Below are 100,663 nucleotides of genomic sequence, written 5' to 3'. Positions count from 1 at the left end.
CGGGGGCGGGAGGGGCTGCTCGGCCGGTGAGCCCCGGCCGAGTGGGCGCGGGGGTGTGGGTGGCGGAGCCCCCACTGCGCGCGGCGAAGCCGCGCAACAACAGAGATGGCGAGGTGGTTCGCGCTTTCCGCGAACACACCTCGCCATCGTCATCGTGCGCCGCCAGGGACTCGAACCCCGGACCCGCTGATTAAGAGTCAGCTGCTCTAACCAACTGAGCTAGCGGCGCATGACTCCCGCCTTCCGCTTTCCGCGGTCGGCGACGAGGAAAATACTACCTGGTTCCGAGGGGTGCTCGGGACCAGGTGCGGCGGCGCTAGATCGCCAGCGACAGCAGCACCGGTGCCGCGTTCCGGTTGAGGGCGTCCGCGGCCTGGCGCAGGCGGTGGGCGTGCTCGATCGGGAGGGACAGGGCGAGGCAGCCCACCGAGGCGCCCGCCGTGATCGGGACCGCCGCGCAGACCGTGCCGACCGCGTACTCCTGGAGGTCCAGCACGGGCACCGTCGGCGGCTGGGACTCCAGCCGGGAGAGCAGCAGCTTGTCGCTGGTGATGGTGCGCGAGGTGAGGCGGGCCATCTTGTGACGCGAGAGGTGGTCGCGCCGGGCGTTGTGGTCGAGCTGGGTCAGCAGGCTCTTGCCGATCGCGGTGGCGTGGGCGGAGTAACGGAAGTCGACCCACTCGTTGACCGCGGGCATGGCCGGGCCGACCGCGCACTGGGTGACCTTGACCTCGCCGTCCACGTACCGGCTCATGTAGACGGCCGCGCCGACCGAGTCGCGCAGCCGGTCGAGGGTGTGCTGGAGCGTCTCGCGCAGGGCGCCCTCGCGGTCGTGGGCCGAGGCGAGCCGGGCGAGGGCCGCCCCGGTGACGTACGCCCCGTCGGCGACCTGCTCGACGTACCCCTCGCGGCGCAGCATGCGCAGCAGGGTGGTGAGGCGCTCGGGGCCGAGGCGGGTGTGACGCGCCAGTTCGGTGTCGGTCACCCCGGTGGTGCGGCGTGCCACGGTCTCCAGGACGCGCAGGGCGTCCTGGGCGGAGTGGTACGGGGCGGTCGGCTCGTGCTTCAGCGCCACGGTGGTCCCCCTGCGCTCGCTCTGTGGGCCGCGATCCGGACGGCGGATCCCTATCACGATAACCGGCAAGAGCCGCACAGGGAGAGGTTGTTGCCGAGAAAGTGGCCCGCGCGCGGCCTCTCAACTGCGGCGCAGGCTCACTGGCATATGCCAAAGGCACGAACCGGCGTCCGGACCTCGCGTGATGGCGCGTTCACTTTTTGTAATCAGAGGACCGCGCTGAGGAATTCCCGGGTTCGATCCTTCTCAGGATCAGCGAACATCTGCTCCGGCGGCCCCGATTCGATGACCCGCCCGCCGTCGAACATCAGTACCTGGTCGGAGATGTCCCGGGCGAAACCCATCTCGTGGGTCACACAGAGCATCGTGATGTCGGTGGTGCGGGCGATGTCCCTGAGCACGTCGAGCACGCCCGCGACCAGCTCCGGGTCGAGCGCGGAGGTCACCTCGTCCAGCAGCAGCACCTTCGGCCGCATCGCCAGCGCCCGGGCGATCGCCACCCGCTGCTGCTGGCCGCCGGACAGCTGCGTCGGCCGGGCGTCGCTCTTGTCCGCCAGGCCCACCATCTCCAGCAGCTCCTTGGCCCGCTCCTCCGCCTCGTCCTTGGACAGGCCGAGCACGGTCACCGGAGCCTCGGTGATGTTGCGCAGCACGCTCATGTTCGGGAACAGGTTGAACTGCTGGAACACCATCCCGATCTGCTTGCGGACCTCCCGCACCTGCTTCTCGGATGCCGGGAACAGCTGCTGCCCGTCGACCGTGATCGTGCCCTCGTCCGGCTTGGTCAGGGTCATCAGCAGCCGCAGGATCGTGGTCTTGCCGGAGCCCGAGGGGCCGATCAGGGTGACGTGCTTGCCGGCGTCGACGGAGAAGTTCAGCCGGTCGAGCACGGTGTTCGTGCCGAATCGCTTGGTGATCCCGTCCAGGCGGATCAGCTCGCCGCCGCCGGTGGACGGGCCGGCACTGGTGCCGGGATCTTTCATCAGAGGGGTGTCAGCGGACAAGGCGTCGCTCCAGGGTTCGCAGGAGAAGGGAGGCCAGGTAGGAGATGAGGATGAAGGCCACACCGATCACGGTGAGGGGCTCGGTGAACTGGAAGTGCTGCTGGGAGTAGAGCCGCGCCTGACCGAGCATCTCCAGCACGGTGATCACCATCAGCATCGGCGTGTCCTTGAGCATCGAGATCACGTAGTTGCCGAGGGCCGGGATCACCCGGCGGATCGCCTGCGGCAGGATCACCGCGGTCCACGTCCGCCTCAACGGCAGGTTCAGCGCCGTCGCCGCCTCCCACTGGCCGGGGGGCACCGCCTCGATACCGGCCCGGTAGACCTGCATCGTGTAGGTCGAGTAGTGCAGGCCGATCGCGAACACGCCGGTGGCCATCGCCGAGAAGGTCAGACCCCACTCGGGCAGCACGTAGAAGAGGAAGAACAGCTGCACCAGCAGCGGTGTGTTGCGGACGAACTCGGTGACGACCCCCACCGGCCAGCGCACCCAGCGGCTCGGCGTCCGCATCAGCAGCGCCCACACCAGCCCCAGGGCGAAGGAGAGCAGCGAGCCGAGGGCCAGCGCCTGAAGGGTGATCTCCAGGCCGTCCCAGAACTGCGGCATGAATCCGCTGACAGCGCTCCAGTCCCACTTCATGCGGCACCTCCGCTCGCGGCTCCCACACCGGTCGCCTGCGCGCGCTTGCGTTCACGCGCGGTGTTCTCCGTGCCCGGGTCCTTGCCGATCCCGGCCCTCAACCGCTTCTCCAGCACCCGCATCAGCCGCGTGATCACGAAGGCGATCAGGAAGTAGATCAGCAGGACGTACGTGTAGATCTCCGCGCTCTGCTGGAGCGCCAGCCGCACCAGGTTGGCGCTGAAGGTCAGGTCGCCCATGCCCATGACGGAGACCAGCGCGGTGCCCTTGAGCAGCTCGACCAGCAGATTGCAGAAGGACGGGATGGTCTCCGGCACCGCCTGCGGCAGCAGGATCAGCCGCAGCCGCTGCCAGGGCGTGAAGCTGAGCGCGATGCCGCCCTCCAGCTGCGCCGGGTCGACCGCGTTCAGCGCACCGCGCACGATCTCCGAGCCGTACGCCCCGTAGGTCAGGCCGAGCGCCAGCGTGCCGGCCCACATGGGCACCAGCTGCCAGCCGAAGGCGAGCGGCAGCACGAAGAACACCCAGAAGATCATCACCAGTGCCGAGGTGCCACGGAACACCTCGGTGTAGAGGCCGGCGAGGAAGCGGACGATCCACAGCCGGTGGGTGCGCGCGAGGCCCGCGGCGAAGGAGACGGCGGCGGCCAGCAGCGCGCTGAACACCAGGAGCTGGACCGTGGTCCAGACTCCCTCGAGTACGAGTTTCCAGAGCCCTGTGGTCATCCGCCGCACAGCTCCTTCGCGGTGAGATCGGTCATCTCGGCCTTGGTGAAGCCGAACGGCCGCAGGATGCGCAGCAGCTCGCCGCTCTTCCTCAGCTTCTTCAGTTCGGCGTTGAAGGCGTCCCGGAGCTTCGTCTCCGTAGACCGGAACGCGAACGCGCCGCCGTCGACGTGCGGTTTGCCTTCCACGATCGGGACGAAGGGCTTGACGGCCTCCGCCTTGGCCGACTTCCCCACCACCTGCCGTACCGTGACGGCGGTCCCGGCGAAGAAGTCGACGCGCCCGGCCTCGACGGCGTTCAGGCCGGCCACCTGGTCCGGGACGATCAGGATGTCGCTCTCCTTGTACCCGGCCTCGACCGCGTGCTGGATCTGCGCGTACCCGGTGCCGGTGGCGCACTTGGCCTTCTTCGCCACGGCGTCCTTGAAGGTGTGCAACCCCTTCGGGTTCCCCTTGCGGACGACGAACGAATCCAGCATCTGGTAGTCCGGGTCGGCGAAGATGACCTGCTTGCAGCGGTCCGGGGTGACGTACATCCCGGCGGCCACGACGTCGAACTGCTGGGAGTTGAGGCCGGGGATGAGCGAGCCGAACTCCGTCGGCACCGGCTGCACCCGGTCGATGCCGAGCCGTTTGAAGACGACACGCGCCAGTTCCGGCGCCTCGCCGGTCAGCCGGCCGTCCTTGTCGATGTAGCCGAAGGGGATCTCGCCGGCGATCCCGAGGCGTACGACGCCCTGGGCCCGGAGCCGGTCGAGCAGCTCGCCGCCGTTCGTGGTGGACGCGGTGGCCACGCGCGAGCAGCCCGCGGCGCCCAGCGCACCGGCCGCCGCGATGCCGGCGAGCACCGAGCGGCGGGTGTGTCTGTGTTCGTATCCGGTTGTGTGATGGTCGTACCCGAGTGGTGGAGCCATGGCGGCGCGGCTACCCGAACGCAAGCTACTTATGCGCCACGGTTTTCACGCGCCCGCGGCGGTACCCGGCGCGTACGGGGTACACGTACCGCCGTCCGGAAGAACCGCAGGAGGGCAGGACATGACCGCACTCGGAATCCTCTACCCGGGTCACTTCGCCGAGGACGACTACGCGCGCATCGAGCAGCTCCTCGGCAGTGACATCCGGGTGGACCTGGTCCGCATCGAGGTCGCCGAGGACATCCACCGGGTCGACGCGCTGCGGGAGATGGGCTCACCCGAGCGGCTCGCGGCGAGCGTGGAGGGGCTGCGGCTGGCCGGTGCGGAGACAGTGGTGTGGGCGGCCCCCAGTGGCGGCTTCGGATACGGCTGGGAGGGCGCCCAGGAGCAGGTGCGTGCCCTGGCCGTGGCGGCGGGCATGCCGGCCTCCTCGACCTCCTTCGCCTTCGTGCACGCGGTGCGGGAGCTCGGGGTGCGGCGGGTGGCTGTCGGGGCGCCCTATGCGCAGGATTCGGCTGATCTCTTCGCGGACTTCCTGCGCGCCGGGGGCGTGGAGGTGGCCGGGGTGCGGGCGGCCGGGGCCGGGACGCCGGAGGAGATCGCGGAGTGGGGCGAGGCTCAGACGCTGGCGCTGGCCCAGGCGGCGGACGCGCCCGGCGCGGAGGCGGTGGTCCTGCCGGACATCGCGCTGCACACGGCGGCGCACGTCCCCCTCCTTGAGGAGACCCTGGGCAAGCCCGTCCTCACGGCGAACCAGGTCACGGTGTGGGAGGGGCTGCGGCTGGCCGACCGCCGGGTGAACGCGCCGACGCTGGGGGCGCTGTTCACGCGGGAGCCGATCGTGCAGGTCTGAGGAGCTGGACTCGGCGTCCGGGCCGCCCGGGAATAAGCGGAGCCACCCTCCTGTTAAGCCTCTCCACAGGCCATCGCCGAGCAACAGGAGGCACCCACCGTGTCGGCAGACGAGATCCGTGGAACCGCGCAGGGGAGCGCCCCCGTCCCCCTCTCCGTGCTGGATCTGGTGACCGTCGGCGCGGGGAGTACCGCCACCGACGCGCTGCGGACCAGCGTGGCGCTGTCGCGGTTCGCGGAGTCACGGGGATTCCACCGGTACTGGGTGGCCGAGCACCACTCGATGCCGGGGGTGGCCTCCTCCTCGCCGGCCGTGATCCTGGCCCACCTCGCCGCGCACACCGAGCGGATCCGGCTCGGATCGGGCGGGGTGATGCTGCCGAACCACGCGCCGCTGGTCATCGCCGAACAGTTCGGGACGCTGGAGGCCATGGCGCCCGGGCGGGTCGACCTCGGTCTTGGGCGGGCCCCCGGGACCGACGGTGCCACCGCGGCCGCGCTGCGGCGCACGGACACGCTGAACGAGGGCGCCGACGACTTCCCGCAGCAGCTCGCCGAGCTGACCCGGTTCCTCGACGACGACTTCCCCGACGGGCATCCGTACCGGCGAATCCACGCCATACCCGGACCGGTCCAGGCGACCTCCCCGGGCGGCGTCCAGTCACCGCACCGCCCGCCGGTCTGGCTCCTCGGCTCCTCCGGCTTCAGCGCCCGCCTCGCCGGCCTGCTCGGCCTGCCCTTCGCCTTCGCTCACCACTTCTCGGCGCAGAACACGATCCCGGCCCTCGACCTCTACCGGGAGTCCTTCCGGCCGTCCGCGGTGCTCGACCGGCCGTACGCCCTGATCGGTGTCTCCGCACTCGCCACCGACGACGAGAAGGAGGCCGGCCGGCAAGTACGCGCCACCGCCCTGAACATGATCCGCCTGCGCACCGGGCGGCCCGGCCTCTTCCCCACCCCCGAAGAGGCCGAGGCCCACGAATTCAGCCCGATGGAGGAGGATTTCGTCGCCTCCTGGACCGGCAACATCGTCCACGGAACGGCCGACGAGGTCCGAACCGGCCTCGACGAACTCCACAAGCGCACCGGAGCCGACGAGCTGATGCTCACCACACACGCCCACCGCGGCGAACTGCGCCTGCGCTCGTACGAACTCATCGCGGACGCTTACGGGTTGCCCACCGCGTAGGTCTGGGCGCCCAGCAGCTCGGAGATGCGGTCCGGTGGTACCGGGCGGGAGTAGAGCCAGCCCTGGCCGGTGTCGCAGCCGATTCGGCGTAGGCGGGTGGCCTGGGCGGAGGTTTCCACGCATTCGGCGGTCACCGTGAGGCCCAGGCGGTGGGCCAGTTGGATCATCGCCTCGACGATGACCTCGTCGGCCGGGTTCGGCGGGGCGGCGGTGGCGTCCTTGGCCTCCTCGTACTGGAAGCCGCGCACGAAGGAGCCGTCCAGTTTGAGGACGGACACCGGCAGGCGGCTGAGGTAGGCCAGGTTCGAGTAGCCGGTGCCGAAGTCGTCGATGGCGATGCCCACGCCCATGTCACTGAGGGACTTCAGGACCTGCAGCGGGCGGCCCGCGGAGCCCATCACCGCCGACTCGGTCAGCTCCAGTTGGAGCAGGCGCGGGGCGAGGCCGGTCTCCGCGAGGGTCTCCGCCACGTCGGCCACCAGGTCGGAGTCCCACACCTGACGCACGGCCACGTTGACGCTCACGAAGATCGGCGGCTCCCCGGGGTGGTCCAGGTGCCAGCGGCGGGCCTGACGGCAGGCGGTCGCCAGGGCCCAGCGGCCCAGCGGGACGATCGAGCCGTCCTCCTCGGCCAGTCCGATGAACCGATTCGGCGTCAAGATGCCGAACTGCGGGTGGTTCCAGCGGACCAGCGCCTCGACTCCCCGCAGACGGCCGTCCTCCATGGCCACCAACGGCTGGTACTCCAGCACGAATTCGCCGCGGTCGATGGCATGGCGGAGCGTGGAGGACAGGGCCTGGCGGGTCATGCGGTGCGCGTTGCGCTCCGGGTCGAACAGCGTCCAGCGGGCCTTGCCGTCGGCCTTCGCCCAGTACAGCGTCGTGTCGGCGGCCTGCATCAGGCCGGTGGCGGTGGTGCCGGCCGCATGGCGTTCCACGACGCCGATCGACGCGGACAACGACAGCCGCCGGCCCGCGAGATCGAAGGGCTCCTGGAGGGCCTCGAGCGCCGCCTCGGCCAGCTCGGCGAGCTGCTCCGTCCCCGTGGAGTCCTCCACCAGCAGCGCGAATTCGTCGCCGCCGAGCCTGGCCACCAGCGGCGTGCCCGACCGGGCGTACCCGGCCTCGTCGGCGACCCGGGTCAGACGCTCGGCCACGGCGGCCAGCAGGCGGTCGCCCACACGGTGGCCGAGGGTGTCGTTGACCGCCTTGAATCCGTCCAGATCCAGGTAGCACAGCCCGATCCGGCCGGTGCCGCTCTGCTCGTACGACTCCGCCTCCAGCGCGGCCGACAGCCGCTCGAAGAACAGCGTGCGGTTGGGCAGCCGGGTCACCGGGTCGTGCATCTGCAAGTGCCGTAGCCGAGCCTGGAGTTCACGGTGCGCGCCGATGTCGGCGACGGACAGCAGGATGCCCGGCTCGGCGTCCGGGAGGGGGGCGACGGTGACCTGCACCCACACCGCGTGGCCGTCGGGGTGCTTCAGCCGGCGGGTGCAGCGCAGCTTGGTCTGCCGCCCGCGCAGCACCTCGCGATAGGCGTGCCAGATGCGGGCCTCGGAGGTCAGGTCCACCAGATCGGCGGCGACCTGCCCGGTCAGCGCGGCGGGATCGGTGCCGAGCAGGGTGCCCAGGGCGGCGTTGGCGTCGGCGACCAGGCCCTCCCGGTCGACCACCGCCATCGCGAGCGGGGCGGCCTCGAAGACGGAGCGGTAGGCACGCCCCGCACGGGCAGGTGTCGTATTGTCACTCTCTGTTACGGCGGACCGGTCGAGGTCAGCCGCGGGCGTCGGCCCTTCGGACGTTCCGCTCACCGCTCGCTCCCGCAGTGCACTCGATCTCGGTCCGCGCAGGAAAGTGTGCCGATCATAGAGGCTGGCCCGAGGGCCTTCCAGTCACTGTCCAGTCTCCACGATGACCCGGCGGTTGTGACAGATCGTTTCTGCCCGTCCCTGGACGGGTTCTACGGGCCTCCGACCGGTTGTGACGTTCCGTGAGCGTTTCGGGGTGTCGGCCATTCGGGGGATCCCGATGCCCCTCACCCTTCTGGTGCAGGCAAACAGGGCGTATCACGACAAAGTCACACAGGCTGGATGCGGTGTCCCGCGAAACCGCATCCGGAGGTCCCCGTGCCGCGTCAGCTGCCCCCCGAGCGGCTTTCCCGTGGAGCCCTTGCGAGGCTTCGACGAGCCGGCACCCGGCCCCGACTGCGCAGCACCGCCGCCGTGTTCACCACCATGTCGGCACTCGCCGCGACCTCGATCCTGACCGTCCCCTCGGTCGCCGAGCCGTTCACCACGGCGCCCTGTGCCCTCAAGCGGACCGACGCGCACCACTCGGAGGGCCTGGACACCTGGAACGCCGACTACACCCGCCCGTCCCGCCCGCTCGACGCCGTCCTGGTGTTCCTGTCCTTCCCGGACTCCACCCCCCGCACCACACCCGCCGAGCTGACCGCCGACCATTTCCCGGCCACCAACAGCTTCTTCCAGCACGCCTCCTACGGCCGGTTCACGCTGCGCCCGCATCCGCTGCGGCGCTGGCTGCGCATGCCGCAGCCGTCGACGTCGTACGCCATGAAACGGGACTGGGACCCGGACCGGCGGGCCGCCTATCTGCGGGACGCGTTCGCCACGGCCGACCCCGAGGTGGACTTCTCGCGGTACGGCGTCGTGTACTTCGTCGCCGACCCGGACGCGCCCGGCGTGGACTCCGACGCGACGAAAGTGGTCAACCTGGACACCCCGACGCACGTCGACGGCGCGGACGTCCGGCGGGTGGTCACGGTCTTCGAGAGGCATCCGCCGGACCGTCTGGTGCTCGCGCACGAGACCGGGCACGTCTTCGACCTGCCGGACCTGTACCACCGTCCGACGGACGGCAAGGGCGACTGGGACACCTACGTCGGGGACTGGGACCTGATGGGCAGCCAGTTCGGACTGGCGCCGGATCTCTTCGGCTGGCACAAGTGGAAGCTGGGCTGGCTGGGCCCGCGCCAGGTCGTGTGCGTGCGGGGCGGCGGTTCCACCCGGCTGACGCTGGAGCCCCTGGCCGCGGGGCCGGGGACGGCGGTCGCGGGCGCCGCGGGCGCCCCCGCCTTCGGGCTCGGCGACGGCGTGAAACTGGCCCTCGTCCGCACCGGCCCCGAATCCGTCCTCGCCTTCGAGGCGCGCGGCCCGGCCGGGAACGACCACTCGGCCTGCCGCTCGGGCGTCCTGGTGTACCGGGTGCGCGGCGGGGCGGAGTCCGGGGACGGGCCGATCCAGGTGGTCGACGCCCACCCTCGTACCGAGGCCTGCTGGGAGAACTCGGTGTACCCGCCCCTCGCCGACGCGCCGGTCGCCCTCGGCGAGAGCTTCACGGTGCCGGGGGAGGGCGTGCGGGTGGAGGTGGAGGACCGGACGCCGTCGGGGGCGTGGACGGTGAAGATCACGCCGGGGTCGGGATCGGAGTCGGGGGCTGCGGGCTGAGTGCTGGGGGGCGGTCGCGGGCCGGCTTCGCGGGGGTGTGGGTGGCGGAGCCCCCACAACGCGCGGCGAAGCCGCGCAAGAACGACGATGGCGAGGCAGGATCGCGCTTTCTGCGATCATGCCTCGCCATCGACATCGTGCGCCGCCAGGGACTCGAACCCCGGACCCGCTGATTAAGAGTCAGCTGCTCTAACCAACTGAGCTAGCGGCGCCTGCTGACGTCGTAGACCTTAGCACCCTGATCGGCGGGAGGAAAAATCGATATCCGCACCGCGGCGCGGGCCGCTCGGACGGCCGCCCACAGCACGACCTCCGGGCCGGGCAGCCATGGTTTCCGGGTGGCGGGGGCGACGAGCCAGCGGGCACCGTCGGAGGCGGAACGGTCACCGCCCGTGAGCGCCGGGACGGTCACGGCGTCCCCCTTCCCGTGGCAGAGCAGCGGGGGAATCGCCCAGCTCCACTCCTCCCAGTCCAGCAGGGACGGCAGCCGCTGTGCCGTGCGCGGCGCGGCGAACAGCAGCATCCGGCCCCGGAACACCGCGACGGGCCCCGACCCCGGCCCCTCGTCCCACAGCCGGTCCAGCATCCGGCGCCCGAACACCGCCGGCACGTTCACCACGTCGAAGGCGGTCCCGCAGGGCAGCACCAACGGCCTCGCCCCACTCCGCGGATGCCGCCCCGCCGAGGCCAGCCATTCGACACCGTCCGCGGTGACTCCCGCGAGGTCGCTGCGTGCACTGCTCATACCGACCACATCTACCGGCCGTGAGCAGCGGACAGCGCTGGGTTGCCGGAAACGGGGACAAGGGGAACGGGGAGGGGGTATCTTGCCCGCCCGTCTGGCATATGCCGTGTCGACTTGGCCGCGGCCGGTCTCACACCGGATCCGCGGACCCCCGCCCCTCGGCCTCGGCGGCAGCCCCCCGCATCAGGTCCCGCCCGAACTCCACCATCCGCTTGGCGTAGTCCTCGGTCCACTCCGCCCGCTCGGCGATGTCCGCCGGCGTCAGCCGGTCGAACCGCCGCGGATCGGCCAGCTGGGCCGCCGCGACGGCCTGGAACTCCATCGCCCGGTCGGTCGCGGCACGGAAGGCCTGCGTCAGCTCCGTCGCCCGCGACAGCAGCTCCCGCGGGTCCTCGATCGACTCCAGGTCGAAGAAGTGCTCGGGATCGGCGGCCGCCTCGGCGGGCTCGAAGAGCAGCGGCGCGGGGCGTAGCCGCGGTTCGTGCCGACGCGGCGTGGGCTCCGCCATGTCTTTCTCCTCCTCGTACGGGTTCGGTAGGGGCGCCGCCTTCTGGGTGGGCCGCCTTCCATTGTCCCGCCCCCGCGCAAGGGGACACCGGCCGTGTTCTTCTGCCGCCTCCGGCGGCGTGCCGGACTCCGTCCGGCGGGAGGGGGGTTTGCGAGAGGCGGTCGTCGGGTGGGAGGTGCCTTACTGGTCATCGCCGCCAAGTCACCCGGTGTTCGGCGAGATGTGCCAGTACCGCGTGGTTCGCCTCCCACCCGTCAGGGAACTTCACCAGCGTCCCCAGCTGCACCGGCTCGGTCGACGGGTAGTCGTCCAGCAGGTCGCCCACCCCCGCCCGGCACACCACGACGCAGGCCTGCCGGTGTCGGGAGGCGAGGACGCACAGGCGGCCCGTTTCCAGGTGGAACGCGGTGGCGTCGGGGCGGCCCGAGAGCGGGTGCAGGACGACCGTGACGTCGAACTCCCGGCCCTGCAGCCGGTTCGCCGTGTCCACCGTCACATCGGCCACGCCCAGCTCGGCCAGCGCGGCCCGGACCGCCGCCGCCTGGTCCCGGTGGGCCGTGCCGACGGCGATCCGGCCGGCGGTGAGGGGGGCCGGCTCCGGTGAGCGCTCCGAGATCGCCGCGCCGCCCCGGTCCAGCAGCCGTCGTACCACCGTGGCCACGGCTCGTACCGCTTCCGGGTCCGTCCTGGGCGTGTGCCGCGCGGGCAGTTCCAGCAGCCCCCAGCCGGAGGCCGCGGCCTCGTCGATCACCCGGTCGGGGCCGGAGCCGTCGGACGGGACGGCGAAGGCCAGGCGGCGGTCGCCGTGGTCCGTGCCGCTGCGGAACGGGGTGTAGGGGTAGAAGGCGTCCGACACCAGGGGGGCGGCTGAAGCCGGGAGACGCCAGGACACCGGCAGCCGGTGCTGCGGCAGCTCGGGGTTGTGGGCGAGCAGGGTGGTCACGGCCGAGGCGGACGGGTCGTACGACAGGCCCGCCCACTGCTCGCTGCCCACGATCGCGAACGGGTCCAGCTGGCCGGGGTCGCCCACGAACAGCGCCCGCTCGAACAGCCCGGCCACGGCGAGCAGCGCGTCCGAGCGCATCTGGTACGCCTCGTCCACGATCGCGTGCCGCCACGGCTCGTCCACCTTCACGTGCGCCCACTTCGCGGCGGTGGAGAGGACGACCGGGATGCCGGTCAGATCACCCGCCTTCGCCGACTTCCGTACGTTCGGCAGGTCGTCCAGCGCCTTGTCGTACGGGTCGGAGTCGCTGCTGTGCAGACGGCCGACGGGCAGCTCGGGGTTCTTCTCGGCGAGCCGGGCCACCAGGTCGTCGACCTGGGCGTTGGTCTGCGCGACCACCATCAGCGGGCGCCCGGCGTCGGCGAGTTCCAGCGCCGCGCGCACGACGAGGGTGGACTTGCCGGCGCCCGGTGGGGAGTCCACGACCACGCCCCGATGGGTGCCGTGCAGGGTGTCGCGGAGGATCGCGTCGGTGGCCCGCGTGGCCGCGGCCCCGGGGTCGAACACGGCCTCGGTGGTCACAGCACATCCTCCTCGGTGACGGCGTCGGCGGGCTCCGGCACGGCCTCCGCCTCACCCGGCGGTCCGCCGTGCGTCCACGGTGTCTCCTCCGGGTCGGGCAGCTTCGCCCCGCCGCGCTGCTCGTGTTCGAACAGGGTGAAGCAGAGCCGGTCGCCCTTCTCCGGGAGCGACCCGGCCTCGGGCTCCTTGCCCCGGCCCATCTTGTCGACGATCCGCAGGACGACGAGCCCCTCGCCCTCGGAGCCTGCGAACCCGACGACCTCGGCCGCCTGCGGTTTCCCGCCCAGCGAGCGGTACACCTTCGCCCGCTCCCCGAAGTGCGGCCGGTCGTCCGTGCTCACGGTCACCAGCGGACGCGGGCTGGGCCGCTTGCCCTCGCTGTACGCCATGACGACATCCGTGACCTCGCCCGCGAACGCCTCCCCGGCCAGCCTGCGCCCGGCCATCACCAGCGGGTCGTCGAGCGCCTCCTGAGCTTCCAGACGGGCCTGTTCGCGCTCGCGCGTGGCCAGCTTGTTGGCGGCCGTCACCGCGTCGTCGCGGCGGGGCTGCGGGGGTTCCCCGGCGAGCACGCGGTCGCGGTGGCCGGTGAACGACCAGCGGTCGCGCGTCCACCGCTCCTCGACATGCGCCCCCTCCGGCAGCCCCCGCAGCAGGTCGATCCCGCGCCACACCGCATGCCAGGTGGGCAGGGTGACGCCCGCCACCAGGTCGCGGATCTCCTGCTCGGCCGCGGTGAGCACGCCGAGCCGGTCGTCCGCCTCCAGGCCGTCCTCGGCGGCCGCCAGGGCGGTGCGCGCCCGGTCGTAACGCTCCAGGGCCGGCGCGAGCAGCTTGTTGTCGAACGCCGGGTCGGTGGCCGGACCCGCGGGCGGGCACAGCAACTGGCCGTCGGCGCCCCGCCCCAGCTCGGCCCGCGACGCCTCCTCGGCGCCCGTGGTGCCCTCCGGAGGATCGATCCAGGCGAGCAGCGCGCCCAGGTGCTGGTCCTCCAGGCTGGACTGCCCGGTCGCCCAGTGCCGCGACAGCAGGTCCGTCAGGGCCTGGAGCAGCGAGGAACCCGGCACCCGGGCCCGCTCCCCGAAGTGCGTCAGCCACCGCCCGAGCAACGGCACCCGGGGCGGCGCCGGGTAGGGCGCCTCCGGGTCCTGCTCCGCCGTGCGGCGAAAGCGCATGGACCGCCCGAGCAGCCGTACGAACTCCACGCCCGCGCGGCTCGGCACGATCAGCTGCGGGGCGTCCGCGCACAGCTCGACCTCGACCTTGACCCGTTTGCCGGTCTCCGGGTCGGTCTCGGTGCGCTCGGCGGGCTCGACTCCGTCCGCGAACGAGTCGACGTACGGCAGGACGATGTCCGCCAGTTCGGCGAGGAACGCGAAGCGCAGATCGCGGTCGCGGGGCTGCGGTACGACGAGCAGCCGCGGCGCGTCCCGGTCGGTGCCGACCAGAGCCCCGAGCGGGGCACCGGCCTCACCGGCGGTGGTGAGCGGCACGAACACCAGCGGCCGGTCGGACAGATGCCGGTGCCGGACGGTGGCGGTGGGCTGGGCGCGGCCGGTGCTGACCGCCTCCAGACGGGCGAGGGTGGCGATCAGGGACACGCGGCCACCTCCCGGCCGGACAGCGCCTCCGCGCGCAGGGCCGCCGCCCTGCGCAGCGCCGCCACCGCCGGATCCCCGGGGTCGCCGAGCTCACCGCGGGCCGCCGCCAGGACGTCGTCCACGGTCGACAGACCGCCCAGTTCGGCGCGGACCGGACGGCCCAGTGTCGTCACCGCGCCCGCCGATCGGGAGCGCTCGCGGCAGTGGAAGGCCAGCTCGCACGCGGCCAGGCACTCGGGCGCGTACGTCGCCGGGACCGCCTCCACCGCGGCCGTCAGCTCCTCGGCCGGCAGACCCGGCGCGAAGCAGGTTCCCTCGGGAAGGCCGGCGGCGATCTCCTCGATACGGGTGAGCCGGGCCAACTGGCGGGCGGTGACCGCGCGCTGCTTGCGGATGTCCACGGCCGACGCGGTGGCCAGGTTGGAGAAGTCCCGGGGGCAGACCAGCAGGATGCGGTGCCGCACGCGCGGGGCGGGAGCGCTGTCCTGGAGGCGTCCGGCGACGTCCTCCAGGGCCAGCACGTACACCGCAGCCTGCCGCGCGGCCGCGCCCACCTTCGCCGGGTCGGCCGAACCGTCCAGCATCGGGAAGGACTTGATCTCCACGACCGTCCAGCTGCCGTCCGGGTGCACCACCACCGCGTCCGGCTCCAGGAACGCCGGGGAGCCCGCCACGTCCAGCGCCAGCATCGGATGGTCGAGCAGCGTCCAGCCGCCCGCCTCCACGGCCTCGCGCAACGCCAGCGCCGTACGCGCCGTCCGCCCCGCCGGGCCGGGCGCGGACAGGTCGGGGACGTGGGCCTCCCGCGGCGGCTCGGCGCCCGGGTCCAGCCGCGCGTGCACCAGGCGCAGCAACTCCGCGCCGCCGTCGGCCTTCACCCGTGCCTCGAACGCGTTGCCCCGGGTCAGGGCGAACTGCGACTGCCCGAAGGCGGACGGCGCGCCCAGCGCGCTCGCCAGGCCCGCCTTGTCGACGCCCGCCCCGTCCAGGATCGCCCGCCGTCTGCACCCCGGGTTGGCGGCGAGCGCCGCGAGTGCGCGCGCGTCCAGTGCCTTGGCCGGTACGTCGGGGCCGCGCAGCTCAGCGAGCCGGTGCCGGAGCGCCGTCCCCCGCGTCGGTGGGGGCGGCGTCCGGCTCGGTTCCGGATCCGAGCCGCGCGTCGCGCTGCCGTGGAATTCGCTCACCCACGGAAGTCTGGCATCCGCCACTGACAATCGGGGCGCCTGTGCCCTCGGAGCCCGCTGCGACGACCGAGTCGCCCGGCAGCAGCCGTGCCCGCAGCCGGTCCACGCCGCGCATCACGTACGGCGCGAGCAGCAGGCCGACCCCCATCACGGCCACGCCCGCGACCGCGTCCAGGAAGTAGTGGTTGGCGGTGCCCATCACCACGATCGCGGTCAGCAGCGGATAGGCGACGCCGGCGGCCTTGGCGGTGCGCGTGCCGCCGTACCGCCACAGCATCACTCCGCACCACAGCGCCCAGCCCACGTGCAGGCTCGGCATGGCGGCGTACTGGTTCGTCATGCCGCCCATGCCCCGCGGGGCGCTGGCCTCGGCGCCCCACCAGCCGTACGAGCTGTACTCGGCCATCGTGTCCACGAAGCCGTGGCCCGCGGAGAGGAGGCGGGGCGGGCAGGTGGGCAGCAGCACGAAGCCGATCAGGCCTATGAAGGTGGACGTCATCAACCAGGTGCGGGCCGCCCGGTAGAGGTGGCTGCGGGACCGGAAGAGCCAGATCAGGATCGCGGGGGTGACCAGGTAGTGCAGCGACGCGTACCAGAAGTCGGCGGGGACGCCGAGCCACGCCTCGCGCGTGAACAGGCGGTTGAGCGGGTGCTCGGCGTTGAGGTGCAGGGCCTTCTCGATGCGCAGGATGGCCAGGCCGTGGTCCACGGCGCCGGACACATCGCCCCGGGCGAGCAGCCGGCCCGCCGAGTAGCAGCCGTACACCAGCAGGATCAGCGGAAGTTCTGTCCACCACCGCAGCCGGGTCCGCGGGGACACCTCGGTGCCCGGTGTCTCGGTCTGCGGCATCCGATCGCCCTCCCCCTTCTGGTCCGCGGCTCCCCTTGGGCCGGGCGTGCCACTTTACGGCGTCCGTTGTTCGCCCGTTCGGCGCACCTGTTCATTCCCAAGCGGCCCTGGGCGGCGCTTCAGATCGGATAGACGCTGAGATCGCCCGCCGGGTTGCCCAAGGACAGGGTGCGCGATGATGGAGGGGCTACGCCTCGGGTTTCTCCCCGATGCCTCCCTGATGTCTCCCCCATGTCTCCCGGAAAGGTCCCCCATGGCACCGCGCATCCTGCTGGCCCGGCACGGACAGACGGCCTGGTCGCTGTCCGGCAAGCACACCGGCAGGACCGACGTGGGTCTCCTCGAGGAGGGCCGGCGCGGCGCCAAACTGCTCGGCGAGCGGCTCCACCGCGCGCCCCTCGACGGCCTCCCCGGGGTCGAGGTCCGCACCAGCCCCCTGTCACGCGCGCGTGACACGTGCGAACTCGCCGGGTTCGGTGACCGGGCGGCCACCTGGGACGCGCTGCTGGAGTGGGACTACGGCGCGTACGAGGGCATGACCCCCGAGGAGATCCAGGCCGTTCGCCCCGGCTGGCTGATCTGGCGGGACGGGGTTCCGGAGGGGGAGAGCCTCGCCGAGGTGACGGCCCGTGCGGACGAGGTGGTGTCCTGGGCGCGGTCCGCCGACCGCGACGGCCGTGACGTTCTCGTGTTCGCCCACGGGCACATCCTGCGGGCCATCGGCGCGAGGTGGCTGGGCCTGCCCCTGGACTTCGCCGCCCGGATCCGCCTCAACCCGACCTCGCTGTCCGTCCTCGGCTGGGCGTACGGCGAACCGGCGATCGAGAGCTGGAACGACCTGGGCCACCTCGCCGGCTGAAGTCCCGTCCCCGGGACCAGGGCCTGACCGGCGGATCATGCCGTGGACGCGGGGTTTGTGGCACGCCTCCCCCCACGCTCGGCATCCCTGGCGCGGGGGCACCCCCATTCGCCCCGCTCACCGGTATCGATGAGGCACCGCCCGTCTGCCGCGACCTGATCCGCCGGACAGGCACTACGTACGTGCCGTCCGCGGCATCGAGGCGTGCCGTTCCAGGAACTCCGCCACCCCCAAGGCCCCCCGGTGCGGCAGCAGCACGCGCGCGGTGCCCGCCAGTATCGTCTGGATCCGTGACGACTGCACCTGGTCCAGCAGGTCCAGCACCTGCATCCCGGCCGCAGCCGCCTCGTCGGGCCGCCCCCCGCGCGCGAGGTCGTCCGCGAGTTCGGCCGTGTAGAGCGCGATGTTCCGGGTGAAGTGGGGGTCCTGGAGCTGCGCGGCCCGACGCGCGTGCCGGGCCGCGCGCGTCCAGTCGCCCAGCGTCGACCAGCACTGCGCCTCCAGCCCTTCCAGCTCGGCCTCGCCGTAGAAGCTCATCCACTCCGGGTCGGCGTCCGAACGGCCCCGGCCGTACAGGGCCTGTGCCCGTACGAGCGCCTGTTCGCAGCCGGTGCGGTCGGCGAGCCCGGCCCAGCCGCCCGCCTCGCGCAGCGCGAGCAGCGACATCAGGCGCGCGGACCCCAGCGACCGGCCCACCCGCTGCGCGGCCTGCGCCGCCCGTACCGCCTCCCGGGGCCGGCCCGCATCGCGCGCGAGGAAGGCCGTGTTGCAGAACGCGTGCGCCTCCAGGGCGGCGTCCCCGGTCATCCGGGCGGTCGCGAGCGCCTCCGCGTAGTGCGAGCGGGCGTCGTCGAAGCGGCCGGAGTCGTGGGCCAGCCAGCCCACGGAGATGGCGAGTTCACCGGCGCCCGAGTGCAGCCGGTCGGCGGTCGTCTGCCGGGTGGCACCCGCGTCCAGCAACTCGTAGGCGGCGCGCAGCGGAGCGGCCGCGCGCCGGTAGAGGCCGTCCGCGCCGTGCCGGTCGTCGAGCAGCCGGATGCGGCGCACGGCCTCCTCCAGGGCGGCCGCCTCGGAGGACCCGGCGCGGCGGACCGGCCGGTCCGCCGCCGCGGTGTCGATGGTGACCCCCAGGGGGCCCAGCGTGGCGGCGGCCACGGTGGCGCCTCCGCCCGTCATGAATGCGCGACGCAGCACGTCGCTCTCCTCGTGGATCTCGTGGTTCTCGTGCGTGTCGTACGGGTCCTGCGTGTCATACGGCTCGAACGCCCCCTGCGCCTCACCCGCGGCGAACGCCGGGTGTGTGGCGAGCAAGGGGGACGCTTCCCCCGCCGGGCGGGCCCCGCGTCCGCGGACGGACGAGCGGGGCGCGAAGCCCAGGTCGGCGAGCGTGCGGCCGGGGAACATGTGCAGGAACACCCGTTCGTACGCGTAGTTCGGGCAGCGGATCTCGCCTGCCTCGACCCGGCCGATGTAGCGCGCGTCACAGCTCACCCGCTCGCCGATCTCGCGGGCGGCCCGCCGCACCAGCGCGGCGAACTCGGCCGGTGAGCGCCGGCCGCGCAGCTGCCGGAAGGCGAGGTTCGGCCGTGGTGGCCGTTCGGGCTGTGACGAGGTCACGGTTGACGACGCCATGGCCGGGTCCTCTCGTGCGAACCGTCGAACCATGCCGGATCCGTCGCGGGTCGTCAGTGGCGGCGGCCCCGGTTCCGGCGGGCAAGAACGTACCGGCTGTGCCGGACTCGCCACGCTGTGTTTGGCTACAAATCGGATATCTCGTGCATGATCTGCCATGAAGTGCCATCCTTTGCGGCGCACTTGTGCCGTAGCCGTTGACGCCGTGCCGCGTTGGACCCTGCGGACTGCAAGAGGCTGCGTGGTGGAGGCCGGGATGGAGACCAGCCGGAGCAACGATCCTTGTGCGCCGTCACCGACGGCGTGTGAGGTGGTGACCGTGCCGACCCGGCAGGGTCTGGAGGCGGTCGACATCCTGCGGCGCGGTGCGACCGGGGACGCGGTGGGGCCCGTCCTGCACGACGGCGGGTGCGACACGCTCGGCTTCCTGGTCCCGCCGGGCACCGCCGCCGCGTGGGACGTCCCGGGGAGCACCTGTACGGAGACCGAGGGGCGCGGGCTGGACCTGGTCCCGCAGCCGCCGGTCGGCGGTTCGGGCTGGCTGGTGCCGCCGGGGGAGGCCGACCTGGCGACGGATCCCGCGGTCCTCAGACGGGCCCTGGGGGAGGCGGCTCGGCTGCTCGAGGCGGCGGACAGCTGCCGCTGACCGGTACCACTGGAGTCCCGCCACCTGGTGTCGCCGATCAAGCAAGCGGAACGCCCAGGCGATGGCCGGCGGGTGCCACGCGGCGGGACGCGCCCCGTCGGGCTCGGCCGGGGGCTGCAGGTCATGCTCGGCTGCTCCACGCCAGGGCACGTGACCGGCACCCCGCCGGGGCCCTGCGAAAATGGCCCCATGGGCAAGTCCAGGAACCCCCGGCGCAGACAGGCCGATGCCGAGACGGTCGTCGAGGACGTCGACGGCGGTCTCGCCCAGCTGATACCCGACCGGGACCGCCGAAGGGCCTGGACCCTGCTGATCGACGGGGCGCCGCAGTCGCACGTCGACCTCGACGACCCGGCGTACCTCTCCTTCGAGTACCAGCGGCGGCTGGGGCACGTCATCGACCTCGTCGCACCGCCCGGCAGACCGGTGCGCGCCGTGCACCTCGGCGGCGGCGCGTTCACCCTGGCCCGCTATGTGGCCGCCACCCGCCCCCGCTCCACCCAGCAGGTCGTCGAGCGGGACGCCAGACTCGTCGAACTGGTCCGGCGGGAGCTGCCGTTGGACTCCGGGGCCCGGATCCGGGTGCGCTCGGCGGACGCCCGCGAGGGCCTGGCCAAGGTGCCGGACGGCTGGGCCGACCTGGTCGTCGCCGACGTCTTCAGCGGCGCCCGCACCCCCGCCCACCTCACCTCCACCGAGTTCCTCGACGAGGTCCGCAGGGCCCTCGCGCCGGACGGGGTCTTCGCCGCCAACCTCGCCGACGGCCCCCCGCTCGCCCATCTGCGCGGCCAGATCGCCACCGCCGCCGCCCGCTTCCCCGAGCTCGCCCTGGTCGCCGACCCGGCCGTGCTGCGCGGCAAACGGTTCGGCAACGCGGTCCTGGTCGCCGCCGACCACCCCCTCCCGGTCGCCGAACTCACCCGCCGCGCCGCCTCCGACCCGCACCCCGCCCGGGTCGAGCACGGCCACGCGCTCCTCGCCTTCACCGGCGGGGCCGTCGCGGTCACGGACGAGGCGGCGGTGGCCTCACCGGCCCCGCCGCCCTCGGTGTTCCACTGATATTCCGCTGGTTCCGGTGATATTCCGTTGTGGGGGCTGGAGCACGGCCATAGGGTCCCGGCATGTCCCTACGTGTTCGTATGCGTCAAGCCCTCCCGGAGGCGATGCGCGCCCGCGACAAGGCCGCGGTCAGCGCCCTGCGCGCGACGCTCGCCGCACTGGACAACGCGGAGGCGGTCCCCGTGGACGAAGCCGAACCGCGTGGCCTGGCCCTCGAACAGTCACCGGTCGGTGCCGGTGCCACCGAGGTGGCGCGGCGTGAGCTGAGCGAGCGGAGTGTGGTGGACATCGTGCGCGCCGAGGCCACCGAACGGCTGGAAGCCGCGGCGCAGTTGACCGCGCCCGCCCACACCGACCGGGTCGCGCGGCTCCACGCGGAGGCCGCTGTGCTGCTGCGCCTCCTCGACGACCACGCCGGGCGCCCCGCGAACACGCCGTCGGAGTCCTGGAAGGTCTGTCCTAGAAGTCCAAGCCCCGGGAGAGCAACGGCAGATGCCGTTCGTACAGCGCCGCCAGGTCCTCCCGGCCGTCGCCCTCCACCCAGTGCCGTACCAGCGTGGTGAAGACCGCGATGATCGCCGCCGCCGCGCACCTGACCTCCAGGTCGGCCGCGTCGCGGCCGGCGCGCTCGGCGATCACCTCGGCGATGGCCCGCTCGCTGCGCTCCTGTTCCGCGACGGTGCGGGCGCGGATGGCCGGGTCGGTGAAGGAGATCCGGGTGCGCAGCAGGAGGTCGTCGCGGTCCTGCTGGATCATCTGCCCGACGGGGCCCTTCAGGGAGGCCAGCACCGCGTCGACGATGGGTTCGTCGGCGGGGCGGGCGCGCAGGGCGGCGGCGAGGGCGGGGTCGTACTCGTCCTGGAGGACGACGTCCTCCTTGGTGGGGAAGTACCGGAAGAAGGTGCTGGGCGAGACCTCCGCCGCCTCCGCGATCTGGTCGACCGTGGTGGCCTCGTACCCGTTCCCGGCGAAGAGGCGGTAGGCCTCCCGGCGGATGCGCTGGCGGGTCTGCTGCTTCTTGCGCTCGCGCAGGCCGAGGCGGGCGGCGGGGGTCTCGTGCGTCGTCATGCGACCGATTCTGCGGGCTGTGCGGCGGCCCGGGCCACCGTACGGGAGCAGGGGGCGGTGCCGGGCAGGAAGACGGCGGCCAGGACGGCGCCGAGCAGGGCGACCGCGCCGCAGGCCGTCAGGACCAGGCCCATCCCGTGGACGAACGCCTCGTGCGCGTGTGCCGCGAGGCTAGCGTCGTGCAACTGTGCGGCCACCGCGTCGGCGCCGGAGACGGAGTCGCGGGCCGCGTCGGCCGCCGGCCCGGGCAGGGCGCCGGTGTGCAGCCGGGCGAGGTAGCCGTAGCTGAGCAGACTGCCGAGACCGGCGACGCCGAGGACCGAGCCGAGCTGCTGGACGGTCTCCAGGAGGCTGGTACCGGACCCGGTGTTGTCCTCGGGCAGCGCGGCCATCACCAGGCTGGTGGCCGGGACCACGGCGAGCCCGAAGCCGAGGCCGGTCAGGCCCAGCCACAGCGCGGTGAAGCCGTAGCCGTCCGAGGCGCCGGTGGTAGCGCCGAGCAGCACACCGGCGGCGAGGACCAGCAGGCCGGCGGGTACGACCGCGCGCGCGCCCAGCCGGGGGACGAGGGGTTCGCTCGCGGCGGCCGCCGCCATCAGGCCGCCGATCAGGGGCAGGACGCGCAGCCCGGTCCCGAAGGCGTCGTTGCCGAGCACCGACTGGAGGTACTGCGGGACGACGAACAGGATGCCCATCACCGCGAAGTTGACGAAGACGGCGATCAGCGTGCCCCACAGGAACCGGCGGTCGGTGAACAGCCGCAGTACGACGATGGGGTGCGCGTACCGGCGCTCGCGCAGCACGAACCCGGCCAGCAGGACGGCCGCGGCGACGAGCGGGACGAGGACCGAGGGCGCGGTCCAGCCGTCGCGGGGGATCAGGATGGTGCCGTAGACCAGCGCGGTGACGCCGAGTCCGCCCAGGACGGTGCCGAGGGTGTCGAACGGCGCGGAGGTGCGGGTGGCGGTGTCGCGGGGCAGCAGCCACACGCCCGCGAGGACGGCGAGCGCGGCGACCGGCGCGTTGAACAGGAACACCGAGCCCCACCAGAAGTGGTCGAGCAGCCAGCCGCCGACCACGGGTCCGACCGGCATGCCGAGCGCGGTGGCCGCGGTCCACACCGCGATGGCCTTGGGCAGTTCCTCCTTGGCGAAGACGCGGGGCAGGATCGCCATGGACAGCGGCATGATCGCGGCGGCTCCGAGACCCAGGACGGCGCGGGCCGCGACGACCGCCGACGGCGAGTGGGCCAGCGCGCCGCCGAGCGAGGCGAGACCGAAGAGCGAGATGCCCGAGAGCAACAGCCGCTTGTGCCCGAACCGGTCGCCGAGCAGCCCGACCGGGAGCATCGCCACCGACAGGGCCAGCAGGTAGCCGCCGCCGATCCACTGCAACTGGGCGCTGTCGGCGTGCAGTTCGGTCGCGATGGTCGGCAGTGCGACGTTGATGACGGTGCCGTCGAGGCCGACGAGCAGCACGCTCAGGGTGAGCGCGGCCAGGGCGAGCCAGCGGCGGGGGGATGCGGACATGTGAGACCTCCCGATCGGAGCAACCTAATGAGAGGTTACCGTCAAATGGAAGTCGACTGTCAATATCTAGTTGTCTCTCACTTCAGGCCGCTCGCTGGGCCTCGCTCAGTAGACCTCCACATGCGGTGGACCGTCGTGCCACGTACAGAACACCGTCACCCGGTCCGCGCCCGAAGCGAACTCCACCCGGATCCACGACTCCGTCTTCCACACCTGCATCGACCAGCCCGTCCCCGGCGTCGCCGAGACGAGCGTCGCGTCCGCCTCCCCGAGGTCGAAGACCACCCGACCGCCGTCGGTGTCATAACCCTTGACCTGGCCGGAGGCGGCCTGTGACGGGAACGGCCTGGTCGACGCGGGTGTGGTCCGCGAGGGCGTCGGGGTGCCGGGCGACGCCGACGGTGTCCTCGGTGCCGTCCTGGACGGGGACGCAGGCCGGGACGTCGAGGACGCCGACGGCTCGGGACGCGGCGAGGTCGTGTCCGCCGCCGTGATCGGCAGGGCGCGCGGCGGGTCGTACGCCGTGCCCGCCATCACCGAGTGCACGCCCCACCATGACAGCGTGACCGCCGCGCCCGTGGCGAGCAGCCACGCCAGTACATGTACGAGTCCTCTGCGCATCGCGGGCCATCCTGCCCCAGGGGCGGCGTGCGTGGCGCATGCTCGGAGTTATCCACAGGCCCGCACCCGGCCGTGCCGCATGGCGTACGGTGCGGCGCATGGCAAGTGTTCTCGTGGTCGAGGACGACCAGTTCGTACGCTCGGCGCTCATCCGGCACCTCACCGACGCCTCGCACACCGTGCGCAGCGTCGGCACGGCACTGGAGGCGCTGCGCGAGGTCGCCCATTTCCGCTTCGACGTGGTCATCCTCGACCTCGGCCTGCCCGACCTGGACGGCTCCGAGGCGCTGAAGATGCTGCGCGGCATCACCGACGTGCCCGTCATCATCGCCACCGCCCGGGACGACGAGACCGAGATCGTCCGGCTGCTCAACGACGGGGCGGACGACTACCTGACCAAGCCGTTCTCCGTCGAGCACCTGTCCGCCCGGATCGCCGCCGTACTCAGGCGCTCCCGGGCCGCCACCGTGGACGCCCCGCCGTCCAGTGTTCTGCGCGTCGGCGGCCTGACCGTCGATCCGCTGCGCCGCCAGGCCGAGTTGGACGGGACGCGCCTCGACCTCACCCGCCGCGAGTTCGACCTGCTCGCCTTCCTCGCCGGCCGGCCCGGGGTCGTCGTCCCCCGCAGGGAACTGCTGGCCGAGGTGTGGCAGCAGTCGTACGGCGACGACCAGACCATCGACGTCCATCTCTCCTGGCTGCGGCGCAAGCTGGGGGAGACGGCGGCCCGGCCGCGCTATCTGCACACCCTGCGCGGTGTCGGCGTGAAGCTGGAACCTCCGGGGGAAGTGGAGCCGGTCCGATGAGATGGGCACTGGTCAGGGTCTGCCTCGCGGTCACCACGATGGTCGTGGTCGCCTTCGCGGTCCCGCTCGGACTGGTCGTCAAGGAGATGGCCCGCGACCGCGCCTTCTCCAACGCCGAGCGGGAGGCCGCCGCCATCGCACCCGCCCTGTCCATCACCATCGACCGCGACAAACTGGAGCGCGTCCTCGCCTCGGCGGGCTCGGACACCGGCATGGCCGTGCACATACCGGCATCCGGCGGGGACTCGGCGGACGGGTCCGGCCGGGCGGCCGTCGACATCGGGCGGCAGCGCGCGGCCGACCGGGACATCGCGACCGTACGGAAGCTGGGCCGCGCCTCCACCACCGAGGTCGCGGGCGGCTTCAGCCTGCTCCAGCCGGTCGCGCTGAGCTCCGGTGCCATCGCGGTGGTCGAGGTGTACGTCCCCGAGACCGAGGTCAGCAACGGCGTCGGCACGGCCTGGGCGGTGCTGGCCGCCGTCGGTATCGCGCTGATCGTGGGCTCCGTCGCGGTCGCCGACCGGCTCGGCGTACGGATGGTGCGGCCCGCGCGGCGGCTGGTCGAGGGCGCGCACGAACTGGGGGAGGGCAAACTGGGCGCACGGGTACCGGAGGACGGGCCGAACGAACTGCGGCTGGCCGCGGTCGCGTTCAACTCCATGGCGGACCAGGTCGTACAACTCCTGGCGAACGAACGCGAACTGGCGGCGGACCTCTCCCACCGTCTGCGCACGCCGCTGACCGTGCTCCGGCTGAACACCGCCTCGCTCGGCGACGGGCCCGCCGCCGAGCAGACCCGGGCCGCCGTCGCCCAGCTCGAGCGCGAGGTCGACACCATCATCCGCACCGCCCGCGATGCCAAGCCGCAGACCGCCGCCGCCGGTCCCGGCGCCGGGTGCGACGCGGCCGAGGTCGTCCGCGAGCGGATGGGGTTCTGGTCCGCGCTCGCCGAGGACGAGGGCCGCAAGTGGCGGGTGGCCGGGGCCGAGCGGCCGGTGCGGATACCCGTGGCCCGCGCCGACCTGGCCGCCGCGCTCGACGCGCTGCTCGGCAACGTCTTCCGGCACACCGCCGAGGGCACGGCCTTCGCGGTCGACGTGCACAACGGCGAGGACGCGGTCATCGTCCTGGTCTCCGACGCGGGTCCCGGCATACCCGACCCCGAGGCGGCCATGGCCCGCGGCCGGGGCTCGGGCACCGACGGCTCCACCGGCCTCGGCCTGGACATCGTCCGCCGGCTCGCCGAGTCGACCGGCGGGGACGTACGGATCGGCTCGTCGGTGCTGGGCGGCACGGAGGTGCGGATCTGGTTCCAGACGGACGGGCGGGAACCGGTGCGCAAAGGCCACCGGGGTGCCGTGCGCCGCCGCCGGCCCCGCACATTGGTCTCTACCTTTAACCGCCCCCGATCCCTCCCTTAAGCGCACCCTAAGATCCCCAACCGCCGTCCGCATCAAGCCATTTGTCCGATTCTCGATCGCTAGCGTGCTGCCGCACCACACCCCCGTGAACAGCGAAGGCAGGCACACGCATGAGCACGCACCGGCGCAGGATCAGTGGCAGGAACAAGGCGATAGGCGGCCTCGTCGCCGCGGCCGTGGCCGGTGGCGGCGCGGTGCTGTTCACCGGCATCGCGCACGCGGCCGGGGTCGGCGCCGCGTACACCCGGACCAGCGACTGGTCGACGGGTTACACCGCCCAGTACGTCGTCACGAACAACAGAGGGCAGGCGGAGAAGGCCTGGACCCTCGAGTTCGAGCTCCCCGCCGATGCGAAGCTCAGCTCCCTCTGGAACGGCGAATCGAGCGTCAGCGGCCGGCACGTCACCGTGAAGCCCGCGAAGTGGGACACCGACGGCCTCGCTCCCGGCAAGTCGGTCACCGTCGGCTTCGTGGTCAACGGCACCGGGGACCCCACCGGCTGTCAGATCGACGGCGCGACATGTTCCGCCGACAGCACCGCCACCCCCGAGCCGAGCGGCCGCCCGACCCAGTCACCGACCCCGACCGCCACACCGAAGCCCACCCCGACCCCCACCCCGACCAAGAGCGCCACCCCCACGGCCACCGCCTCCCCGACCCCCACCCAGACCACCGGCAGCGGAACCACCACCTCCGCCGGCTTCGCGCCCTACGTCGACACCTCCCTCTATCCCGCCTTCGATCTGCTGGCGAGCGCCGACGCGACCGGCGTGAAGAACTACAACCTCGCCTTCGTCACCGACGGCGGCGGCTGCACACCCAAGTGGGGCGGCGTCACCGACCTGGCGAGCGACGGCGTGGCCGCCCAGATCGGCTCCCTGCGCGCCAAGGGCGGCGACGTCCGGGTCTCCTTCGGCGGAGCGTCCGGCTCCGAACTCGCCACGACCTGCTCCTCCGCCGACGCGCTGGCAGCCGCCTACGGCAAGGCCGTGGACCAGTTCAAACTCACCAAGGTCGACTTCGACGTCGAGGGCGGCGCACTCCCCAACACCGCCGCCAACACCCGCCGCGCCCAGGCCATCGCGAAACTCCAGGCCCAGCACCCCGGCCTGGACGTCTCCTTCACCCTCCCGGTGATGCCCGAGGGCCTGACCCAGGACGGCGTCAACCTCCTGTCCGACGCCAAGTCCAACGGCGTCAGGATCAGCACCGTCAACATCATGGCGATGGACTACGGCCCCGCGTACAGCGGCGACATGGGCACCTACGCCGAACAGGCGGCCACCGCCACGCAGGCCCAGGTCAAGAGCGTCCTCGGCCTCACCGACTCCGCCGCCTGGAAGACGGTCGCGGTCACCCCGATGATCGGCGTCAACGACGTCTCCTCCGAGATCTTCAAGGTCGACGACGCCACCCAGCTGGTGAACTTCGCCAAGTCCAAGGGCCTCGGCTGGCTGTCCATGTGGTCGGCGGCCCGCGACAAGCAGTGCGCGGGCGGTACGAAGCCCACCGCCGACGCCACGTGCAGCTCGATCACCCAGGACGCCTTCGCCTTCTCCAAGGCCCTCGGTGCCTTCAACTGACCGGCCCGGCGTCGACGAACGGGGCGCACCCCGGCCGGTGTTCCCTCATCCGGCCGGGGCGACGGGCTGTTCCGGCACCTGCGGTCGGCGTCATACCAGAGAGGTACAGCGCCGTGACGGGTAAGCCCAAGGTCGGCGTCCCGCGTCCCGCTCAGGTGTGACGTCTCCGCGAAGTATCTGCCCAATCATGGATGCGCCGCCGTCATCGTATGCGGTGCTCGTGTCACATGGTGCGCCGCAGAGCGCCTGTTCGAGCCGCCGCGCACCAGTCGGATCGGTACGTCGACCGGGCTCTGACTGCTTCGAGCGCCGAAGAACTGTTCGAGGGGGCGTCGTGACCGTACGTGGCGGTCGACACGCTGCGTATCACTGGGCGGAAATCATTGAAGTCGGCCTGAGTGACCACCCGGCCGCGCGCACTGTGGAGGGAAAAATTGGCTCCCTGGAAGTCCCGTTTCCCTGGGTCCGGCACCCTCATTGAGCAGTGCTACAACGAAGGCCGCGCGGAAGGCCGCGCAGAAGCCCGCGCCGAGGGCATCCTCCGTATCCTCGGCCTTCGCGGCATCGAGGTTCCCGAGGCCGTCCGCGAACGCGTCACCACCTGCACCGACCTGGACATCCTGGGCACCTGGTTCGTCCGGGCTCTGACCGCCACGAACACCGAGGAGCTCTTCGCGGGAACATGACCCGCCCGTACGGGGCGCGGCACCCCCCTCAAAGTGCCGCGCCCCGGGTTCTCAGGCCCCCGCCGTCACCGGCGGCAGCGTCCCCGTGCGGGCCGCCCGGGCGTACCAGTGGGCGCTCGACTTCGGGGTGCGGGTCAGGGTGGCGTAGTCGACGTACACGGCGCCGAAGCGCTTGCTGTAGCCGTACGCCCACTCGAAGTTGTCCAGCAGGGACCACAGGTAGTAGCCGCGGACGTCCGCGCCGTCCGTGATGGCCCGGCGGACCGCTGAGAGGTGGCCGTGGAGGTAGGCGATGCGCTCGGGGTCGTGGACCCGGCCGTCGGAGTCCACCTTGTCGTCGTACGCCGCGCCGTTCTCCGTCACGTACAGCGGAAGGCCGGGGGCCTCTCGCGTGTAGCGCATGATCAGCTCGTGCAGGCCGGTCGGGTCGATCGTCCAGCCCATCTCCGTACGGTCACCGGGCAGCTGGTGGAAGGCCACGTCGTCCGCGCCGGGCCAGGGGGAGTGGTCGCTCGCCCCGTGCCCGTCCGAACGAGGGCCGCGCGGTGCCGACTCGGCCGAGGAGACCAGCTCCGGCGTGTAGTAGTTCAGCCCCAGCGCGTCCAGCGGCTGGTTGGCGGTGCTCAGGTCGCCGTCCTGGACGCAGGACCAGTCGCTGATCGACGAGGTCGCCTCGAGCAGGGTCTCCGGGTACGCGCCGTGCAGCATCGGGCCGTGGAAGACGCCGTTGGCCAGGTCGTCGATGCGGCGGGCGGCCGCCAGATCCGCCGGGTCCTGGGAGAGCGGGCGGACGACCTGGGAGTTGAGGCTCACCGCGACCGTGTTGCGGGCCGGCATCACCGAGCGCAGGGCGGAGGTGCCCAGGCCGTGCGCCAGGTTGAGGTGGTGCGCGGCCTTCAGCGCCGCCGCCGGGTCCGTACGGCCGGGCGCGTGCACCCCGGAGCCGTAGCCGAGGAATGCGCTGCACCACGGCTCGTTCAGCGTGATCCACTGCTCCACCCGGTCGCCGAGCGCCTCGCCGACGATCTGCGCGTACTCGGCGAACCGGTAAGCGGTGTCCCGCTCCGGCCAGCCGCCCGCGTCCTCCAGTTCCTGCGGCAGGTCCCAGTGGTAGAGGGTGAGGGCCGGCTTGATGCCGTGCGCGAGCAGCTCGTCCACCAGGCGGCGGTAGAAGTCCAGGCCGACCTGCACGGCCGGGCCCCGGCCCGTCGGCTGCACCCGCGACCAGGAGACGGAGAACCGGTATGCGCCCAGGCCCAGTTCAGCCATCAGCGCGACGTCCTCGCGGTAGCGGTGGTAGTGGTCCACAGCGGTGTCACCGTTCTCGCCGCCGAGGATCCTGCCCGGCGTATGGCTGAAGGTGTCCCAGATCGAGGGGGTGCGACCGCCTTCCCGGACCGCTCCCTCGATCTGGTACGACGCGGTCGCGGCACCCCAGAGGAAGCCGGGAGGGAAGGTCACGGACGTCTCGGGCATGGAAGCGCTCCCATGAGTCGGGGGCCCCATTATGCATGGGAGCGCTCCCACGACAAAAGGGCGGAGCGCGTGCATGGCACCTGTTCGCTCCAACTCATCGTTCACCTCTCGGTGTTCGGCGAGAGGAGGGTTTCGTTCCGGCCCGGAAAACCCGGACACCGCCCCGGCGGGCGGGCCGGGTGTCGTGTTTCGGCGGCCACTCCGCGCTTGACCTGCGGGAATGTGGTGACGGAGGCGGTCGGCGGGCGGCTGCTGACCCGTGGCGGTGCGACACATTCCCGTGACGTACGGAGCACGCTTGCGCAACAACGCCGTTTTCAAGTCTTGACACCTGGCCCGGCAGGAACGAGTCTTCCGGCAAGCCGCGTGGGAGCGGTCCCACGGTCACCCGGGGGAGGTCTCCCGTGTGGACCGCACCACCCACGGCCCTTCCCTCTGCCTCGCATCGCACACCGTTGACCAGCAGTTTTTCACCGCACACCGACTGCTGCTGGCTGGCCGCTGCTCGAAACCGAGAGGGCAGGTCGGGGCTGCCGAAATCCCGGCGGTCCGATTCCTGAGATCCCGTTCCCACTGGAACAAGGAGTAGTGGAATGCGCATCACCCGTACCGGCGGCGGTCGCGGCCGCAGAGCAGCGGCCCTGGCCACCACGGTCCTGACGGCCTCGGCCCTGCTGTTGACCGGCTGCAGCGACGACAGCGACTCGAGCACCACGGACGCCAACGGGAACATCACTCTCACGGTGGCCGACTTCGGGCAGTTCGGCTACAAGGAAGCCGGACTGTTCGCCCAGTACCACAAGCTGCACCCGAAGATCACGGTGAAGGAAGACACCACCGCCGACGAGCAGGTCTACTACCCGAAGTTCCTTCAGCAGCTGAACACGGGCAGCGGCCTCGCGGACGTCACCGGCATCGAAGTCGGCCGCATCAAGGAGGTCGTCGACACCCAGGCGGCCAAGTTCACCGACCTGAGCAAGACGATCAACGTGAGCGACTGGGTCTCCTGGAAGGAGAAGCAGGCCACCGCCAAGGACGGCACGGTCATCGGCGCCGGCACCGACATCGGTCCGATGTCGCTGTGCTACCGCACGGACCTCTTCAAGAAGGCAGGCCTGCCGACCGACCGCGAAGCCGTCGCCAACGCGGTCAAGGGCGGCTGGGAGGACTACCTCAAGCTCGGTGAGCAGTACAAGAAGAAGGCTCCCTCCGGCACCTACTTCATGGACTCCGCGAGCGCCATGTACAACGCGGTCGTCAGCTCCTCCGCCAAGCAGTACTACGACGCCGACGGCAAGCCGATCTACAAGGACAGCCCCTCCGTGCAGCAGGGCTGGAACCTGGCCGCCGAGGCCGCGTCGAAGAAGCTGACCCAGGGGCTGGCCGAGTTCAACGACCCCTGGAAGGCGGCCCTGCGCAAGGGTTCCGTCGCCACCGTGGCGTGCCCCGCCTGGATGGCCGGTCAGATCTCCATCAACTCCGGCGACGCCTACAAGGGCAAGTGGGACATCAGCCGTGCGCCCGGCAGCACCGCGGCCAACTGGGGTGGCTCGTTCCTGGCCGTACCCAAGAGCGGCAAGCACGTCAAGGAGGCCACCGACCTGATCAAGTGGCTGACCGCGCCCGAGCAGCAGGCGGCCGTGTTCAAGGCGATCGGTTCCTTCCCGTCCAACAAGGGCGCCTACGAGCTCGCCGACGTGAAGAACGCGAAGCTCCCGTACTTCAACAACGCCCCGATCGGTCAGATCTACGCCGACGAGGCCGCGGCCATCCCCGAGGCCGTGCTCGGTGCGAAGGACGCCACGATCAAGGACACCATCTCCACGCAGATCAACAACATGGAGCAGCGGGGCACCAAGCCCGCTGACGCGTGGAAGGCGGCGACCGAGGCGATCGACAAGGCGATCGGCTGACACCCGCGGGTGCGGGCGGCCCCACCGGCCGCCCGCACCGCGCTGCGGCGCGCGGGGCAGCGCAGGGGCTCCTGACCGCAGGCGCGGGGGCCGTCCGCTCGGGGCCGGCCGTCGATGCGCCGGTCAGCTCCGCGGCGTCCGGGAGACACACCCCGGTCGCCGCGGCACCGTGTCCCCGTAGCCGGTGACCGGGGTCCGACGGCGTGCCCCGGTGCACCCGACGAGCGCCGGCCCGCCTCGACCCACTTTCGCCCCCCTACCCGGCTGAGATACCCAGGGAAGGACCCCCCGTGGCAACGACAATCCCCACACGGGGCGCAACCCCGCCACCCGGCGGCTCCGGCGCCGCCCCGGACGGACGCAGCCGGTGGCGAACCCGGCTGTGGCGCTTCGACGACATCGCGTCCCCGTACGCGTACATCGCTCCCTTCTTCCTCGTCTTCGGCGCCTTCGGGCTCTACCCGCTGCTCTACACCGGCTGGATCGCCCTGCACCGGGTGGAGATGACGAGTCTCAGCCAGTCGGAATGGGTGGGCTTCGACAACTTCGCCAAGATCCTCCAGGACTCCGAGTTCTGGACGGCCGTCACGAACACCTTCCTGATCGGCGTCATCTCGACCGTCCCGCAGCTGCTCGTGGCCCTCGGCCTGGCCCACCTGCTCAACTACAAGCTGCGTGCCAGCGCGTTCTGGCGGACGGTGATCCTCACCCCCTACGCCACCTCCGTGGCGACCGCCGCCCTGGTCTTCGCCCTGGTCTTCCGGCCCGACGGAGGCCTGCTCAACTGGGTACTGCACTTCTTCGGGGCCGGCAACACCGACTGGGGCAACGGGGAGTGGACCTCCAAGATCGCCATCTCGGTCATCATCATCTGGCGCTGGACCGGCTACAACGCACTGATCTACCTGGCGGCCATGCAGGCCGTGCCGGCCGACCTGTACGAGGCGGCCTCGATCGACGGCGCGACGCGCTGGCAGCAGTTCCGCAAGGTGACCATTCCCTCGCTGCGGCCGACGATCCTGTTCACCATCGTCATCTCGACCATCGGCTCCATGCAGCTGTTCGGTGAGCCGCTGCTGCTGCAGGGCGGCACACTCGGCTCCATCGGAGGCAGCGAGCACCAGTACGAGACGCTCAGCATCTACCTCTTCAACTACGGCTGGAAGCTGGGACATCTGGGCCCGGCCGCCGCCGTGGCCTGGGCCATGCTCGTCCTGCTGCTGCTCATCGCCCTGATCAACTGGATCGTCGGCCGGTTCGTGCGCAAGAGCGCGGCCTGACGGGAGCGACAACGATGACCACGACCAGTCCCACCAAGACCGCGCCGGACCTCGCCCCGGCACCGCCGGCCGCCCCCGCGGGAACGCGCGGCAGCCGTTTCAAGCTCGGCGCCGGCCAGCAGCTCAGGGGCGGCCCGTTCACCTACGTCGCCCTGATCGTCGTCGGCCTGGGCTCGATCTTCCCGCTGTACTGGACGCTGGTGGCCGCCTCGCACGACCAGCAGCGGGTCCTCGACAACCCACCGCCGCTCATTCCGGGCGGTCGGCTGTTCAGCAACCTCCAGGCGGCCTGGGAACAGGCCCACCTGGGGAAGGCCATCGTCAACAGCGTCATCGTGGCCGGCTGCATCACCGCGGCCACCCTGTTCTTCTGCACCCTCGCCGGTTACGCCTTCGCCAAGATGCGCTTCCGCGGCCGTGGCGCCCTGATGACCGCGGTCATCGCCACCCTGACGATCCCGCCGCAGCTCAGCGTCGTCCCGCTGTTCATGATGATGGCGGACATCGGGTGGGGCGGAAAACTGGAGTCGGTGATCTTCCCGACCCTGGTCGGTGCCTTCGGTGTCTTCTTCATGCGCCAGTACCTGCTGGAGGCCCTGCCCTACGAGCTCATCGAGGCCGCCAAGGTGGACGGGGCGACCAACATCCGCATCGTGTGGAACGTGGTCCTGCCCGCGGCCCGGCCCGCGATGATGGTGCTCGGCATGCTCACCTTCGTGCAGGCGTGGAACGACTTCTTCTGGCCCTTCCTCGCCCTGAGCCAGGAGAACCCCACCCTCCAGGTGGCGCTCGGTCAGCTCAGCGCCTCCTACACCCCTGACCAGAGCATCGTCATGGCCGGAGCGCTGATCAGCACCCTGCCGCTGCTCCTGGTCTTCGTGATCTTCGGCAAGCAGATCGTCGGAGGGATCATGGCGGGCGCCGTCAAGGGCTGACGCCGGGCCGACACCGGGCCATACCGGGCCAACACCGGGTCACCCCATCCGACCCCTTCCCCACCCCACTTCCGGAGCGTTCTCACGATGACCGCCGTACGAACCGAGACCACCGCCCAGTCGGCCTCAGCCACATCCTTCCCGCCGGGCTTCGTCTGGGGGGCCGCCACCGCGGCGTACCAGGTGGAGGGTGCCGCCACCGAGGACGGCCGCACCCCGTCCATCTGGGACACCTACAGCCACACCCCAGGCAAGGTCCGCAACGGCGACACCGGTGACATCGCCGCCGACCACTACCACCGGTACCGCGACGACGTGAAGCTGATGAAGGACCTCGGCCTCAAGGCCTACCGGTTCTCCGTCTCCTGGTCCCGGGTGCAGCCCACCGGCCGGGGGCCCGCCGTCGAGCGGGGCCTGGACTTCTACCGGCGGCTCACCGACGAACTCCTGGCAGCGGGCATCACCCCCGTCGCCACCCTCTACCACTGGGACCTGCCCCAGGAACTGGAGGACGCGGGCGGCTGGCCGCACCGGGACACCGCGCACCGTTTCGCCGACTACGCCGAGATCATGGCCCGGGCCCTCGGGGACCGCGTCGGGGTGTGGACCACCCTCAACGAGCCCTGGTGCTCGGCCTTCCTCGGCTATGGCTCCGGCGTGCACGCTCCGGGGCGCACCGACCCGGCCGCGACCCTGCGCGCCGCGCACCACCTGAACCTGGCCCACGGGCAGGCGATCGGGGTGCTGCGGGAGAACCTGCCGTCGACCGCGCAGACCTCCATCACCCTCAACCTGCACCAGGTGCGCCCGCTCACCGACAGCGCTGCGGACGCCGAGGCCGCACGCCGGATCGACGCGGTCGGCAACCGCGTCTTCACCGGCCCGATCCTGGACGGCGCCTACCCCGAGGACCTGCTCGCCGACACCGCGCACATCGTCGACTGGGCGGAGCTCGTGCACGACGGCGACCTGGCCGAGATCTCCCGCCCCATCGACCTGCTGGGCGTGAACTACTACGCGCCGACCGTGGTCTCCGAGGCCGGCGACGGCGTCGGCACCACGAAGAACGACGGCCACGGCGCGAGCGACCACTCCCCGTGGACCGGCTCCGACCACGTCGCCTTCCACCTCGCCAACGACGAGCTCACGGCGATGAACTGGGCCATCGACCCCGACGGGCTGCACACCCTGCTGACCGGCCTGGCGGCCTCGCACCCCCAGCTGCCGCTGATGGTCACCGAGAACGGCGCCGCCTTCGACGACTACATCTCCCCCGAGGGCCGGGTGAACGACCCCGAGCGGATCGCCTACCTGCGCTCCCACCTGGAGGCCGTCCGGCGGGCCGTCGCCGACGGTGCGGACGTCCGCGGCTACTTCCTGTGGTCCCTGCTGGACAACTTCGAATGGGGTTACGGCTATTCGAAGCGCTTCGGTGCCGTCTACGTCGACTACTCCACCCAGCGCCGCATTCCCAAGGCGAGCGCCCACTGGTACGCCGAGGTGATCCGGGAGAACGCGCTGCCGGCCGCCGGGGAGCAGGGCTGAGTCAGCGCCTCGGGCCGAGGGGACGCCGCCGTCGCACCGGCCGCGCCCCCTCGGCGGCTTTCTCCCGCGCGCCGGGAGAAAGCCCCGGTCGCGAGGGACGATGGGGTCGAGGGCGGCCGGGCCACGACTGTTACATTCCTGGCCTGAAGGCTGCGAACGGAAGGCGGCGACTATGGCGGTCAAGGGTGAGCGGAGCCGGGGTGTCCGGCGGCCGACCCTGGAGGAGGTCGCCGCCCGGGCAGGCGTCGGCCGCGGCACGGTGTCGCGGGTGATCAACGGCTCGCCCCGGGTCAGTGACGCGACCCGCGCGGCCGTGGAGGCGGCGGTCGCCGAACTCGGCTATGTCCCGAACACCGCCGCCCGCGCGCTGGCCGCCAACCGCACGGACGCGATCGCCCTCGTCGTCCCCGAGCCGGAGACCCGCTTCTTCGCGGAACCGTACTTCTCCGACATCCTGCGCGGTGTCGGCGCCGAGCTGTCCGACACGGAGATGCAACTGCTGCTGATCTTCGCGGGCAGCGACCGCGAACGGCAGCGGCTCGCCCAGTACCTCGCCGCGCACCGCGTCGACGGCGTCCTGCTGGTCTCGGTCCACGCCGACGATCCGCTGCCCGACCTGATCTCCCAGCTGGAGATCCCGGCCGTGATCAGCGGCCCGCGCTCGGCGGGGGAGACGCTGACCTCGGTGGACTCGGACAACTACGGCGGTGCCCGCTCGGCCGTCGAACACCTGCTGGCCCGCGGCCGCCGCACGATCGCCCACATCACCGGCCGTCTCGACGTGTACGGCGCCCAGCGGCGCGTCGACGGCTACCGGGAGGCCCTGCTCGACGCGGGCCGCTCCGTGGAGGAACTCCTCATCGAGCCGGGCGACTTCACGGAGGAGGGCGGCCGCCGCGCGATGACGAGGCTGCTGGAGCGCAGTCCGTCCCTGGACGCGGTGTTCGCCGGCTCCGACGTCATGGCGGCCGGCGCCCGCCAGGTGCTGCGTGAGGCGGGCCGCCGCATCCCGGACGACGTGGCCCTCGTCGGCTACGACGACTCCGCCATCGCCCGCCACATGGACCCGCCCCTCACCAGCGTCCGCCAGCCCATCGAGGAGATGGGCCGCGCGATGCTCGACCTCCTGCTGGCGGAGATCGCGGACAGCCGTCCGGCTGTCTCCCCGGGGCTGGAGCGGCGGCAGGTGGTACTGCCCGCGGAGCTGGTGGCGCGGGCGTCGTCCTGAGGGGGCGCCGTCCGGCGGCGTGCGTGCGTGGCAACGAAGCACCAAAACGAAGCAGCCGGTGACCTCGTCTTTCGACGAAGTCACCGGCTGACTACGCAGGGTGAGTGACGGGACTCGAACCCGCGGCATCCTGGACCACAACCAGGTGCTCTACCAGCTGAGCTACACCCACCATGACCGGCTTCTCGAGGAGGTTTCTCCCCGACCGGCCGAGAAAAAGTGTACAGGGTCCGAAGGGGTGCTCGCGCCAGGGTTTCGGGCCGCCGCTACTGAGCGGGCAGGACGTGCTTGGCGGCGATCGCCTTCGCCGTGTCGGAGTCCGGACCGGGCTGCGGGACGAAGACGGCCTCGCGGTAGTAGCGCAGCTCGGCGATCGACTCACGGATGTCGGCGAGGGCGCGGTGGTTGCCGTTCTTCTCCGGGCTGTTGAAGTAGGCGCGCGGATACCAGCGGCGGGCGAGCTCCTTGATGCTCGACACGTCGACGATCCGGTAGTGGAGGTAGTCCTCCAGCGTCGGCATGTCCCGGAGCAGGAAGCCGCGGTCGGTGCCGACGGAGTTGCCGCACAGGGGGGCCTTGCCGGGCTCCTTCACGTGCTCCCGCACGTACGCCAGCACCTGCTCCTCGGCGTCCGCCAGCGTGGTCCCGCCGGGGAGCTCCGTGAGCAGCCCGGACGCGGTGTGCATCCGACGCACCACCTCCGGCATCGTCTCCAGCGCCCGGTCCGGCGGGCGGATGACGATGTCGACTCCGTCGCCGAGTACGTTCAGCTCGGAGTCGGTGACGAGGGCGGCAACCTCGATGAGCGCGTCGTCGGACAGCGAGAGGCCGGTCATCTCGCAGTCGATCCACACCATGCGATCGTTCATGTGTCTAACCTTACGGCGCGTTGCCGCTCCGCGGGGGTGGCGTGCATGGGGTACCCGGCGCTGGTGTGGCCGTCTGCTGGGGGCTGCCGCCCCCAGACCCCCGCTTCGGCCCTGAAGGGGCCTCGTCCTCAAACGCCGGAACGGGCTGGGTAATGCGGACCGGGGCTGAAGAGGCCTACGGGGTGGGGGACGAGCCCCCTGGGAGCGCAGGGGGCGGAGCCCCAGGACGTAGAGGGGCCCGGGGTGTCAGCCCCGGGCCCCTCTCTGGTCACACGCCGCTGCGCGGCCCCGGCACGCTCACCGACAGGCTGCGGCGGGCCTGGATCGGGACGCCGGCCTCAGGGTGGAGGACGGGTACCGGGCCCACCGGCCCGGCCGGCGCGGCCATGGCCGGCTCCGCGTCGGTCGGCTTGTCGCCCTGGGGGCGACGGGCACGGTACGCGGCACGGTAGGCGGCCGGCGACGACCCCAGCTGACGCCGGAAGTGCCCACGCAGGGCCACCGGCGAGCGGAACCCGCAACGCCCCGCGACCTCGTCCACCGAGTAGTCCGACGTCTCCAGCAGCCGCTGCGCCTGCAGCACGCGCTGGGTGATCAGCCACTGCAGCGGCGCGCTGCCGGTCAGCGACCGGAAGCGGCGGTCGAAGGTGCGCCGGCTCATGTACGCCCGCGCCGCCAGGGTCTCCACGTCGAACTGCTCGTGGAGGTGCTCCAGCGCCCAGGCGACGACCTCCGCGAGCGGGTCGGCGCCGATCTCCTCTGGTAAAGACCGATCGAGGTAGCGCTCCTGGCCGCCCGACCGGCGCGGCGGGACCACCAGACGCCGGGCCAGCGCGCCCGCCGCCTCGTTGCCGTGGTCCGACCGCACGATGTGCAGGCACAGGTCGATTCCGGCCGCCGTACCCGCCGATGTCAGGACGTCACCGTCGTCGACGAACAGCTCCCGCGGATCGACGTGCACCGACGGATAGCGCTTCGCCAGCGTCGGCGCGTACATCCAGTGCGTGGTGGCCGGCCGGCCGTCGAGCAGGCCCGCCGCCGCCAGCACGAACGCGCCGGTGCACAGGCCTACGATGCGCGCACCCTCTTCGTGCGCCCGGCGCAGCGCGTCGAGCGCCTCCTCCGGTGGCGGAGAAGTGATCGAACGCCAGGCCGGTACGACGACCGTGCCCGCGCGTGAGATGGCCTCCAGGCCATGTGGTGCGGTGAGTTCCAGGCCCCCTGTGGTCCGCAGTGGGCCTTCCTCGCCGGCGCTCACCAGTAGTCGGTAGCGTGGCACTCCGGCGTCCTGGCGGTCGATCCCGAACACCGATAGTGGTATGGAACTCTCGAAGATGGGCCCGCCGCTGAACAGCAGCACGGCGACGATCTCCTTGCGACGTCGCCCGGACAGCTTCCGGGCCGCGGCTTCCGGCGCGGCAGTGGAGTCGTGGCTCATCCTGCTAAGCCCCCCTCGGTGGTCGCGGCTCCTCGGTTGTGTCGCTCCTGCACGTTTCCCCTCGGTCCTGCACGAGTCCCCCGCCGTAAGACATCAAGATCGAATCTACTGGGTCCCGCGGTGTCGCGGTGGCCAGTTCGACACGCCGTGCATTGTCGACATGACAACTTGGCGTGAAGCATTCGATCACGAAGCGTTGCACTCGTGGGCCGTGCAGGGAAGTACGCCTCGTCGCAGTGGCCAAACCGCGTAGGGTGCGCAAGGCCCTCTGGGCCCTTTCCGCGCAGGTGGAACGGGGGTTGGGGGGTGGTTCCGGCCTGTCCTGCACACCGTCCGGAAGTTGGCTGAAAAGATACGGGTGCGTGCGCGGAAACCGGTCAGTCGACCGGTGTACCACCCTTGGTGTGACGTCCGCCTCCCTGGGACGTCGGGCGTGCCGCGCAGCGCTCCGAGCGGCGCAGCAGGATCCGGCACACCCCGGTGACGGCGGCGAGACCCAGGGCCGTGCCGGCGGCGCCGGCCAGCGAGGTGCCGTACCAGAGCAGGACCACGGGCACGAGGACGCAGCTGAAGGCCGCCCAGCGCACCACGTCACCGGCGGTGTCCGGGGTGGGGCGGCGCTCACTGGTGGGTCGTCGTCGGGGCATCTCGTACTCCCTGGTCGTACTCCTCGCGGCGGTGGCTCACGGGGTTCAACGCGTGTTCGATCAGTCGGTCACTGACTCGGTCACCCAGTCGGTCACTGTGCGTGCCGATCGGATGAAGCCGGGCTGTTGAATCCTGTGCAAACCGCCTGTACGGGGCAGCAACCATTGCGTTACGGGCGTCGCTCGTGCATGCTCCGGGGAACCCCTGCGGACTCCGGGGTAACGCCTTACGGAGCCCGTGCGGGATCTGGGCTGAGGAAGCTTGCCGCCGTACCCTTGGGGGTATGGGGTGGGGAAGATGTTTCCCGGACACAGCTCCGCCGCACACTGTCGCCACCCAAAAAGGATCACAACGCCGAGACAGCCATGGCCGGTCACGAATTCTTCGAACCCGCGGACCGCAAGCGGCCGGTCGCCGATCCCACGGCGGCCGAGCCCCTGGCGGCGGAAGAGGCGCGTCACTCCTGCGACCCCGCCTTCAAGCACGGAGTCGTCGTCGGCTTCGACGGCTCCACGTCCAGTGAGCGCGCCCTCGCCTATGCGATCGGCATGGCGCACCGATCGGGCTCCGGTCTGATCATCGTTCACGTCGCCAATCGGCTGCCCACCACCGTGTGGGCGGGGTGCGAACCCCCGGTCTTCGTCGACGTGCCCGATCACCGCACCGAGGTGCTGGGGCTCGAGCTGGCCTGTGCGGACTATCTGGCCGAGGTGCCCTGGATCCTGGTCGAGCGGGGCGGTGACATCTGCCACGAGCTCGAAGAGGTGGGCCGGGAGTACGAGGCCGACGCGATCGTGGTGGGCTCCACGCACGGGATCGTCGGGCGGATCTTCGGCTCGGTCGCCGGACGGCTCGCCAAGCGGGCGAAGCGGCCCGTGATCGTCATCCCGTGACGTGCGTGGCAGTCTGACTCTCCGTCATCTGCGTTTGCCGGCCGGGCGCGGGGGCGACACGCCTGCCGCCCCCGCCCGGAACCGTCGTTCTACTCGTTGGACCACTCGGACTTCACGTCGTAGCCGTCGCCGTTCCACGAGAGCTGCATCTGGTGCGAGCCGGGCTGGCCGATGTCGTAGCCCTTCTTGTCGCAGACGTTGAAGACGTCTCCGTCGTCGTAGAAGGTCATCGTGCCCCGGCCGCCCGGAAGCGAGATGGTCTTGTTGCTGTAGGCCTGGGCCGTCGACGTGGTGCCGACGAGCACCGTGGCCACGGCCGCACCGGCCATGGCCACGCGAGCGATCGACTTGATCATTGCTTTCTCTTTTCCCCGTGGGACTGCGGAGCAGTCCGAGAGTCTGCGTCCGGTCGAGGCCGACCGTGGACAGACCTCACCCCGGGGCGGCGTGAGCCGATCCTCAGGTGCTGGTCACTCGACCGTCACCGACTTCGCCAGGTTCCGCGGCTTGTCTATGTCCCGGCCCAGGGCCAGCGCCGTGTGGTAGGCGAGGAGCTGGAGCGGGATGCCCATCAGGATCGGGTCCAGCTCGTCCTCGTTCTTGGGGACGACGATGGTCTGGTCGGCCTTCTCCTGCTCCTGGTGGGCGACCGCGAGGATCTTGCCGCTGCGGGCCTTGATCTCCTCCAGGGCGGCGCGGTTCTTCTCCAGCAGGTCGTCGTCCGGGACGATCGCGACCGTCGGCAGCGCGGGCTCGATCAGCGCGAGCGGGCCGTGCTTGAGCTCGGAGGCGGGGTAGGCCTCGGCGTGGATGTAGGAGACCTCCTTGAGCTTCAGGGAGGCCTCGCGGGCGACCGGGTAGCCCCGGACGCGGCCGATGAAGAGCATCGAGCGGGCCTCGGCGTACTGCTCGGCCAGCTTCTTGACCTCGTCCTCCTGCTTGAGGATCTCGGAGATCTGCGCGGGCAGCCTGCGCAGGCCCTCGATGATCCGCTTGCCGTCGCGCACCGAGAGGTCACGGGTGCGGCCCAGGTGCAGGGCGAGGAGGGCGAAGGCGACGGTGGTGTTGGTGAAGCACTTGGTGGAGACGACGCAGACCTCGGGGCCGGCGTGCACGTAGATGCCGCCGTCGGCCTCGCGGGCGATCGCCGAGCCGACCACGTTGACCACGCCCAGCACCCGCGCGCCCTTGCGCTTGAGCTCCTGCACGGCGGCCAGCACGTCGTACGTCTCACCGGACTGCGAGACGGCGACGTACAGCGTGTCGGGGTCCACGACCGCGTTGCGGTAGCGGAACTCGGAGGCCGGCTCGGCGTCCGCGGGGATGCGGGCCAGCTCCTCGATCATCTGGGCGCCGATCATGCCCGCGTGGTAGGAGGTGCCGCAGCCGAGGATCTTCACGCGGCGGATCTGGCGCGCCTCGCGGGCGTCCAGGTTCAGGCCGCCGAGGTGCACGGTGGAGAAGCGGTCGTCGATGCGGCCGCGCAGCACGCGGTCCACGGCGTCGGCCTGCTCGTGGATCTCCTTGTGCATATAGGTGTCGTGGCCGCCCATGTCGTACGACTCGGCCTCCCACTCCACGGTGGTCGGCTCGGCGGTCGTGCGGGTGCCCTCGGTGGTGTAGGTGCGGAAGTCGTCGGCCTTGAGGGTGGCCATCTCGCCGTCGTCCAGCGTCACTATCTGCCGGGTGTGGGCGACCAGCGCGGCCACGTCGGACGCGACGAACATCTCCTTCTCGCCGATGCCGAGGACCACCGGGGAGCCGTTTCGGGCCACCACGATGCGGTCGGAGAAGTCGGCGTGCATCACCGCGATGCCGTAGGTGCCCTCGACGACCCGGAGAGCCTCGCGGACCTTGTCCTCCAGCTTCTCGGCCTGCGAGCGGGCGATGAGGTGGGTGAGGACCTCGGTGTCGGTCTCGGAGAGGAACTCGACGCCGTCCGCCTCCAGCTTGCGGCGCAGGTCGGAGGCGTTGTCGATGATGCCGTTGTGCACGACGGCGACCTTGTTGTCGCCGGACATGTGCGGGTGGGCGTTCACGTCGGAGGGGGCGCCGTGGGTGGCCCAGCGGGTGTGGGCGATGCCGGTGGTGCCCTTGAACCGCGCCGGGACCTTGGCCTCCAGGTCACGGACCCGGCCCTTGGCCTTGACCATCTTCAGGCCGGCGGTCTTCGGGGCGGTGACCACGATGCCCGCGGAGTCGTACCCGCGGTACTCCAGGCGCTGCAGGCCTTCCAGGAGGAGCGGGGCGACGTCACGCTTCCCGATGTATCCGACGATTCCGCACATATACAGGTATCCCCAAGCTTCCGTTCAGCCGTAGACGATGCGCCGCAGTTGCCTGAGCGTGAGCTCGGGCGGGGCCACCGCACGGTATTTCAGGTCCGCCCCGATCCGTTCGAAGATCGCCGCGTTCACCAGGCCCTGGGCCTGGAGCTCGCGGTGGCGGCGACGGACGTAGTCTTCGGTCGTCTCGTCGAAGAAGGCGAGCACGTCCTGGATCACCCGCAGCGCCTCGCCCCGGTTCAGGGTCGTGGAACGTGTCAGATGATCAACTAGTTCGTCGTGCACCCGGTAGATCCTGAGGTACCGGCGACGGTTTCGCAAGAATCCTGCCCGATTTCGGGCAACAGCCTGTTGAATCTCTTATGGGGCTCTGTTCGCGGCCTGTCCATCCTGCGTCTTGCGCCACGTTGCCTGTGCAGACGATTTTCAGACGCCATGGACATTCCTCGTATGGGCGTACCCGATGAGCTCGCCGACCGCATGACCATGGCCGAGCAGCACGAGTACCTCCGCGCCAGGTTCTCCCGGCGCTCCATGATCAGAGGCGGTGCCGTCACGCTCGGCACCGTCACGGGCGGCTCCTTCGTACTGGGCGGCACGGCCCAGGCCGCCGCCCCCACCCGGTCCTCCGCCCCCGCCACCCAGTACGTCGACGGCGCCTTCGTCGCCCCGTTCGGCCGTCACCTCGCCTACGGCAACGACGCCGGCACGGAGATGACGGTCTCCTGGCAGGTCCCGGTCCCGGTGAAGAAGCCCTTCGTCCGGATCGGCACCCACGCCTCGCACCTCTCCGTCAAGATCGACGCAGAGGTCCGCTCCCTCTACACCCCGGCCGGCGTCGGCGCGAGCGGCGACCACACCCAGTACTACGTGCACGCCAAGCTGGCCGGCCTCAAGCCGGGCAGGACGTACTTCTACGGCGTCGGCCACGACGGCTTCGACCCGGCCTCACCGCGGTTCGCCGGCACCGTCGGCACCTTCACCACCGCCCCCCGCCACAAGGTGCCGTTCACCTTCACGGCCTTCGGCGACCAGGGCGTCAGCTACCACGGCCTGGCCAACGACGCCCTGATCCTCGGCCAGAACCCCAGCTTCCACCTGCACGCCGGTGACATCGCCTACGCCGACCCGTCCGGCGCGGGCAAGACCGCCGACACCGGCTTCGACTCGCGCGTATGGGACCAGTTCCTCGCCCAGACCGAGTCGGTCGCCAAGTCCGTGCCGTGGATGGTCTCGTACGGCAACCACGACATGGAGGCCTGGTACTCGCCCAACGGCTACGGCGGCGAGGAGGCCCGCTTCACCCTGCCCGACAACGGGCCGGACAAGAAGAACCTGCCGGGCGTCTACTCCTTCGTCCACGGCAACACGGCGATCATCTCGCTCGACCCGAACGACGTCTCCTTCGAGATCCCGGCGAACCTGGGAATATCCGGCGGAACCCAGACCAAGTGGTTCGAGGCCCAGCTGAAGAAGTTCCGGGCCTCGAAGGACATCGACTTCATCGTCGTGTTCTTCCACCACTGCGCGTACTGCACGTCCACGGCGCACGCCTCGGAGGGGGGCGTGCGGCAGGAGTGGGTGCCGCTGTTCGAGAAGTACACGGTCGACCTCGTCATCAACGGCCACAACCACCAGTACGAGCGCACCGACGTCATCAAGGGCAACGAGGTCGCCAAGAAGCTGCCGATCGGCGGCACGGCGTACCCCGAGTCCGAGGGCGTGGTGTACGTCACGGCCGGCGCGGCGGGCCGCAGCCTGTACGCCTTCACCGCCCCGGACTCCTACGAGGGCCATGAGCACGAGGTCGACTCGGTGGCCTCGTTCATCAACCTCAAGGACGGCAAGCAGAACGAGACGGTCGCCTGGTCCCGGGTGCGCTACCTCAACTACTCGTTCCTGCGGGTGGACGTCGAGCCCGCGCCCAAGGGGCACTACGCCAAGCTGAAGGTCTCGGGCATCGCCGAGACCGGTGACCGCATCGACCACTTCACGGTGGCCCGCAAGGCGAAGTAGCCGTCGACACCGTCGCAGGCGGTCCTCACATGCGCTTGAGGACCGCCTGTTTGGCCATCGTGAACTCCGCCTCGGTCAGCACTCCTTCGCGGCGCAGCTCGCCCAGCTCCCGCAGCCGCCGCAGCAGGGCGTCGTGGTCGTCCTCGGCGGGGGACGACGTGAGCTGCCGGGGGAGCGCGGGCACGTCGGGTCGTACGTCCGGCCGCGAGACACCCGCCAACGCCCCGAGCGAGACGAGCAGTTCACCCAGTGTCCGGCGCAGCAGACCGACGTTCCTGTCCCGTCCAGGGGTCAGCCGCAGCGCCTCGCCGTCGAAAGCCCAAGTGCCGTCCTTCTGGATGATCTCCGCCATGCGGGGATTGTTTCACCGGATCTGCGGGACAGTGGTCTCTACCATTCGTGCAGTGAAGGGAGCGCGCTTGTGAGACGGCACCACAGATCGACTCCCCGCATGACCCGACTGCTGTGCTCGCTGCTGCTGTTGGCGGCGGGCGCGTTCATGGTCGGCGCCGCCCCGCCGGCCCCCGGGGCCGACGGGCAGCGGACCGCCACCCCGCTCGGCCGGGTCGTCCCCGCCCCCGCCTCCGTCCGACCGGGCGGAGCGCCCTACCGCATCACCCGGGACACCCGCATACGCGTCGACGACAACCGCGAGGTCCGCCGCGTCGGCGCCTACCTCGCGGACATCCTGCGCCCCTCGACGGGCTACCGCCTGCCCCTCACCGAACACGGCCAGGGCGGCATCCGACTGCACCTCGCCAAGGGCCCGTTCGGCGCCGAGGGCTACCGCCTGCACAGCGGAGCCGACGGCGTCACCCTCACCGCCCGCACGCCCGCCGGGCTCTTCCACGGCGTCCAGACCCTCCGCCAGCTCCTGCCGGCCGCCGTCGAGAAGAACTCCGTACAGCCCGGCCCCTGGCAGATCGCCGGCGGCACCGTCCAGGACGCGCCGCGCTACCCCTACCGCGGGGCGATGCTCGACGTCTCCCGGCACTTCTTCACCGTGGACCAGGTCAAGCGCTACATCGACGAGCTGGCCCTCTACAAGATCAACGAACTGCATCTGCACCTCAGCGACGACCAGGGCTGGCGCATCGCCGTCGACTCCTGGCCCCGCCTCGCGACGTACGGCGGCTCCACCCAGGTCGGCGGCGGTCCGGGCGGCCACTACACCAAGGCCGACTACCGGGAGATCGTCCGCTACGCCGCCTCCCGCTACCTCGAGGTCGTCCCCGAGATCGACATGCCCGGCCACACCAACGCGGCCCTCGCCTCCTACGCCGAACTGAACTGCGACGGCACCGCGCCCCCGCTGTACACCGGCACCGAGGTCGGCTTCAGCTCACTGTGCGCGAACAAGCCGGTCACGTACGACTTCGCGGACGACGTCATCCGGGAGCTCGCCGCGCTCACCCCCGGCCGCTATCTGCACATCGGCGGCGACGAGGCGCACTCCACCAGCCACGCCGACTACGTGACCTTCATGGACCGGGTGCAGCCGATCGTCGCCAGGTACGGCAAGAAGGTCATCGGCTGGCACCAGCTGACCGGCGCGACACCCGCCAAGGGCGCCGTGGCGCAGTACTGGGGCCTGGACGACACCGACCCCGCGGAGAAGGCACAGGTCGTCAAGGCCGCCCAGCACGGGACCGGGCTGATCCTGTCCCCGGCCGACCGGCTGTACCTCGACATGAAGTACACCGAGGACACCCCGCTCGGACAGGACTGGGCGGGCCTGGTGGAGGTGCGGCGGGCCTACGACTGGGACCCGGGCGCCTACCTCCCGGGAGTCCCGGACGCGGCGATCAGGGGCGTCGAGGCACCCCTGTGGACCGAGACCATCCGGACCTCCGCCGACATCGACCACATGGCCTTCCCCCGGCTGCCCGGCGCGGCAGAGCTGGGCTGGTCCCCGGCGGTCACGCACGACTGGAACGCCTACCGGACCCGGCTCGCGGCCCAGGCCCCGCGCTGGGACGCCCTCGGCATCGGGTACTACAAGTCACCCCAGGTGCCCTGGCCGGCCAGGTGAGAGAAGAGCGACGGGCACCCCGGTGGACCGTACACCGGGGTGCCCGCCCGTCTCCGGGTCAGAACCCCGCTATCGGGTTCCTCAGGCTGCCGACGAGCTGCAGCGCGCCCGACGGGTCCGCCAGGTCGACCATCTGCCTGTTGTTCCGCAGCTGGAGCCGGTTGAGGCAGGACAGCGCGAACTCGGGCGCGAACATGTCGTACTGCCTGAATTTGTCGGCGAGTTCGGGCGTCGCCTCCTGGTATGCGCGGGTGACCTCGGCGACCGTGCGCCAGAAGTCGTCCTCCTGAAGGATTCCCCCGTCGGCCAGGATGGCGGCGAGGAAGCGGAAGAAGCAGTCGAAGACGTCCGTGAAGACCGACAGGAGTTTCGTGTCCTCGGGGACCTCGACGCGGATCCGGCCCACCTCCGGCGGCAGCACCGCGTCGGGGTCCATGACCGCTATCTCCTCGGCGATGTCCTTGTAGACCGCCCGCCGCACCACCCCGTCCTCCAGGACCAGGATCACGTTCTCGCCGTGCGGCATGAAGACCAGGTCGTAGGCGTAGAAGCTGTGCAACAGAGGGGTGTAGTAGGCCCGCAGGTACCGCCGCAGCCACTCCACCGGGGACAGCCCCGACCGCTCGATCAGCGCGCCCGCGAAGGACCCGCCCTCGTGGTCCACATGCAGCAGCGAGGCCATGGTGGCCAGGGACTCGCCCTTGGCGAGGGACGGCACGGGGCTCTCCCGCCACAGCGCGGCCAGCATCTTGCGGTACGGCGAGTACCGGTCGGTGGCCTTCTCGTACTCCAGGTGCCGGTAGCCGACGGCCGCCCGCTCCCGGATGACCGACAGGCCGGCCGACTTCAGCACGGGGTCGTTGTCGATGAGTTGGGCGAGCCAGTCGTTGATCGCCGGGGTCGCCTCCATGTAGGCGGCCGAAAGCCCGCGCATGAAGCCCATGTTGAGGACGGACAGCGCCGTCTTCACGTAGTGCTTCTCGGGGTGCGAGGTGTTGAAGAAGGTCCGGATGGACTGCTGGGCGAGGTACTCGTCGTCGCCCTCGCCCAGGCAGACCAGGTGCCGGCGGGCGACCTCGGCGGCGAAGGTGACGGCCAGCTTGTTCCACCACTGCCAGGGGTGGACGGGGATGAGCAGGTAGTCGGCGGGGTCGAGGCCCTGGCCGGTGAGCGTGGCGCGGAACCGCTCCAGCGTGGCCTCGCCCAGCTCGTCCCGCAGGAACGCCTCGTACTCGATGCCGGTCCCGGCCGTGAACGCCGCCCGCGACCGGTGCGCCGCCAGCCACACCAGCCGGACGGGGCTCGCCGTCTCGGGGGCGTACGACAGGTACTCGTGGACGCCGAAGCCCAGCCGCCCGTTGTTGGCGACGAAACAGGGGTGGCCCTCGGTCATGCCGGTCTCGACGGCCTGGAAGCCGCTCCCGGCCAGCTCGGCGGCCGTGATCTGAGGCTTGGCGAGCTTGTAGCAGGTGCCGGAGAGGGTCGAGGAGATCTCCTCCAGGTAGACCGGCAGGATGTCGTCGCTCAGGCCCAGTGACTGCTGCAGCTCGATGAAGAAGTCGAGTGCGGCGAGCGGGAGTTCGGTACCGTCCCGGTGGCGGGTGACGGAGCCGGCGTCCACCTGCCAGTGGTCGAGGGCGCGGCGGACGGCGGTGAAGCGGTAGCGGGTCAGGCCGTCGTCGCTGCGGACGACGTACGCGTCCCCGTCCGCCTCGGGCGTGATCAGCCGCTCGTGCGCGAACTCGGCGAGCGCCTTGCGCACGAGGAGCCGGTTGGCCTGCTCCCAGCGTTCGGGGGAGAGGTGGGCCACGGCGGCGGCGAGGCTCATACGGTCACCCCCGTCGCGGCGACGAAGCGCTCACGGGTGCAGAAGCTCAGCAACGCCTTCTTCTCCGGCTTCTGGATCTCCCGTTCGGGCACGAACCCGACGGCTTCGTTCAGGGCGTGCACCGCCTTGTTGCGGACGTCCGGTTCGACGACCACCCGGGCGGTCGCCGGGTCCTCGAAGAGGTGGGCCATCACGGCCGTGATGACTGCCCGGGTGAACCCGTGCACGGGGGTGTCGGCGGGCGCGACCAGGAAGTGCATCCCGACGTCACCGGGCCGGGGCTCGTACAGACCGACCAGATCGCGCCGGGCGGGGTCGTAGCGCTCCATCAGGAACGCCGGGACGCCGTCGTGCAGTCCGAGGAAGGCGTGGTGGTGCTCGTCGGCCGCGATCTCCATGTACGCGCGCTCGACATCCTCCAGTTTCGCGTCCTGCATCATCCAGAACGCCGCCTTGGGGTGCGTGACCCAGCCCAGCAGCAGTTCGGCGTCCTTCAGGGGGTCGAGGGGGCGGAGGACGAAGGTCATACGGCGAACTCCTGGAAGGCGATGCTCTTCTCGACCGGGTAGTACTCCGTGCCGAGCAGCTCGCGGATGATGTAGCTGTTGCGGTAGGCGCCCATGCCCAGGTCGGGGCTGGTGACGCTGTGGGTGTGGACCCCGGCGTTCTGCAGGAACACGCCCCTGCCCGTCACGTCGATGGCGTAGTTGCGGGCCACGTCGAAGCGGCCCTGGCCGTCGAGGCGGAGGCGGCCCTGCAGCGGGTCGAGAAAGGCCGGCGGCTGGTAGTGGTAGCCGGTGGCCAGCACCAGGCCCTCGGTGCGGATCTCGAAGTCCTTGTTCTGCTCGTTCTGGTGGAAGCCGAGCTTGTACGCGCCGTCCTCGTACCGGGCTTCGGTCAGCGAGGAGTTGGTGAGCAGACGGGTGGGGACCGGGCGGTCGCCGCTTTCGACGTTCTTCTGGTAGAGCAGGTCGAAGATCGAGTCGATCAGCTCCGAGTTGATGCCCTTGAACAGGCCCTTCTGCTGCTTCTCCAGCCGGTAGCGGGTCTCTTCGGGCAGCGCGCGGAAGTAGTCGATGTAGTCCGGGGACGTCATCTCCAGGGTCAGCTTGGTGTACTCCAGCGGGAAGAACCGCGGGGATCGGGTGACCCAGTTGAGCTCGTAGCCGTGGACGTCGATCTCCGAGAGGAGCTCGTAGTAGATCTCCGCGGCGCTCTGGCCGCTGCCGACGACCGTGAGGGACTTCTTGGCCCGCAGCTCCGCCTTGCGGTGCATGTACTGCGCGGTGTGGATGAGGTCGCCGCCCAGGTCCCGGCAGGCCTCGGGAACGAAGGGGACCGTCCCGGTGCCGAGGACCAGGTGGCGGGCGCGGAGCGTTTCGCCGGCCTCGGTGCGGACGACGTAGAGCTCGTCTTCGTAAGTGACCTCGGTGACCGTCGTGCCGAACCGGACGCTGCTCAGTTTGCCCGCGGCCCAGCGGCAGTAGTCGTCGTACTCGATCCGCAGTGGGTAGAAGTTCTCGCGGATGTAGAAGGAGTAGAGTCTGCCCTTCTCCTTCAGGTAGTTGAGGAAGGAGTACGGGGAGGTGGGGTCGGCCAGGGTGACCAGGTCCGACATGAACGGGGTCTGGAGGTGGGCGCCGTCGAGGAACATGCCCGCGTGCCACTCGAAGTCGGGCTTCGACTCCAGGAAGACTCCGCTCAGTTCGTCGATCGGCTCGGTGAGGCAGGCGAGGCCGAGGTTGAAGGGGCCGAGCCCGATCCCCACGAAGTCGTAAGGGGCGGTCGGGGCTTCAGGACGCGCGGTCAAGGGACTCTCCCAGGTACTGCTCGGCGTGGCCGGCGATCAGGTCGAGGACGGCGGTGATGTCGGCCGCGGTCGTCTCGGGGTTGAGCAGGGTGAACTTCAGGTAGTGGCGGCCGCCCACCTTGGTGCCCGCGACGACGGCGTCACCGGAGGCGAACAGGGCCTTGCGGGCGTGGAGGTTGGCGCGGTCGATCTCGGCCGGGTCGGCGACGGCGGCCGGGACGTAGCGGAAGACGAGGGTGGACAGGGACGGCTGGACGACGACGTCGTAGCGCGGGTCGGCCGCCAGGAGCTCCCAGCCCTGCGCCGCCAGCTCGCACACCTCGTCGAAGAGTTCGCCGATGCCGTCGGCGCCCATGGTGCGCAGGGTCATCCAGAGCTTGAGGGCGTCGAAGCGGCGGGTGGTCTGGAGGGACTTGTCGACCTGGTTGGGGATGCGCTCGGTGACCATCCGGCGCGGGTTGAGGTACTCCGCGTGGTAGGTGGCGTGGCGCAGGGTGGCGGCGTCCCGTACCAGCACGGCCGAGGAACTCACCGGCTGGAAGAAGGACTTGTGGTAGTCGACGGTGACCGAGTCGGCACGCTCGATGCCGTCGATGCGGTCCCGGTACTTCAGGGAGGCGAGCAGTCCGCAGCCGTAGGCCGCGTCGACGTGCAGCCAGGTGTCGAACTGCTCGCACAGTTCGGCGATCTCCGGCAGCGGGTCGATGGAGCCGAAGTCGGTGGTGCCGGCGGTGGCGACGACGGCCATCGGGATGAGGCCGTCCTCCCTGCACCGCTCCAGTTCGCGGGCGAGGGCGACGGTCTGCATCCGCTTGTCGTGGTCGACGGGGATCGCGACCACGGCGTCCGGGCCGAGGCCGAGCAGTTTCGCCGACTTCTGCACGCTGAAGTGGCTGACCTCGGAGGCAAAGACGCGCAGTTTGGCGAGGGAGCCCCCCTCTTCCCACCCGTCCCGCCCCGGCTTGGCCTCCTCCCGGGCCAGCAGCAGCGCCTGGAGGTTGGACTGGGTGCCGCCGGAGGTGAACACGCCGTCGGCGGACGGGCCGAGGCCGATGCGAGCGGTCGTCCAGTCGATGAGCCGGCGCTCGATCAGTGTGCCGCCGGCCGACTGGTCCCAGGTGTCCAGCGAGGAGTTGACGGCGGAGAGCACCGCTTCGCCGAGCACGGCCGGGATGACCACCGGGCAGTTGAGGTGGGCGAGGTAGCGGGGGTGGTGGAAGTAGACCGCGTCCCGGAGGTAGACCTCCTCCAGTTCGTCGAGCACCGCGGTGGTGTCGTGCAGCGGCCGGTCGAGGTCGATCTCGTCGACGCGGGGGGCGAGGGCGTCGACCGTGACGCCGGTGAACGGACGTTCGGTGGTGGCGAGTTTGGCCGCCACCCGCTCGACTCCTTCGGTCACGGAGCGGCGGTAGTGCTCCGCGGTGAGGTCATTGAGCAGGTGCGAGCGCATGTGGGGGTCCTCCGATGGGGACGGGCCGTGCGGGGGAGTTCAATTTAGGTAAGCCTAACCTAAGTTACACGTGCCGAAACCTGGCCCTCCCGTGACCGCCGTCACTCCGAACTGCCGTTATTCCAGGCGGAGTTACTCTGCCGTCCGCAGCTGTTCCTCGGTCATCCCCCGTCGCCAGTACCCGACGAAGGTGACGCGCCGGCGGTCGATACCGCGCTCGCCGACGAAGTGCCGGCGCAGCGTCTTGACGCACCCGGACTCGCCCGCGATCCAGGCGTACGGGCGTTCGGCGGACGGGAGTCGGGCCTCGCGCAGCGCATCGAGGGCCAGGGGGGATCCCGCGGTGCTGCTCGGGTCGCGTACGAGCCAGGTCACCTCGGCGTCCGCGTCGGTCACGACGTCCTGGATGTCACCGGCGTGCTCCACCTCCAGCCAGGCGCGCACGCGGGTGCCGGCCGGCAGGGACTCCAGGGTGGCGCAGGCGGCGGGTACGGCGGATTCGTCGCCCCACATCACCACGAGGTCGGTCCCCTCGGGCGGGCGGAAGCGGATCGCGCGGTTGTCGGCGACGGCCGGGCCGAGGAGGAGGACGCGGTCACCGGGGGTGGCGTCCGCGGCCCAGCGGGAGGCGGGGCCCGACGGGCTGTGCAGCGCGAAGTCGATGTCGATCTCGTCGGGGTCGCGGCGCAGTGCCCGAAGGGTGTACGAGCGCATCACCGCCCGCACGTCGTCGGGCAGTTCACGCCATCCCTGCCACCAGTTGTCGCCCAGCTCCAGCGGGACGACAGGCTCGGGCTGGCCCGGGTGCGGCAGGAACAGGGACAGGGACTGGTCCCGCCCGTGGGAGTGGAAGGCGTGCAGGTCGGGCCCGCCGAAGGTGACACGGACCAGGGACGGCCCGAGCCGCCTCGTCCGTACGACCTGAAGCGAGAAGAAACGGAACGGGGCGGCTACGGCCGTAGTCATCGGGGCTCCTGACGGTCAGGAAGGTGTGGTTGTCAGTTGACCTTCTTGGCGTTCTCGATGGCCTTCGCGAGGTCCTCGAGGAGCGGCGCACACTTGTCGTACGACAGGATCGGCTCGGGGTTGCGCGCGATGACCTGTCCCGCCTTCACGGCCGGCAGCTTCTTCCACGTGCCCTCGGTGATGTCGGCGGGCTGGATCGCCGAGGAGCGGTTGTCCATCATGATGATGTCCGCGTCGTACTTGTCGACGTTCTCCCAGCTCAGCGACTCGTACCAGCCGCCGCCCTTGGCCTTGGCCTTCTCCGGGGGCTCGACGAAGTTCACGCCGAGGGCCTTGAAGTACTCCAGGTCGATGGAGAGGTTGGTGCCGGAGACGTAGAACAGGTCCTGGCTGGCGGAACCGGCCATCACCTTGATGCCGGGCTTGGCCTTGGTGGCGGCGCGCAGCCGGGCGGCGGCGTCCTCGAAGCGCTTCTTGGCCTCGGTGACCTTGGCGGCGGAGGTGTCCGCGCCGAGGGACGTGGCGAGGGCGAGCATGCGCTGGAGCGGCTCGGTCAGCTGGCGGTCGTAGACGGAGATGCCGACGCTCGGGGCGCCGACGGCCAGGATCTTCTTCTTCGACTCGTCGGGGACGTACCAGAGGGTGCCCACGTTGTCGAACATGGTGGAGACGAGGAGGTCGGGCGCGAGGGCCGCGTACTTCTCGATGTTGAACTGGCCCCACTCGTTGCCGAGGACCGTCACCTTGCTGACGTCCATGTCCCCGGCCTGCACATCGGCCTTGCCGTCCTTGGTCTTCGTCGGGCCGAAGACGCCCTTGGCCTGGATGCCGTAGTCGTACAGCGCGGCGGCCACGCCGACGAACGCGACGATGTTCGACGGGGCCTTGTCGGCCTTGGCGGTGGTGCCGCGGTCGTCCTTGAAGGACCAGGGGCCGGACTTGCCCGCCGCCGTGTTGCCGTCCGAGCCGCCGCTTTTCCCCTTGTCGTCCCCGCAGGCCGCGAGCGCGGCCCCCAGACCGATGGCGCCGCCCGCGGCGAGGATGCCGCGACGAGTGAGGTGGGTGGCACGGGCATTGGACATGGGTATGACTGCTTTCGAACGGGGCGAGGCGCCCGCCGGACAGGTTCCAAGGTAGGTTAGCCTAACCTCAGCTACTGTCCAGTGGGCGGGGCGCCCCGCGCCCGAACCTGTGACCGGCCTTCAGGGCCGCACCGGCAGGCCTCAGCCCACCAGGCCCAACTCCCTTGCGATCAGCATCCGCTGGACCTCGCTCGTGCCCTCGCCGATCTCGAGGATCTTGGAGTCGCGCCACATGCGGGCGACCGGGTACTCGTTCATGAAGCCGTAGCCGCCGTGGATCTGGGTGGCGTCGCGGGCGTTGTCCACGGCGATCGTGGAGGAGTAGAGCTTGGCGAGGGCCGCCTCCTTCTTGAACGGCTCGCCCGCGACCAGCCGGCTCGCCGCGTCGCGCCAGGCCAGGCGGGCGGTGTGAGCCTTCATCTCCATGTCGGCGACCTTGAACTGGATGGCCTGGTTGGCGCCGATGGGCCTGCCGAACGCGTGGCGTTCCTTGGCGTACTTCACCGACTCGTCGACGCAGCCCTGGGCCAGACCGGTCGCGAGCGCCGCGATGGCGATACGGCCCTCGTCGAGGATGCGCAGGAACTGGGCGTAGCCGCGGCCCTCCTCGCCCAGGAGGTTGGCGGCGGGCACGCGGACGTCGGCGAAGGACAGCTCGCGGGTGTCGGAGGCGTTCCAGCCGACCTTGGAGTAGGGGGCTGCCACCGTGAAGCCCGGGGTGCCGGACGGGACGATGATCGAGGAGATCCGCGGCTTGCCGTCCGGCTTGCGGCCCGTCACCGCCGTGACCGTGACCAGCCCCGTGATGTCCGTGCCCGAGTTGGTGATGAAGCACTTGCTGCCGTTGATCACCCACTCGTCCGTGTCGGGGTCCAGGCGGGCCGTGGTGCGGGTGGCGCCGGCGTCGCTGCCGCCGTCGGGTTCCGTGAGCCCGAACGCGCCCAGGACCTCGCCCGCACACAGGCGCGGCAGCCACTCCCGCTTCTGCGCCTCCGTGCCGAACAGGTGGACCGGCATCGCGCCCAGGGAGACGCCCGCCTCCAGGGTGATGGCCACCGACGAGTCCACCCGCGCCAGTTCCTCCAGCGCGATGCCGAGGGCCAGGTAGTCGCCACCCATGCCGCCGTACTCCTCCGGGAACGGCAGCCCGAACAGACCCATGCGGCCCATCTCGCGGACGATCTCGTAAGGGAACTCGTGCCGCTCGTAGAAGTCACCGATCTTCGGCGCCACGACATCGTGCGCGAACTCCTCCACGGTACGGCGGAGTTCCTCCAGCTCGGGGGAGAGGCGGTGGTCCATGGTGATCACGGCTCCTTGTGGGAGAGGGCGCGGACGGTGCGTGACGGGCTGGGGCGGCCCAGCTGTTCGGCCATCCACACGCTGGTGGCGGTGAGACGGCCGAGGTCGACCCCGGTGTCGATGCCGAGGCCGTGGAGCATCCACACGAGGTCTTCGGTGGCGAGGTTCCCGGTGGCGGACTTGGCGTAGGGACAGCCGCCGAGGCCTCCGGCGGAGGCGTCGACCGTCGTCACACCGTGTTCCAGGGCGGCGTACGTGTTGGCGAGGGCCTGGCCGTAGGTGTCGTGGAAGTGCACGCCGATGACGTTCGTCGGCACGCCCGCCTCGTTGAGCGCGGCGAGGAGCGCGAGGACGTGGCCGGGCGTGGCGACCCCGATGGTGTCGCCGAGGCTCAGCTCGTCGCAGCCCATGTCCCGCAGCGCCCGGCAGACGCGGACGACCTGGTGGAGCGGTACAGGGCCCTCCCAGGGGTCGCCGAAGCACATCGACACGTACCCCCGTACGTGCGCGCCCTCGTCCTTCGCGTGCCGCACCACCGGCTCGAACACGGCGAGGGACTCGTCGAGGGTGCGGTTGAGGTTGGCCTTCGCGAAGGACTCCGTGGCGCTGGCGAAGACGGCGATCCGGCGGGCGCCCAGCGCGAGCGCCCGGTCCAGGCCACGCTGGTTGGGCACCAGTACGGGCAGGGCGACGCCGGACAGGTCGTTCACCATCGGCAACAGCTGCTCGGCGTCGGCCAGTTGGGGCACCCACTTGGGGTGCACGAAGCTCGTCGCCTCGATCGTCGTCAGGCCCGCGTCGGCCAGCCGGCGGATGAACTCCGCCTTCACCGCCGTGGGTACGGCCGTCTTCTCGTTCTGCAGCCCGTCGCGCGCGCCGACCTCGTGGATCCGCACCCGCGCGGGCAGGTCCTGGGCCGGTACGGCCATGGGCAGTCGGTCGACGCTCATCCGGCCGCCTCCTCCGTGGGTGCGATGACGGCCAGCACCTGGTCCATGGCGACCGTCGTGCCCGGCCGTACGTCCAGTTCGGCGACCGTGCCGGCGTGCGGGGCGGAGATGACGTGCTCCATCTTCATCGCCTCGACCACCAGCAGGCTCTGGCCCGCGGCCACCTCGTCGCCGACGGCCACCTTCACCACCGTCACCGTGCCCGGCATGGGCGCGGTGAGCGAGTCGGCGCCCGCGTGCGCGGACCGGGACAGGGACGCGGCCACCGGGTCGTGGTCGCGCACGTGCCAGGCGTCGCCGTCGCGGCCGAGCCAGTCGGCGGCGCGGTGGAAGGTGTGGCGGACACCGTCGAGGGTGACGGCGACCCGGTCGTCGGCGACGGTGTGGGCACCCCGGGGGGCGTGCGTCACCGGGTCGGTCACCCGGAGAGGGAAGGCGGGCCGCTTCGGGGTGCCGCCGAGACGCCAGCCGCTCGGCACCGAGAAGGGGTCGGTCCAGCCGTCCCCACGAGGCTTCAGCGCCTCCAGCCGCACGGCCGCCGCCGCCTCGTACACCTCCTCCGGTACGTCCGTGGGAACCAGCTCGTCCACCACCCGCTCCACCAGCCCGGTGTCCAGCTCGCCCGCCACCACGGCCGGATGCGCCAGCAGCCGCCGCAGGAACCCCGCGTTGGTCGGCACGCCCAGCGTGACCGTCTCCGCCAGAGCGGCCCGGAGCTTCCTGAGCGCGGTCGCACGGTCCGGCCCGTACGCGATCACCTTGGACAGCATCGGGTCGTACAGACTGCCGACCTCCGTGCCCTCGCTGAGCCCGGAGTCGGTGCGGATGCCGTCGCCCTGGGGCTCGTTCAGCAGGAGCACGGTGCCGCCGGACGGCAGGAAGCCGCGTGCCGGGTCCTCGGCGCACAGTCGGGCCTCGACCGCGTGCCCGGTGAGCCGTACGTCCTCCTGCGCGAAGTCCAGCTTCTCGCCCGCCGCGACCCGCAGCTGCCACTCCACCAGGTCGAGCCCGGTGACGAGTTCGGTGACCGGGTGCTCCACCTGGAGGCGGGTGTTCATCTCCATGAAGTAGTAAGACGACGGGTCGCCGCCCGGGACGATGAACTCCACCGTGCCCGCGCCCCGGTACCCGCACGAGCGCGCCGCCTGCACGGCCGCCTCGCCCATCGCGGCCCGGGTCGCCTCGTCGAGGAGCACGCTCGGCGCCTCCTCGATGATCTTCTGGTGCCGTCGTTGCAGCGAGCACTCGCGCTCGCCCAGGTGGACGACGTTCCCGTGCCCGTCGGCCAGGACCTGGATCTCGATGTGCCGGGGCCGGTCCACCCACCGCTCGACGAGCAGCGTGTCGTCGCCGAAGGAGGCGCGGGCCTCGCGGCGGGCCGCGGCGATCTCCTCGTCCAGCACGGCCAGGTCCCGCACCAGACGCATCCCCTTGCCGCCCCCGCCGGCCGACGGCTTGAGCAGTACGGGCGCGCCCAATGCGCGTGCCGCCTCGGCCAGTTCGGGATCACGCCCGCCGGGGACGACCGGCACCCCGGCCGCCTGCACGGTCTCCTTGGCCCGGATCTTGTCGCCCATGAGCGCGATCGCGTCCGCCGACGGGCCGATGAAGACCAGCCCCGCCTCCTCGCACGCGCGCGCGAAGCCCGCGTTCTCGGCGAGGAAGCCGTACCCGGGGTGGACGGCCTGCGCGCCCGTCCGCGCGGCGGCATCGAGGAGCCGCTCCACCGACAGATAGCTCTCGGCCGCCGGCGCCGGACCGATCCGTACCGCCGTGTCCGCCTCCCGGACGTGCCGGGCGTCGGCGTCGGCGTCGGAGAAGACGGCGACGGAGCGCACGCCCAACGACCGCAGCGTACGGATGACGCGTACGGCGATCTCGCCCCGGTTGGCCACCAGCACTGTGTCGAACATGGTCGTCAACTCGCCCCTCACATCCGGAAGACGCCGAACTGGGGCTCTCCCAGGGGCGCGTTGGCACAGGCGGTCAGGGCCAGCCCCAGCACCTGACGGGTCTCCAGTGGGTCGATGACCCCGTCGTCCCAGAGCCGGGCGGTGGCGTAGTAGGCGTTGCCCTGGTGCTCGTACTGCGCGCGGATGGGCGCCTTGAAGGCGTCCTCGTCCTCGGCCGGCCACTCCTCGCCCCGCGCCTGGAGCTGGTCCCGCTTGACGGTGGCGAGGACGGAGGCGGCCTGTTCGCCGCCCATCACGGAGATCTTGGCGTTGGGCCACATCCACAGGAAGCGGGGGGAGTACGCCCGGCCGCACATGGAGTAGTTCCCCGCGCCGTACGACCCGCCGACCACGACCGTCAGCTTCGGCACGCGCGTGCAGGCGACCGCCGTCACCATCTTGGCGCCGTGCTTGGCGATGCCACCGGCCTCGTAGTCCTTGCCGACCATGAAGCCGGAGATGTTCTGGAGGAAGACCAGCGGGATCCCGCGCTGGTCGCACAGCTCGATGAAGTGGGCGCCCTTCTGGGCGGACTCGGAGAACAGGATGCCGTTGTTGGCGACGATCCCCACCGGGTGGCCGTGGATCCGGGCGAAGCCGGTGACCAGGGTCTGGCCGAACTCGGCCTTGAACTCCGCGAACCGGGAGCCGTCGGCCACGCGCGCGATGATCTCGCGTACGTCGTAGGGGGTGCGGGAGTCCACCGGCACGGCGCCGTAGAGCCCGTACGGGTCGACCTTCGGCTCCACCGCGGGCAGGGCCTCCCAGGGGAGGGGCCCGCGCGCGGGGAGGGTGGCGACGATGTTCCGCACGATCCGCAGGGCGTGCGCGTCGTCCTCGGCGAGGTGGTCGGTGACGCCGGAGACCCGGGAGTGCACCTCGCCACCGCCGAGCTCCTCGGCGGTGACGACCTCGCCGGTGGCGGCCTTCACCAGCGGGGGGCCGCCGAGGAAGATGGTGCCCTGGTCACGGACGATCACGGCCTCGTCGCTCATGGCGGGCACATAGGCCCCGCCGGCGGTGCAGGAGCCGAGCACGGCGGCGATCTGCGGGATGCCCGCGCCGGACATCCGGGCCTGGTTGTAGAAGATCCGCCCGAAGTGCTCGCGGTCCGGGAAGACCTCGTCCTGCATGGGCAGGAAGGCGCCGCCGGAGTCGACGAGGTAGACACAGGGCAGCCGGTTCTCGAGGGCGACCTCCTGCGCGCGCAGGTGCTTCTTCACCGTCATCGGGTAGTACGTCCCGCCCTTGACGGTGGCGTCGTTGGCGACGATCACGCACTCGCGCCCGCTGACCCGCCCGATGCCCGCGATGACCCCGGCGGCCGGGGCCTGCCCCTCGTACATCCCGTCGGCCGCCAGCGGCGCCAGCTCCAGGAAGGGTGAACCGGCGTCGAGCAGCGTGTCCACCCTGTCCCGGGGCAGCAGCTTGCCGCGCGCGGTGTGGCGGGCGCGGGCCTTCTCGCCGCCGCCGAGCGCCGCCGCGGCGAGCTTGCCGCGCAGCTCCCCGACCAGCTCGCGGTGCGCTTCCTCGTTGGCTCGCCAGGCCTCCGACGCGGGATCGGCCGCGCTGTGAAGCTCCGGTGCCTCGTGCATCCTGCGGTCCCCTCACCCAGTGATCGACTGTTAATGAGCGTTAACCATTTCCTCCAGGTTAACGAGCGCTAACCTCCCTGTCTAGAATTGCTTTCATGGTCACGAGAACCGACGCCCCCACCCGACGCGAGCAGATCCTCAAGGAGGCCGCGCGGCTCTTCGCCGAACGCGGGTTCCACGGGGTCGGCGTCGACGAGATAGGCGCCGCGGTGGGCATCAGCGGGCCCGGCCTCTACCGCCACTTCGCGGGCAAGGACGCGATGCTCGCCGAGCTGCTGGTCGGCATCAGCGGTCAGCTGCTGACCGGGGCCAAGCGGCGCCTGGCGGAGGCCGACGGCACGGCTGCCCCGGAGGCGGTCCTGGACTCGCTCATCGAAGGGCACATCGACTTCGCGCTCGACGACCGTCCCCTCATCACCCTGCACGACCGCGAGCTGGACCGCCTGCGCGACAGTGACCGGAAACTGGTCCGGCAGCTCCAGCGGCAGTACGTCGAGCTGTGGGTGGAGGTCGTCCGCGAGGTGTATCCGGATCTGACCGAACCGGCGGCCCGCTCGGCGGTGCACTCGGTCTTCGGCCTGCTGAACTCGACGCCGCACCTGGGCCGCGGCGGTTTCCTCCCGGGCCGGGGGGCCACCTCGGAGCTGCTGCACCGGATGGCGCGGGGCGCGTTCGCGGCTGCGTCGGGGGCCGGGCTCGCCCCGGCGTGACGAGCGTTACGCCGATCACTCTGGACCGCTTCCGTACTCGCCGGTACCTTTGATCTGAGCAAGCGCTTAGACATGCCGAAGTCCGTGGAGGTGGCGGAGTGCGCCGCACGTTGTTCAACGAGGATCACGAGGCGTTCCGGGAGACCATCCGCGCCTTCATCGAGGCCGAGGTCGTACCGGTGTACGACGAGTGGTTCGCCGCCGGCCAGGCGCCGCGCGACTTCTATTACAAGCTCGCCGAGCTGGGTGTCTTCGGCATCCGCGTCGACGAGGAGTACGGCGGCGCCGGCATCGACTCGTACAAGTTCGAAGCCGTCCTGTACGAGGAGACCGCCCGCGCGGGCATCACCTTCGGCGGCTCCGGCGTGCACGTGCTGCTCGGCCTGCCCTACATCAAGCTGCTCGCCTCCGACGAGCAGAAGAAGCGCTTCCTGCCGAAGTTCGTCTCCGGTGAGGAGATGTGGGCGATCGCGATGACCGAGCCGGGCACCGGCTCCGACCTCGCGGGCATGAAGACCACCGCCAAGCTCTCCGAGGACGGCACGCACTACGTCCTCAACGGCGCCAAGACCTTCATCACCGGCGGCGTGCACGCCGACCGCATGATCGTCTGCGCCCGCACCGCGGCCCCCACCGCCGAGGACCGCCGCCACGGCATCTCCCTCTTCGTCGTGGACACCAAGGCCGAGGGCTACTCCGTCGGCCGCAAGCTCGACAAGCTCGGCCTGAAGACCTCCGACACCGCCGAGCTGGCGTTCGTCGATGTCAAGGTCCCCGTCGAGGACCTCCTCGGCGAGGAGAACAAGGGCTTCTACTACCTCGGCCACAACCTCGCCTCCGAGCGCTGGGGCATCGCCTTCGGCGCGTACGCGCAGGCCAAGGCCGCCGTCCGGTTCGCCAAGCAGTACGTCCAGGACCGCGTCGTCTTCGGCCAGCCGGTCGCCGCCTTCCAGAACACCAAGTTCGAGCTGGCCGCCTGCCAGGCCGAGGTGGACGCGGCCGAGGCCGTCGTCGACCGCGCGACCGAGGCCCTCGACGCCGGCGAGCTGACCCCCGCCGAGGCCGCCTCCGCGAAGCTGTTCGCCACCGAGGTCGCCCACCGCGTCATCGACCGCTGCCTCCAGCTGCACGGCGGCTACGGCTTCATGAACGAGTACCCGATCGCCCGCCTGTACGCGGACAACCGCGTCAACCGCATCTACGGCGGCACCAGCGAGATCATGAAGTCGATCATCGCGAAGGACATGGGCCTGTAGCCGCACCCGATCACCGGCGGATACAACCGACTCCATGAGCCAGGCACTCCAGGATCTCCTCGATCTGCTCGACCTCGAGCCGATCGAGGAGAACATCTTCCGCGGCCAGTCCCGCTCCGCCGTCGTCCCGCGGGTCTTCGGCGGGCAGGTCGCGGCCCAGGCGCTCGTCGCCGCCGGGCGCACGGTCCCCGCCGACCGGCACGCCCACTCCCTGCACGCCTACTTTCTCCGCCTCGGGGACCCCGGCGCGCCCATCGTCTACAACGTCGAGCGCATGCGCGACGGCCGCTCCTTCACCACCCGCCGGGTGGTCGCGATCCAGCACGGCAGGCCGATCTTCACCCTGTCGGCGTCCTTCCAGACGTACGAGGACGGCCTCGACCACCAGACGCCCATGCCGCCCGCGCCCGACCCGGCCACCCTGCCCACCTCCCAGCAGCGCCTGCGCGGCTATGGCCACCTCGACCCGCAGGTCGTCGAGCGCTTCATCGAGGCCCGCGAGGCGGTCGACCTGCGCTACGTGGACGAGCCGCCGTACGGGAAGTTCGGCGAGCCGCGCGAGCCGCACTCCCAGGTGTGGTTCCGCGCCAACGGCAAGCTCGAGGGCGCCATCGACATCCCCCTCCTGCACGTCGTCCTGGCCACCTACGTCTCCGACATGACCCTCCTCGACTCCGTGCTCCTCGCGCACGGCCGCGGCGGCTGGGCCGTCGGCGACGTCGTCGGGGCCTCGCTGGACCACGCGATGTGGTTCCACCGGCCGTTCCGGGCCGACGAATGGCTGCTGTACGACCAGGAGTCGCCGTCGGCGTACGGCGGCCGCGGTCTCGGCCAGGCCCGCATCTACACCCAGGACGGGCGGCTGGCCATCTCGGTCATCCAGGAGGGCGTCGTCCGCGTCCCACGGTGACCGTGTTGCTGGCGTTTCTCCCGATATGACGTGTGACGCATGCGGGATTAGGCTCTTGGAGTGAACGCCGCGATGCATGGCACGCTCGGCCGATCTGGTTCCGGTGGCGCGCCCTCCATGAAAGCGCGGTGACATCTGAGAGACCGCGCCGCATTCTCACCCAGCGGCGGCGGCCATCCCATCTCGTGAATCCACAGCGGAGCCGCGAGAGTTGATGGAACGAAAGGTGTATCTCCCATGCGAGCACAACGCGCAAGGCGTCTCCTCGCGGCTACTGCCGCCACCGTCCTGATGGCGGGCGGCGCCGCGCTCGGCGCGGCGGGCGTCGCTTCGGCCGGCGACTGTGGCAACCACGACAACGGCGGTTACAGCTGGTCGGATGACGACGACAACGGTAACTACGGTGACCATGGCGACAACGGTGACCATGGCGACAACGGCGATCATGGCGACAACGGTGACCATGGCGACAACGGCGACCATGGCGACAACGGCGGTGGCGACCACGGCGGCAACAGCTACTGACATCGCCGACCCGGAGCAGTGAAAGGCGTGATGTGCGGCCCCGTCAACGGCACCGCACATCACGGGCTTTGCCCGCTCCCGCTCAGACCAGGCCCGCCTCCGCCAGCAGATACGCCGTCAGCGGGTCGTAGTAACGCGGGCTGAGCACATGGTCGTCGAGCGGAACGGCCACCTGGAGGGTGCCCTCCGACTCGGCGAGGAACAGGGCCGGGTCGTTGCAGTCCGCGTAGCCCATGGAGTCGACGCCGTGCCGGCCGGCGTACCCCGCCCAGCCGTGGTCGGCGACGACCAGGTCGGGCAGTGGGCGGCCCTCGCGCTCGAGTCCCGTCAGAATGGCCCGCATCGGCGCACCGGAATGCGTGTGCCACAGCGTGGCGCCGTGCTCCAGCACCGCCACGTCCGCGAACTGCATCACGTAACCCTCCTCTGTCTGCAGCCCGTCGGGGATGACGACGATCTCGCAGCCGGCGGCACGCAACGCGACGGCCGTGGCCCGGTGCACGTCGAGCAGGCCGCCGGGGTGGCCGGTGGCGAACAGCACCCGCTGCCGCCCGTCGGCCGCCTTGCGCAGCCGCGCCGCCATCCGCTCCAGGGCGTCGACGGTCAGGTCGGGGTCGATGGTGTCCTGCCCGTACCGGTGCTCCGCGTCGTCGTTGACACCGACCCGCTCCGCCATCACCGCGAGCACGTCCTGCTCGTCCCGCCAGCGGTCGCCGAGTTCCAGGCCCAACCAGAAGTTGCGGTCGCCGTTGGCCAGCTTGCGGTAGTGGGAAAGGTTGTTCTCGCGGGGCGTCGCGACGTCGCCCGCGATACGGGTCTTCACAAGGTGGTCGACGAGCTCGGCGCGGCTGGGTGTCCCGGGTATCGGCATGTCTCCCATTGTGAGGCAGGGCCCTGTCCGCGTCCTTGGCTTACCACCCGCTGGGACGTGGGTCACGTCGCAGGTCAGCCCCGGTCGGTCACAGATTCCGCAACGCGAACCACAACTCCATGCGTACGTCCGGATCGTCCAGGTCCGCGCCGAGGAGCGCCGCACACCGGGCGATCCGTTGCCGGACGGTGTTGCGGTGCACCGACAGGGCCACCGCCGTACGGTCCCAACTGCCGTGCAGGGACAGCCAGGCGCGCAGCGTCTCGGTGAGCGCGGGGTGCGCCGAGACCGGCCCGAGGAGCGCGCGGGCGTGGCTCTCGGCCTCGCCGGGCGGCACGAGGTCGGCCAGGCCCGGGCGGCCGCCGTGCCGGACCAGCGCCGTGCGGGTGGCGCGGGCGCGGGCCAGGGCACGGGCCGCCTGGGTGTCGGCGGCGGGCCAGTCGTCCGGCGCCACGGGGGTGCTGACACCCAGGGCCCAGCCGGGCTGCGCGGCCGGTTCCCGGTCGGCGGGCACCAGGACCCGTACCACGCCGTCCGCCAGGTCCACCAGCGCGGAACCGAGCGCGGCGCCCAGCGCCGAGGCGGCCACCGCGTCCGGGGCCTGGCCCTCCGGCCGCGCGTGCACGACGACCCACCGCTGGGCCCCGAGCAGCGGGGCCACGTCCTCGGGCGGGGCGCCGAGCAGCAGCCGGACCAGCGCCGACGAGCGGGCCGTTCCCGCGCCGCTCTGGTGCTCGCCGGTGAGCAGGGAGAGGAGGACGGCGGCGACGGAGGCGACGGTGTGGTCCCCGGGCTCACGGCGGTCGGTGGCGACCCCGAGGACGAAACCCTGACCGGTGCCGAGGGCGTAGACGGCGAGGTGGGTGCCCAGGACGGTGTCCGTGGCGGAGGAAGGGGCGGAGGAGGGGCCGGAGGAGGCGCGGGCGCTGGAGGGGGAGTCCTGCGGCCTGGTGGGCCGTACGACCCCCGCCAGCCCGGCCAGCGCCTCCCGTACCTCCTGCGGTGCCTCCCGTCCCGCCGCCGCGATCTGTGCGCCGTCCGGTGCGTACAGCGCCGCCCGGCCGCCCAGGCGCTGGGCCAGCCGGCGCAGCACCGAGGGCACCGGGTCGGGCCGGGAGGCGGCGGAGGCGAGGCTCTGCTGGGCCTCCGTCACCCGGCGCAGCTCGGCCAGGCGGGCCTGCGCCATCAGCTGCCAGACCGCGCGGGCCACGCCGGAGAACGTGGTCTGCGGCGGCACCTCCAGCAAGGGCAGCCCATGGGCGTCACAGGCCGCGACCAGCGCCCTCGGCACCGTGTCGTGCACCGGTGCCAGCCCGAAGCCGAGGGCCGCGCCGCCCGCCGCCACGATCCGGGACACGTAGTCGTCGAAGTACGCCCCCGAGCCGTCGGCGTACACCCCCGACCCCGCCGCCCCCTCCGGCACATGCACCCCCGCCGTCAGCAGCAGCTCGCCGCCCAGCAGGTACGGGTACGGGTCGGCCATCTCCGAGGTGTGCGCCCAGTGGATCACGATGCCGGGGTCGTCCGGCCCCGCGATCTGCCTCAGCCCCAGGTCCTCCCTGGCCAGCAGCGCGACCAGCGGGACCGGTGGGGTGGGGGGCACGGGAGTGTCCGGCATGGTGGACGATTCCTCCATCCGGAACGGCGACAGTGGATGAAACCTACACTTCCAGGGCGCTTTTCAGCCACCTAGGGTCAACCCACGAACCACCCAGCCATGACGCGAGCAAGGAAGGTGGGCCCCATGGCCGTCGACTACGCAGTGATCGTCGTCTATCTGACAGGCATGCTGGCCATGGGCTGGTGGGGCATGCGCCGCGCCCGGTCCAAGAGCGACTTCCTCGTCGCGGGCCGCCGGCTCGGGCCCGCCATGTACTCCGGCACCATGGCCGCGATCGTCCTCGGCGGCGCGTCCACCATCGGCGGGGTCGGCCTCGGCTACAAGTACGGGCTCTCCGGGGCCTGGATGGTGCTCACCATCGGCCTCGGCCTGCTGGCCCTCTCGGTCTTCTTCTCCGCCCGCATCGCCCGCCTGAAGGTCTACACCGTCTCCGAGATGCTCGACCTGCGCTACGGCGGCCGGGCGGGCGTGATCTCCGGCGTGGTCATGTGGGCGTACACGCTGATGCTCGCGGTGACCTCGACCATCGCCTACGCCACCATCTTCGACGTCCTCTTCGACCTCGACCGCACCGTCGCGATCATCCTCGGCGGCTCGATCGTCGTCGCCTACTCCACGCTCGGCGGCATGTGGTCGATCACGCTGACCGACATGGTGCAGTTCGTGGTCAAGACCGTCGGCGTGCTGCTCCTGCTGCTGCCCATCGCCGTGGTCAAGGCGGGCGGCTTCTCCGAGATGAAGGCGAAGCTGCCGAGCACGTACTTCGACCCGCTGGGCATCGGCGGCGAGACGATCTTCACCTATGTGCTGATCTACACCTTCGGCATGCTGATCGGCCAGGACATCTGGCAGCGCGTGTTCACCGCCCGCAGCGACAGGACCGCGAAGTGGGGCGGCACGGTGGCCGGAACCTACTGTCTGGCCTACGCCCTCGCCGGCGCCGTGATCGGCACCGCCGCCAAGGTGCTCTACCCCGACCTGGGCAGCGCCGACGACGCCTTCGCCACCATCGTCAAGGACGAACTCCCCGTCGGCGTGCGCGGACTGGTGCTGGCCGCCGCCCTGGCCGCCGTGATGTCCACCTCCTCCGGCGCGCTGATCGCCTGCGCCACCGTCGCCAACAACGACATCTGGTCCAGGCTGCGGGGCGCCGTCCGGCGCGCCGGGAGCGAGCACGACGAGGTCAGGGGCAACCGCGTCTTCATCCTCGTCATGGGACTCGCCGTGATCGGCACGGCCATCGCGCTGAACGACGTCGTCGAGGCGCTGACCGTCGCCTACAACCTGCTCGTCGGCGGGCTGCTCGTCCCCATCCTCGGCGGCCTGCTGTGGAAGCGCGGCACCGTGCAGGGAGCGCTGGCCTCGGTGATCGTCGGCGGCCTCACGGTGATCGGTCTGATGGCCGGGTACGGCATCCTCGCCAACGAGCCCGTCTACCTCGGCCTGTCGGCGTCCCTCGTCGCCTACGTCGCCGTGTCCCTGGCGACCCGGCCCACCGACGCCGCCGTCCTCGCCGTCTGGCGCGAACGCCTCGCGGGACGGAACCCCGAACCCTTGTCCGAACCGGTGCCGGTGCACCAGTAGAGTCGTAGAACAAGACGTGCATACGCGACGAAGCGTAGGAAAGAAGGCAGTACCCATGAGCAGCAACGAGACGCCCCGCGGCCCCGTCGACTCCTCCCGCATCCCGCGGTACGCCGGACCCGCGACCTTCGCGCGGCTGCCCCGCCTGGACGAGGTCGGCACCGCCGACGTCGCCGTGGTGGGCGTGCCCTTCGACTCCGGCGTCTCGTACCGGCCGGGCGCCCGCTTCGGCGGCAACGCCATCCGCGAGGCGTCCCGGCTGCTGCGCCCCTACAACCCGGCACAGGACGCCTCCCCCTTCGCCCTCGCCCAGGTCGCCGACGGCGGCGACATCGCGGTGAACCCCTTCAACATCAACGAGGCCGTCGAGACCATCGAGGCCGCCGCGGACGAACTGCTCGGCACCGGCGCCCGCCTGATGACCCTCGGCGGCGACCACACCATCGCGCTGCCCCTGCTGAGGTCCATGGCCAAGAAGCACGGCCCGGTCGCCCTCCTCCACTTCGACGCCCACCTCGACACCTGGGACACCTACTTCGGCGCCGAGTACACCCACGGCACCCCCTTCCGCCGCGCGGTCGAGGAGGGCATCCTCGACACCTCCGCCCTCTCCCACGTCGGCACCCGCGGCCCGCTCTACGGCAAGCAGGACCTCACCGACGACGAGAAGATGGGCTTCGGCATCGTCACCTCCGCGGACATCTACCGCCGGGGCGCCGACGAGGTCGCCGACCAGCTGCGCCAGCGCATCGGCGACCGCCCGCTGTACATCTCCATCGACATCGACTGCCTCGATCCGGCGCACGCGCCCGGCACCGGCACCCCCGAGGCGGGCGGCATGACCTCCCGCGAACTGCTGGAGATCCTGCGCGGACTGGCATCCTGCAACCTGGTGTCGGCGGACGTCGTCGAGGTGGCCCCCGCGTACGACCACGCGGAGATCACGTCGGTGGCGGCCTCCCACACGGCGTACGAACTGACCACGATCATGACCCGGCAGATCGCGGCGGCGAAGCAGGAGAAGGCAGCCAAGTGACCCACGACCACGACCTGGTACTCCGCCCGACGCCCGCCCAGACGGAGGCCGCACTGAACCCTCCCCCAGGCCGCAACGGCGGAGACCTGGTCGTGGAGACCCTCGCCGGTCTCGGCGCGACCACCGTCTTCGGCCTGCCCGGCCAGCACGCGCTGGGCATGTTCGACGCCCTGCGCCGCTCCGCGCTGCGGTACGTCGGCCTGCGGGTGGAGAACAACGCGGGGTTCGCGGCGGACGCGTACGGCCGGATCACGGGCGAGGCGGCTCCCCTGCTGCTGTCGACGGGCCCCGGGGCCCTCACCTCCCTGGCCGCGCTCCAGGAAGCCGCCGCCGCGAGCGCCCCCGTACTGGCGATCAGCAGCCAGATCCCGACGGCCGGGCTGGGCGGCGGTCGCCGCGGCTACCTGCACGAACTCCCGGACCAGGCAGCCTCGTTCCGGGGCGTGGTCAAGTCGGTCCACACCGTCCGCGCCCAGTCCCAGATCCCGTCCGCCATCGCCGCGGCCTGGAAGTCGGCGCTCACGGCTCCGCACGGCCCGGTGTGGGTGGAGATCCCGCAGGACGTACTACTGGCTCCGGCCGCTCTGCCGGTGGTGACGGCGCCGGACGCCACCCCGGAGGAGCTGCCCCCGCGCCCCGAACTGACCGCCGTGGCAGCGGACTTGCTCACCCGTGCCGCCCGCCCGGCGATCATCGCGGGCGGGGGAGTGGTACGGGCGGACGCGTCCGGCAAGCTGAGGCAGCTGGCCGAGAAGCTGCAGGCACCGGTGGTGACGACGTTCGGCGGCAAGGGCGCGTTCCCCTGGGGACACCCCCTCTCCCTCCAGTCCTGGCTGGAGGACCGCCACACGACGGACTTCCTCGAGGACGCGGACGTGCTCCTCGTCGTCGGCTCCGGCCTCGGCGAACTCTCCTCCAACTACCACACGTTCAAGCCCCGCGGCCGGGTCATCCAGATCGAGGCGGACCTCGGCAAGCTCGAGTCCAACCACCCGGCCCTCGGCATCCACGCCGACGCACGCCTCGCGCTCCAGGCGCTGCTGGAGACGGTGGAGAACCGCGACGACGAGACGGCCCGCGAACGCGTCCGCACCCTGCTCGCGAAGGTCGGCGAGCGCATCGCCTCCCAGGAACTGGCCCTGGAACAGGACGTGCTGGCGTCGGTCCGCCGAGCCCTGCCCGCCGACTCCCCGTCCTTCTGGGACATGACGATCCTGGCCTACTGGGCCTGGTCCGCCTTCGATCCCCGGGGTGTGAACACCATGCACTCCGCCCAGGGCGCCGGCGGCCTCGGCTACGGCTTCCCGGCGGCCCTGGGCGCGGCCGCCGCCGACCCGACCCGCCCGGTGCTCGCGGTGTCCGGCGACGGCGGCGCCCTGTACTCGATCGCCGAGCTGGCCACGGCCAAGCAGTACGAACTGCCCGTCACCTGGCTCATCGTCGACGACGGCGGCTACGGCATCCTCCGCGAGTACATGACCGACGCCTTCGGCCGGCCGACGGCGACGGAACTGACCCGCCCGGACTACGCGGCCCTCGCCGAGTCCTTCGGTGTCCCCGGAGTCCGCACGACCCCGGAGACCCTGGAAGCGGACCTGGCGAAGGCACTGGCCGCACCGGGCCCGTCGGTGGTCGTACTCCCGGCGGTACTGCGGATGTTCGCGCCGACGCACCTGGACTGACGCCCGCGGGTCAGCAGTTGCCCGGACCCACCCCGTCGATACGGCCGCCGAAGTCGCCGAGGTAGCGGGAGCGCCAGTCGCCGTTGTAGACGTCCCGCTTCTCGACCGGCTGCCAGTTGATGAAACACGCCTTGGTACTCGCGACGGCCGAGCCGACGTGGTCATGCAGGAAGGACGGCATGTCCCGGTAGCCGCTGCGTGCGGTCCACTCCCACGAACTGCCGCTGAACCCCTCCCCGCTCCAGAAACACACCGACCCGTCGGGACAGGAGGGCGGCCCGACCCGCGCGGCGGCGTCCTGGGCGGGCAGGACGAGGGTGGTCAGGGCGAGAACGGCAGCGAGGGACCAGGAACAAAGCTTCATGGGACTCTCCGGAAAGGGCAGTCGGCAGGGCGCCCCGGCGGAACTGCCGGGGCACCGCCATGCTCCTGTCCGGACACGGCAACACGCCCGAGTCCAAGATCGATCTCACCTGTGTGAGCGAACTAGTAGAACCAGTACGACCGGCCTACCAGATCGCGTCCACCCACTCCGGGTGGTCGATGAACGGGTTGCGGTTGTGCTGGTAGGTGTCGTAGATGACCTGGTTGCGCTTCTCCTCGAAGGCGCTCGGCGGGTCCTCGTCGTTCCACTGCTTGAGGACGGAGAGCTTGCCGATGTACGGGTTGCTGCCGTTGTTGACCTTCTCGTTGGGCTCCAGGTCGGCGAAGCCGTCGTCACCCTCGTAGCGCACGGCCATATAGAGGATCATGCGAGCCACGTCCCCCTTGTCCGCGTCGCGCGGTTCGAAGGAGTCGGAGTCGACGAGACTGCCGCCACCGTTGGTGACCGTGCTGCCGCCTTTGTCGAAGTCCAGGTTGCCGCGGATGCTGTTGACCTGGACGTCCGCGGGGCGCAGGTGGTGCAGGTCCGTGCCGGGGCCGGTCACCTCGCCGAAGTCGCCGTGGGACTTGGCCCACACGTGCTCGCGGTTCCAGTCGCCGACGTCGCCGCCGTTGAGGGACTTGCTGCGCGAGACACCGCTGTACAGCAGGATCACGTTGCCGCTGTTGTTCGGGTCCTGGTCGGTGACCTTCAGTGCGTTCCAGACGGCGGAGTACGAGATCTTGGTCTGGCTGCTGATGATCGTGTGCAGGGACGACTTCAGGCTGGTGCCGGTCTTGCCGACCGCGTTCTTGTAGTACGTCGAGTCGTACGAGGTCGTCGTCGCCGCGGCCGGGGTCGCCGTCAGCGTCGGTGCGGTGAGGCCGGCCAGGACGGCGGCCGTGGTGAGCGCCACCGCCTTCCAGCGGCGGGGGAGTGTCGCCAGCATCATGTGGGGTCCGTTCTACGCGGGTTGATCGGAGGCGGCATCCGGAGCGTGACATGAACATGCGGGCGACGCAATGAACGTGAGGTGTCGGTTCGGTGACACGGCGAACGGCCCCTGAGAGGAGTGGTGATCAGGGGCCGTTCAGCTGAGGGGGCCGGGCGGGCGTCAGCTCACGTCGGACGGGTCCAGGCGGTAGACGGTCGAAGTGTTCGCAGAGCTGGAGGAGTTGGCGGCACCGGACGACTTCGACGAGCCGGCCGACGGCGAACTCTTGCTGTACGCGCTCTCCTTCACCGCCGTCCCGTGCTTCTGCACCCACGACGTCACCGCGGAGCTGAGGCTGTTGTTGCCCCCGCCCGGGCCGCCGCCCATGCCGCCGCTGCCGACCTGGATGTAGTGCAGCTCGCCCTTCTTCACCAGTTCCTCCAGCTTGGCGACGGTCATCGCGTTGTCGGAGCCGGTGAAGCCCCACATGGAGATGACGGGCTGCTTGGTGCTGAGCTCGATCTGCGCGGCGCTCTGGGAGTTGGAGACCGCGAGGAGCCACTTGGCGCCGTCCTGGTGCTTCTTCAGGTAGGCGATGAGGTCGCTGCTCGCGCCGCCGCCCATGCCTCCGCCTCCGCCGAAGCCCCCCATCCCGCCGCGCTGTCCGGCCGTACCGCCCGTCTCGCCGGTGCCGCCCGGGGGCGTGCCGCCGTTGGTGCCGCTGGGCGGGCCGCCCGCCTCCGCGTTCCCGCCGCCCTGCTGTCCGCCGGGGAAACCGCCGCCCTGCGGGAGTTCGCCGTTACCGCCGCCCGGGGTCATCTGGCCGCCCTGGGCGCCCTGTTGGCCGCCCTGCTGAGGCATCTCCCCGCCCCCCGGGAACCCGCCCCGGCCGCCGCCGCCCCCGCCGGGCCCGCCGCCGAAGCCGCTGCCCGTGGACGGGCCCGCCGTCGGGTTCGTACCGCCCATTCCGCCACCGCCCGACTCCGACGGCACCGACCAGGCGTACGCCGCCGGGCCCGCGACCGCCGCGACGACCGCCGCCGCCACCGAGGGCGCCAGCAGCCGGACCCGGTTGCCCGAGCGGAAGACCAGCAGGCCCACGATCGCCGCCGCCATGACCACGCCGATCACCGGCCACAGCCAGGTGTTCCAGCCGGAGGCCCGGCGCAGCAGCACGATCGCCCAGACGCCGGTGACACCGAGGGCGACGGGCAGCACCCAGGCCCACCGTTTGTCGGCGCGGAAGGCGCGCAGCAGCATCACGCCGCCGCCCCCGCACAGCACCGCGATGCCGGGCGCGACCGCGGTCGTGTAGTACGGGTGCATGGTGCCCTCGGCCATGGCGAAGGTCAGGTAGTGCAGACCCAGCCAGCCGCCCCACAGCACCAGCGCGGCCCGCGTGAGGTCGGTGCGCGGCGCCTTGCCGCACAGCACCAGACCGGCGACGCAGGCGATCGCGGCGAAGGGGATCAGCCAGGAGATCTGGCCGCCGAGGATGTCGTTGAACAGCCGGCCGAGCCCGGCGGAACCGGAGAAGCCGCCGCCCCCGCCCCCGCCGCCCCCGCCGTTGCCCTCGCCGCCGAGGACCCGGCCGAGGCCGTTGTACCCCATGATCAGGTCCCAGGCGGTGCCGTCCGTGGAACCGCCGATGTACGGGCGGTCGGAGGCGGGCACGAGGGACACCGCGGCCGCCCACCAGAAGCTGGAGACGGCCAGGACCACGGCCGCGAGCGCCAGGTTGGCGATCCGCTTCACCAACGGGAGCCGTGTCGCGTACAGATAGACCGCGAAGACGGCGGGCAGCGCGATGTAGCCCTGGAGCATCTTCGTGTTGAACGCCAGCCCGAAGCAGGCCGCCGAGCCGAGCAGCGGCAGCAGCTTCCCACTTGTCGTCGCGCGCAGCGCCAGCGCCGCCCCGCCGACCATCAGCAGCACCAGCAGCGTGTCCGGGTTGTTGTCCCGGTTGATGGCCACCGTGATCGGGGTCAGGGCGAGCACCAGCGCGGCGATCGCCGCCGCGCCGTGCCCCCACACCCGCTTCACGCAGGAGTGCAGGATCCAGATGGTGGCCAGCGCGGCCACGATCATCGGCGCCATCATCTGCCAGGTGCCGAACCCGAAGACCCGGCAGGACAGGCCCATGACCATGAGCGCGAGGGGCGGTTTGTCGACGGTGAGGAAGTTGCCCGCGTCCAGCGAGCCGAAGAACCACGCCTTCCAGCTCTGCGTGCCGCTCAGGACGGCCGCGCTGTAGAAGCTGTTGAGGCCGGCGCCGGACAGGTTCCAGGAGTACAGCACCGCCGCCAGGACCAGGATCGCGATCAGCGCGGGCAGCGACCAGCGGGGCGCGGCCTCCGGGGGCGCCGCGGGCGGGACGGGCCCCGGCGGGTCGGGGGTCACGGTCGGGCGGGGGAGGGGATCGGTGGCAGATGTCACGGTCGCAGACTGCCGGGCGGGGGTGAGCGGGGGCTGTGGTGCACCTGGCCACCTCCTGTGAATACGCACTGGACGCGGTGATGCCCGTCGGGCGGACGGCCGGTGATGGGCAACTCCTTGTACAGCCTTTGCCTGATGATCAGCTGCGCTCGTACAACCATTCACTCGAATCTGTGAGTCATCAGACGTATGACTCACAGGAAAACCAGGAGGGTTCGGGCGCTGGCGGCAGCCGTCGGTGCCGCGGTGCTCATACCGGGCATCGCCGCCGCCACCCCGGCCGCCGCGACGACCCCGACCGTCAGTTGCACGTCCGCCAAGGCGGGCCTGGCCGACAAGTTGAAGAGGGACATCACGGCGGCCCTCGCGAACCGCAGGGGCACCGTCGCCGTCGGGCTCTACGACCGCTCCACCAAGACGACCTGCACCCTGCGCTCGACCACGTCCTACGACTCGGCCAGCACCGTCAAGGTCACCGTGCTCGCCACGCTGCTGTGGGACGCGAAGAAGCACAACCGGTATCTGACGAGCACCGAGCAGTCGCTCGCCAAGGCCATGATCACGCAGTCGGACAACGCCGCGACCACCAAGCTGTGGAACCAGCTGGGCACGACGAAGGTCAAGGGCTTCCTGACCGCCGCCGGCATGACGAAGACCACGCCGGGCTCCAACGGCTACTGGGGCCTGACCCAGGAGAACGTCACCGACGAGCAGAAGCTGCTGGGGCTCGTCACCGCCAAGAACACCGTGCTGAGCGACAACTCCCGCGCCTACATCCTGAAGCTCATGAGCCAGGTCGTCTCATCGCAGCGCTGGGGCACGCCCGCCGGGGCGCCGTCCACCGTCTCCGTGCACGTCAAGAACGGCTGGCTGCAACGCGCCACGCACGGCTGGCGGGTGCACAGCCTCGGCACCTTCAACGGCGCCGGGCACGACTACATGATCAGCGTGCTGACCCAGGACAACAGCACGATGGACTACGGCGTCACCACCATCCAGAACGTGGCCAAGGCCATCCACAAGGACCTGGTGCCGACCACGGCCGGCATCGCGCGCTACACCCCGACCAGCACGCCCCGCGAGGCGCTCGTGGCGGTTCCGGAACAGGGCTGACGCTTCACGAGGCGGTCTCCCGCCGGTCACCGGACCGTCCTACGGTGACGCCCATGCGCCTGAGAACCGTACTCGCCACCCTCACCGCCGGCCTGGCGGCGGCCACTTGCCTGTCCGCCGCCGGGCCCGCCAACGCAACTCCGGACAACGCCACGCCGAAAAACGCCTGTTCGCCCACCGTCTCCATCGACCGCTTCTCCGACGCGCTCGACAAGACCACGTACCAGGGCAACTTCGTCGGCAACTTCTCCGCCCTCGCCAAGAACGGCGACGGCACCCTCGCCGCCCTCTCCGACCGCTCGGCCCTGTTCTCCCTGGACGCGAAGACGCTCGCGCCGAAGGCCGTCGTCCCGCTCGCCGACGAGAACGGCGCCGCGCTCGACTCCGAGGGCCTGGTCGTCGACCGGGACGGCACCCGGCTGATCACCTCCGAGACCGAGCCCTCCGTACGCCGCTACTCCCGCGACGGCCATGTCCTCGACCGCCTCCCGGTCCCGCCCTCCCTCCTGGTCGCCCCGGCGGGCCGCGCCACGTCGAACCAGACCTTCGAGGGCCTGACCCTCCTGCCCGGCGGCCACACCCTGCTGGCGTCCATGGAGTACGCGATCTCCGGCGACACCCCCGGCATCGTCCGCTTCCAGACCTGGGAGCGGACGAAGGGCAACCACTTCAGGCTCGGCGCCCAGTACGCCTACCGCACCGACTCCGCCCTCGGCGTCCCCGAGGTCCAGGCGACCCCCGACGGCCGCCTCCTCGTTCTGGAGCGCGGCTTCACCTCCGGCGTCGGCAACACGGTCCGCCTCTACCTGGCCGACCCGCGGCACGCCACCGACACCAGCGGCATCGACGACCTGACCGGCCAGCCGGGCGTCCGCCTGATCAAGAAGACCCTGCTCACCGACATCGCCGGCTGCCCGACCCTGGGCGCCACCGCCAAGCAGCCCCAGCCGAACCCCCTCCTCGACAACATCGAGGGCATGACGATCACGGGCCGGGCGCACGGCCGCCTGAAGGTGCTGCTGGTGAGCGACGACAACCAGAACGCGGCGCAGACGACCAGGTTCTACTACCTGCGCGTGCGTGTCTGACGTGCCGGATATATCTGATGTGCCTGACGTGTTCTGATTCCCGACCTCGTTTTATTGCGGAGGGATGAAATCCGCTTCGTTTTGCGTTGGTGCCTTTCGTAGACCAGGGCCAGAGCCAGAACCAGGCCAGGACCAACGGAGGGCACCGCGTGACACCGCAACGGGGATGGGCACGTCGACTGGCCGGATACGCGTGGCGGTATCCGAAGGACGTCGTCCTCGCCCTCGGCTCCTCGCTCGCCGGCATGGCCGTCATGGCGCTGGTCCCGCTGGTCACCAAGGTGATCATCGACGACGTGATCGGCGACCACAGCCGGCACATGGCCCCCTGGGCGGGCGCCCTCGTCGTGGCCGCGCTCCTCGTCTACGCCTCCACCTACGTCCGCCGCTACTACGGCGGCCGCCTCGCCCTCGACGTCCAGCACGACCTGCGGACCGAGATGTACGAGACGATCACCCGCCTCGACGGCCGCCGCCAGGACGAGCTGTCCACCGGACAGGTGGTCGGCCGGGCCACCAGCGACCTCCAGCTGATCCAGGGCCTGCTCTTCATGCTGCCGATGACCATCGGCAACGTCCTGCTCTTCCTGATCTCCCTGGTGATCATGGCCTGGCTGTCGCTGCCGCTGACCCTGGTCGCCCTCGCGGTAGCTCCCGCGCTCGGCTGGATAGCCAAGCGCAGCCGCTCCAAGCTGCACCCCGCCACCTGGTACGCCCAGGCCCAGGCCGCCGCCGTCGCGGGCGTGGTCGACGGCTCGGTCAGCGGCGTACGCGTGGTGAAGGGCTTCGGGCAGGAGGACCAGGAGACCGGAAAGCTGCGGGAGGTCGGCCGGCGCCTCTTCGCCGGACGCCTGCGCACCATCCGGCTGAACAGCAAGTACACCCCGGCCCTCCAGGCCGTCCCCGCGCTCGGCCAGGTCGCCATGCTGGCGCTGGGCGGCTGGCTTGCCGTACGCGGCCACATCACGCTCGGCACCTTCGTCGCCTTCTCCACCTACCTCGCGCAGCTCGTCGGCCCGGTCCGGATGCTCGCCGTGGTCCTCACCGTCGGCCAGCAGGCCCGCGCGGGCACCGAGCGGGTGCTGGAGCTGATCGACACCGAGCCGTCGATGAAGGACGGCACCAAGACCCTCCCCGCCGACGCCCCCGCGACCGTCGAGTTCGACGACGTGGCTTTCGGCTACGACCACGCCTCCGGCAGGACCAGTCCGGTGCTCCAGGGCCTGAGCTTCGAGATACGCCCCGGCGAGACCCTCGCCTTCGTCGGCTCCTCCGGCTCCGGCAAGTCCACGGTCTCCCTCCTCCTGCCGCGCTTCTACGACGTCACCCACGGCGCCGTCCTGATCGGCGGCCACGACGTGCGCGAGCTGACCCTCGACTCGCTGCGGGCCGCGATCGGACTGGTCCCCGAGGACTCCTTCCTGTTCTCCGACACCGTCCGCGACAACATCGCGTACGGCCGCCCCGACGCCACCCAGGACGAGATCGAGGCCGCCGCCCGCGCCGCCCAGGCCGACCGGTTCATCACCGAGCTGCCCGACGGCTACGACACCAAGGTCGGCGAGCACGGCCTCACCCTCTCCGGCGGCCAGCGCCAGCGCGTCGCGCTCGCCCGCGCGATCCTCACCGACCCCCGGCTGCTCGTCCTCGACGACGCCACCTCCGCCGTGGACGCCCGCGTCGAGCACGAGATCCACGAGGCGCTGAAGCAGGTGATGCGCGGCCGGACGACCCTGCTCATCGCGCACCGCCGCTCCACGCTCAACCTCGCCGACCGCATCGCCGTCCTCGACCACGGCCGCCTCGCCGACATCGGCACCCACGACGAACTGCAGGAACGATCCGCCCTCTACCGCGCCCTGCTCACCGACCCGGACGAACTGGGCGGCGTCTCCCCGGGCCACGCCCAGCCCGCCGTACCCGAGGAGGACACCTCCGTACGGGACGAACTCGACGCCGAGTTCGACGCCGAGCGGGGCGTCACCCCCCGGCTGTGGACCGGCGACCGCGAGCCCAAGGACACCGCCCTCGCCGGCACGCCGGCCTCCCCGGAGCTCCTCGCCCAGGTCGAGGCGCTGCCCCCGGCCGCCGACACCCCCGACATCGACGAGGCGCGGGCGGTCCGCCCGGAGGCCTCCTACGGCCTGCGACGCCTGCTGCACGGCTTCGGACCGCCCCTCCTCGTCAGCCTGCTGCTGGTCGCCGTGGACGCCGGCATGGGCCTGCTGCTGCCGGTCCTGATCCGGCACGGCATCGACCAGGGCGTCACGCGCACGGCCCTCGGCGCCGTCTGGGCGGCCTCGCTGCTCGCCCTGCTCGCCGTACTCCTGCAGTGGGCCGCGCAGATCGGCGAGACCCGGATGACCGGCCGCACCGGCGAGCGCGTCCTGTACTCCCTGCGCCTGAAGATCTTCGCCCAGCTCCAGCGCCTCGGCCTCGACTACTACGAGCGGGAGCTGACCGGCCGGATCATGACCCGGATGACGACGGACGTCGACGCCCTGTCCACCTTCCTCCAGACGGGCCTGGTCACGGCGTTCGTCTCGGTCGTCACATTCTTCGGCATCATGGTCGCCCTGCTGGTCATCGACGTACAGCTCGCGCTGGTCGTCTTCGCGACCCTGCCCCCGCTGATCGTCGCCACGTTCTTCTTCCGCCGGGCGAGCGTGAAGGCCTACGAACTGGCCCGTGAGCGGGTCTCGCTGGTCAACGCCGACCTCCAGGAGTCGGTGTCCGGACTGCGGATCGTGCAGGCCTTCCGGCGCGAGCGGGACGGCGGGCGCCGGTTCGCCGAACGCAGCGACAGCTACCGGCGCGCCCGCATCCGCGGCCAGTGGCTGATATCCGTCTACTTCCCCTTCGTCCAGCTGCTGTCCTCGGTCGCCGCGGCCTCCGTACTGATCGCGGGCGCGGGCCGGATCGAGGCGGCCACGCTGACGACCGGCGCGCTCGTCGCCTACCTGCTCTACATCGACCTGTTCTTCGCCCCCGTACAGCAGCTCTCCCAGGTCTTCGACGGCTACCAGCAGGCGACGGTCTCGCTGGGCCGCATCCAGGAACTGCTCCAGGAGCCGACGTCCACCGGGTCCGCCGAGAAGCCGCAGCAGGTGCGCTCGCTCCAGGGGGACATCGCCTTCGAGGACGTGCACTTCGCCTACGGCGACGGTGCGGAAGCGCTGGGCGGCATCGACCTCACCATCCCCGCCGGCCAGACGGTCGCCTTCGTCGGCGAGACCGGAGCGGGCAAGTCGACCCTGGTGAAGCTGGTGGCACGGTTCTACGACACCACCGGCGGCCGGGTGACGGTCGACGGCACCGACCTGCGCGCCCTGGACCTCACCTCGTACCGCCACCGCCTCGGGGTGGTCCCCCAGGAGGCGTACCTCTTCCAGGGCACCGTCCGCGACGCCATCGCCTACGGCCGCCCCGACGCCACCGACGCCCAGGTGGAGGCCGCGGCCCGGGCGGTCGGCGCGCACGACATGATCGCCACACTCGACGGCGGCTACCTGCACGAGGTCGCCGAACGCGGCCGCAACCTCTCGGCGGGCCAGCGCCAGCTCATCGCCCTCGCCCGCGCCGAACTGGTCGACCCCGACATCCTGCTCCTCGACGAGGCCACCGCCGCCCTCGACCTCGCCACGGAAGCCCAGGTCAACCAGGCGACGGACCGCCTGACAGGCCGCCGCACCGCCCTCCCGTCGCCCGACCACCACCCCTCAACGAGCGCATACGCGCGCACCACCTTGATCGTCGCCCACCGCCTGACCACCGCGGCCCGCGCCGACCGGGTCGTGGTGATGGACCACGGCCGCGTCGCCGAGGACGGCACCCACGAGGAACTGCTCGCCAGGAACGGCCGGTACGCCGAACTGTGGCGGACGTTCATCGGCCAGGCGGAGCCGGAGGAGCCGGTGGGCGCGTCCCGCTGACGCTCGTGCAACCATCCGACATACGTCGTGCGTCCGTACATCAGTACGTTCATGGCTGGTGCATGACCGATGTACGGGAGGGACCACAGTGGACAGTGGTGCGATACGCCGGCGCCTGGCGCTCGGCGCAGCCGTCCTGGCCGCGTCCGGGGTGCTCGCGCTCGCGGTGCCGGGCAGCGCCCAGGCGGCGACGGCGACATCCTGCGCCGGGCGCGAAGTGAGGACCCTGCCCTTCTCCACCGGCGCCGTGCACATCTACAAACGCGACGGCTACGTCTGCGCCGTCACCGTCCCCAAGAAGGCCGGGGCCAAGCGCGCGATGTCGGTCAGCGTGCAGGCCCGCGGCAACCGCCCCGTCGTCGACAGGGGCCGCTACGCCCGCATGGCGGGCCCGGTGACGGTGCACGCCGGCCACCGCTGCGTGTGGATCAAGGGCTCGGTGAGCCGCGGCTCGGTGAGCTCGGGCTGGATCCTGTGCTGAACCGCCGCAGCTGACCCCCGTCCGACCTCCGTCCGACCCCCGCGCGGTCACACCCGCCGTGCGCACCCCACCGGCTTCCCGCCGCCGAGCTGGACGTACAGGTCGGTCGACGGAGGGCACTGGCCGCGGGTCTCCACCGCCTCGGTGACCTTGTACTGGGGTTTCCGTCCGCCCGAGCCGTCGCAGGCCGTCTCGCGGACCTGGCCGCCGCCGGAGCCGTAGACACAGTCGCCGGGGACGGTGCGGGGGCCGCCTCCGCCGCCGGGGTCGCCAGGGTGCGGGGCTTCGAGGTCGCGCATGCAGGCGTACCCCTGGGGGATCCTGCCCTTCTGGGCGCTGATGTGCAGTACGAAGTCGGTGGTCGGCGGGCACAACGGGCCATCGGCCGCGGTGCCGTCGTAGCGGGCGACGACCCGGGCCGCCGCCCGTTCGCCGGCGCAGGGAACCTCGGTGAAGCTGGTGGTCCCGAAGGAGCTGCACTCGCCGACGCCGAGGAACTCGGCACCGTAGCCGGTGCTCGGGGTGGGTGTGGCCGCCCCGGCCGGGGTGCCGTCCGCGGCGGGCCCGGGGGCGTCCTGGCAGCCCGTCAGCAGGGCCAGGGGAAGTGCGCACAGCCCGCACACCAGCCCCACCAAACGCCTCGTGCGCATCGACATCCCCCCAGACACCTCGACCAGCGTGACCCGCGGCGACAGGCCACGCCAGGCGTATCGGAGGCTTTCCGCCCTTTGCGGGCGTTACGCACCTTGCGTGACGTACGTCTAGTACGTCAGCCCGTGCCCGATGGGATACAGCACCTGGGTCGGATCGTCCGCCCGCTGCACCGGCACCGGCAGTTTCCCGCGCGGCCGGACCCTTCCGGCGATCACCCGGGCGGCGGCCCGCAGTTCGACGTCCGTCCAGGAGTACGTCGCCAGGTACGACCTGACCACGGGGAGCACGGCGATGTCGTACGGGTTGCGGACCGCGACCGCCACCACCGGCCTGCCCGCGCCGACGAGCCGGTCCACGAGCGCCTTCTGACCACTGCTCGCCGTGACGTTGTACGTCGCCACGACCACCGCGTCCACGTCCTGCGCGGCCGTGACCGCCCTGGTGACGGTCGCGTCCGAGGGAGCCGTGCCCGTCGACAGGGCCGTGACCGTGAAGCCCAGCTCGGTCAGGGCGGCGGCCAGTACACCGGTGGGCGGGCCCGTGGTGCCGGACGGGGAGGCCGGATCGGCGCCGACCACCAGCAACCTGGGGTGGGTGCGGCGGGACAGCGGGAGCAGTCCGCCCTCGTTGACCAGGAGCGTGGTGGTGCGTTCGGCGATACGGGCGGCGGCTCTCAGATGCTGCGGGGTGCCGACCGTACGGTCCACACCGTCCGCGCTGACGTACGGCCGGTCCAGCAGCCCCAGCCTGTCCTTCAGCCGCAGAATCCGCAGGACGGATTCGTCCAGCCGCGCCTCGCTCAGCTCACCGTCCCGCACCGCCTCCATCACGGCCTTCCAGGCCACGTCGATGGACGGCGGATCGAGCAGCTGATCGACGCCCGCCTTCAGCGCGAGCACCGGCACCCGGTCGTCCCCGTACTTCGTGCGGACGCCCTGCATGCCGAGGGAGTCGGTGACCACGACCCCGTCGTAGCCGAGTTCCCCGCGCAGGATCCCGGTGAGGATGGGGTGGGACAGGGTGGCCGGGTCACCGGAGTCGTCGAGGGCCGGGAACTGGATGTGCGCCGTCATCACCGAGTCGATGCCCGCCCGGATCGCCGCCCGGAACGGCACCGCGTCCAGCTTCTCCCACAGCTCACGGCTGTGCGTGATGACCGGAAAACCGAAGTGGCTGTCGACAGCGGTGTCCCCGTGCCCCGGGAAGTGCTTCGCGGTCGCCGCCACCCCGGCCGCCCGGTACCCCCGTACCTCGGCCGCCACCAGCGCGGCCGCGGCCTCCGGGTCGGCTCCGAAGGAACGCACGCCGATGACCGGGTTCGCCGGGTTGACGTTCACGTCCGCGTCGGGGGAGTAGTCCTGACGGATACCCAGCGCGCGCAACTCCGCCCCGGAGATCCGGCCGAGGGTGCGGGCGTCGGTACGCGAGCCGCCGGCGCCGATCGCCATCGCGCCCGGGAACAGTGTCGCGGGCTTGCCGACGCGGCACACGGCGCCGTGCTCCTGATCGGTGGTGATGAGGACCGGCAGGCCGCGAGGCTGGCCGAGCGAGGCCTGCTGGATGCCGTTGGACAGGTCCGCGATCTGACGGGGGTCCCGGGTGTTGTGCGCCCAGGTGAAGTAGATGATGCCGCCGACCCGGTACCTGGCGATCAGCTCGGCGGCCGTCCGTACGCCGAGCTCCTTGAGGTTGGCGTCGATGTCGGCCTGGTCGGGGGCGGTGGCCGAGTGGCCGTACACCCGCATCACGAAGAGCTGACCGACCTTCTCCTCGAGCGTCATGCGGGAGACGAGTGCGTGGAGCTTCTTGTCGTCGGGCTTCTTGTCCTGCGCTGCGGCGTGCGCGGTGCCGCTGACGGTCGCGGCGGCGGTGAGGCCCGCGGTCGCGGCGAGGACGGTACGTCTGGAGGGGTGTGCGGTGCTTCCCGTGCTTCCCGTGCCGGTGTGGTGCACGTGCACTCCTTCCGGAAAGGATCCGCTGAAGGTCCGCTGAAGGTTCACTGAAGGAAACTTCCGAGAAGTCACCCATATCCGGGAAGTTTCTGCCAGTCAAGGGAATCCACCGGGCATGGCCCCGGAAGGGGGCCGCCATCGGCGCAGTTGGAGGGGGCGCGCCGATGGCGGTGTGCTGCCGGGAGCGGTGCGGCGGAGAGGGTGGTCAGCGATCGCAGCCAGCGGCGAGGGCCGACACCGCACCGCGGGGACTCGTCCGGCAGTTCGCGGGTTGGACGGGGAGGGGCCGGGGTGGGTTCCCGCTCAGTCCAGGTCGTAGTCGAAGGAGTACGGGAAGGGCGTCTCACCGGGCCGGTAGGTGAAGGTCCCGGTGCCGCGCAGTCCGGCCAGCTCCCCGGTGCCAGACCCCGGCACCACCTCGAAGGAGCAGCGCACCGAACCGTCGGGCTCGAACGACCCGCGCTCCTCCAGTACGAAGCTCCCCTCCCGCCCGTCGAGCCGCCCCGCCAGCAGCTCCATGCCGGTGAACGTCCCGGTCTTCTCGGTGGTGTAGACGATCGTGTACTCGCAGGTCGTACGGGCCGCCTCGATGCCGCCGGTGAAGGCGTTGACGACAGAGGCGTGGGCGAGCCGCGGGAGGGGCTCCTGCGGGCCGGCCGGGTTCTCCTTCCAGTCGGCGTACGAGATGTGGCCGGTGACGTGGGTGGGCATGCGGGTCCTTTCGCCAGGGGTGCCGTGCGGTGCGTGCCCCAGCCTGGCCGCGGTACCTGACACCTTCTGTCAGGTACCGCGAGAATGCCGCCATGCGCGCCGACCGGCTCCTCTCCCTGCTCCTGCTGCTCCAGAACCGCGGCCGGATGACCGCGCCCGAACTCGCCGCGGAGCTGGAGGTGTCGGTCCGTACGGTCTACCGGGACATCGAGGCACTCGGCGCCTCCGGTGTGCCGGTCCGCGCCGACCGAGGCCCCGCCGGCGGCTACCGCCTCATGGACGGCTACCGCACCCGTCTGACCGGCCTCACCGACGCCGAGGCCGACGCCCTCTTCCTCGCCGGAGCCCCCGGCCCGGCGCGGGACCTGGGCCTGGGCGCCGTCCTCGCCACCGCCCAGCTGAAACTGCGCGCGGCCCTCCCGGCCGAACTCGCCGACCGCACCCGGCGCGTCCAGGAACGCTTCCACCTCGACACCCCGGCCTGGTTCCGGGACGCCGACCCCGTCCCGTACCTGGAGCCGGTCGCCCGAGCGGTGTGGGAACAGCGGGTGCTGCGCGCGCACTACCGGCGCTGGCGCGGGGAGGTGCGGCGGGAACTGCGGCCGTTGGGGCTCGTCCTCAAGGGCGGCAACTGGTACCTGCTGGCGCTGGGGGACGCACATCCGGTGAGCGCGGTACGCACGTACCGGATGTCGCGGTTCGTGACCGTCGACGTCACGCCCGGCACCTTCGAACGCCCCGCCGGATTCGACCTGGCCGCCCACTGGGCCGACTCCTCCCGGCGCCTGGAGCAGGCCCTCCACCAGGACACCGCGCGCCTGCGGATCTCCCCCCGGGCCCAGCGTCTGCTGCCGATGCAGTTCGGGGCCCTCGGCAGGCAGGCCCTGGACAGCGCCGGGCCGCCGGACGGCGAGGGCTGGGTGGAGGTGGACATGCCGGTCGAGACACGGGCTGTCGCGGTCACCGACCTGCTGCGGCTCGGCGCGGAGGCGGAGGTGCTCGGCCCGCCCGAGCTGCGGCAGGCCGTCACCGACGCCGTGGCCGCGCTGGCCCGGCGCTACGGACTGGCCGCGCCGGGCTGAGCTCGCCCGCCCGGGGGCCTGGAACCCTACGCCGAGTCGTTCAGCAGCCGTACGAGGTGCTCGCGGCCCGCGTCCAGCAGCTCGGGGAGCGGGGCGGCGGACTCGTACCACCGCTTCTCGTACTCCCAGCACAGCCAGCCGTCCCAGCCGTGCCGGGAGAGCACCTCCACGCACTCGGTGAGCGGCAGTACGCCGGCGCCGAGCGGCAGCGGGGTGGTGTCCTCGGCCGAGGCGATGTCCTTGACCTGGACGTACCCGAGGTGCGGGGAGAGCGCCGCGTACGACTCGGAGGGCTGTTCGCCGCCCAGCCAGGTGTGCATCACGTCCCACAGCGCGCCGACCTGGCGGTGGCCGACGGGGCCGAGGATCCGGATCGCGTCGGCGCCGGTGCGGTGCGAGTCGTGGGTCTCCAGCAGGATCCGGACGCCGAGGGCGCCGGCGTCCTCGGCGGCGGTGCCCAGCCGCCGGGCGGCCGTGGCGTCGGCGTCGGCCCGGGGCTGGTCGGGGGCGGCGCCCGGGAAGACCCGTACGTAGGGCGCCCCGAGGTCGTGCGCGAGCTGGAGGAGCTGCCGGATCTCGCCGAGCACGGGCTCGTCCGCACCGGGCTCGGCGACGCGCGCGTATCCGGCGATGCCCAGGATCTCGATCCCGGAGGCCTTGAACGCGGCGGCCACCTCGGCCCGTTCGGCGGGGCCGAGGCCCGCGTGCACCGGTTCCTCCGGGTGCGCGCGCAGCTCGACGCCGTGGTAGCCGTGTTCGGCCGCGAGGGCCAGTACCTCCGGTACGGGCAGGCCGGGGACACCGAGGGTGGAGAACGCCAGCTTCATGGGGCGGACACTACCCGGCATCGCCCGTCGCTCACCTGATCCGCGCAGATCGGCGATCCCTTATTCGGCGGCTCCTGGTTCGGCGGGGGCGGGCCGGTACACGTTCACCAGCGCCCCCGTCTTGGCGGTGGTCGTCGACGCCAGCTCCAGCGAGCGCTTTCCCCCGTCCGCCGGGAAGATCGACTTGCCGCCGCCGAGGAGCACCGGCATGACGACGAGCTGAAGTTCGTCGACCAGCCCTTCCTGAAGCAGGGCCCGGACCAGCGTGGGGCTTCCCATCATCGCCAGGTCGCCACCTTCGGCGGCCCGCAGCTCACGGACCCGGCCGAGGGCCTCGGCGACGGGGATCCGGACGGTGTTCTCCCAGGTCAGCTCATCGTCCCCGAGGGTGTCGGAGACGACGTACTTGCGCATCGAGTTCAACCGGTCCGCGAACGGGTCCCCGGCCCGCTCCGGCCAGGCCGCCGCCATCGACTGCCAGGTGCGCCGCCCGTACAGCAGCGCCTCCGCCTTCTCCAGCCCCGCGGCGAAGGCCCCGCCGACCACCTCCGGGTCGAAGAACGGGTGCGACCAGCCCCCGTGCGCGAACCCCCCGTCGGTGTCCTCCTCGGGCCCACCGGGCGCCTGCACGACGCCGTCCAGACTGATGAACTCGGTCACCACTACGCGCATCAGAACCACTCCTCCTCCGCCCGGCCTGGGCGGTCAATCGGTTTACGGCAACCAAGACCCCGGCGGCGATGAAAACTCATCGGTCCGCGCGCACCCATCTCCGACTCGCACAGCCACCGCCCCGACTCCGGCCGCCCGCAGCCTGCGCGCGAGCCATTCCGTCTCGGGCAGGGTCCCGCCGTACTCCCCGCTCAAGACACGCTCCAGTACGTCCCTGACATCGGCGAGCGGGACCCCCAGCGCGGTCCGCAGCACCCGCATGACCGCCACCCGCACCCCAGGTGCCACTGGCGCCCCAGGGGCCTCTTCCAGCCGCAGCACCGTCCGTCCGTGCTCGGCGAGCATGCGCTCCCGCAGCGGGGCCGGCAACTCCCCGCCGCAGATGGCCATCGCGCTCCCGCAGTCCCGGCACACCACCTCGGTGTCCCACCGCAGGGAGTCGCCCACCAGCGCCTGGACGCCCTGCCACGCGGCCTCGCCCGCGCAGTCCGCGCAGGGCACGGTCGCCGCCAACGATTCGAGGATCACGCCGCCTCAGCCCCCGCACCAGCCCCCTCGCGTCCCCGCCGGGTCACCCCCGCGGCACCGCCGTGGACCCCCGCACCATCAGCTCCCCCCGAACCGTCGCGATCCCCCCGTGCGGCGGCTCCTCCCGCCCCATGGCGATGCGTCCCGCCCGCGCGCCCGCCTCCGCCAGCGGCAGCCGTACCGTGGTGAGGGCGGGTACCGCGTCGATGCTGAACGGCAGGTCGTCGAACCCGGCGACCGACACGTCGTCGGGGATCCGCAGCCCGGAGTCCCGCAGAGCCGCGCAGGCGCCGAGGGCCACGGAGTCGTTGGCGGCGACGACGGCGGTGAGGGAGGGGTCGCGGCGCAGCAGTTCGAGCGTCGCCTCGTAGCCGGCGCGCCGGTCGTAGCGGCCGTGGACCGTCCAGCGGGGGTCCTCCTCGATGCCTGCCGCGGCCAGTGCCTCGCGGTGGCCCTCGAGCCGGTGCCGGGTGGTGGTGCGTTCCTCGGGGCCCGCGATGTAGCCGAGCCGGCGGTGGCCGAGGCCGATGAGGTGCTCGGTGAGCTGCCGGCCGCCGCCGCGGTTGTCGAAGGTGAGCGCGATGGCCGGGGTGTCGGGCGCCGGGGGGCGTCCGCACAGGACGACCCGGGTCCCGGCCTCCGTCAGCTTGCGCAGCTTCGCGGCCACCGCCGCCGCGTGCGGCGCCTCCTCCACCGCGCCGCCGGTGAGCACCACGGCCGCGGCGCGCTGCCGTTGCAGCAGGGTCAGGTAGGTCAGTTCGCGCTCGGGGGAGCCGCCGGTGTTGCAGACGACGGCCAGCCGTTCCCCGCCGGCCCGTCCGCCGGGGCCGCCGATCTCGCCCTGGATCGCGCCGGCCATGATGCCGAAGAAGGGGTCCGCTATGTCGTTGACGAGGATGCCGACGAGGTCGGAGGTCGCCGCCGCCAGGGCGCTGGCGGGGCCGTTGAGGACGTAGTCCAGCTCGTCCACGGCCCGCAGGACCCGCTCCCGTGTTGAGGCGGCCACGGGGTAGTTCCCGTTCAGCACGCGCGACACCGTCGCGGGCGAGACCTGGGCGCGGGCCGCCACGTCCGCCAGGGTCACCGTCATCTCGTCGTCCTCCGGTCGCGCATATCGTCGTACGTCCTCGTAGACAGGCCACTTCACGGGCACGGTTCCGTTAAGTGCCGAGCAGACCATAAGGCCAACGGAGCCTTTTGTTCGCCCCCTCGAACAAGTCTGAGTGGTCCAGGCCTTGTCCGGAGCCCCGGTCAGAGGCTAGCTTCTCATTGGATAGAAAGCGCTTGCTGTACTCGCTTGCTGTACTGCTTACCGGGGCGCCCGGCGCCCATGAAGGGGACTGACGTGACACGCAAGACGGTGCGTATCGCCATGAACGGCGTCACCGGGCGCATGGGCTACCGCCAGCATCTCGTCCGGTCGATTCTCGCCCTGCGCGAACAGGGCGGCCTCGACCTCGGTGACGGCACCGTGCTGTGGCCGGAACCGGTCCTGATCGGCCGCCGTGAACACGCCCTGCGGGAGATCGCCGAACGGCACGGCCTGGAGCACGTCTCCACGGACGTGGACGCGGTCCTCGCCGACCCGGACGTGGACATCTACTTCGACTCCCAGGTCACCTCCGCCCGCGAGGAGTCGATCAGGAAGGCGATCGCCGCGGGCAAGCACGTCTACACCGAGAAGCCCACCGCCACCGGCCTCGACGGCGCCCTCGAACTCGCCCGGCTCGCGAACGCCGCCGGCATCAAGCACGGCGTCGTCCAGGACAAGATCTTCCTGCCGGGCCTGCTGAAGCTGAAGCGGCTCATCGACGGCGGCTTCTTCGGCCGGATCCTGTCCATCCGCGGCGAGTTCGGCTACTGGGTGTTCGAGGGCGACTGGCAGCCGGCCCAGCGCCCCTCCTGGAACTACCGTGCCGAGGACGGCGGCGGCATCGTCGTCGACATGTTCCCGCACTGGGAGTACGTGCTCCACGAGCTGTTCGGCCGCGTGAAGTCCGTCCAGGCCCTCACCGCCACCCACATCCCGCAGCGCTGGGACGAGAACGGCAAGCCCTACGACGCCACCGCCGACGACGCCGCCTACGGCATCTTCGAGCTCGAGGGCGGCGCCATCGCCCAGATCAACTCCTCCTGGGCCGTCCGCGTCAACCGCGACGAGCTGGTGGAGTTCCAGGTGGACGGCACGGAGGGGTCGGCCGTCGCGGGCCTGCGCAACTGCCGCGCCCAGCACCGCTCCGCCACCCCCAAGCCGGTCTGGAACCCCGACATCCCCGCCACCGAGGTCTTCCGCGACCAGTGGCAGGAGGTCCCGGACAACGCCGAGTTCGACAACGGCTTCAAGGCCCAGTGGGAGCTGTTCCTCAAGCACGTCTACGCCGACGCCCCCTACCAGTGGGACCTCCTCGCCGGCGCCCGTGGCGTCCAGCTCGCGGAGCTGGGTCTGAAGTCGTCGGCCGAGGGCCGCCGTATCGACGTACCGGAGATCGCGCTGTGACCATCCGACTGCCTGGCGCCGGTGGTGCGCTGAGGACGTACGAGCCCCGCACCGAGCCGCTCGCCCTCACCCCCGGCACCCCCTTCACCTCCCGTACGGTCTTCTCGGCGGCGCACGTGGTCGCCGACCCGTACGCCGACGTGTCCCCCGACTCGGCCGCCGCCGTCGACTGGGACGCCACCCTCGCCTTCCGCCGCCACCTGTGGTCGCACGGGCTCGGCGTCGCCGAGGCGATGGACACCGCCCAGCGCGGGATGGGCCTCGACTGGGCGGGCGCCGCCGAGCTGATCCGCCGGTCCGCCGCGGAGGCCCGGAGCGTGGGCGGCCGGATCGCCTGTGGGGTCGGCACCGACCAGATCACCGGCGGGTCTCTCGTGGAGATCCGCGCGGCGTACGAGGAGCAGCTCGCCCTCGTCGAGGAGTCCGGCGCGCAGGCGATCCTGATGGCCTCCCGCGCCCTCGCGGCCGCCGCACAGGGCCCCGAGGACTACCTGGAGGTCTACGGCCACCTGCTGCGTCAGTCCGCCGAACCGGTCGTCCTGCACTGGCTCGGCCCCATGTTCGACCCGGCACTGGAGGGCTACTGGGGCTCCTCCGACCTGGACGCCGCCACCGACACCTTCCTGGAAGTCATCGCCGCCCACCCGGACAAGGTCGACGGCATCAAGGTCTCCCTCCTGGACGCCCAGCGCGAGATCGACCTGCGCCGCCGCCTCCCGCAGGGCGTGCGCTGCTACACCGGCGACGACTTCAACTACCCCGAGCTGATCGCGGGCGACGCGAAGGGCTTCAGCCACGCCCTGCTCGGCATCTTCGACCCGCTGGGCCCGCTGGCCGCCGAGGCGGTACGGGTGCTGGACACCGGGGACACGGCAGGCTTCCGCGCCCTCCTCGACCCCACGGTGGAGCTGTCCCGCCACCTCTTCCAGACCCCGACCCGCTTCTACAAGACCGGTGTCGTCTTCCTGGCCTGGCTCGCGGGCCACCAGGCGCACTTCACGATGGTCGGCGGCCTCCAGTCGGCCCGCTCCCTCCCGCACTTCGCCCGCGCCTACGAACTCGCCGACGGACTGGGTCTGTTCCCGGACCCGAAGCTCGCCGAGGAGCGGATGAAGAACCTGCTGTCGCTGTACGGGGTGAACCAGTGAGCACGACGAACGGCCTCGAGCGCTTCTCCGTCAACCAGATGACGGTCAAGCAGCTGTCGCTGCCCGAACTCGCCGACGCCTGCCGCGACCTGGGCGTCACGAACGTCGGCCTGTGGCGCGAGCCGGTGCAGACGTACGGCCTGGAGGCGACGGCCAAACTGGTCCGCGACGCGGGCCTCACCGTCACGACCCTGTGCCGGGGCGGCTTCCTCACGGCGATCGACCCCGAGGAGCGGGCAGCAGCCCTGGCCGACAACCGCCGCGCCGTCGACGAGGCCGCGGCCCTCGGCACCGAGGTACTGGTCCTGGTCTCCGGGGGCCTGCCCGCCGGCTCCAAGGACCTGCACGGCGCCCGCGAGCGCATCGCGGACGCCCTCGCCGAACTGGGCCCGTACGCCGAGGACCACGGGGTGAAGCTGGCCATCGAGCCCCTCCACCCCATGTACGCCTCCGACCGCTGCGTGGTCTCCACCCTCACCCAGGCCCTCGACCTCGCGGAACGCTTCCCCGCCCACCAGGTCGGCGTCACCGTCGACACGTACCACATCTGGTGGGACGACCAGGCCCCCGCCCAGATCGCCCGGGCGGGCGCGGGCGGCCGCATCCACACCTTCCAGCTCGCCGACTGGACCACCCCCCTGCCCGAGGGCGTGCTCAACGGACGCGGCCAGATCGGGGACGGCGCGATCGACATGCGGGAGTGGAAGGCGTACGTGGAGGCGGCCGGCTACACCGGGCCCATCGAAGTGGAGCTGTTCAACGACGAGTTGTGGGCGCGGGACGGCCGGGAAGTACTGGCCGAGACCGCGGCGCGGTTCGTGGAGCACGTCGTCGCCTGAAAAAAATCCGGAATCCCGTGCAACCCTTCCACCGCCCGGCGGGTCGTACTTGGTGTCAGGGCTTCTGGTGGGGGATCCGGGGGGATCGCGGAGGTTCTGACACGGAGGGGAAACGCCGAGGGGCCCGGTCGACGAGACCGGGCCCCTCGAAGCTTCTGGTACCTCGCTTCTGGTACCTCGCTTCTGGTACCTCCGTCAGAAGAACACCCCGCACCGCAGCAGCACGTTCGCGTACGGCCGGGCCTCTCCCGTGCGTACGACCAGACGCGCCCCCGCCGACAGTTCCTTCAGCCGCTCGTGCGGGACCAGGGCCAGCTCGGGGAAGTGCCCGTCCAGCAGGGACGCGGCCGCGGGATTGGCCTCCCGTACCTCCGTGGCCGCCGTGGCGCCCTCCACGACCAGCTCGGCCAGCAGGCCGTCCAGCACCTCGGCGAAGGACGGCACACCGGTGCGGAAGGCGAGGTCCACGACCCGGGGGCCCACGGGTATCGGCATGCCCGCGTCGCACACGAGCACGCCGTGCCCATGCCCCAGCTCGGCGAGCGCCCCGGCGAGGTGACGGTTGAGGATGCCTGCCTTCTTCACGGGGCCTCGACCTCCTCCGCCGTCGGGAACGACTCCTGTGCGCCCCGCTTCGTCACGGCGGCCGCCCCGACCCGGGCCGCGTAGGCCGCCGCCTGGGCGAGAGAGGACCCCGACCCCAGCCGCCAGGCCAGCGCCGCGGTGAACGCGTCGCCGGCCCCCGTGGTGTCCACGGCGTCCACCTTCACTGCCGGGACCGGCGTCACGCCCTCCGCCGAAGCCACCAGCGCGCCCTCCGCGCCCAGCGTGATCACCACCGACCGCGGGCCCTTGGCGAGCAGTATCCGGGCCCAGTCCTCCGGACGGTCCCCCGCAGAGGTGTCGCCCAGGATCACCCTCGCCTCGTGCTCGTTCACGATCAGCGGATCGCAGGCCGCCAGCACCTCGGGCGGGAGCGGGCGCGGCGGGGAGGGGTTGAGGACGAAGCGGCTGCCCGCGGGCAGGTTCCGTACGACCTCCACGACCGTCTCCAGCGGGATCTCCAGCTGCGCCGAGACCACCCGGGAGGCGTGGAAGAGGCTGCTCGCGGCCCGTACGTCCGCGGGCGTCAGACGGCCGTTGGCACCCGGCGAGACCACGATGCTGTTGTCCCCGGACGGGTCCACCGCGATCAGCGCGACCCCGGTGGGCGCGCCGCCGACCAGCACGCCCACCGTGTCCACCCCGGCCGCCCGCTGCGAGTCGAGCAGCAGCCGGCCGTGCGCGTCGTCGCCGACCCGGGCCAGCAGGGCCGTACGGGCCCCGAGCCGGGCGGCCGCGACCGCCTGGTTGGCGCCCTTGCCGCCCGGGTGGACGGCCAGATCGCCGCCGAGCACCGTCTCGCCGGCGCCGGGGCGCCGCTCAACGTCGATCACCAGGTCGGCGTTGGCCGATCCCACGACCAGGAGGTCGTAGTCGTACATGAAATGAGCTCCCTGAGAGATGACTTGGGGCGGGCGGCAGCCGACCTCAGCCGCTGAACCCGGCCACGTTCTCCTTCGTGACCACCTTTACCGGCACCTTCACCGTCGCCGCCACCTTCTTGCCCTGGACGGCGCGCAGCGCGTTGTCCACCGCGATCTTCCCGAGCTGGCTGGGCTGCTGCGCCACGGACGCGTACAACGTGCCGTTCTTCACAGCGGTCAGGCCGTCCGGGGTTCCGTCGAAGCCGACGACCTGGACCGACTTGCCGGCCTTGGAACCCAGCGCCTTCACGGCACCGAGGGCCATCTCGTCGTTGGCGGCGATGACGCCCTGGACGTCCGGGTGGGCCTGGAGCAGGTTCGACATCACGTCGAGCCCCTTGGTGCGGTCGAAGTCGGCGGGCTGCTGGGCCATCACCTGGATGCCCGGGTAGGCCTTCAGCCCCTTGGCGAATCCTTCCGCCCGCTCCCGGGCGGCGGAGGTGCCCGCCTGGCCCTGAAGAATCACGATCTTGCCCTTGCCGCCGAGCTTCTCGGCGATCGTCCGGCCGGCGAGCTCACCGCCGGCGACGTTGTCGGAGGCCACCAGGGCGTCCACCGAGGCCTTGTTGACGCCCCGGTCGACCGCGATGACCGGGATCTTCGCCTCGTCGGCGGCCTTCACGGAGTTGCCCGCGGCGTCCGAGTCCACCGGGTTGACGATGATCGCGCCCAGGCTCGAACTGGTGAAGTTCTGCAACTGGTTGGCCTGCTGGGAGGCGTCGTTCTGGGCGTCCGTGACGGTCAGGTCCACGCCCAGCCTCTTCGCCTCGGCCTGCGCGCCCGCCCGGATCTGCACGAAGAAGGGGTTGTTGAGGGTGGACAGGGACAGGCCCATCTTCGGGCTGGTCGTCGCCGAGGAGCCGTTGTGCAGGAAGGAGGTCGCGCCGACCAGCGCGACGGTCACGACCGCCGCGAGGGCGTACGTCCCCGCCTGCTTGCCCTTGTCACCGCCCGTGCCCGCGGCCACCGGGGTCGCCCCGGCCTTGCGCCGCAGCGTGTCCAGCAGCACCGCCAGCGCGATGACGACACCGATGACGACCTGCTGCCAGAAAGCGGAGACGTTGAGCAGGTTCAGCCCGTTGCGCAGCACAGCCAGGATCAGCGCGCCGATCAGGGTCCCGGAAGCCTTGCCCGTACCGCCCGCCAGCGAGGCCCCGCCGATGACGACCGCGGCGATCGCGTCCAGCTCGTAGCCGTCGGCGGCCTGTGGCTGCGCGGAGGAGAGACGGGCGGCGAGCACGACACCGGCGACCGCCGCGAACAGACCGGAGAAGGCGTAGATCGCGAGCTTCTGCTTCTTGACGCGCAGGCCGGAGAGACGGGCGGCCTCCTCGTTGCCGCCGATCGCGTACATGGAGCGGCCGATGTACGTCCGGCCGAGCACGAAGGCCGCGATCAGGCCCATGACCACCATGACCAGCACCGGCACGGGCAGCCAGCCGCCGAGCGTGTCACCGAGGTGGGAGACCGAGTCCGGGAAGGGGATCGGGGAGCCCTCGGAGATCACCAGCGACAGACCGCGGGCCACCGACAGCATGGCCAGGGTCGCGATGAACGGCGGCAGCTTCCCGTAAGCGATCAGGAAACCGTTCACGAGACCGGCGGCCATACCGGTGGCGACGGACAGCACGACCGCCAGGAACACCGGCACGCCGTGCGAAGTCGCGCTCCAGGCGAGGACGGTGGCCGACAGCGCCGCCACCGACCCGACCGACAGGTCGATCCCCGCCGAGACGATCACGAAGGTCACACCGAAGGCGAGGACGGCGGTCACGGCCGCCTGCACACCCACGTTCAGCAGGTTGTCGGTGGTCAGGAAGTCCCCGGAGAGCGCCGACAGGGCGATGAGCAGGACGATCAGCGCGGTGAGCGCGCCGTTGTCGAGAAGCAGCCGGCGCAGGCCGCTCGTGGCGCCACCGGCGCCCGTTGTGCTCTTGAGCGTGTCAGTGGCCACGGCTGGCCTCCGTTTCGGTGGTGGGGTTGGCGGTGGAACCGACGGGGGTGGGATTGCTGACGGCAGACGGACTGCTGACGGCGAGCGCCATCACGGCGTCCTGGGAGGCCTCCTCGGCCGCGAGTTCGCCCGCGATCCGGCCCTGGGCCATCACCAGCACCCGGTCGCTCATACCGAGGACCTCGGGCAGGTCGCTGGAGATCATCAGCACGGCGGCACCGGCGGCCGTCAGCTCATTGATCAGCTGGTAGATCTCGACCTTGGCGCCGACATCGATGCCGCGCGTCGGCTCGTCGAGGATCAGCACCTTGGTGTTCGCGAGCAGCCACTTGCCGATGACGACCTTCTGCTGGTTGCCGCCGGACAAGGTCCGCACGTGCTGCTCGAGTCCGGCCATCCGCACCCCCAGCTGCCCGGCGATCCGCTCGGCCGCCGCGTGCTGCGCCTTGCGGTCGACCAGCCCGGCCCGGGTCGCGGCCCGCATGGTGACCAGGCCGAGGTTCTCCGCCACGGAGGCGTCGAGCACCAGGCCCTGGCCCTTGCGGTCCTCGGGTACGAGTCCGATCCCGGCGGCCATGGCGGCGCCCACGTCGTGCCGGCGCAGTCCGGCCCCCGCGACCTTCACGGAGCCCCGGTCGTACGGGTCGGCGCCGAACACGGCCCGCACGACCTCCGTACGGCCCGCGCCGACCAGCCCCGCGATGCCGACGACCTCACCGGCGCGCACCTCGAAGCTCACGTCGTGGAAGACACCGTCCCGCGTCAGCCCTTCGACGGCGAGCAACGCGGCATCCTGCTCGCCCTGCTCGCTCTGCTCGTCCTGCTCCGGCCGTTGACGCGGATACTGCTGCTCGATGGACCGCCCCACCATGAGTCGTACGAGCTCGTCCTCGGGCGTCTCGGCCGGGACCTGCCCGACGGACCTGCCGTCCCGGATGACGGTGACCCGGTCGCCGAGCGCGGCGATCTCCTCCAGGTGATGGGTGATGAAGACGATCCCGACCCCGTCCTCACGCAGCCTGCGCACGATGGCGAAGAGCTTCTCGACCTCCTCGGAGGTGAGCACGGCGGTCGGCTCGTCCATGATGAGCACGCGCGCGTCCAGGCTGAGGGCCTTGGCGATCTCGACCATCTGGAGGCGGGCGATGCCGAGTTCACGCACACGCGCGCGTGGCGACACGTTCACGCCCACACGCGCGAGCAGGACCTCGGCATCGGCCTCCATCCTCTTCCGGTCGATGACCCCCAGGCGGCGCGGCTGCCGGCCGAGGAAGATGTTCTCGGCGACCGTCAGATCGGGTACGAGGTTGAACTCCTGGTAGATGGTGGCGATCCCGAGGCGCTCGGAGTCCTGCGCACCGTGGATGCGCACCTCCTCGTCGCCGACCAGGATCCGCCCGGCATCGGGGGTGTAGGCACCGGAGAGCATCTTGATGAGGGTGCTCTTGCCCGCGCCGTTCTCACCGAGCAGCACGTGCACCTCGCCCCGGCGCAGATCGAAGTCGACGCCGTCCAGCGCGACCACGCCCGGGAAGGTCTTCCGTATGCCCTCGATGCGCAGCAACTCGTCCGGGTTGCTCACGACGTGCTCCTTTGCACTGGGGAGGGGGACTGGGGGGATTGGGGGGATTGGGGGGATTGGGGAGATGGGGGTTCGGCTGGTGAAGGGGCCTCGCCGCACGAGCGGCGTACGACGAGCCGGGCGGCGAAGGTGGCGGACGCGGGGGGACGTCCCTCGATGCGGTCGACCAGGGCCCGTACGGCGGCCCGGCCCAGCTCGCCCGTCGGCTGGGCGATCGCGGTGACCGGCGGATCGGTGTGCACGAACCACGGGATGTCGTCGAACGCGGCCAGCGCGATGTCCTCCGGCACGCGCAGCCCGCGCGCGCGGATCGCGTCCAGTGCGCCCAGGGCCATCAGGTTGTCGGCGGCGAACACGACCTCCGGCGGCTCCGGAAGATCCAGGAACCCCTCGGTGACCCGCCGCCCGCTCTCGGCCTGGAAGTCGCCCTGGCCTATCCAGGCGTCCGGGAGGGGAAGCCCGTACTCGGCCATGGCGGCCCTGAAGGCCTCGACGCGCTCACTGCCGGTGGTGGTGGCCGCGGGCCCCGCGATGATGGCGAGCCTGCGATGCCCCAGCCGGTGCAGATGCGCGACGAGATCGCGGATGGCCGCCTGCCCGTCGGCCCGTACGACGGGCACGTCCACGCCCGGGATCCACCGGTCCACGAAGACCATCGGCGTCCCCCCGCGCGCGGCGTCCAGCATCAGCGGGGAGCCGCCGTCGGTGGGGGAGACGAGGAGACCGTCGATACGCCGGTCGAGGAGCGTCCGTACGTGATGGTCCTGGAGCTCCGGCCGCTCGTCGGCGTTGCCGATGATGACGCTGTAGCCGAGCGCGCGGGCCTCCTCCTCGACGGAGCGGGCCAGCTCGGTGAAGTACGGGTTCATCACGTCGCTGATGACCAGGCCGAGGGTGCGGGTCTGGTCGGTGCGCAGCGAACGGGCGACGGCGTTCGGGCGGTAGCCCAGCGTCTCGACGGCGGCCAGCACGCGCGTGCGTGCGTCGTCGCTGACCGACGGGTGGTCGTTCAGCACCCGCGACACCGTGGCGACGGACACGCCCGCCTCGGCCGCGACGTCCTTGATGCTCGCCATCGCCGGCTCCACCTCCTTGTGGAATCGTTTACATCCGCGTTGTACGGAGGATTGGAATCGATTACACGGGGCGGAGGCAAGGGGGAGGGGGTGGCCGAAATCCAATCGTGACCGGGGTGGGGGAGGGGTGGGTGCGGTTGCCGCCGGTCGGGTGGTGACCGTGGGGGCCGCCCGCTTCTTGGCATTGTCGGGATTCCGCGATCCGAGTAAAGGGCGCTGCGTTCCGCTGCGCTGCACTCCGCGTCGCCTGCGGCGATGGCCCTTCGGGCCCCCCTTGACTCGGCTCGCGGAATCCCGGGTGAGAAGCGAGCGAGCGGCCCGGAAAGGCGGTGGCCGGGGCGGGTGGGGCCCTTGGGTGGGCTGGGCTGCGGGGCGGGGTTGGGGGCGTGGGGCCCTTGCGTCGGCTGGGGTGCGGGCCGGGGTTGGGGGCGCGGTCGCGCCTCGCCTGCACGCCGGGTGGGATCGGCGGCGATCGGTGAGTGGGGGCTTGGGGTGCGCGCTGAGTGGGTGGCGGCGCGCTGGGGCGGCTTGGCGGTTTGCGGTGGTGGGGGGGGGCTTGGGGTGCGCGGTCGGCGAGTGGCGGCGCGCAGGGGTGGCTTGGCGACTTGCGGCCGGTGAGCTGGGGGCGCGCAGGGGTGGCTTGGCGGTTTGACGGCTTGCGGTGGGTGGGCGGTGGTGGAGGTGGCGGGCGTTGGGCGGGTGACGGCAGGCCTAGTGGCAATCCACGGTCCCCGCCTACGGTGCCAGGCCCGGGCCTGCGCCTTTGGCCACCCCGGCCCAGGCGGTGGCTTCCCGCGCCCGGTGGCGTCCCACGCCTGGCGGCGAGCCGCGCCCGTTCGCGCTCGGCCCTAGGTCCCCGCGACCCACAGACCACCGTCGGCGCCCCACTTGCGTCACACCGACCTCACCAGTCGCAGCCGCCCACCAAGTGGAAGATATGTGTCACCGGTGGAGGATGAAACCGCAGGTCGCAGCGCCTGGGCGTGACACATTTCTGCCACTCGTGGCCGCCATCCCACCCGCTTGCCCCTTTCGCCCAAATATGGGAGAAGGTCGTCGGCCGGGAAGCCGACAAGCTGGCCGACCGCTACGCCGCCCCGCCCCCTCGGTGCCGCACTGGAGTCACAAGGGCCTCGCCGGCCATCACCGGCCACAGCCGACCGGTGAGTGGCAGATGCGTCCCAGAGGCAGACGGCAAGGCAGCAGATTTCTGGCCGGGGTCTTGGTGGCGTGTGGAACGTATCTGCCAATCGCAGCCCTCACCCCGTCTCCTCCCCCGCTTGGTCTGCGACCGGGTGCGGTGGGAGGTGCCGGTGCCTACCCGTCACCCCGCCGCACCGAATCCTCACCGTCATCGTCATCCTCCGGACGAAAGCCGCCCTCTGCCGGGCGCACCCACCGCCCCGTCAAGTCACCAAGCTGGCCGGCGAGTCGCTCCCTCCGATGGCGGCCCGCTCCCCGACTCACCGCCGCCCGCCGAGGCGGCCGGGCCCCCGATTCACCTCATGCCGCCGCCCCCATCCGGTGTGCCGTCGCTAGTCTGACGCGCACCCTGGACCTTCCCTCCCCGCTCGCCGCGAAGTCGTCGGTTGTGCCACCACCCGCCGACCGCGCACCCAGACCCCACCTGTCGGCGGCGGCCCCGCCGCTCGCCCACCACCGCAAGCCGCCAAACCGTCCCGGCGTGCCGCCACCCGTCCAGCGCGCACCCCAAACCCCCACTCACCGATCGCCGCCGATCCCACCCGGCGTGCAGGCGAGGCGCGACCGCGTCCCGCCACCCCGTCCCGTGCCCCAGCCCTCACCGCCGGCGGTGGCCACGCCCACCCGCCCACCACCGCAAGCCGCCAAGCCAGCCCGGCGTGCCGCCACCCGTCCAGCGCGCACCCCAGCCCTTCACTCACCGATCGCCGCCGATCCCACCCGGCGTGCAGGCGAGGCGCGACCGCGCCCCCAACCCGGCCGGCACCCCGACCCACGCAAGGGAACACGCCCCCCCAACTCCGCCCCGCAGCCCAACCGACGGCGGGGCCCCACCCGCCCCGGCCACCGCCTTTCCGGGCCGCTCGCTCGCTTCTCACCCGGGATTCCGCGAGCCGAGTCAAGGGTGGCCCGAAGGGCCATCGCCGCAGGCGACGCGGAGTGCAGCGCAGCGGAACGCAGCGCCCTTTACTCGGATCGCGGAATCCCGACAATGCCAAGAAGCGGGCGGCCCCCACGGTCACTCCATACAGGCGCTCACCTCGCCCGCTACGCCGCCCCCAACTCGCACCACACATACTTCCCCCGCTTCCCGAACCTGGCCGACGGCCGCCAGCCCCAGTACTCCGCGCATGCCATGACCAGGCCCAGCCCTCGTCCCTCCTCCAGGTCCGCCCCTTGGTCGAGCGGTCGTGGTGGGTCCGGCGGTGCCGGGTCCGTGTCCCACGCCCCGATCCAGACCGTCCCCTCCGGGGAGCGGCGGACCCTCAGCGTGGTCGGCCCCTTCGTGTGGCGTACGGCGTTGGAGACCAGCTCCGTCGCGAGGAGTTCCGCTGTGTCCGCTAGCCCGATCAGCCCGTGCATCGTCAGGATCAGGCGCAGGGTGCGTCGGCAGATGGTGACGGCTCGGAGGTCGTTCGGGATGTGGAGGGATGAGGGACAACGGACGGCACTTGCGGTCAGCAGCGAGATGAATCTTGCTCGTCAGTCCACCGCGAGATCTGCCGAGCAGGGCTTGGCTCAGGCGGAGCTTGCGCCGTCGCCTGATGTGCCGCCGCTCTTTCTGACCGGGGTCGTCACTGCCGTGCTGTCCGTTCTGTTCTGGCGGGCCGCCCCCTTTTGTCGGGCCCGCTCCTGCTCGATGGCGGCCTCTTCAAGGGCCTCCATAACCTCCTTGCCGATGCGCATCCCGGCTGCGTCGTGGTGGGCGCGGGCAGTGGTTGAGTCCAGGCTGACCAGGGACAAGTCCGTCTGTCCCTGGCGGGCGGCCTCGGCGATCAGGCCTTCGAGCAGTGCGGTGAAGACGCCGTCGTCCCTCCACACCCGGAAGCGGCCGTAGACAGTCGGCCACGGGCCGAACTCGCCGGGCATCTCCCGCCACTGGCTGCTGGTGCGGAACCGCCAGATCACCCCCTCGAACTGATCCCGCAGCCGCTCGGGGTACGGCCCGTACTCGCCTATCGGCAGGAACGGCTCGATCAACTTCCACTGCTCGTCAGTGAGTTGCCTGCGTGTCACGATCGTCTTCCTACCGGATCCCCCTTCCCGAGGGACCCGGATCGGCAAGATTGATCACGACATCACACAGGCCCTAGTACTCCAGCAGGATTTCGCTGTCTGACCTGGTCTTTCGCCGGGTGGCGGGAGTGTAGCGGGACTTCGGCCGTGCGGGGGCGGTCTCACGGA

The 100,663-nt window shown here is 71.4% G+C and carries 85 protein-coding genes, 3 tRNA genes and 3 pseudogenes; 34 read left to right on the top strand and 57 right to left on the bottom strand.

The window, feature by feature from the left end:
• Positions 1-155 precede the first annotated feature (155 nt).
• The 6 genes from ACH45E_RS28605 to ehuB all read right to left on the bottom strand — a co-directional run bounded on the left by ACH45E_RS28605 (position 156) and on the right by ehuB (position 4,358).
• A tRNA-Lys gene (locus tag ACH45E_RS28605) sits at positions 156-229 on the bottom strand.
• 87 nt (positions 230-316) lie between these two features.
• Positions 317-1,075 carry an IclR family transcriptional regulator C-terminal domain-containing protein gene (locus ACH45E_RS28600; RefSeq protein ID WP_361450522.1) on the bottom strand — a complete coding sequence of 253 codons (759 nt, stop codon included), beginning with the start codon at positions 1,073-1,075 and terminating at the stop codon, positions 317-319.
• A gap of 206 nt (positions 1,076-1,281) precedes the next feature.
• Positions 1,282-2,058, bottom strand: a complete 777-nt coding sequence (ehuA, locus tag ACH45E_RS28595; RefSeq protein WP_361450525.1) for an ectoine/hydroxyectoine ABC transporter ATP-binding protein EhuA — start codon at positions 2,056-2,058, stop codon at positions 1,282-1,284.
• Positions 2,059-2,068: 10 nt separating this feature from the next.
• Positions 2,069-2,719: an ectoine/hydroxyectoine ABC transporter permease subunit EhuD gene (ehuD, locus tag ACH45E_RS28590; protein ID WP_361450528.1), complete on the bottom strand. Its 651-nt coding sequence runs from the start codon at positions 2,717-2,719 to the stop codon at positions 2,069-2,071.
• A complete protein-coding gene (gene ehuC / locus ACH45E_RS28585; protein WP_361450531.1) occupies positions 2,716-3,444 on the bottom strand; it encodes an ectoine/hydroxyectoine ABC transporter permease subunit EhuC in 729 nt (242 codons plus the stop codon). Before ehuC ends, ehuD begins: the two co-directional genes overlap by 4 nt.
• A complete protein-coding gene (ehuB, locus tag ACH45E_RS28580; protein WP_361450534.1) occupies positions 3,441-4,358 on the bottom strand; it encodes an ectoine/hydroxyectoine ABC transporter substrate-binding protein EhuB in 918 nt (305 codons plus the stop codon). Before ehuB ends, ehuC begins: the two co-directional genes overlap by 4 nt.
• Before the next feature lie 121 nt (positions 4,359-4,479).
• Between ehuB and ACH45E_RS28575 the strand changes: the two genes are divergently transcribed.
• Together ACH45E_RS28575 and ACH45E_RS28570 are read left to right on the top strand one after the other, a co-directional pair.
• The gene (locus ACH45E_RS28575) at positions 4,480-5,211 is read left to right on the top strand and encodes a decarboxylase (protein ID WP_361450537.1); all 732 of its coding nucleotides are present in this window, start codon (positions 4,480-4,482) and stop codon (positions 5,209-5,211) included.
• A 99-nt stretch (positions 5,212-5,310) separates the two neighbouring features.
• A complete protein-coding gene (locus ACH45E_RS28570) occupies positions 5,311-6,399 on the top strand; it encodes an LLM class flavin-dependent oxidoreductase (protein WP_361450540.1) in 1,089 nt (362 codons plus the stop codon).
• On the opposite strand, the gene ACH45E_RS28565 is transcribed toward ACH45E_RS28570, so the two are convergent.
• Complete coding sequence (locus ACH45E_RS28565; protein ID WP_361450543.1) at positions 6,378-8,210, bottom strand: EAL domain-containing protein; 1,833 nt, start codon at positions 8,208-8,210, stop codon at positions 6,378-6,380. The two genes, ACH45E_RS28570 and ACH45E_RS28565, sit on opposite strands and share 22 nt — an antisense overlap.
• 315 nt (positions 8,211-8,525) lie before the next feature.
• Here ACH45E_RS28565 and ACH45E_RS28560 point away from each other — a divergent pair, with 315 nt between their 5' ends.
• On the top strand, positions 8,526-9,866 hold the full coding sequence (locus ACH45E_RS28560; protein ID WP_361450546.1) for a M6 family metalloprotease domain-containing protein: 1,341 nt from the start codon (positions 8,526-8,528) through the stop codon (positions 9,864-9,866).
• A 138-nt stretch (positions 9,867-10,004) separates the two neighbouring features.
• On the opposite strand, the gene ACH45E_RS28555 is transcribed toward ACH45E_RS28560, so the two are convergent.
• The 7 genes from ACH45E_RS28555 to ACH45E_RS28525 all read right to left on the bottom strand — a co-directional run bounded on the left by ACH45E_RS28555 (position 10,005) and on the right by ACH45E_RS28525 (position 16,282).
• Positions 10,005-10,078 (bottom strand) — tRNA-Lys (locus tag ACH45E_RS28555).
• Positions 10,069-10,611 (bottom strand): hypothetical protein, encoded by a 543-nt coding sequence (locus ACH45E_RS28550; protein ID WP_361450549.1) that lies wholly within the window; start codon positions 10,609-10,611, stop codon positions 10,069-10,071. Before ACH45E_RS28550 ends, ACH45E_RS28555 begins: the two co-directional genes overlap by 10 nt.
• A gap of 130 nt (positions 10,612-10,741) precedes the next feature.
• On the bottom strand, positions 10,742-11,119 hold the full coding sequence (locus tag ACH45E_RS28545; RefSeq protein WP_361450552.1) for a hypothetical protein: 378 nt from the start codon (positions 11,117-11,119) through the stop codon (positions 10,742-10,744).
• Between the two features lie 187 nt (positions 11,120-11,306).
• Positions 11,307-12,647, bottom strand: coding sequence for an AAA domain-containing protein (locus ACH45E_RS28540; protein ID WP_361450555.1), 1,341 nt, complete (start codon positions 12,645-12,647; stop codon positions 11,307-11,309).
• Positions 12,644-14,248 (bottom strand): hypothetical protein, encoded by a 1,605-nt coding sequence (locus ACH45E_RS28535; protein ID WP_361450558.1) that lies wholly within the window; start codon positions 14,246-14,248, stop codon positions 12,644-12,646. The genes ACH45E_RS28540 and ACH45E_RS28535 overlap by 4 nt, the downstream gene beginning before the upstream one ends.
• Positions 14,239-15,432, bottom strand: coding sequence for a hypothetical protein (locus tag ACH45E_RS28530; protein WP_399041717.1), 1,194 nt, complete (start codon positions 15,430-15,432; stop codon positions 14,239-14,241). Before ACH45E_RS28530 ends, ACH45E_RS28535 begins: the two co-directional genes overlap by 10 nt.
• Complete coding sequence (locus ACH45E_RS28525) at positions 15,329-16,282, bottom strand: phosphatase PAP2 family protein (RefSeq protein ID WP_361450561.1); 954 nt, start codon at positions 16,280-16,282, stop codon at positions 15,329-15,331. The genes ACH45E_RS28530 and ACH45E_RS28525 overlap by 104 nt, the downstream gene beginning before the upstream one ends.
• 253 nt (positions 16,283-16,535) lie before the next feature.
• Here ACH45E_RS28525 and ACH45E_RS28520 point away from each other — a divergent pair, with 253 nt between their 5' ends.
• Positions 16,536-17,141 carry a histidine phosphatase family protein gene (locus ACH45E_RS28520; RefSeq protein WP_361450564.1) on the top strand — a complete coding sequence of 202 codons (606 nt, stop codon included), beginning with the start codon at positions 16,536-16,538 and terminating at the stop codon, positions 17,139-17,141.
• A gap of 174 nt (positions 17,142-17,315) precedes the next feature.
• On the opposite strand, the gene ACH45E_RS28515 is transcribed toward ACH45E_RS28520, so the two are convergent.
• Positions 17,316-18,773, bottom strand: a complete 1,458-nt coding sequence (locus ACH45E_RS28515) for a hypothetical protein (RefSeq protein ID WP_361450567.1) — start codon at positions 18,771-18,773, stop codon at positions 17,316-17,318.
• 256 nt (positions 18,774-19,029) lie between these two features.
• Between ACH45E_RS28515 and ACH45E_RS28510 the strand changes: the two genes are divergently transcribed.
• From ACH45E_RS28510 to ACH45E_RS28500, 3 genes and pseudogenes are all read left to right on the top strand, one after another.
• Positions 19,030-19,419, top strand: a complete 390-nt coding sequence (locus ACH45E_RS28510; RefSeq protein ID WP_361450570.1) for a hypothetical protein — start codon at positions 19,030-19,032, stop codon at positions 19,417-19,419.
• Between the two features lie 189 nt (positions 19,420-19,608).
• Positions 19,609-20,478 carry a fused MFS/spermidine synthase gene (locus ACH45E_RS28505; protein WP_361450573.1) on the top strand — a complete coding sequence of 290 codons (870 nt, stop codon included), beginning with the start codon at positions 19,609-19,611 and terminating at the stop codon, positions 20,476-20,478.
• Between the two features lie 104 nt (positions 20,479-20,582).
• Positions 20,583-20,888: pseudogene (locus ACH45E_RS28500) on the top strand (hypothetical protein); the annotation flags it as partial.
• A 49-nt stretch (positions 20,889-20,937) separates the two neighbouring features.
• On the opposite strand, the gene ACH45E_RS28495 reads toward ACH45E_RS28500, so the two are convergent.
• From ACH45E_RS28495 to ACH45E_RS28485, 3 genes are all read right to left on the bottom strand, one after another.
• A complete protein-coding gene (locus ACH45E_RS28495; protein ID WP_361450576.1) occupies positions 20,938-21,546 on the bottom strand; it encodes a TetR family transcriptional regulator in 609 nt (202 codons plus the stop codon).
• The gene (locus ACH45E_RS28490) at positions 21,543-23,075 is read right to left on the bottom strand and encodes an MFS transporter (protein ID WP_361450579.1); all 1,533 of its coding nucleotides are present in this window, start codon (positions 23,073-23,075) and stop codon (positions 21,543-21,545) included. Before ACH45E_RS28490 ends, ACH45E_RS28495 begins: the two co-directional genes overlap by 4 nt.
• Before the next feature lie 105 nt (positions 23,076-23,180).
• Positions 23,181-23,696 (bottom strand): hypothetical protein, encoded by a 516-nt coding sequence (locus tag ACH45E_RS28485; RefSeq protein WP_361450582.1) that lies wholly within the window; start codon positions 23,694-23,696, stop codon positions 23,181-23,183.
• A 98-nt stretch (positions 23,697-23,794) separates the two neighbouring features.
• Between ACH45E_RS28485 and ACH45E_RS28480 the strand changes: the two genes are divergently transcribed.
• The 4 genes from ACH45E_RS28480 to ACH45E_RS28465 all read left to right on the top strand — a co-directional run bounded on the left by ACH45E_RS28480 (position 23,795) and on the right by ACH45E_RS28465 (position 28,192).
• Positions 23,795-24,502, top strand: a complete 708-nt coding sequence (locus tag ACH45E_RS28480; protein WP_361450584.1) for a response regulator transcription factor — start codon at positions 23,795-23,797, stop codon at positions 24,500-24,502.
• A complete protein-coding gene (locus ACH45E_RS28475; RefSeq protein ID WP_361450587.1) occupies positions 24,499-25,923 on the top strand; it encodes a HAMP domain-containing sensor histidine kinase in 1,425 nt (474 codons plus the stop codon). Before ACH45E_RS28480 ends, ACH45E_RS28475 begins: the two co-directional genes overlap by 4 nt.
• Positions 25,924-26,033: 110 nt before the next feature.
• The gene (locus tag ACH45E_RS28470) at positions 26,034-27,506 is read left to right on the top strand and encodes a cellulose binding domain-containing protein (protein WP_361450590.1); all 1,473 of its coding nucleotides are present in this window, start codon (positions 26,034-26,036) and stop codon (positions 27,504-27,506) included.
• 434 nt (positions 27,507-27,940) lie between these two features.
• Complete coding sequence (locus tag ACH45E_RS28465) at positions 27,941-28,192, top strand: hypothetical protein (protein WP_361450593.1); 252 nt, start codon at positions 27,941-27,943, stop codon at positions 28,190-28,192.
• Between the two features lie 51 nt (positions 28,193-28,243).
• Here ACH45E_RS28465 and ACH45E_RS28460 read toward each other — a convergent pair whose 3' ends face one another.
• Positions 28,244-29,668: a GH1 family beta-glucosidase gene (locus ACH45E_RS28460; RefSeq protein ID WP_361450596.1), complete on the bottom strand. Its 1,425-nt coding sequence runs from the start codon at positions 29,666-29,668 to the stop codon at positions 28,244-28,246.
• Between the two features lie 593 nt (positions 29,669-30,261).
• Here ACH45E_RS28460 and ACH45E_RS28455 point away from each other — a divergent pair.
• The 5 genes from ACH45E_RS28455 to ACH45E_RS28435 all read left to right on the top strand — a co-directional run bounded on the left by ACH45E_RS28455 (position 30,262) and on the right by ACH45E_RS28435 (position 36,569).
• Positions 30,262-31,581, top strand: a complete 1,320-nt coding sequence (locus ACH45E_RS28455) for an extracellular solute-binding protein (RefSeq protein WP_361450599.1) — start codon at positions 30,262-30,264, stop codon at positions 31,579-31,581.
• 290 nt (positions 31,582-31,871) lie between these two features.
• Positions 31,872-32,861 (top strand): sugar ABC transporter permease, encoded by a 990-nt coding sequence (locus ACH45E_RS28450; protein WP_361450602.1) that lies wholly within the window; start codon positions 31,872-31,874, stop codon positions 32,859-32,861.
• A gap of 14 nt (positions 32,862-32,875) precedes the next feature.
• The gene (locus ACH45E_RS28445) at positions 32,876-33,796 is read left to right on the top strand and encodes a carbohydrate ABC transporter permease (protein ID WP_361450605.1); all 921 of its coding nucleotides are present in this window, start codon (positions 32,876-32,878) and stop codon (positions 33,794-33,796) included.
• Positions 33,797-33,883: 87 nt separating this feature from the next.
• The gene (locus tag ACH45E_RS28440) at positions 33,884-35,341 is read left to right on the top strand and encodes a GH1 family beta-glucosidase (RefSeq protein WP_361450608.1); all 1,458 of its coding nucleotides are present in this window, start codon (positions 33,884-33,886) and stop codon (positions 35,339-35,341) included.
• 172 nt (positions 35,342-35,513) lie between these two features.
• On the top strand, positions 35,514-36,569 hold the full coding sequence (locus ACH45E_RS28435; protein ID WP_361450611.1) for a LacI family DNA-binding transcriptional regulator: 1,056 nt from the start codon (positions 35,514-35,516) through the stop codon (positions 36,567-36,569).
• 99 nt (positions 36,570-36,668) lie between these two features.
• Here ACH45E_RS28435 and ACH45E_RS28430 read toward each other — a convergent pair.
• From ACH45E_RS28430 to ACH45E_RS28415, 4 genes are all read right to left on the bottom strand, one after another.
• Positions 36,669-36,741, bottom strand: a tRNA-His gene (locus ACH45E_RS28430).
• Between the two features lie 94 nt (positions 36,742-36,835).
• On the bottom strand, positions 36,836-37,438 hold the full coding sequence (gene orn, locus ACH45E_RS28425; protein WP_361450614.1) for an oligoribonuclease: 603 nt from the start codon (positions 37,436-37,438) through the stop codon (positions 36,836-36,838).
• Between the two features lie 268 nt (positions 37,439-37,706).
• On the bottom strand, positions 37,707-38,876 hold the full coding sequence (locus ACH45E_RS28420) for a helix-turn-helix domain-containing protein (protein ID WP_399041709.1): 1,170 nt from the start codon (positions 38,874-38,876) through the stop codon (positions 37,707-37,709).
• Positions 38,877-39,253: 377 nt separating this feature from the next.
• Complete coding sequence (locus ACH45E_RS28415; RefSeq protein WP_361450617.1) at positions 39,254-39,523, bottom strand: hypothetical protein; 270 nt, start codon at positions 39,521-39,523, stop codon at positions 39,254-39,256.
• A 366-nt stretch (positions 39,524-39,889) separates the two neighbouring features.
• Here ACH45E_RS28415 and ACH45E_RS28410 point away from each other — a divergent pair, with 366 nt between their 5' ends.
• Positions 39,890-40,417, top strand: coding sequence for a universal stress protein (locus ACH45E_RS28410; protein WP_361450620.1), 528 nt, complete (start codon positions 39,890-39,892; stop codon positions 40,415-40,417).
• A gap of 89 nt (positions 40,418-40,506) precedes the next feature.
• Here ACH45E_RS28410 and ACH45E_RS28405 read toward each other — a convergent pair whose 3' ends face one another.
• From ACH45E_RS28405 to ACH45E_RS28395, 3 genes are all read right to left on the bottom strand, one after another.
• Positions 40,507-40,773 carry a hypothetical protein gene (locus ACH45E_RS28405; protein WP_361450623.1) on the bottom strand — a complete coding sequence of 89 codons (267 nt, stop codon included), beginning with the start codon at positions 40,771-40,773 and terminating at the stop codon, positions 40,507-40,509.
• A 114-nt stretch (positions 40,774-40,887) separates the two neighbouring features.
• Positions 40,888-42,705, bottom strand: coding sequence for a glutamine--fructose-6-phosphate transaminase (isomerizing) (gene glmS, locus ACH45E_RS28400; protein WP_361450626.1), 1,818 nt, complete (start codon positions 42,703-42,705; stop codon positions 40,888-40,890).
• A gap of 24 nt (positions 42,706-42,729) precedes the next feature.
• Positions 42,730-42,987, bottom strand: coding sequence for a hypothetical protein (locus tag ACH45E_RS28395; protein WP_361450766.1), 258 nt, complete (start codon positions 42,985-42,987; stop codon positions 42,730-42,732).
• A 165-nt stretch (positions 42,988-43,152) separates the two neighbouring features.
• Here ACH45E_RS28395 and ACH45E_RS28390 point away from each other — a divergent pair, with 165 nt between their 5' ends.
• Positions 43,153-44,718: a metallophosphoesterase family protein gene (locus ACH45E_RS28390; protein WP_361450629.1), complete on the top strand. Its 1,566-nt coding sequence runs from the start codon at positions 43,153-43,155 to the stop codon at positions 44,716-44,718.
• 25 nt (positions 44,719-44,743) lie between these two features.
• On the opposite strand, the gene ACH45E_RS28385 is transcribed toward ACH45E_RS28390, so the two are convergent.
• Both ACH45E_RS28385 and ACH45E_RS28380 read right to left on the bottom strand, forming a co-directional pair.
• On the bottom strand, positions 44,744-44,902 hold the full coding sequence (locus ACH45E_RS28385) for an SHOCT domain-containing protein (protein WP_399041802.1): 159 nt from the start codon (positions 44,900-44,902) through the stop codon (positions 44,744-44,746).
• 21 nt (positions 44,903-44,923) lie between these two features.
• Positions 44,924-45,070, bottom strand: a pseudogene (locus ACH45E_RS28380) (DUF4429 domain-containing protein); the annotation flags it as partial.
• A gap of 99 nt (positions 45,071-45,169) precedes the next feature.
• Between ACH45E_RS28380 and ACH45E_RS28375 the strand changes: the two are divergent.
• On the top strand, positions 45,170-46,750 hold the full coding sequence (locus tag ACH45E_RS28375) for a beta-N-acetylhexosaminidase (RefSeq protein ID WP_361450635.1): 1,581 nt from the start codon (positions 45,170-45,172) through the stop codon (positions 46,748-46,750).
• A 58-nt stretch (positions 46,751-46,808) separates the two neighbouring features.
• On the opposite strand, the gene ACH45E_RS28370 is transcribed toward ACH45E_RS28375, so the two are convergent.
• The 10 genes from ACH45E_RS28370 to ACH45E_RS28325 all read right to left on the bottom strand — a co-directional run bounded on the left by ACH45E_RS28370 (position 46,809) and on the right by ACH45E_RS28325 (position 59,685).
• Complete coding sequence (locus ACH45E_RS28370) at positions 46,809-48,578, bottom strand: IucA/IucC family siderophore biosynthesis protein (RefSeq protein ID WP_361450638.1); 1,770 nt, start codon at positions 48,576-48,578, stop codon at positions 46,809-46,811.
• On the bottom strand, positions 48,575-49,105 hold the full coding sequence (locus ACH45E_RS28365) for a GNAT family N-acetyltransferase (protein ID WP_361450641.1): 531 nt from the start codon (positions 49,103-49,105) through the stop codon (positions 48,575-48,577). The genes ACH45E_RS28370 and ACH45E_RS28365 overlap by 4 nt, the downstream gene beginning before the upstream one ends.
• Positions 49,102-50,388 carry a lysine N(6)-hydroxylase/L-ornithine N(5)-oxygenase family protein gene (locus ACH45E_RS28360; RefSeq protein ID WP_361450644.1) on the bottom strand — a complete coding sequence of 429 codons (1,287 nt, stop codon included), beginning with the start codon at positions 50,386-50,388 and terminating at the stop codon, positions 49,102-49,104. The genes ACH45E_RS28365 and ACH45E_RS28360 overlap by 4 nt, the downstream gene beginning before the upstream one ends.
• The gene (gene desA, locus ACH45E_RS28355; protein WP_361450647.1) at positions 50,372-51,838 is read right to left on the bottom strand and encodes a lysine decarboxylase DesA; all 1,467 of its coding nucleotides are present in this window, start codon (positions 51,836-51,838) and stop codon (positions 50,372-50,374) included. Before desA ends, ACH45E_RS28360 begins: the two co-directional genes overlap by 17 nt.
• Before the next feature lie 132 nt (positions 51,839-51,970).
• A complete protein-coding gene (locus ACH45E_RS28350; RefSeq protein ID WP_361450650.1) occupies positions 51,971-52,804 on the bottom strand; it encodes a siderophore-interacting protein in 834 nt (277 codons plus the stop codon).
• 32 nt (positions 52,805-52,836) lie between these two features.
• The gene (locus ACH45E_RS28345; protein WP_361450653.1) at positions 52,837-53,886 is read right to left on the bottom strand and encodes an ABC transporter substrate-binding protein; all 1,050 of its coding nucleotides are present in this window, start codon (positions 53,884-53,886) and stop codon (positions 52,837-52,839) included.
• Between the two features lie 141 nt (positions 53,887-54,027).
• Positions 54,028-55,188, bottom strand: a complete 1,161-nt coding sequence (locus tag ACH45E_RS28340; protein WP_361450769.1) for an acyl-CoA dehydrogenase family protein — start codon at positions 55,186-55,188, stop codon at positions 54,028-54,030.
• Positions 55,189-55,193: 5 nt separating this feature from the next.
• Positions 55,194-56,138: a hydroxymethylglutaryl-CoA lyase gene (locus ACH45E_RS28335; RefSeq protein ID WP_361450656.1), complete on the bottom strand. Its 945-nt coding sequence runs from the start codon at positions 56,136-56,138 to the stop codon at positions 55,194-55,196.
• On the bottom strand, positions 56,135-58,051 hold the full coding sequence (locus ACH45E_RS28330; RefSeq protein ID WP_361450659.1) for a biotin carboxylase N-terminal domain-containing protein: 1,917 nt from the start codon (positions 58,049-58,051) through the stop codon (positions 56,135-56,137). Before ACH45E_RS28330 ends, ACH45E_RS28335 begins: the two co-directional genes overlap by 4 nt.
• A gap of 17 nt (positions 58,052-58,068) precedes the next feature.
• Positions 58,069-59,685, bottom strand: a complete 1,617-nt coding sequence (locus tag ACH45E_RS28325) for a carboxyl transferase domain-containing protein (protein ID WP_361450662.1) — start codon at positions 59,683-59,685, stop codon at positions 58,069-58,071.
• A gap of 95 nt (positions 59,686-59,780) precedes the next feature.
• Here ACH45E_RS28325 and ACH45E_RS28320 point away from each other — a divergent pair, with 95 nt between their 5' ends.
• From ACH45E_RS28320 to ACH45E_RS28305, 4 genes are all read left to right on the top strand, one after another.
• Positions 59,781-60,395 (top strand): TetR/AcrR family transcriptional regulator, encoded by a 615-nt coding sequence (locus ACH45E_RS28320; RefSeq protein ID WP_361450665.1) that lies wholly within the window; start codon positions 59,781-59,783, stop codon positions 60,393-60,395.
• Between the two features lie 98 nt (positions 60,396-60,493).
• Positions 60,494-61,651, top strand: coding sequence for an acyl-CoA dehydrogenase family protein (locus tag ACH45E_RS28315; RefSeq protein WP_361450668.1), 1,158 nt, complete (start codon positions 60,494-60,496; stop codon positions 61,649-61,651).
• A 34-nt stretch (positions 61,652-61,685) separates the two neighbouring features.
• Positions 61,686-62,561 (top strand): acyl-CoA thioesterase II, encoded by an 876-nt coding sequence (locus tag ACH45E_RS28310; protein WP_361450671.1) that lies wholly within the window; start codon positions 61,686-61,688, stop codon positions 62,559-62,561.
• A gap of 237 nt (positions 62,562-62,798) precedes the next feature.
• Positions 62,799-63,086: a hypothetical protein gene (locus ACH45E_RS28305; RefSeq protein WP_361450674.1), complete on the top strand. Its 288-nt coding sequence runs from the start codon at positions 62,799-62,801 to the stop codon at positions 63,084-63,086.
• 82 nt (positions 63,087-63,168) lie between these two features.
• Here ACH45E_RS28305 and ACH45E_RS28300 read toward each other — a convergent pair whose 3' ends face one another.
• Both ACH45E_RS28300 and ACH45E_RS28295 read right to left on the bottom strand, forming a co-directional pair.
• A complete protein-coding gene (locus tag ACH45E_RS28300; RefSeq protein WP_361450677.1) occupies positions 63,169-63,957 on the bottom strand; it encodes a phosphatase in 789 nt (262 codons plus the stop codon).
• A gap of 88 nt (positions 63,958-64,045) precedes the next feature.
• Positions 64,046-65,575, bottom strand: coding sequence for a helix-turn-helix domain-containing protein (locus ACH45E_RS28295; RefSeq protein ID WP_361450680.1), 1,530 nt, complete (start codon positions 65,573-65,575; stop codon positions 64,046-64,048).
• A 126-nt stretch (positions 65,576-65,701) separates the two neighbouring features.
• Between ACH45E_RS28295 and ACH45E_RS28290 the strand changes: the two genes are divergently transcribed.
• The 3 genes from ACH45E_RS28290 to ACH45E_RS28280 are packed head-to-tail and all read left to right on the top strand — an operon-like array spanning position 65,702 to position 69,880.
• On the top strand, positions 65,702-67,162 hold the full coding sequence (locus ACH45E_RS28290; RefSeq protein ID WP_361450683.1) for a sodium:solute symporter: 1,461 nt from the start codon (positions 65,702-65,704) through the stop codon (positions 67,160-67,162).
• A gap of 55 nt (positions 67,163-67,217) precedes the next feature.
• A complete protein-coding gene (gene speB / locus ACH45E_RS28285) occupies positions 67,218-68,198 on the top strand; it encodes an agmatinase (protein WP_361450686.1) in 981 nt (326 codons plus the stop codon).
• Positions 68,195-69,880: a thiamine pyrophosphate-binding protein gene (locus ACH45E_RS28280; protein ID WP_361450689.1), complete on the top strand. Its 1,686-nt coding sequence runs from the start codon at positions 68,195-68,197 to the stop codon at positions 69,878-69,880. Before speB ends, ACH45E_RS28280 begins: the two co-directional genes overlap by 4 nt.
• 10 nt (positions 69,881-69,890) lie before the next feature.
• Here ACH45E_RS28280 and ACH45E_RS28275 read toward each other — a convergent pair whose 3' ends face one another.
• The 3 genes from ACH45E_RS28275 to ACH45E_RS28265 all read right to left on the bottom strand — a co-directional run bounded on the left by ACH45E_RS28275 (position 69,891) and on the right by ACH45E_RS28265 (position 73,614).
• Positions 69,891-70,244: a peptidase inhibitor family I36 protein gene (locus ACH45E_RS28275; RefSeq protein WP_361450692.1), complete on the bottom strand. Its 354-nt coding sequence runs from the start codon at positions 70,242-70,244 to the stop codon at positions 69,891-69,893.
• A gap of 145 nt (positions 70,245-70,389) precedes the next feature.
• Positions 70,390-71,193, bottom strand: coding sequence for an endonuclease (locus tag ACH45E_RS28270; protein ID WP_361450772.1), 804 nt, complete (start codon positions 71,191-71,193; stop codon positions 70,390-70,392).
• Between the two features lie 165 nt (positions 71,194-71,358).
• Positions 71,359-73,614 (bottom strand): glycosyltransferase family 39 protein, encoded by a 2,256-nt coding sequence (locus ACH45E_RS28265; RefSeq protein WP_361450695.1) that lies wholly within the window; start codon positions 73,612-73,614, stop codon positions 71,359-71,361.
• 189 nt (positions 73,615-73,803) lie between these two features.
• Here ACH45E_RS28265 and ACH45E_RS28260 point away from each other — a divergent pair, with 189 nt between their 5' ends.
• The 4 genes from ACH45E_RS28260 (at position 73,804) to ACH45E_RS28245 (ending at position 80,228) form a co-directional block, all read left to right on the top strand.
• Complete coding sequence (locus tag ACH45E_RS28260; RefSeq protein ID WP_361450698.1) at positions 73,804-74,727, top strand: serine hydrolase; 924 nt, start codon at positions 73,804-73,806, stop codon at positions 74,725-74,727.
• A gap of 53 nt (positions 74,728-74,780) precedes the next feature.
• On the top strand, positions 74,781-75,815 hold the full coding sequence (locus tag ACH45E_RS28255; RefSeq protein WP_361450701.1) for an esterase-like activity of phytase family protein: 1,035 nt from the start codon (positions 74,781-74,783) through the stop codon (positions 75,813-75,815).
• Between the two features lie 149 nt (positions 75,816-75,964).
• On the top strand, positions 75,965-79,747 hold the full coding sequence (locus ACH45E_RS28250; protein WP_361450704.1) for an ABC transporter ATP-binding protein: 3,783 nt from the start codon (positions 75,965-75,967) through the stop codon (positions 79,745-79,747).
• A gap of 88 nt (positions 79,748-79,835) precedes the next feature.
• Entirely contained in the window at positions 79,836-80,228 is a 393-nt protein-coding gene (locus tag ACH45E_RS28245) for a hypothetical protein (protein ID WP_361450707.1), read from the top strand.
• Between the two features lie 47 nt (positions 80,229-80,275).
• Here ACH45E_RS28245 and ACH45E_RS28240 read toward each other — a convergent pair whose 3' ends face one another.
• The 3 genes from ACH45E_RS28240 to ACH45E_RS28230 all read right to left on the bottom strand — a co-directional run bounded on the left by ACH45E_RS28240 (position 80,276) and on the right by ACH45E_RS28230 (position 83,545).
• Complete coding sequence (locus tag ACH45E_RS28240) at positions 80,276-80,878, bottom strand: hypothetical protein (RefSeq protein ID WP_361450775.1); 603 nt, start codon at positions 80,876-80,878, stop codon at positions 80,276-80,278.
• Positions 80,879-80,989: 111 nt separating this feature from the next.
• A complete protein-coding gene (locus ACH45E_RS28235; RefSeq protein ID WP_361450710.1) occupies positions 80,990-82,834 on the bottom strand; it encodes a glycoside hydrolase family 3 protein in 1,845 nt (614 codons plus the stop codon).
• A gap of 303 nt (positions 82,835-83,137) precedes the next feature.
• The gene (locus tag ACH45E_RS28230; protein WP_361450713.1) at positions 83,138-83,545 is read right to left on the bottom strand and encodes a DUF3224 domain-containing protein; all 408 of its coding nucleotides are present in this window, start codon (positions 83,543-83,545) and stop codon (positions 83,138-83,140) included.
• A gap of 92 nt (positions 83,546-83,637) precedes the next feature.
• Here ACH45E_RS28230 and ACH45E_RS28225 point away from each other — a divergent pair, with 92 nt between their 5' ends.
• The gene (locus tag ACH45E_RS28225) at positions 83,638-84,627 is read left to right on the top strand and encodes a WYL domain-containing protein (protein ID WP_361450716.1); all 990 of its coding nucleotides are present in this window, start codon (positions 83,638-83,640) and stop codon (positions 84,625-84,627) included.
• A 26-nt stretch (positions 84,628-84,653) separates the two neighbouring features.
• Here ACH45E_RS28225 and ACH45E_RS28220 read toward each other — a convergent pair whose 3' ends face one another.
• The 4 genes from ACH45E_RS28220 to ACH45E_RS28205 are packed head-to-tail and all read right to left on the bottom strand — an operon-like array spanning position 84,654 to position 87,744.
• Positions 84,654-85,454 carry a sugar phosphate isomerase/epimerase family protein gene (locus ACH45E_RS28220; protein ID WP_361450719.1) on the bottom strand — a complete coding sequence of 267 codons (801 nt, stop codon included), beginning with the start codon at positions 85,452-85,454 and terminating at the stop codon, positions 84,654-84,656.
• Between the two features lie 60 nt (positions 85,455-85,514).
• Positions 85,515-86,126: a dihydrofolate reductase family protein gene (locus tag ACH45E_RS28215; protein WP_361450722.1), complete on the bottom strand. Its 612-nt coding sequence runs from the start codon at positions 86,124-86,126 to the stop codon at positions 85,515-85,517.
• A 42-nt stretch (positions 86,127-86,168) separates the two neighbouring features.
• Positions 86,169-86,654 (bottom strand): hypothetical protein, encoded by a 486-nt coding sequence (locus tag ACH45E_RS28210; RefSeq protein ID WP_361450725.1) that lies wholly within the window; start codon positions 86,652-86,654, stop codon positions 86,169-86,171.
• Positions 86,655-86,697: 43 nt separating this feature from the next.
• Positions 86,698-87,744 (bottom strand): LacI family DNA-binding transcriptional regulator, encoded by a 1,047-nt coding sequence (locus ACH45E_RS28205; RefSeq protein ID WP_361450778.1) that lies wholly within the window; start codon positions 87,742-87,744, stop codon positions 86,698-86,700.
• A 255-nt stretch (positions 87,745-87,999) separates the two neighbouring features.
• Here ACH45E_RS28205 and ACH45E_RS28200 point away from each other — a divergent pair, with 255 nt between their 5' ends.
• The 3 genes from ACH45E_RS28200 to ACH45E_RS28190 are packed head-to-tail and all read left to right on the top strand — an operon-like array spanning position 88,000 to position 91,138.
• The gene (locus ACH45E_RS28200; RefSeq protein WP_361450728.1) at positions 88,000-89,151 is read left to right on the top strand and encodes a Gfo/Idh/MocA family oxidoreductase; all 1,152 of its coding nucleotides are present in this window, start codon (positions 88,000-88,002) and stop codon (positions 89,149-89,151) included.
• The gene (locus ACH45E_RS28195) at positions 89,148-90,299 is read left to right on the top strand and encodes a dihydrodipicolinate synthase family protein (protein ID WP_361450730.1); all 1,152 of its coding nucleotides are present in this window, start codon (positions 89,148-89,150) and stop codon (positions 90,297-90,299) included. The genes ACH45E_RS28200 and ACH45E_RS28195 overlap by 4 nt, the downstream gene beginning before the upstream one ends.
• Positions 90,300-90,337: 38 nt before the next feature.
• Positions 90,338-91,138 carry a sugar phosphate isomerase/epimerase family protein gene (locus tag ACH45E_RS28190; RefSeq protein WP_361450781.1) on the top strand — a complete coding sequence of 267 codons (801 nt, stop codon included), beginning with the start codon at positions 90,338-90,340 and terminating at the stop codon, positions 91,136-91,138.
• 195 nt (positions 91,139-91,333) lie between these two features.
• Here ACH45E_RS28190 and rbsD read toward each other — a convergent pair whose 3' ends face one another.
• The 7 genes and pseudogenes from rbsD to ACH45E_RS28155 all read right to left on the bottom strand — a co-directional run.
• Positions 91,334-91,723, bottom strand: a complete 390-nt coding sequence (gene rbsD, locus ACH45E_RS28185; RefSeq protein ID WP_361450733.1) for a D-ribose pyranase — start codon at positions 91,721-91,723, stop codon at positions 91,334-91,336.
• Positions 91,720-92,622, bottom strand: coding sequence for a ribokinase (locus ACH45E_RS28180; protein ID WP_361450736.1), 903 nt, complete (start codon positions 92,620-92,622; stop codon positions 91,720-91,722). Before ACH45E_RS28180 ends, rbsD begins: the two co-directional genes overlap by 4 nt.
• A 46-nt stretch (positions 92,623-92,668) precedes the next feature.
• Positions 92,669-94,618: a substrate-binding domain-containing protein gene (locus ACH45E_RS28175; protein ID WP_361450739.1), complete on the bottom strand. Its 1,950-nt coding sequence runs from the start codon at positions 94,616-94,618 to the stop codon at positions 92,669-92,671.
• Entirely contained in the window at positions 94,608-96,200 is a 1,593-nt protein-coding gene (locus tag ACH45E_RS28170; RefSeq protein ID WP_361450742.1) for a sugar ABC transporter ATP-binding protein, read from the bottom strand. The genes ACH45E_RS28175 and ACH45E_RS28170 overlap by 11 nt, the downstream gene beginning before the upstream one ends.
• Positions 96,197-97,276: a LacI family DNA-binding transcriptional regulator gene (locus tag ACH45E_RS28165; RefSeq protein ID WP_361450745.1), complete on the bottom strand. Its 1,080-nt coding sequence runs from the start codon at positions 97,274-97,276 to the stop codon at positions 96,197-96,199. Before ACH45E_RS28165 ends, ACH45E_RS28170 begins: the two co-directional genes overlap by 4 nt.
• Positions 97,277-99,526: 2,250 nt before the next feature.
• Entirely contained in the window at positions 99,527-99,901 is a 375-nt protein-coding gene (locus tag ACH45E_RS28160) for an ATP-binding protein (protein WP_399041799.1), read from the bottom strand.
• Positions 99,807-100,495, bottom strand: a pseudogene (locus ACH45E_RS28155) (transposase); the annotation flags it as partial. The pseudogene ACH45E_RS28155 and the gene ACH45E_RS28160, both read right to left, overlap by 95 nt.
• Positions 100,496-100,663: the final 168 nt, after the last annotated feature.

Source organism: Streptomyces sp. NPDC020299, from assembly GCF_044387825.1.
GTDB lineage: Bacteria > Actinomycetota > Actinomycetes > Streptomycetales > Streptomycetaceae > Streptomyces.
The sequence above is the reverse complement of the archived record's forward strand: the minus strand, read 5'-3'. Positions and strand labels throughout refer to the sequence as shown.

Excerpts from the sequence above, each read along its gene's own strand:
- ehuA (WP_361450525.1), bottom strand. The coding sequence starts at position 2,058 with ATGAAAGATCCCGGCACCAGTGCCGGCCCGTCCACCGGCGGCGGCGAG.
- ehuD (WP_361450528.1), bottom strand. The coding sequence starts at position 2,719 with ATGAAGTGGGACTGGAGCGCTGTCAGCGGATTCATGCCGCAGTTCTGG.
- ehuC (WP_361450531.1), bottom strand. The coding sequence starts at position 3,444 with ATGACCACAGGGCTCTGGAAACTCGTACTCGAGGGAGTCTGGACCACG.
- ehuB (WP_361450534.1), bottom strand. The coding sequence starts at position 4,358 with ATGGCTCCACCACTCGGGTACGACCATCACACAACCGGATACGAACAC.
- ACH45E_RS28575 (WP_361450537.1), top strand. The coding sequence starts at position 4,480 with ATGACCGCACTCGGAATCCTCTACCCGGGTCACTTCGCCGAGGACGAC.
- ACH45E_RS28550 (WP_361450549.1), bottom strand. The coding sequence starts at position 10,611 with ATGAGCAGTGCACGCAGCGACCTCGCGGGAGTCACCGCGGACGGTGTC.
- ACH45E_RS28545 (WP_361450552.1), bottom strand. The coding sequence starts at position 11,119 with ATGGCGGAGCCCACGCCGCGTCGGCACGAACCGCGGCTACGCCCCGCG.
- ACH45E_RS28525 (WP_361450561.1), bottom strand. The coding sequence starts at position 16,282 with ATGCCGCAGACCGAGACACCGGGCACCGAGGTGTCCCCGCGGACCCGG.
- ACH45E_RS28520 (WP_361450564.1), top strand. The coding sequence starts at position 16,536 with ATGGCACCGCGCATCCTGCTGGCCCGGCACGGACAGACGGCCTGGTCG.
- ACH45E_RS28515 (WP_361450567.1), bottom strand. The coding sequence starts at position 18,773 with ATGGCGTCGTCAACCGTGACCTCGTCACAGCCCGAACGGCCACCACGG.
- ACH45E_RS28510 (WP_361450570.1), top strand. The coding sequence starts at position 19,030 with ATGGAGACCAGCCGGAGCAACGATCCTTGTGCGCCGTCACCGACGGCG.
- ACH45E_RS28505 (WP_361450573.1), top strand. The coding sequence starts at position 19,609 with ATGGGCAAGTCCAGGAACCCCCGGCGCAGACAGGCCGATGCCGAGACG.
- ACH45E_RS28495 (WP_361450576.1), bottom strand. The coding sequence starts at position 21,546 with ATGACGACGCACGAGACCCCCGCCGCCCGCCTCGGCCTGCGCGAGCGC.
- ACH45E_RS28490 (WP_361450579.1), bottom strand. The coding sequence starts at position 23,075 with ATGTCCGCATCCCCCCGCCGCTGGCTCGCCCTGGCCGCGCTCACCCTG.
- ACH45E_RS28485 (WP_361450582.1), bottom strand. The coding sequence starts at position 23,696 with ATGCGCAGAGGACTCGTACATGTACTGGCGTGGCTGCTCGCCACGGGC.
- ACH45E_RS28480 (WP_361450584.1), top strand. The coding sequence starts at position 23,795 with ATGGCAAGTGTTCTCGTGGTCGAGGACGACCAGTTCGTACGCTCGGCG.
- ACH45E_RS28475 (WP_361450587.1), top strand. The coding sequence starts at position 24,499 with ATGAGATGGGCACTGGTCAGGGTCTGCCTCGCGGTCACCACGATGGTC.
- ACH45E_RS28470 (WP_361450590.1), top strand. The coding sequence starts at position 26,034 with ATGAGCACGCACCGGCGCAGGATCAGTGGCAGGAACAAGGCGATAGGC.
- ACH45E_RS28460 (WP_361450596.1), bottom strand. The coding sequence starts at position 29,668 with ATGCCCGAGACGTCCGTGACCTTCCCTCCCGGCTTCCTCTGGGGTGCC.
- ACH45E_RS28455 (WP_361450599.1), top strand. The coding sequence starts at position 30,262 with ATGCGCATCACCCGTACCGGCGGCGGTCGCGGCCGCAGAGCAGCGGCC.
- ACH45E_RS28445 (WP_361450605.1), top strand. The coding sequence starts at position 32,876 with ATGACCACGACCAGTCCCACCAAGACCGCGCCGGACCTCGCCCCGGCA.
- ACH45E_RS28440 (WP_361450608.1), top strand. The coding sequence starts at position 33,884 with ATGACCGCCGTACGAACCGAGACCACCGCCCAGTCGGCCTCAGCCACA.
- ACH45E_RS28435 (WP_361450611.1), top strand. The coding sequence starts at position 35,514 with ATGGCGGTCAAGGGTGAGCGGAGCCGGGGTGTCCGGCGGCCGACCCTG.
- orn (WP_361450614.1), bottom strand. The coding sequence starts at position 37,438 with ATGAACGATCGCATGGTGTGGATCGACTGCGAGATGACCGGCCTCTCG.
- ACH45E_RS28420 (WP_399041709.1), bottom strand. The coding sequence starts at position 38,876 with ATGAGCCACGACTCCACTGCCGCGCCGGAAGCCGCGGCCCGGAAGCTG.
- ACH45E_RS28415 (WP_361450617.1), bottom strand. The coding sequence starts at position 39,523 with ATGCCCCGACGACGACCCACCAGTGAGCGCCGCCCCACCCCGGACACC.
- ACH45E_RS28410 (WP_361450620.1), top strand. The coding sequence starts at position 39,890 with ATGGCCGGTCACGAATTCTTCGAACCCGCGGACCGCAAGCGGCCGGTC.
- ACH45E_RS28405 (WP_361450623.1), bottom strand. The coding sequence starts at position 40,773 with ATGATCAAGTCGATCGCTCGCGTGGCCATGGCCGGTGCGGCCGTGGCC.
- glmS (WP_361450626.1), bottom strand. The coding sequence starts at position 42,705 with ATGTGCGGAATCGTCGGATACATCGGGAAGCGTGACGTCGCCCCGCTC.
- ACH45E_RS28390 (WP_361450629.1), top strand. The coding sequence starts at position 43,153 with ATGGGCGTACCCGATGAGCTCGCCGACCGCATGACCATGGCCGAGCAG.
- ACH45E_RS28375 (WP_361450635.1), top strand. The coding sequence starts at position 45,170 with ATGACCCGACTGCTGTGCTCGCTGCTGCTGTTGGCGGCGGGCGCGTTC.
- ACH45E_RS28370 (WP_361450638.1), bottom strand. The coding sequence starts at position 48,578 with ATGAGCCTCGCCGCCGCCGTGGCCCACCTCTCCCCCGAACGCTGGGAG.
- ACH45E_RS28365 (WP_361450641.1), bottom strand. The coding sequence starts at position 49,105 with ATGACCTTCGTCCTCCGCCCCCTCGACCCCCTGAAGGACGCCGAACTG.
- desA (WP_361450647.1), bottom strand. The coding sequence starts at position 51,838 with ATGCGCTCGCACCTGCTCAATGACCTCACCGCGGAGCACTACCGCCGC.
- ACH45E_RS28350 (WP_361450650.1), bottom strand. The coding sequence starts at position 52,804 with ATGACTACGGCCGTAGCCGCCCCGTTCCGTTTCTTCTCGCTTCAGGTC.
- ACH45E_RS28345 (WP_361450653.1), bottom strand. The coding sequence starts at position 53,886 with ATGTCCAATGCCCGTGCCACCCACCTCACTCGTCGCGGCATCCTCGCC.
- ACH45E_RS28340 (WP_361450769.1), bottom strand. The coding sequence starts at position 55,188 with ATGGACCACCGCCTCTCCCCCGAGCTGGAGGAACTCCGCCGTACCGTG.
- ACH45E_RS28335 (WP_361450656.1), bottom strand. The coding sequence starts at position 56,138 with ATGAGCGTCGACCGACTGCCCATGGCCGTACCGGCCCAGGACCTGCCC.
- ACH45E_RS28330 (WP_361450659.1), bottom strand. The coding sequence starts at position 58,051 with ATGTTCGACACAGTGCTGGTGGCCAACCGGGGCGAGATCGCCGTACGC.
- ACH45E_RS28325 (WP_361450662.1), bottom strand. The coding sequence starts at position 59,685 with ATGCACGAGGCACCGGAGCTTCACAGCGCGGCCGATCCCGCGTCGGAG.
- ACH45E_RS28320 (WP_361450665.1), top strand. The coding sequence starts at position 59,781 with ATGGTCACGAGAACCGACGCCCCCACCCGACGCGAGCAGATCCTCAAG.
- ACH45E_RS28310 (WP_361450671.1), top strand. The coding sequence starts at position 61,686 with ATGAGCCAGGCACTCCAGGATCTCCTCGATCTGCTCGACCTCGAGCCG.
- ACH45E_RS28305 (WP_361450674.1), top strand. The coding sequence starts at position 62,799 with ATGCGAGCACAACGCGCAAGGCGTCTCCTCGCGGCTACTGCCGCCACC.
- ACH45E_RS28300 (WP_361450677.1), bottom strand. The coding sequence starts at position 63,957 with ATGCCGATACCCGGGACACCCAGCCGCGCCGAGCTCGTCGACCACCTT.
- ACH45E_RS28295 (WP_361450680.1), bottom strand. The coding sequence starts at position 65,575 with ATGCCGGACACTCCCGTGCCCCCCACCCCACCGGTCCCGCTGGTCGCG.
- ACH45E_RS28290 (WP_361450683.1), top strand. The coding sequence starts at position 65,702 with ATGGCCGTCGACTACGCAGTGATCGTCGTCTATCTGACAGGCATGCTG.
- speB (WP_361450686.1), top strand. The coding sequence starts at position 67,218 with ATGAGCAGCAACGAGACGCCCCGCGGCCCCGTCGACTCCTCCCGCATC.
- ACH45E_RS28275 (WP_361450692.1), bottom strand. The coding sequence starts at position 70,244 with ATGAAGCTTTGTTCCTGGTCCCTCGCTGCCGTTCTCGCCCTGACCACC.
- ACH45E_RS28270 (WP_361450772.1), bottom strand. The coding sequence starts at position 71,193 with ATGCTGGCGACACTCCCCCGCCGCTGGAAGGCGGTGGCGCTCACCACG.
- ACH45E_RS28260 (WP_361450698.1), top strand. The coding sequence starts at position 73,804 with ATGACTCACAGGAAAACCAGGAGGGTTCGGGCGCTGGCGGCAGCCGTC.
- ACH45E_RS28255 (WP_361450701.1), top strand. The coding sequence starts at position 74,781 with ATGCGCCTGAGAACCGTACTCGCCACCCTCACCGCCGGCCTGGCGGCG.
- ACH45E_RS28240 (WP_361450775.1), bottom strand. The coding sequence starts at position 80,878 with ATGCGCACGAGGCGTTTGGTGGGGCTGGTGTGCGGGCTGTGCGCACTT.
- ACH45E_RS28230 (WP_361450713.1), bottom strand. The coding sequence starts at position 83,545 with ATGCCCACCCACGTCACCGGCCACATCTCGTACGCCGACTGGAAGGAG.
- ACH45E_RS28225 (WP_361450716.1), top strand. The coding sequence starts at position 83,638 with ATGCGCGCCGACCGGCTCCTCTCCCTGCTCCTGCTGCTCCAGAACCGC.
- ACH45E_RS28220 (WP_361450719.1), bottom strand. The coding sequence starts at position 85,454 with ATGAAGCTGGCGTTCTCCACCCTCGGTGTCCCCGGCCTGCCCGTACCG.
- ACH45E_RS28215 (WP_361450722.1), bottom strand. The coding sequence starts at position 86,126 with ATGCGCGTAGTGGTGACCGAGTTCATCAGTCTGGACGGCGTCGTGCAG.
- ACH45E_RS28205 (WP_361450778.1), bottom strand. The coding sequence starts at position 87,744 with ATGACGGTGACCCTGGCGGACGTGGCGGCCCGCGCCCAGGTCTCGCCC.
- ACH45E_RS28190 (WP_361450781.1), top strand. The coding sequence starts at position 90,338 with ATGACGGTCAAGCAGCTGTCGCTGCCCGAACTCGCCGACGCCTGCCGC.
- ACH45E_RS28180 (WP_361450736.1), bottom strand. The coding sequence starts at position 92,622 with ATGTACGACTACGACCTCCTGGTCGTGGGATCGGCCAACGCCGACCTG.
- ACH45E_RS28165 (WP_361450745.1), bottom strand. The coding sequence starts at position 97,276 with ATGGCGAGCATCAAGGACGTCGCGGCCGAGGCGGGCGTGTCCGTCGCC.